Origin of the sequence: Mucilaginibacter gossypii, from assembly GCF_017569325.2 — a bacterium.
GTDB classification, from domain to species: Bacteria; Bacteroidota; Bacteroidia; order Sphingobacteriales; family Sphingobacteriaceae; genus Mucilaginibacter; species Mucilaginibacter gossypii.
Map to the genome: position 1 here is coordinate 2,880,230 of NZ_CP071878.2, position 115,343 is coordinate 2,995,572.

At 42.2% G+C, this 115,343-nt stretch carries 109 protein-coding genes (2 of these 109 running past the window's edge); 49 read left to right on the plus strand and 60 right to left on the minus strand.

What is annotated here, in order from left to right; all coding sequences use genetic code 11:
- Nucleotides 1–1,208, minus strand: partial view of a hypothetical protein gene (locus tag J3L18_RS12020; protein ID WP_129568709.1) — the 5' portion only. The gene continues 100 nt to the left of window position 1, outside the view; only the first 1,208 of its 1,308 coding nucleotides appear in the window; it begins with the start codon at nt 1,206–1,208; the stop codon falls past the left edge of the window.
- A complete protein-coding gene (locus J3L18_RS12025) occupies nt 1,205–1,852 on the minus strand; it encodes an RNA polymerase sigma factor (RefSeq protein WP_129568710.1) in 648 nt (215 codons plus the stop codon). The genes J3L18_RS12020 and J3L18_RS12025 overlap by 4 nt, the downstream gene beginning before the upstream one ends.
- A 586-nt stretch (nt 1,853–2,438) precedes the next feature.
- On the opposite strand from J3L18_RS12025, the gene J3L18_RS12030 reads away from it, so the two are divergent.
- The gene (locus J3L18_RS12030) at nt 2,439–3,242 is read left to right on the plus strand and encodes a glycosyltransferase family 2 protein (protein WP_129568711.1); all 804 of its coding nucleotides are present in this window, start codon (nt 2,439–2,441) and stop codon (nt 3,240–3,242) included.
- Between the two features lie 71 nt (nt 3,243–3,313).
- Here the strand turns inward: J3L18_RS12030 and J3L18_RS12035 are convergent, their stop codons facing one another.
- Both J3L18_RS12035 and J3L18_RS12040 read right to left on the minus strand, forming a co-directional pair.
- A complete protein-coding gene (locus J3L18_RS12035; protein WP_129568712.1) occupies nt 3,314–4,531 on the minus strand; it encodes a glycosyltransferase family 4 protein in 1,218 nt (405 codons plus the stop codon).
- A complete protein-coding gene (locus J3L18_RS12040) occupies nt 4,528–5,940 on the minus strand; it encodes an oligosaccharide flippase family protein (protein WP_189549131.1) in 1,413 nt (470 codons plus the stop codon). The genes J3L18_RS12035 and J3L18_RS12040 overlap by 4 nt, the downstream gene beginning before the upstream one ends.
- 203 nt (nt 5,941–6,143) lie before the next feature.
- Between J3L18_RS12040 and J3L18_RS12045 the strand changes: the two genes are divergently transcribed.
- From J3L18_RS12045 to J3L18_RS12070, 6 genes are all read left to right on the plus strand, one after another.
- Complete coding sequence (locus J3L18_RS12045) at nt 6,144–7,832, plus strand: hypothetical protein (protein WP_129568714.1); 1,689 nt, start codon at nt 6,144–6,146, stop codon at nt 7,830–7,832.
- Nucleotides 7,825–8,844 (plus strand): glycosyltransferase, encoded by a 1,020-nt coding sequence (locus J3L18_RS12050; RefSeq protein ID WP_129568715.1) that lies wholly within the window; start codon nt 7,825–7,827, stop codon nt 8,842–8,844. Before J3L18_RS12045 ends, J3L18_RS12050 begins: the two co-directional genes overlap by 8 nt.
- Nucleotides 8,834–10,036, plus strand: a complete 1,203-nt coding sequence (locus J3L18_RS12055) for a glycosyltransferase family 4 protein (protein ID WP_129568716.1) — start codon at nt 8,834–8,836, stop codon at nt 10,034–10,036. Before J3L18_RS12050 ends, J3L18_RS12055 begins: the two co-directional genes overlap by 11 nt.
- Nucleotides 9,975–11,102, plus strand: coding sequence for a DUF1972 domain-containing protein (locus J3L18_RS12060; RefSeq protein WP_129568717.1), 1,128 nt, complete (start codon nt 9,975–9,977; stop codon nt 11,100–11,102). Before J3L18_RS12055 ends, J3L18_RS12060 begins: the two co-directional genes overlap by 62 nt.
- Nucleotides 11,077–12,342 (plus strand): O-antigen ligase family protein, encoded by a 1,266-nt coding sequence (locus J3L18_RS12065; protein WP_129568718.1) that lies wholly within the window; start codon nt 11,077–11,079, stop codon nt 12,340–12,342. Before J3L18_RS12060 ends, J3L18_RS12065 begins: the two co-directional genes overlap by 26 nt.
- Nucleotides 12,343–12,403: 61 nt before the next feature.
- Nucleotides 12,404–13,366, plus strand: coding sequence for a hypothetical protein (locus J3L18_RS12070; protein WP_129568719.1), 963 nt, complete (start codon nt 12,404–12,406; stop codon nt 13,364–13,366).
- Nucleotides 13,367–13,480: 114 nt separating this feature from the next.
- Here J3L18_RS12070 and J3L18_RS12075 read toward each other — a convergent pair whose 3' ends face one another.
- The 4 genes from J3L18_RS12075 to J3L18_RS12090 all read right to left on the minus strand — a co-directional run bounded on the left by J3L18_RS12075 (nt 13,481) and on the right by J3L18_RS12090 (nt 18,414).
- Nucleotides 13,481–14,302: a class I SAM-dependent methyltransferase gene (locus J3L18_RS12075; protein WP_129568720.1), complete on the minus strand. Its 822-nt coding sequence runs from the start codon at nt 14,300–14,302 to the stop codon at nt 13,481–13,483.
- Nucleotides 14,299–15,762: a B12-binding domain-containing radical SAM protein gene (locus tag J3L18_RS12080; RefSeq protein WP_129568721.1), complete on the minus strand. Its 1,464-nt coding sequence runs from the start codon at nt 15,760–15,762 to the stop codon at nt 14,299–14,301. Before J3L18_RS12080 ends, J3L18_RS12075 begins: the two co-directional genes overlap by 4 nt.
- A gap of 93 nt (nt 15,763–15,855) precedes the next feature.
- Nucleotides 15,856–16,902 (minus strand): radical SAM protein, encoded by a 1,047-nt coding sequence (locus J3L18_RS12085; protein WP_208102451.1) that lies wholly within the window; start codon nt 16,900–16,902, stop codon nt 15,856–15,858.
- Nucleotides 16,903–16,911: 9 nt separating this feature from the next.
- The gene (locus J3L18_RS12090) at nt 16,912–18,414 is read right to left on the minus strand and encodes a B12-binding domain-containing radical SAM protein (RefSeq protein ID WP_129568723.1); all 1,503 of its coding nucleotides are present in this window, start codon (nt 18,412–18,414) and stop codon (nt 16,912–16,914) included.
- Nucleotides 18,415–18,724: 310 nt separating this feature from the next.
- Between J3L18_RS12090 and J3L18_RS12095 the strand changes: the two genes are divergently transcribed.
- The 3 genes from J3L18_RS12095 (at nt 18,725) to J3L18_RS12105 (ending at nt 21,867) form a co-directional block, all read left to right on the plus strand.
- Entirely contained in the window at nt 18,725–19,477 is a 753-nt protein-coding gene (locus J3L18_RS12095) for a class I SAM-dependent methyltransferase (protein ID WP_129568724.1), read from the plus strand.
- Nucleotides 19,464–20,621, plus strand: a complete 1,158-nt coding sequence (locus J3L18_RS12100) for an amidohydrolase family protein (protein WP_129568725.1) — start codon at nt 19,464–19,466, stop codon at nt 20,619–20,621. Before J3L18_RS12095 ends, J3L18_RS12100 begins: the two co-directional genes overlap by 14 nt.
- Before the next feature lie 145 nt (nt 20,622–20,766).
- On the plus strand, nt 20,767–21,867 hold the full coding sequence (locus J3L18_RS12105; RefSeq protein ID WP_129568726.1) for a glycosyltransferase family 4 protein: 1,101 nt from the start codon (nt 20,767–20,769) through the stop codon (nt 21,865–21,867).
- 33 nt (nt 21,868–21,900) lie between these two features.
- Here J3L18_RS12105 and J3L18_RS12110 read toward each other — a convergent pair whose 3' ends face one another.
- Entirely contained in the window at nt 21,901–22,962 is a 1,062-nt protein-coding gene (locus tag J3L18_RS12110; RefSeq protein ID WP_129568727.1) for a glycosyltransferase family 4 protein, read from the minus strand.
- Nucleotides 22,955–24,619: an ATP-binding cassette domain-containing protein gene (locus J3L18_RS12115; RefSeq protein ID WP_129568728.1), complete on the minus strand. Its 1,665-nt coding sequence runs from the start codon at nt 24,617–24,619 to the stop codon at nt 22,955–22,957. The genes J3L18_RS12110 and J3L18_RS12115 overlap by 8 nt, the downstream gene beginning before the upstream one ends.
- A gap of 223 nt (nt 24,620–24,842) precedes the next feature.
- On the opposite strand from J3L18_RS12115, the gene J3L18_RS12120 reads away from it, so the two are divergent.
- From J3L18_RS12120 to J3L18_RS12130, 3 genes are all read left to right on the plus strand, one after another.
- Complete coding sequence (locus J3L18_RS12120; protein ID WP_129568729.1) at nt 24,843–26,234, plus strand: sensor histidine kinase; 1,392 nt, start codon at nt 24,843–24,845, stop codon at nt 26,232–26,234.
- A gap of 62 nt (nt 26,235–26,296) precedes the next feature.
- Complete coding sequence (locus J3L18_RS12125) at nt 26,297–26,674, plus strand: response regulator (RefSeq protein WP_129568730.1); 378 nt, start codon at nt 26,297–26,299, stop codon at nt 26,672–26,674.
- Entirely contained in the window at nt 26,674–27,717 is a 1,044-nt protein-coding gene (locus tag J3L18_RS12130; protein WP_189549133.1) for an adenylate/guanylate cyclase domain-containing protein, read from the plus strand. Before J3L18_RS12125 ends, J3L18_RS12130 begins: the two co-directional genes overlap by 1 nt.
- A gap of 122 nt (nt 27,718–27,839) precedes the next feature.
- On the opposite strand, the gene J3L18_RS12135 is transcribed toward J3L18_RS12130, so the two are convergent.
- The 3 genes from J3L18_RS12135 to J3L18_RS12145 form a co-directional block, all read right to left on the minus strand.
- On the minus strand, nt 27,840–28,478 hold the full coding sequence (locus tag J3L18_RS12135) for a hypothetical protein (RefSeq protein ID WP_129568732.1): 639 nt from the start codon (nt 28,476–28,478) through the stop codon (nt 27,840–27,842).
- Between the two features lie 194 nt (nt 28,479–28,672).
- A complete protein-coding gene (locus J3L18_RS12140) occupies nt 28,673–29,551 on the minus strand; it encodes a YitT family protein (protein ID WP_091167940.1) in 879 nt (292 codons plus the stop codon).
- A 12-nt stretch (nt 29,552–29,563) separates the two neighbouring features.
- Nucleotides 29,564–30,139 carry an HD domain-containing protein gene (locus tag J3L18_RS12145; protein WP_091167942.1) on the minus strand — a complete coding sequence of 192 codons (576 nt, stop codon included), beginning with the start codon at nt 30,137–30,139 and terminating at the stop codon, nt 29,564–29,566.
- A 169-nt stretch (nt 30,140–30,308) separates the two neighbouring features.
- On the opposite strand from J3L18_RS12145, the gene J3L18_RS12150 reads away from it, so the two are divergent.
- Both J3L18_RS12150 and J3L18_RS12155 read left to right on the plus strand, forming a co-directional pair.
- Nucleotides 30,309–31,544: a dicarboxylate/amino acid:cation symporter gene (locus tag J3L18_RS12150; RefSeq protein WP_129568733.1), complete on the plus strand. Its 1,236-nt coding sequence runs from the start codon at nt 30,309–30,311 to the stop codon at nt 31,542–31,544.
- A gap of 55 nt (nt 31,545–31,599) precedes the next feature.
- Nucleotides 31,600–32,214, plus strand: coding sequence for a trimeric intracellular cation channel family protein (locus tag J3L18_RS12155; protein ID WP_129568734.1), 615 nt, complete (start codon nt 31,600–31,602; stop codon nt 32,212–32,214).
- 461 nt (nt 32,215–32,675) lie between these two features.
- Here J3L18_RS12155 and J3L18_RS12160 read toward each other — a convergent pair whose 3' ends face one another.
- From J3L18_RS12160 to J3L18_RS12185, 6 genes are all read right to left on the minus strand, one after another.
- Complete coding sequence (locus tag J3L18_RS12160; RefSeq protein ID WP_129568735.1) at nt 32,676–34,955, minus strand: GH92 family glycosyl hydrolase; 2,280 nt, start codon at nt 34,953–34,955, stop codon at nt 32,676–32,678.
- Between the two features lie 102 nt (nt 34,956–35,057).
- Complete coding sequence (locus tag J3L18_RS12165; protein ID WP_091167949.1) at nt 35,058–36,560, minus strand: RagB/SusD family nutrient uptake outer membrane protein; 1,503 nt, start codon at nt 36,558–36,560, stop codon at nt 35,058–35,060.
- A gap of 25 nt (nt 36,561–36,585) precedes the next feature.
- The gene (locus J3L18_RS12170) at nt 36,586–39,987 is read right to left on the minus strand and encodes a TonB-dependent receptor (RefSeq protein ID WP_091167952.1); all 3,402 of its coding nucleotides are present in this window, start codon (nt 39,985–39,987) and stop codon (nt 36,586–36,588) included.
- A gap of 273 nt (nt 39,988–40,260) precedes the next feature.
- On the minus strand, nt 40,261–41,454 hold the full coding sequence (locus tag J3L18_RS12175; protein WP_129568736.1) for a FecR family protein: 1,194 nt from the start codon (nt 41,452–41,454) through the stop codon (nt 40,261–40,263).
- Between the two features lie 93 nt (nt 41,455–41,547).
- Nucleotides 41,548–42,150: an RNA polymerase sigma factor gene (locus J3L18_RS12180; RefSeq protein WP_091167958.1), complete on the minus strand. Its 603-nt coding sequence runs from the start codon at nt 42,148–42,150 to the stop codon at nt 41,548–41,550.
- 206 nt (nt 42,151–42,356) lie between these two features.
- Nucleotides 42,357–43,370 carry a GntG family PLP-dependent aldolase gene (locus tag J3L18_RS12185; protein ID WP_189549135.1) on the minus strand — a complete coding sequence of 338 codons (1,014 nt, stop codon included), beginning with the start codon at nt 43,368–43,370 and terminating at the stop codon, nt 42,357–42,359.
- A gap of 49 nt (nt 43,371–43,419) precedes the next feature.
- On the opposite strand from J3L18_RS12185, the gene J3L18_RS12190 reads away from it, so the two are divergent.
- Nucleotides 43,420–44,097, plus strand: coding sequence for a hypothetical protein (locus tag J3L18_RS12190; RefSeq protein WP_311086110.1), 678 nt, complete (start codon nt 43,420–43,422; stop codon nt 44,095–44,097).
- Nucleotides 44,098–44,423: 326 nt separating this feature from the next.
- Nucleotides 44,424–45,005 carry a fasciclin domain-containing protein gene (locus tag J3L18_RS12195; protein WP_189549137.1) on the plus strand — a complete coding sequence of 194 codons (582 nt, stop codon included), beginning with the start codon at nt 44,424–44,426 and terminating at the stop codon, nt 45,003–45,005.
- Between the two features lie 65 nt (nt 45,006–45,070).
- Here the strand turns inward: J3L18_RS12195 and J3L18_RS12200 are convergent, their stop codons facing one another.
- The 7 genes from J3L18_RS12200 to J3L18_RS12230 form a co-directional block, all read right to left on the minus strand.
- Nucleotides 45,071–45,613 (minus strand): GNAT family N-acetyltransferase, encoded by a 543-nt coding sequence (locus J3L18_RS12200; RefSeq protein WP_189549139.1) that lies wholly within the window; start codon nt 45,611–45,613, stop codon nt 45,071–45,073.
- Between the two features lie 7 nt (nt 45,614–45,620).
- On the minus strand, nt 45,621–46,106 hold the full coding sequence (locus J3L18_RS12205) for a hypothetical protein (protein WP_129568740.1): 486 nt from the start codon (nt 46,104–46,106) through the stop codon (nt 45,621–45,623).
- 120 nt (nt 46,107–46,226) lie between these two features.
- Complete coding sequence (locus tag J3L18_RS12210) at nt 46,227–47,135, minus strand: alpha/beta hydrolase (protein WP_129568741.1); 909 nt, start codon at nt 47,133–47,135, stop codon at nt 46,227–46,229.
- 47 nt (nt 47,136–47,182) lie between these two features.
- Nucleotides 47,183–47,635, minus strand: coding sequence for a DoxX family protein (locus J3L18_RS12215; RefSeq protein WP_129568742.1), 453 nt, complete (start codon nt 47,633–47,635; stop codon nt 47,183–47,185).
- Between the two features lie 7 nt (nt 47,636–47,642).
- Nucleotides 47,643–48,164, minus strand: coding sequence for a hypothetical protein (locus tag J3L18_RS12220; protein WP_129568743.1), 522 nt, complete (start codon nt 48,162–48,164; stop codon nt 47,643–47,645).
- A gap of 3 nt (nt 48,165–48,167) precedes the next feature.
- Nucleotides 48,168–48,650, minus strand: a complete 483-nt coding sequence (locus tag J3L18_RS12225) for an NADH-quinone oxidoreductase subunit B (RefSeq protein ID WP_129568744.1) — start codon at nt 48,648–48,650, stop codon at nt 48,168–48,170.
- The gene (locus J3L18_RS12230) at nt 48,643–49,260 is read right to left on the minus strand and encodes an NADH-quinone oxidoreductase subunit A (RefSeq protein ID WP_129568745.1); all 618 of its coding nucleotides are present in this window, start codon (nt 49,258–49,260) and stop codon (nt 48,643–48,645) included. Before J3L18_RS12230 ends, J3L18_RS12225 begins: the two co-directional genes overlap by 8 nt.
- On the opposite strand from J3L18_RS12230, the gene J3L18_RS12235 reads away from it, so the two are divergent.
- Nucleotides 49,259–50,473, plus strand: a complete 1,215-nt coding sequence (locus J3L18_RS12235) for a BaiN/RdsA family NAD(P)/FAD-dependent oxidoreductase (RefSeq protein ID WP_129568746.1) — start codon at nt 49,259–49,261, stop codon at nt 50,471–50,473. The two genes, J3L18_RS12230 and J3L18_RS12235, sit on opposite strands and share 2 nt — an antisense overlap.
- 477 nt (nt 50,474–50,950) lie before the next feature.
- Here J3L18_RS12235 and J3L18_RS12240 read toward each other — a convergent pair whose 3' ends face one another.
- The gene (locus J3L18_RS12240) at nt 50,951–51,832 is read right to left on the minus strand and encodes a glycosyltransferase family protein (protein WP_129568747.1); all 882 of its coding nucleotides are present in this window, start codon (nt 51,830–51,832) and stop codon (nt 50,951–50,953) included.
- Between the two features lie 195 nt (nt 51,833–52,027).
- On the opposite strand from J3L18_RS12240, the gene J3L18_RS12245 reads away from it, so the two are divergent.
- From J3L18_RS12245 to purE, 3 genes are all read left to right on the plus strand, one after another.
- A complete protein-coding gene (locus J3L18_RS12245) occupies nt 52,028–52,417 on the plus strand; it encodes a hypothetical protein (protein ID WP_129568748.1) in 390 nt (129 codons plus the stop codon).
- A gap of 65 nt (nt 52,418–52,482) precedes the next feature.
- Nucleotides 52,483–53,622: a 5-(carboxyamino)imidazole ribonucleotide synthase gene (locus J3L18_RS12250; protein ID WP_129568749.1), complete on the plus strand. Its 1,140-nt coding sequence runs from the start codon at nt 52,483–52,485 to the stop codon at nt 53,620–53,622.
- Between the two features lie 105 nt (nt 53,623–53,727).
- The gene (purE, locus tag J3L18_RS12255) at nt 53,728–54,228 is read left to right on the plus strand and encodes a 5-(carboxyamino)imidazole ribonucleotide mutase (protein WP_129568750.1); all 501 of its coding nucleotides are present in this window, start codon (nt 53,728–53,730) and stop codon (nt 54,226–54,228) included.
- A gap of 133 nt (nt 54,229–54,361) precedes the next feature.
- Here the strand turns inward: purE and J3L18_RS12260 are convergent, their stop codons facing one another.
- Complete coding sequence (locus tag J3L18_RS12260; RefSeq protein WP_129568751.1) at nt 54,362–54,925, minus strand: YqgE/AlgH family protein; 564 nt, start codon at nt 54,923–54,925, stop codon at nt 54,362–54,364.
- A gap of 108 nt (nt 54,926–55,033) precedes the next feature.
- Here J3L18_RS12260 and pdxH point away from each other — a divergent pair, with 108 nt between their 5' ends.
- The 3 genes from pdxH to J3L18_RS12275 all read left to right on the plus strand — a co-directional run bounded on the left by pdxH (nt 55,034) and on the right by J3L18_RS12275 (nt 57,565).
- A complete protein-coding gene (gene pdxH / locus J3L18_RS12265; protein WP_091167996.1) occupies nt 55,034–55,681 on the plus strand; it encodes a pyridoxamine 5'-phosphate oxidase in 648 nt (215 codons plus the stop codon).
- Nucleotides 55,678–56,175: an NADH-quinone oxidoreductase subunit C gene (locus J3L18_RS12270; RefSeq protein WP_129568752.1), complete on the plus strand. Its 498-nt coding sequence runs from the start codon at nt 55,678–55,680 to the stop codon at nt 56,173–56,175. The genes pdxH and J3L18_RS12270 overlap by 4 nt, the downstream gene beginning before the upstream one ends.
- Nucleotides 56,176–56,440: 265 nt before the next feature.
- Complete coding sequence (locus tag J3L18_RS12275; protein ID WP_208102536.1) at nt 56,441–57,565, plus strand: NADH-quinone oxidoreductase subunit D; 1,125 nt, start codon at nt 56,441–56,443, stop codon at nt 57,563–57,565.
- Between the two features lie 169 nt (nt 57,566–57,734).
- Here J3L18_RS12275 and J3L18_RS12280 read toward each other — a convergent pair whose 3' ends face one another.
- The gene (locus J3L18_RS12280; RefSeq protein ID WP_129568754.1) at nt 57,735–58,826 is read right to left on the minus strand and encodes a S1C family serine protease; all 1,092 of its coding nucleotides are present in this window, start codon (nt 58,824–58,826) and stop codon (nt 57,735–57,737) included.
- Between the two features lie 12 nt (nt 58,827–58,838).
- Nucleotides 58,839–59,408: an RNA polymerase sigma factor gene (locus tag J3L18_RS12285; protein WP_129568755.1), complete on the minus strand. Its 570-nt coding sequence runs from the start codon at nt 59,406–59,408 to the stop codon at nt 58,839–58,841.
- A 330-nt stretch (nt 59,409–59,738) separates the two neighbouring features.
- On the opposite strand from J3L18_RS12285, the gene J3L18_RS12290 reads away from it, so the two are divergent.
- The 3 genes from J3L18_RS12290 to J3L18_RS12300 all read left to right on the plus strand — a co-directional run bounded on the left by J3L18_RS12290 (nt 59,739) and on the right by J3L18_RS12300 (nt 60,881).
- Nucleotides 59,739–59,942: a hypothetical protein gene (locus tag J3L18_RS12290; protein WP_091168007.1), complete on the plus strand. Its 204-nt coding sequence runs from the start codon at nt 59,739–59,741 to the stop codon at nt 59,940–59,942.
- A gap of 178 nt (nt 59,943–60,120) precedes the next feature.
- Nucleotides 60,121–60,327: a hypothetical protein gene (locus J3L18_RS12295; protein WP_090526183.1), complete on the plus strand. Its 207-nt coding sequence runs from the start codon at nt 60,121–60,123 to the stop codon at nt 60,325–60,327.
- A gap of 110 nt (nt 60,328–60,437) precedes the next feature.
- Nucleotides 60,438–60,881, plus strand: a complete 444-nt coding sequence (locus tag J3L18_RS12300) for a hypothetical protein (protein ID WP_091168009.1) — start codon at nt 60,438–60,440, stop codon at nt 60,879–60,881.
- A 78-nt stretch (nt 60,882–60,959) separates the two neighbouring features.
- Here J3L18_RS12300 and J3L18_RS12305 read toward each other — a convergent pair whose 3' ends face one another.
- Together J3L18_RS12305 and J3L18_RS12310 are read right to left on the minus strand one after the other, a co-directional pair.
- Nucleotides 60,960–61,415, minus strand: coding sequence for a PA2169 family four-helix-bundle protein (locus J3L18_RS12305; RefSeq protein WP_091168011.1), 456 nt, complete (start codon nt 61,413–61,415; stop codon nt 60,960–60,962).
- Nucleotides 61,416–61,497: 82 nt separating this feature from the next.
- A complete protein-coding gene (locus tag J3L18_RS12310; RefSeq protein ID WP_189549141.1) occupies nt 61,498–61,665 on the minus strand; it encodes a hypothetical protein in 168 nt (55 codons plus the stop codon).
- Nucleotides 61,666–62,080: 415 nt separating this feature from the next.
- Here J3L18_RS12310 and J3L18_RS12315 point away from each other — a divergent pair, with 415 nt between their 5' ends.
- The 6 genes from J3L18_RS12315 to J3L18_RS12340 all read left to right on the plus strand — a co-directional run bounded on the left by J3L18_RS12315 (nt 62,081) and on the right by J3L18_RS12340 (nt 67,314).
- Nucleotides 62,081–62,305 (plus strand): hypothetical protein, encoded by a 225-nt coding sequence (locus tag J3L18_RS12315; RefSeq protein WP_090524834.1) that lies wholly within the window; start codon nt 62,081–62,083, stop codon nt 62,303–62,305.
- Nucleotides 62,306–62,401: 96 nt separating this feature from the next.
- Nucleotides 62,402–63,904: an ATP-binding cassette domain-containing protein gene (locus J3L18_RS12320; protein ID WP_129568756.1), complete on the plus strand. Its 1,503-nt coding sequence runs from the start codon at nt 62,402–62,404 to the stop codon at nt 63,902–63,904.
- A 125-nt stretch (nt 63,905–64,029) separates the two neighbouring features.
- Entirely contained in the window at nt 64,030–65,154 is a 1,125-nt protein-coding gene (mqnC, locus tag J3L18_RS12325; protein ID WP_091168016.1) for a cyclic dehypoxanthinyl futalosine synthase, read from the plus strand.
- A 66-nt stretch (nt 65,155–65,220) separates the two neighbouring features.
- Nucleotides 65,221–65,772 carry an SMC-Scp complex subunit ScpB gene (scpB, locus tag J3L18_RS12330; protein ID WP_091168021.1) on the plus strand — a complete coding sequence of 184 codons (552 nt, stop codon included), beginning with the start codon at nt 65,221–65,223 and terminating at the stop codon, nt 65,770–65,772.
- A 140-nt stretch (nt 65,773–65,912) separates the two neighbouring features.
- Nucleotides 65,913–66,107, plus strand: coding sequence for a hypothetical protein (locus J3L18_RS12335; RefSeq protein WP_090524826.1), 195 nt, complete (start codon nt 65,913–65,915; stop codon nt 66,105–66,107).
- An 85-nt stretch (nt 66,108–66,192) separates the two neighbouring features.
- Complete coding sequence (locus J3L18_RS12340; protein ID WP_129568757.1) at nt 66,193–67,314, plus strand: GNAT family N-acetyltransferase; 1,122 nt, start codon at nt 66,193–66,195, stop codon at nt 67,312–67,314.
- Nucleotides 67,315–67,337: 23 nt separating this feature from the next.
- Here the strand turns inward: J3L18_RS12340 and J3L18_RS12345 are convergent, their stop codons facing one another.
- The gene (locus J3L18_RS12345; protein ID WP_090524822.1) at nt 67,338–67,679 is read right to left on the minus strand and encodes a helix-turn-helix domain-containing protein; all 342 of its coding nucleotides are present in this window, start codon (nt 67,677–67,679) and stop codon (nt 67,338–67,340) included.
- Between the two features lie 310 nt (nt 67,680–67,989).
- Between J3L18_RS12345 and J3L18_RS12350 the strand changes: the two genes are divergently transcribed.
- Together J3L18_RS12350 and J3L18_RS12355 are read left to right on the plus strand one after the other, a co-directional pair.
- Nucleotides 67,990–68,397, plus strand: a complete 408-nt coding sequence (locus tag J3L18_RS12350) for an Rrf2 family transcriptional regulator (RefSeq protein WP_129568758.1) — start codon at nt 67,990–67,992, stop codon at nt 68,395–68,397.
- A gap of 53 nt (nt 68,398–68,450) precedes the next feature.
- Nucleotides 68,451–69,092 carry an NAD(P)-dependent oxidoreductase gene (locus J3L18_RS12355; RefSeq protein WP_129568759.1) on the plus strand — a complete coding sequence of 214 codons (642 nt, stop codon included), beginning with the start codon at nt 68,451–68,453 and terminating at the stop codon, nt 69,090–69,092.
- 131 nt (nt 69,093–69,223) lie between these two features.
- Here the strand turns inward: J3L18_RS12355 and prmA are convergent, their stop codons facing one another.
- The 6 genes from prmA to mce all read right to left on the minus strand — a co-directional run bounded on the left by prmA (nt 69,224) and on the right by mce (nt 73,722).
- Nucleotides 69,224–70,060: a 50S ribosomal protein L11 methyltransferase gene (gene prmA / locus J3L18_RS12360; protein WP_129568760.1), complete on the minus strand. Its 837-nt coding sequence runs from the start codon at nt 70,058–70,060 to the stop codon at nt 69,224–69,226.
- Nucleotides 70,061–70,115: 55 nt separating this feature from the next.
- Nucleotides 70,116–70,586 (minus strand): hypothetical protein, encoded by a 471-nt coding sequence (locus tag J3L18_RS12365; protein ID WP_129568761.1) that lies wholly within the window; start codon nt 70,584–70,586, stop codon nt 70,116–70,118.
- 133 nt (nt 70,587–70,719) lie between these two features.
- Nucleotides 70,720–71,484: a triose-phosphate isomerase gene (gene tpiA, locus J3L18_RS12370; RefSeq protein WP_090524814.1), complete on the minus strand. Its 765-nt coding sequence runs from the start codon at nt 71,482–71,484 to the stop codon at nt 70,720–70,722.
- Nucleotides 71,485–71,600: 116 nt separating this feature from the next.
- Nucleotides 71,601–72,785 carry a GlmU family protein gene (locus tag J3L18_RS12375; RefSeq protein ID WP_129568762.1) on the minus strand — a complete coding sequence of 395 codons (1,185 nt, stop codon included), beginning with the start codon at nt 72,783–72,785 and terminating at the stop codon, nt 71,601–71,603.
- Between the two features lie 64 nt (nt 72,786–72,849).
- A complete protein-coding gene (locus J3L18_RS12380) occupies nt 72,850–73,098 on the minus strand; it encodes a type B 50S ribosomal protein L31 (protein ID WP_090524811.1) in 249 nt (82 codons plus the stop codon).
- 219 nt (nt 73,099–73,317) lie between these two features.
- Complete coding sequence (mce, locus tag J3L18_RS12385) at nt 73,318–73,722, minus strand: methylmalonyl-CoA epimerase (RefSeq protein WP_129568763.1); 405 nt, start codon at nt 73,720–73,722, stop codon at nt 73,318–73,320.
- 110 nt (nt 73,723–73,832) lie between these two features.
- Here mce and J3L18_RS12390 point away from each other — a divergent pair, with 110 nt between their 5' ends.
- The 3 genes from J3L18_RS12390 to J3L18_RS12400 all read left to right on the plus strand — a co-directional run bounded on the left by J3L18_RS12390 (nt 73,833) and on the right by J3L18_RS12400 (nt 76,034).
- The gene (locus J3L18_RS12390; RefSeq protein WP_112655203.1) at nt 73,833–75,044 is read left to right on the plus strand and encodes an IscS subfamily cysteine desulfurase; all 1,212 of its coding nucleotides are present in this window, start codon (nt 73,833–73,835) and stop codon (nt 75,042–75,044) included.
- 123 nt (nt 75,045–75,167) lie between these two features.
- Nucleotides 75,168–75,581, plus strand: a complete 414-nt coding sequence (gene iscU / locus J3L18_RS12395; RefSeq protein WP_076378185.1) for a Fe-S cluster assembly scaffold IscU — start codon at nt 75,168–75,170, stop codon at nt 75,579–75,581.
- Between the two features lie 126 nt (nt 75,582–75,707).
- Nucleotides 75,708–76,034 (plus strand): HesB/IscA family protein, encoded by a 327-nt coding sequence (locus J3L18_RS12400; protein ID WP_090526181.1) that lies wholly within the window; start codon nt 75,708–75,710, stop codon nt 76,032–76,034.
- A 117-nt stretch (nt 76,035–76,151) separates the two neighbouring features.
- On the opposite strand, the gene J3L18_RS12405 is transcribed toward J3L18_RS12400, so the two are convergent.
- Together J3L18_RS12405 and J3L18_RS12410 are read right to left on the minus strand one after the other, a co-directional pair.
- On the minus strand, nt 76,152–76,982 hold the full coding sequence (locus J3L18_RS12405) for a nuclear transport factor 2 family protein (protein ID WP_129568764.1): 831 nt from the start codon (nt 76,980–76,982) through the stop codon (nt 76,152–76,154).
- Nucleotides 76,983–77,237: 255 nt separating this feature from the next.
- Complete coding sequence (locus J3L18_RS12410; RefSeq protein WP_129568765.1) at nt 77,238–77,834, minus strand: short chain dehydrogenase; 597 nt, start codon at nt 77,832–77,834, stop codon at nt 77,238–77,240.
- A 146-nt stretch (nt 77,835–77,980) separates the two neighbouring features.
- Between J3L18_RS12410 and J3L18_RS12415 the strand changes: the two genes are divergently transcribed.
- A complete protein-coding gene (locus J3L18_RS12415; protein WP_129568766.1) occupies nt 77,981–79,891 on the plus strand; it encodes an AMP-dependent synthetase/ligase in 1,911 nt (636 codons plus the stop codon).
- 151 nt (nt 79,892–80,042) lie between these two features.
- Nucleotides 80,043–81,245, plus strand: coding sequence for a DUF763 domain-containing protein (locus tag J3L18_RS12420; protein WP_129568767.1), 1,203 nt, complete (start codon nt 80,043–80,045; stop codon nt 81,243–81,245).
- Here J3L18_RS12420 and J3L18_RS12425 read toward each other — a convergent pair.
- A complete protein-coding gene (locus J3L18_RS12425; RefSeq protein WP_129568768.1) occupies nt 81,237–81,770 on the minus strand; it encodes a DUF4142 domain-containing protein in 534 nt (177 codons plus the stop codon). The two genes, J3L18_RS12420 and J3L18_RS12425, sit on opposite strands and share 9 nt — an antisense overlap.
- Nucleotides 81,771–82,217: 447 nt before the next feature.
- Here J3L18_RS12425 and J3L18_RS12430 point away from each other — a divergent pair, with 447 nt between their 5' ends.
- The 4 genes from J3L18_RS12430 (at nt 82,218) to J3L18_RS12445 (ending at nt 88,321) form a co-directional block, all read left to right on the plus strand.
- Complete coding sequence (locus tag J3L18_RS12430; RefSeq protein ID WP_129568769.1) at nt 82,218–82,862, plus strand: response regulator; 645 nt, start codon at nt 82,218–82,220, stop codon at nt 82,860–82,862.
- A gap of 92 nt (nt 82,863–82,954) precedes the next feature.
- Nucleotides 82,955–84,865: an AAA domain-containing protein gene (locus J3L18_RS12435; protein ID WP_129568770.1), complete on the plus strand. Its 1,911-nt coding sequence runs from the start codon at nt 82,955–82,957 to the stop codon at nt 84,863–84,865.
- 87 nt (nt 84,866–84,952) lie between these two features.
- Nucleotides 84,953–87,280: a family 20 glycosylhydrolase gene (locus tag J3L18_RS12440; protein ID WP_189549143.1), complete on the plus strand. Its 2,328-nt coding sequence runs from the start codon at nt 84,953–84,955 to the stop codon at nt 87,278–87,280.
- Between the two features lie 3 nt (nt 87,281–87,283).
- Nucleotides 87,284–88,321, plus strand: a complete 1,038-nt coding sequence (locus J3L18_RS12445) for an LLM class flavin-dependent oxidoreductase (protein ID WP_129568771.1) — start codon at nt 87,284–87,286, stop codon at nt 88,319–88,321.
- Here J3L18_RS12445 and J3L18_RS12450 read toward each other — a convergent pair.
- Nucleotides 88,318–89,103, minus strand: coding sequence for an alpha/beta fold hydrolase (locus J3L18_RS12450; protein ID WP_223266133.1), 786 nt, complete (start codon nt 89,101–89,103; stop codon nt 88,318–88,320). The genes J3L18_RS12445 and J3L18_RS12450 overlap by 4 nt on opposite strands.
- 99 nt (nt 89,104–89,202) lie before the next feature.
- On the minus strand, nt 89,203–90,978 hold the full coding sequence (locus J3L18_RS12455) for a glycoside hydrolase family 9 protein (protein ID WP_129568773.1): 1,776 nt from the start codon (nt 90,976–90,978) through the stop codon (nt 89,203–89,205).
- Between the two features lie 334 nt (nt 90,979–91,312).
- Here J3L18_RS12455 and J3L18_RS12460 point away from each other — a divergent pair, with 334 nt between their 5' ends.
- Complete coding sequence (locus J3L18_RS12460; protein WP_091168082.1) at nt 91,313–91,654, plus strand: hypothetical protein; 342 nt, start codon at nt 91,313–91,315, stop codon at nt 91,652–91,654.
- Nucleotides 91,655–91,698: 44 nt separating this feature from the next.
- On the opposite strand, the gene J3L18_RS12465 is transcribed toward J3L18_RS12460, so the two are convergent.
- Entirely contained in the window at nt 91,699–93,489 is a 1,791-nt protein-coding gene (locus J3L18_RS12465; protein ID WP_129568774.1) for a beta-N-acetylhexosaminidase, read from the minus strand.
- Between the two features lie 323 nt (nt 93,490–93,812).
- On the opposite strand from J3L18_RS12465, the gene J3L18_RS12470 reads away from it, so the two are divergent.
- On the plus strand, nt 93,813–95,366 hold the full coding sequence (locus J3L18_RS12470; RefSeq protein ID WP_129568775.1) for a hypothetical protein: 1,554 nt from the start codon (nt 93,813–93,815) through the stop codon (nt 95,364–95,366).
- 91 nt (nt 95,367–95,457) lie between these two features.
- Here J3L18_RS12470 and J3L18_RS12475 read toward each other — a convergent pair whose 3' ends face one another.
- From J3L18_RS12475 to J3L18_RS12505, 7 genes are all read right to left on the minus strand, one after another.
- Nucleotides 95,458–96,870, minus strand: a complete 1,413-nt coding sequence (locus J3L18_RS12475; protein WP_129568776.1) for an efflux transporter outer membrane subunit — start codon at nt 96,868–96,870, stop codon at nt 95,458–95,460.
- A gap of 68 nt (nt 96,871–96,938) precedes the next feature.
- Nucleotides 96,939–100,139, minus strand: a complete 3,201-nt coding sequence (locus tag J3L18_RS12480; RefSeq protein WP_129568777.1) for an efflux RND transporter permease subunit — start codon at nt 100,137–100,139, stop codon at nt 96,939–96,941.
- 24 nt (nt 100,140–100,163) lie between these two features.
- Nucleotides 100,164–101,309 (minus strand): efflux RND transporter periplasmic adaptor subunit, encoded by a 1,146-nt coding sequence (locus tag J3L18_RS12485; RefSeq protein ID WP_112655393.1) that lies wholly within the window; start codon nt 101,307–101,309, stop codon nt 100,164–100,166.
- Nucleotides 101,310–101,726: 417 nt separating this feature from the next.
- Nucleotides 101,727–102,329, minus strand: coding sequence for a TetR/AcrR family transcriptional regulator (locus J3L18_RS12490; RefSeq protein ID WP_091168098.1), 603 nt, complete (start codon nt 102,327–102,329; stop codon nt 101,727–101,729).
- 141 nt (nt 102,330–102,470) lie between these two features.
- Entirely contained in the window at nt 102,471–102,986 is a 516-nt protein-coding gene (locus tag J3L18_RS12495; protein ID WP_091168101.1) for a DinB family protein, read from the minus strand.
- Between the two features lie 95 nt (nt 102,987–103,081).
- Nucleotides 103,082–104,242: an MFS transporter gene (locus J3L18_RS12500; protein ID WP_090524771.1), complete on the minus strand. Its 1,161-nt coding sequence runs from the start codon at nt 104,240–104,242 to the stop codon at nt 103,082–103,084.
- Between the two features lie 71 nt (nt 104,243–104,313).
- Nucleotides 104,314–104,484 carry a hypothetical protein gene (locus J3L18_RS12505; protein WP_167516166.1) on the minus strand — a complete coding sequence of 57 codons (171 nt, stop codon included), beginning with the start codon at nt 104,482–104,484 and terminating at the stop codon, nt 104,314–104,316.
- A gap of 243 nt (nt 104,485–104,727) precedes the next feature.
- On the opposite strand from J3L18_RS12505, the gene J3L18_RS12510 reads away from it, so the two are divergent.
- Nucleotides 104,728–105,894 carry a putative sensor domain DACNV-containing protein gene (locus tag J3L18_RS12510; protein WP_091168108.1) on the plus strand — a complete coding sequence of 389 codons (1,167 nt, stop codon included), beginning with the start codon at nt 104,728–104,730 and terminating at the stop codon, nt 105,892–105,894.
- Between the two features lie 178 nt (nt 105,895–106,072).
- Here J3L18_RS12510 and J3L18_RS12515 read toward each other — a convergent pair whose 3' ends face one another.
- The 8 genes from J3L18_RS12515 to J3L18_RS12550 all read right to left on the minus strand — a co-directional run bounded on the left by J3L18_RS12515 (nt 106,073) and on the right by J3L18_RS12550 (nt 113,892).
- A complete protein-coding gene (locus J3L18_RS12515) occupies nt 106,073–106,345 on the minus strand; it encodes a hypothetical protein (protein ID WP_091168111.1) in 273 nt (90 codons plus the stop codon).
- A 155-nt stretch (nt 106,346–106,500) separates the two neighbouring features.
- The gene (pnp, locus tag J3L18_RS12520; protein ID WP_129568778.1) at nt 106,501–108,633 is read right to left on the minus strand and encodes a polyribonucleotide nucleotidyltransferase; all 2,133 of its coding nucleotides are present in this window, start codon (nt 108,631–108,633) and stop codon (nt 106,501–106,503) included.
- Between the two features lie 127 nt (nt 108,634–108,760).
- Nucleotides 108,761–109,039, minus strand: a complete 279-nt coding sequence (rpsO, locus tag J3L18_RS12525) for a 30S ribosomal protein S15 (RefSeq protein ID WP_129568779.1) — start codon at nt 109,037–109,039, stop codon at nt 108,761–108,763.
- A 300-nt stretch (nt 109,040–109,339) separates the two neighbouring features.
- Nucleotides 109,340–110,296 carry an adenylyltransferase/cytidyltransferase family protein gene (locus J3L18_RS12530; protein WP_129568780.1) on the minus strand — a complete coding sequence of 319 codons (957 nt, stop codon included), beginning with the start codon at nt 110,294–110,296 and terminating at the stop codon, nt 109,340–109,342.
- Between the two features lie 107 nt (nt 110,297–110,403).
- The gene (locus J3L18_RS12535) at nt 110,404–112,206 is read right to left on the minus strand and encodes a M61 family metallopeptidase (protein ID WP_129568781.1); all 1,803 of its coding nucleotides are present in this window, start codon (nt 112,204–112,206) and stop codon (nt 110,404–110,406) included.
- A 164-nt stretch (nt 112,207–112,370) separates the two neighbouring features.
- Nucleotides 112,371–112,655 (minus strand): glycoside hydrolase family 2 protein, encoded by a 285-nt coding sequence (locus J3L18_RS12540; RefSeq protein ID WP_129568782.1) that lies wholly within the window; start codon nt 112,653–112,655, stop codon nt 112,371–112,373.
- Between the two features lie 63 nt (nt 112,656–112,718).
- A complete protein-coding gene (locus J3L18_RS12545) occupies nt 112,719–113,573 on the minus strand; it encodes an ROK family protein (RefSeq protein ID WP_129568783.1) in 855 nt (284 codons plus the stop codon).
- 7 nt (nt 113,574–113,580) lie between these two features.
- Nucleotides 113,581–113,892, minus strand: coding sequence for a hypothetical protein (locus J3L18_RS12550; RefSeq protein WP_129568784.1), 312 nt, complete (start codon nt 113,890–113,892; stop codon nt 113,581–113,583).
- A 230-nt stretch (nt 113,893–114,122) separates the two neighbouring features.
- Between J3L18_RS12550 and J3L18_RS12555 the strand changes: the two genes are divergently transcribed.
- Both J3L18_RS12555 and J3L18_RS12560 read left to right on the plus strand, forming a co-directional pair.
- The gene (locus tag J3L18_RS12555; protein WP_091168137.1) at nt 114,123–115,163 is read left to right on the plus strand and encodes an AI-2E family transporter; all 1,041 of its coding nucleotides are present in this window, start codon (nt 114,123–114,125) and stop codon (nt 115,161–115,163) included.
- 5 nt (nt 115,164–115,168) lie between these two features.
- On the plus strand, nt 115,169–115,343 hold the start of the coding sequence (locus J3L18_RS12560) for a cation diffusion facilitator family transporter (protein WP_129568785.1). Its footprint extends 758 nt past the window's final position; the window shows 175 of its 933 coding nt (coding positions 1–175); its start codon is at nt 115,169–115,171; its stop codon lies off the right edge, out of view.

Below are 115,343 nucleotides of genomic sequence, written 5' to 3' on the forward strand. Positions count from 1 at the left end.
TTCATATATGGCTGAACACTTACACCAACTTTTGAATTTATTTTATGTTCATAGGTTGCATTTATATTGATAATGCTCAATAAATACCCCTTACTGTTTGGTACGGTATAATTTTGAGGCCAAGCAGCACTGTTAGCACCATCGGCATAATTATAAGTATACTTTTCATGCAGCATCAGGTATGACGATAAACCAGTTCCGACTGACAATTTATTGCGAATATTGCCATAAACCTGGTAAGCTATATTAACCGGAATATCAAGCATTTTACAGTCGGCAGTTACATCGGTTGGATCATGTTTGAAAGTATATGCTGTGTGGTAATTGGCAAAGCTTGTATTGTAAGGTTTTGACGAATACACAACACCACTTGTAATTGTTAACTTTTTAGTGGCACCAAATGAAAGCAGCAAACCATAATTGCTGCCAACCTTGCCCTGGAACGAATTTGTACCATTAACATCTGATGAAGCCAGTGCCGTAATAGCCCATTGCGGCCGGTAACCAAAGCTTTGTTTAGTTATTTTCTTGTCCGGTTTGGATACAGATGCGGCAACAGGCTGTCTCTCGATATTTGTCTTAAAGTCAGGAACTGCTAAAGGTGCCGGTTGTATGTCAAGCGACAAAGCTCTGTTCTCCAGTAACCTTTCAATGGAAGCTTTATTATTTAAGGGATTAATTGAAGGATCTGTGTTTGCTATCAGCTCAGAAGGACGTGACATGATGGTATCACGACCAACTATTCCCTTTTTGTTTGATCCGGTAACGGCGCGGTTAGCACCAGCTACAGAAGGTATCAAAACTGTTTGGCCGGCTTTAACATAATTATCCTTATTGCTGTTAGCTGCAACATTGTTATTTGTTGGCGATGTTGTTTTGATACTATCTGTAACCTGAGGATGTTGTACGGCAACACCGTTCGTTACCGGATTTGTTTTAGGCGCAGCGGGCTTAACCTTAACCTGTTGTAGCCCAGCTGTATTATCATCCTTTACATTAGGTTTAAAAAACCACCATCCTAAAAACAGCAGTAACATCGCTGCTATTCCGCTTGCAATTGGCAACCAGTAAACAATTCCACGACGTTTCTTGCCTTTGTCAAGCATTTGCTCAAGCGCATTCCAGTCATCCTCGTTAAACGCGCGATGATTTGCCGGGTCTTCCAGCCCCTTCTTAAAAATGTTATCTAAATCTTCTTCGCTTTTCATCCTCTGATACCATTATTAAAAAAGGTTGTCCTTACATCTATACCTATGCCATTATAGGCCACAATTGGGTTAATATCCATCCCCCTGTTGTAATTTGTTTTATTAGCAGTTTCCTCTGCTTTTAATATCATTTGTTTTAGTTTTTGACGCGCTTTGTGCAGGTTTGACTTTGATGTGCCCGGATTAATATTTAGCATTTCCCCTATCTCTTCATGCGAATAACCGTCAATCGCAAAAAGGTTAAAAACCGTACGATAAGCCTGCGGCAGCTGCTGTACCATAGCCAGCAGGTCTTCATAATTTAAATTTTTATCTGTCAGGTTTCCCTCACTCACATTTTCTGCCTTCTCCAAATCCTCGGTATAGGCCATTTTTAAATTGGCACGATAATAATCAATAGAAACATTCATCATAATACGTCCAATCCATGCTTTAAACGGCCTTGAAGTATCAAACCTGTCTATATGGGTAAATACTTTCATAAAACCCTGGTTCATAACTTCTGCAGCTTCATCACGGTTACCTGCATAACGGAGACAAATGCCCATAGAAAATCCATAAAACGCCTTATAGAGCATTTTCTGACTTTTCCTGTCCTGCTTTACGCAGCCATTGATCAGTTGATGTAACTCTTCTTCGCCCATACGGGGGTTATAAACTCAGAATCAAACACATAAATTTAACCTTATCTACGCACATCACGGCAACTATTATTAAAAGGTTGCCCGTTGTGCAAAATAATTTAAATTTTTCTCACAATTGGACAAAATCATGCACACTTTTCTCACCTACGGAAATCATTTATACAAAATATGCACAAGCTAACACAGCCTCAATAAAATCTTTGCAAATAATTATATTTTTGCCAATGAGGCAACCTGTACGTGTATTTATAGCGTAATACCATATAAACCCCGCCTGCTTTAAAGGCCTTTTATGAGAATCGACATAAACCCAAACTTCCCTGTAAAAAATTGTAAAACCTGCGGGACACGTCCGATAATTGAACAAGCAAAAGATCGCTGGATTATCCTGTGTCCCAATCCGAATTGTCGAAATGCCATTTCTGACAAGCTGATTAATATAACAGAATGGAATAAGCAAAATCCATAATGTTTTTTCGCCGGTTTATTTATCTTAAGGCAACCATCCCCGGAACATGCACGATATATATTATAAAAGGGCATAACAAGCCCTTAATAATTTATATACTAATAATACTACTGCTGCATGGTACCGGTGTCTGTTGTGATCATTACTAAAAACGAAGCTGCCTTAATTGAAGATTGTATAAAAATGGCTTCTTTAATTACGGATGATATTGTTGTGATTGATAATGACAGTACCGATGGCACGCCGCTTATTGCCTCCCGTTATGGCTGCAGGGTGTTTCAAAAAAGCTGGAGCGGATATGGAGCAAACAAAAATAAAGGGGTAACCCAGGCCCGCTACAACTGGATCTTAAGTATTGATGCTGATGAGGTACCTGATTTGGAGCTTATTAAATCGCTCCATAATTTAACCTTTGACAAACCGAATGTTGTTTACGATATCAAATTCAAATCATACTTTGGCAAAAAGCTGATCCGTTTTGGTAATTGGGGAAATGATCATCACCTGCGTTTGTTTAATCGTTCATTGGTAAAATGGGGCGAAACCGAAGTACACGAAACTCTGCTTTTACCTTCCGATGCCGAGATCAAAAGCATAGCGGGTTATATCCAACACCACTCTGTAACCGATATTGACGACTTTAAGCGTAAAGCTATTCTTTATGCGCAGCTAAGCGCAGCCAAATATTACAAAGCCGGTAAAAAGGCTACCTTTATCAAGCTACATTTCTCGCCCGCTTTTGGCTTTTTACGCAATTACATTATCAGGCTTGGTTTTTTAGATGGAGCTGAAGGATTGGCAATAGCGCGTGTTATTTATAAAAACACACGCCTTAAATACGCTTATCTGAAACAATATAAAGAGCTGTCTCAAACGCGAAACACCTATCGTAATGAGTTGGCTATAGAGCAGATTAACTAACCAAGTTATGGTATGTATAGTTGGCAGTCTGAAGTAAAAATTAAACAGGACTTTTGACCTGAGGCTAAGTACTATCGACTTAAAACTTTGTCCAGCACCTGTTGGTAAAACTGTAGGGTTTGCCTGGCCACCATATCGATATCAAAGCATCCTTTTACCTTTTCATTGCCAGCTAAAGCAAGTCGCAGGCGTTTTTCAGGCTCATTGAGCAATGTAACTATTGCCGATGCCAATTGCTCAACATTGTCCGGATCTATCAGCAGCCCGTTAACGCCATCATCAATAAGTTCGGGGCCGGATGTGCGGTTTGAATTGATCACCGCCGTTCCGCATGCCATGGCCTCTAACGGCGCAAGTGCAAAAGCTTCGGCATATGATGGGAATACCGCCACTGCCGAATTACTTAAACAGGCATAAAGTTCATCCCTCCCCACATGCCCTTTAAACACAACACTGCTTTTTGCATCCTTCAGCAAGCAGGCGATTACTTTACTTACCGGGCCTTTCCCCAGTATCAGTAACCGGGCATCAGGGACCTGTTTTATAACTGTATTCCAGGCCTCCGCTAACTGAAAAATCCCTTTTTTTTGAACAAGGCTCCCCGTAAATACCACCTGTTTTTTATCAACAAGGGGACTGTTTTCAAAGGCTACGTTTGTATCTATACCATTATACAACACCGTGACGGGCTTGTTATACGACAGGTAATCAGCGCTTTTTTTTGCAGTATAGGCGCTTGCACTGCTAACAGCCGCTGCGCGGTTTAAAATATCCTGCTCCATTTTCAAAACATGCGGTGCAATTGGTATCCCTGCCTCAGCATTAAAGTAGGTAATGGAACCATTCAATTTAACAACTACAGGAACAGGTAGTGTGGGGAACGGCACATATGATTTACAAAACCTGATATAGTCATTATAATCGGGCATTTCAATAATATTGATCTGCTCATCGGCTATCATATGTTCCAGTTTTTTTTGATAAGCCGCAAGGCTTCTTTTTATATCCCGTTGCGTAATACCTGTATCCAGTAATATCCTGTTGAACATCCGTACCCCGGCAGACCGCTGATTTTCAAACCACTTATCATCAATACCCCAGCGATATCTCAAAACTTTTACACCTTCATCCTCAAATTGATCCGTGCCTCCGTATCCGCGGCTATACAACCCGGCAACAATTACCTTATGCCCCAGCTTTACCATTTGCCGGGCAATGAGCCGCACATAGGTTCCAATACCGCCATGCGGTCCGGGAGGATATTCATCGCACAGATATAAAATGTTCATTGCGCTAAAAACTGTTTACTGTTTTGAATATTGCGACTGCTCAATTGTTTTGATATTAAAGCTATTAACAGATAAAAAACTATCCCCAATAAAAGCCTGAACAAAAAATTTATGTTTATTGAAGCTGTGATAAACCAACCGGCCAAAGCAGCAGGGAACAGTATCACAAATGGCCTTAAGCTGATATGCATGATATTTTTATTCACCAACCTGTAATAGAGCACCGCTTGCAATATATTGGTAATTAAAAACGCCACAGCCGAACCAATACCATCCAGTAGCGGGATCAATATCAGGTTAAGCGCAATATTTGTTGTAGCACAGATTACGGTAACAGATGATACGGCCTTATACTTTTTAGCGCTAAAACTTAATGACCAAAGCAGGTTTATAAAAAACTGCAGGGGTATGCACAACGACAGGATCAAAAATTCGGTAGCATTGGCAGCGCCATATTTGCCGCCGGTTATCATACCTACTACAGGTGTCCAAAGTATATTAAGGACAAGAGGTAAGAGCATAGCCAACAGCAACTCGACGGTATTAAAGGAATTTACCTGCTCCTGCAATTGGTTAGATGGCTTTAAGGCCATCAGCCTTGACAGGCGCGGTAAAATAACAGGAGCTATAATAAGCATTGGCAACCGTGAAAGCTCATAAGCCCGGTATGCGAAACTATAATCGGCCAACACGGTTTTACTTGCCATAAAACCCAGCAATAGCCAGTCCATCCGCGACAAGCTCATATCAAATATTACCGATACATACTGCGCCGTGGCCTCTTTAAGCAACTTTTTATAAGCCCGAAATTGAAATTTAAAACTAAAATCTGTTTTCGTGATAACATAAATGAGCAGGGCCAGCAATTCGGCCCCGGCTGTGCCTATCATTACCATCACTACAGAGCGAACTTGTAATTGGTGTATAGTAATAAGATAAAATGCGCCACAAACCCTTAAGCTGTTACTTATAACGGCAATTATGCCATAGGGTGTAAATTTTTCCTTTGCGTTTAGAAACTGCTTTAGCGGAATACCCAGGAAAAGCAGGCCCTGGGCTATAAAAAACCATGGCAGCGCCTGGTAAATATTGTCACGCAATATTAAACTTAATAATAACAGCACGCCCAGGGTTACAAAAAAAGTAACGAGCGAATGGAACAAAAATGCCGCCGCCGCCCAATCCGACCGTTGTGAGGCTGCTATACGCCTGATCACTACCTGCTCCAGTCCAAACCCCAGTATGGTGGTAACAAATATCGATAAGGCATTCATCCAGCTAATGGCCCCAAAACTGTCCTTACTCAGGTAAACAGAAATAATATAAAAAAAGATACTGCCAAGCACCTGCAAGGCAAGTGCCTGCAAACCTGACGAAAAAAACCTGATGAACGCTTTACTCCTGAACAACGACGTATATATTTATACTCTTATACTATTGTTTTTATCGGCCGGTTGCCTGTAACATTTTAATATCCCGGTTAAATATCTGCATATATCAGCACATTAACGAGGCAACCATTCCATTTTTTGGCACGTAACCTATTTAAACAAAACAATTGCGACAAGGCCGGCAAAACCGGGAAATAAACATCAATAAATACAAGGGAATAATGACAATCAGTTCGCCGGTTTTTGATATTAAGAGATGGAAAACCTATGCCGATTGGCGGCTGCTGATCTTCCTGCTCCTGTTTATCAACGTTCGGATCCCATTTAAGATAGTGGCGTTGCTTTTTGTTTACATAAGCCATTTTAACTTTCAATTTGGCTTTAAGCTGCGCAATTCAAGGATCCCGTTATTCTATTTGCTCATTTTCCCAATAGCTATTGCTGCAGCCATCATCAACCAAAATTTTTCCAACTTGTATTATATACCCGTTTTTGGCTGGGCTTTGATATGCTGGGCGCTGGCCCTGCTGGCCGTTCACCAGGTTAAGCTGATGGTTGATAAAACAGATGCCGAAACCATTTACCGTACACTGATCATTTTTTTTATCATAAACGCAGCTTTCTCGGCAGGTAACCTAATGCATATTATGTGGATCACTAAAAGCATTAACCCCTATGCTTTTATGGGAATGCATCAGCGCTATTATATCAATACCGGCGATGATGTAATGGGCATAAGCTTTGACATTTCATCAACCAATGCTGTTATCTGCGCTTTCGGTGTGTTTTACTTCATTTATAAGAATAGCTTGCCCATGATGATCGTGTGCATGAGCACGCTGGCACTTACCTACAGTAACCTAATCAGCATTTTGGTATTGCTGCTCCTCGCTTTCATTTTTGTTTATAAAACCACGCGCAATCAAAAAAGCATGATAGTAGTGGCATTGCTGCTTTATGTGATCTCCCTCGTCAAAATATCGCCGCAAAATGAAAAGTATATTAACGAAGTGACTAAAAGTACGCTGCGGGAAAATCGTATTGAAAAACAGGGCCATGCAGCAGGGCAGGCAACAACTGCCAATCCCGGAGGGCGATTCATGACCAGGGATGAACAAAGAAGAAAATTTGCACAAAACTATCTGGACAGCCTGAGCAGGATAAAGGCCCAACAGGAAAAACCAAGCGCACTTGACAAAAAGATCAAAAGCTTGCCGCTTACCGATGACGGCAGGCTATACATCCCGGCACCAAACACACACTTTGCGGAATTTTATAACACCGGCGAAATGACTCCCGACAGGCAACAGCTTATCGACTGTATAGCTGCTCACAAGGCTCAGCTACCACTTTGCCGGCTTGAGCCCTTCAATCCTGCATTGCCTGGAAAGATTACCGGTGCAATACAAACCTTTAATTACCTTACCAGCCACCCTTTACAAAGTATAGTGGGCTTAGCTCCCGGAAATTTTTCATCCAAAATAGCTTTCAGGGCGGTTGGTGCCGGTATAAGGGGCAATTATCCCCCCAAATACATCTATATCAACCCGGCATTTATGCACAATCATTTAGACCTGTACCTGAGCTTTTTCAGCAAGGATGCAGGTTTCCGTTCGGTACGCAATAACCCCTACTCCACTTACGATCAAATGCTGAGTGAATACGGTATCCTCGGATTGCTTGCCCTGCTTATATTTTACATTGGCTTTTTTGCCCGGCATTATAAAAAGCTTAGTTATGGTTTGCCCATTCTGATGATGGTAACGGGCATATTTTTTCTTGATTACTGGTTTGAGCAGCTCTCGGTACTGGTAATTTTTGAATTGATGTTACTCCTCAATATAAAAGAAACCACTATACCCCATTTGAAAACAAAAACTACAGTGCAGGAGGAACTTGCTTATGCATAGCCCTCAAATTACTGTTTTAATGCCTGCTTATAATGCCGGTAAATATATTCGCGAAGCCATTACATCGGTACTTGAACAATCGTTTGCTGATTTTGAACTGCTGATTGTAAATGATGGCTCAACTGATGACACAGCAGATATTATTGACTCATTTAACGATGAGCGGATAGTGGTTTTAAGCCAGGAAAACAAGGGTGTAGCTGCGGCCCTCAATAACGGTTTACGCCACGCACGGGCGCCTTATATAGCCCGTTTCGATGCCGACGATGTATGTTATCCTTACCGCCTGCAGGTGCAGTATGATTTCATCACATCTCATCCCTATTATAGCATTATTGGTTCGGGAGTTGACTATACCGATGTTAACGGCGATCTGATATTTACCTGGCAACCTGACGCCCTGAGCCATAACCAGATAAGGCAGCTCAGTTACAGGATTTGTCCCTTCATTCACTCCAGTGTATTTTATAAGCGTGATACCGTTTTAAATGCCGGTGGCTACAATGAGCTGGCCTACACTTTTGAAGATCATTTTTTGTGGGCAGGTATTCTTAAACACGAAAAAGCTTTTAACCTTAATCAACCGCTCATTAAGGTGAGGCTCAATGCCGAATCTATTACCATTGATGAAAAATGGCGTACAGGTAAATTCAGGCAGATCAAGTACAATGCCCTGCGCAAGGGGAGCATTACTAAAGCCGAAGGAAGGCGGTTGTCTGAGATCGGCATTAAACAGTTATCTCCACGCATCAAAAAAGGAGCTTATTATGCCCTGCTCGGCAAAAAATACCTGTGGAATAATTATCAGCCGGAAAAGGCAAGGGAAAACCTGCTGAAAACACTTTCTATCAGCCCGCTGCATCTCAAAAATTATTTTTTGCTGCTGATGTCATTTCTGCCCGAGCGTATGCTGATGAGTTTATATCAATTAGGTAAACGCAATTTCCGTTTAGCCGAAGCCGAGCTGCCAACCGCTGTTTTAAATCAAAACGAATTGAATTATGGCAGCTAAAAAGATAAAACTGTTTGTTGATGCCCACTCCTTTGATAAAGAATTTCAAGGAGTGCAAACTTTTATACGCGAATTATACAACCACCTGCTGGCCCACCGCCCGGACATAGATATTTACATCGGCGCCCACGATACCGATAATATCCGCAGATTGTTCCCCCTGCTGCCGCCGCAAAACATATTGCCTTATAAAAACAGGGGAATCAACATCCTGCGCTTTGTATTTGATATACCGGCCTACATCAAAAAATACAGGTTTGATTTTGCACATTTTCAATACATCAGCCCTAAAAAAATGGCGGGCTGCAAGTACATAGTAACCATGCATGATATGCTGTTTAACGATTTCAGGAAGGATTTCCCCATCCTGTTCAGCTTAACGCGCAATTACCTTTTTGGTCGCAGTATTAAAAATGCCGACATCAAAACCACTGTATCCGACTACTCGAAAGAACGGATCTGTGATTGTTACCACATTCCCGCTGACGAGGTGCATATTATCCAAAACGGGGTAAGTAACTCATTGCTACAATACCAGTCATCAAAAAAAGAGGCAGAAGACTGGGTAGCAGAAAAATTCGGCATAAGAAATTTCATCCTGTATACCAGCCGCGTTGAACCCCGCAAAAACCACCTTTTGCTACTGCAAAAATATTTGAAACTGAAGCTGTACGAAAAAGGCATTAGCCTGGTGTTCATTGGTAAAGCATCCATAAAAACGCCCGGCTTAGCCAGGCTCATCATGAGCCTTACGCCTGAGCAAGAGCGGTTTTTCAGGTGGATACCGCAGGCGGAACAAGCGGATCTGGCGGCCTTTTACCGGGCCTGCAGGCTGTTTGTATATCCCTCAAAAGCCGAAGGCTTTGGGATCCCGCCGCTTGAAGCAGCCATTTGTGGGGCGCCGGTACTATGCTCTTCAGAAACAGCCATGAAAAACTTTGGCTTTTTTGCGCCATATACTTTTAACCCGGCCAACCATACGGATTTTGAGCAAAAGCTATTACTTGCCGCACAGCAACCACCCGGCGATGCCTTCACCAGCCAGGTAGCGCGACATGTTGAACAGCAATACCACTGGCAAAAAAGCAGCACCATATTTTACAACTTGTTACAAGCAAATTTTCATTGTCATGAAACTAAAAATAGCGATCTTAGGCACGAGGGGCATCCCGAACTACTATGGCGGGTTTGAGCATATTTCCGAATATGTATCGGCCGGCTTGGTAAAAAAAGGGCATTCAGTCACCGTTTATAACTCACACAACCACCCTTATGAAGCCGATACCTGGAACGGCGTTAACATTGTACATTGTTACGATCCGGAGTATCTGATAGGCACTGCCGGGCAGTTTGCCTATGATTTTAACTGCCTTATGGATGCCCGTAAACGTAAGTTTGATGTAGTACTGCTTATGGGCTACACCAGCAGCTCGGTTTGGGGGCACCTTTACCCGTCCAACAGCGTTATCATTACCAATATGGATGGACTGGAGTGGAAACGCTCCAAGTACTCAAAGCCTGTACAACAATTTTTGAAGTACGCGGAAAAGCTGGCCGTGAAACACAGCCAGTATTATATTTCCGACTCAAGGGTAATTAGGTCATATCTTAAGGATAAGTACGAGGTTGACAGCCGATATATCCCCTATGGTGCCGATCTGTTTTCAGACCAGGAACGTGAGCAGTTTGATAAAAGCGAGGTGCTTAAAGAAGATTATTTTTTGCTGATGGCCCGTATGGAGCCCGAAAACAACATCGAAACTATTTTAGAAGGCTTTAACAACAGTTCATCAAAAAAAAGCTTTATGGTTTTGGGCGATACCAGTAACCGCTTTGGCAAATTCATAACCCACAGGTTTAAAAACGATGACCGCATCCAGTTTAAGGGCGCCAATTTTGATAATTCGGTTGTACGCGCGCTACAGAACAACAGCTACCTGTATTTCCACGGGCATAGCGTGGGCGGTACTAATCCGTCCCTGCTTGAAGCCATGGCCAGCGAAGCCTTGATTGCCGCCCATAATAACCCTTTCAATAAATCGGTACTCAATTCAGATGCTTTTTATTTTGATAATGCTAACGAAGTGCGCCATTTGGTTGAGAATGTACAGCGCAAGGATACCGAACGCGAAATGGTGAAAAATAACCTTCATAAGATCCAATACCAGTTTAACTGGGAGGTAGTGATCAACGATTACGAAGATTTTATACTGGAATGCTATCAGCAACAACATGGAAAAGTTACTAAGGCCCGATGATACGCTAAACAACAGGATAAGCTATTACCTGCTGATACTGTTATTGCTGAGTCTGCCCTTCAACCTGTTTTACAGCCACCTGTTTTTAATAGGCCTGGCCTTGCATACTATTATACAAATTCGCAAAACAACTATAAAGCCGCTATTAACAAGGGCTAACTTTGCTTTGGCTGCTGTTTTTTTTGTAACGCTTTTGAGCATTATTTACACATCCAATAAACCCCAGGCTTTTACAGAGTTAGGCAGGCAGGTTACTATTTTGCTTATCCCGCTAATTTTTTGTTTTAATCCGCTCGATTTAAAAAAATACAGGCGTAAGTTTTTACTTGTATTTTCATTAGGCTGTACCACCACTATCACTTATCTTTTTTTACAGGCACTTTTTACGATAAAATATTATCATCTGCCTTTAAAAGCATTAGTGTCCCCAGCGTTCACAAACCACAATTTTTCGGAACCGCTGGAAATCCATGCTACATTTTTTTCCATGCAGATAGCCATAGCGCTGGTTTATCTGCTGTATGTTTTAGTAAGGGAACCGGTAAAGACCCGTAAATTTTTCTGGCTTACTTGCTGTGGCATTTTAGCAATGGGCATTCTGCAGCTTAGTTCAAAATCGATATTTATAGCTTTGCTGCTTATTATAAATATCGCGCTGCCTTTGTTTATACTAAAAGGGCGAAACCGCTTCAGGTTTATGGCCATTAGCGCAGCATTATTTATAGTGGTGATGGCGGGCATTTATACCCGGGATACTTTTAAAGAACGTTATGTAACCGAGCTAAAAAAAGACCTGAGCCAATCAACCGACGCCGAACTCACCGATCCGCGATTAGCGCGCTGGAACGTGGCCATTAGCGTAGGAGCACAATCACCTGTTATAGGTCATGGCGCAGGCACTGAAATTGGTTTGCTCAAAGACCCATTTTTTGACCATCAATTTTATCGGTCGTACCTGGCCGGGTTAAATGCACATAACCAGTTTATCAGCTTTTTTATTAAATCGGGGATCGTTGGGTTGATGGTTTACCTGTGCGTGCTGGCATTTGGCATTAGGGCAGCCGTTGCAAAACGCGACCTATTGCTCATGGCTTTTATGGTTATTATAACCGCCGTTTCCTTTTCAGAAAACTTTTTAGATGTGGATAAAGGCATCTTTTTTTACAGTGTATTTTTCTCATTACTAATATTTTCTGCAAGCTCAGAAACAACAGCTATCCGCGCTAAAAATATTGTGTAATTAGTTTATTCACAGGCAACCAAAGCTGCAAGGGGTACGTCATCATTATATATACAAAGACGTGAAAAGTACAGTCATCTTAGTTGAACAAAACAATAAACGATTGTTAAATACCAGGAATAATATTTTAGCTACCCTCGCCTATTTTGACATGTGGGACTACCCGTTAACCTACGGCGAGATATTCCTGTTTTTGGAAAACAAGTATGGCCGGCATGATTTTACTGAAGCGCTTGATCAACTTATCGTCAATAAGCTGGTATTTCATTTCGACAGGTTTTATTCGCTCAAAAACGATTATATGATAGCGGTGAGGCGTAATAAAGGAAACAAAAAAGCTTCCGGGCTAATCAATAAAGCTAAAGAAGTAGGTGCCTTCCTGATCCGGTTTCCTTACGTTCGCGGTATTGGCATTTCAGGTTCTTTGTCTAAGAACTTCGCCGATGACAATTCGGACATTGATTTTTTTATCATTACCGAACACAACAGGCTTTGGCTTGCACGTACGTTTATGCATATGTTCAAAAAACTTACCTTTTTGGTTGGTAAACAGCACAACTACTGCATGAACTACTATATTGATGAGGCCCAACTGCAGATAGTTGAAAAGAACATTTATACAGCAATTGAAGTAGCAACTATTATCCCATTAGAGGGTGACCTTACCTTTGAAAGCTTTTATAGATCTAATGCCTGGACCTCCGGTTTCCTGCCTAACAAATGTATGCGCCTCGCTACTGCTAAACCATTAAAAAAGCGGTGGTATAAAACATTTGCAGAAAACCTGTTCAATAATCCATTCGGCGATTGGCTGGATAATGTATTGATGAAAATCACCTCCGGGCGATGGAACAAGAAAACTGAAATGAAGAAATTGAATATGCGGGGTACGGTAATGAGCATGGCCGCAAGCAAACATTTTGCCAAACCCTCTCCCGAAAATTTTCAAATTAAACTGATAGAAAAATACCAGATTAAAGTTTCCATGCTATTACAGCAATTTGAAGAGCGGATGGCGCAGTAAAACGCCTCCTTATCGTCATACCGAATTTATTTCTGCCCTAAAATGCTAAGTCTAAAATTTGCATGAGACAGTTGTTCTATAGTTTCCGCAAAAAGTTCGGGGCAACTTTATCAATTACCTTTTCCTCAGCGAAATAATATAATAATCCCCCACATACTTAAACGGCCAGGTGGCCTTCAACCTATTCTCCCAACGGGCAAGTGTTTTATAGGCACGCGGATGTTTTTCGGCAAAGCCTTCAATATATGATGGCGGTACGATGGTACACAAGCCCTCAATACTCAATACCTCAAAATCGGTTTTTAAACGCTTTTTAATGTATGATGGGTTGTAATAGAAGCAATCAAAGCACACACCTTCAACATGCGCCTTGCGGCCATTGCTGCTAAAAAACCGGCGAAAAGCAGTTTTAAATTTCCTTTTAAATACCAGTAAAGTTTCCCAAAGGCAGAATTTGGGCAGCACCACCAGGGTCACCGTACCTCCCGGATTTAGCAGCACGGCAAATGAGCTCAATACTTTATCCAGTTCGCCGGTACAATTGAGGCCCGCAAAGTTGGAAAAGATCAGGTCATAAGGACCTTTGTTGTTTAGCTGTTCCAGCTGCGTATATGAACAAAGCTCATTGCTTACCGCATGCTGCATATCATACTTTACCACCTTTTCGCGGAGTTGCTGCTGCATCCCTTTTGAAATATCGGTAGCATGGACCTTAAATCCTTTTTGTGCAAAAAACAGTGCATCTTCACCGGTACCACTATTCAGTTCAAGGATGTTGCTTCCAGGCTTCAGGTATTGCAGGATATGATCACGCACGCGTTTGCGCTTGTACGCAATTATCGTGTCGCCTGAGTACAGCTCATCAAAAACTACCGACTGGTTGCTAAATGCAGCCTCGGCAAATTGTTCGTTTATATGTGATGCGGTGCCGGTCATATCGCCTTTTCAAATTTTTCCAGCTTCAGCTTTTCAAGATAAGTAAGCGGTGCATAATAAAATACCGATAATGCTTTCCTGATATTTTTCACCGAGCTCCCAAACGGATCTTTCAGCAGTTTTTGGAAGCTATTTTTTGCCAGGTGCTTGTGATAGTTGCGGTGTACGTATTTATGCAATTGCTTGTAGTAAAAAGGCGGATAGGTGTTTTTAAACATCAGCGCCATCTCGTCGGAGTCAGCCCAGTTGGTTTTCTTTTTCAACTCGTTTTTAACGCGCTCGTAAAAACCGGTACCCGGCAACGGATACGATACCGAAATACCAATCTCAAATGGCAGCAACCGGTTAATCATATCTATGGTAAGCGTAATATCATCCCGCGTTTCTTCGGGATAACCGAACTGGATAAAGAACGATGGCTTAATACCATGCGCTTTCATGAGGTGCGTAGCCGTATGGATCTGATCGATAGTGATCCCCTTATCCATGGCGTCCAGTACCTTCTGCGATCCGCTTTCGGCTCCTATCCACACGTTTTCACAACCGGCGGCCGCCAGGGCTGCTACAGCTTCTTCCTCTGCCAATAAATCGGCCCGCGACTGAATCTTGAAACGGATCTTAATTCCCTCCTGTGCCAGCAGCTTGGCAAATTCCTTTACCCAACCGGGTTTCAATCCAAAAATATCATCGCAAAACCAGATATGATCCATCTGGTACCGCTCCTTAAGCATTTTAAGTTCATTAACAATATACTGCGGACTGTGAGAATTGTACCGGTTGCCATAAATAGGCTTGGCACACCAGTTACATTTGAACGGACAACCGCGGGTAGTTACCACATTAATTGAAAAACAACCCGCATTCTTCATCCACATATCCCGATAGGTATCCATATTCACCAAATCCCAGGCGGGCATGGGCAAACTATCCAGTTCCTTCATTACCGCGCGGCCGAGTGTTTTAATAATCTCGCTGCCGTTCGTGTAAGCTAATCCTTTTATTTCAAAATGATCAATATTCCCACTTCGGATATGTTTAGTTAGTTCCGCCAGCGTTTGTTCAGCTTCACCCAATATCACAAAATCGGCTCCCTCGGCAAGATATGCTGCATATCGATCGGTTGAATCTGAGCTGGAAACGATAACGGTACAACCACGTTCCTTAGCCAGCTTGCACATTTTAAATGCAGCCTCGCGCATATTGGTGAGGCACATTTTGGTCAGGTAGTTGAACCCATCATCATAAACCACAAAAAAATCCGGTTTATTCAACTCAATAGCGGCTATCACCTCGTCAGGATTGCTCACAAACATGGTATCAAACAGACTTACCCGGTAACCCTGCTCCCGCATCAGCGCAGCAGCGTATATAGTACCCAGTGGCGCATAAGGTTGCCCTATGCCCCATTGCTTTGGGTCGAACCGTAAAAAGTAAGAATGTGTAAACAGTATATTGTTCATCGTGTTTTAGCCTGTTTCTAAATCCAGGGAAATTTCCTATACCCTCCCAGGGGAAGAAATCGCACATTTCCGCGCTTCATTGCTTTTTTATTATCAATCCAACCTCGCCAGCGGCGATAAATTAAGCGAGCACACACATTTAACACAGGTAGGGTCATTAGCCATATCCAGTGTTTTGCGAAAATTGATCGCCTCTTTGCTGTTCAAAATATCATTTAATGAATTATCCCTGATGTTACCTATCGCTTCATGAAAAAAGCACGGCCGTACCGCACCATCAGCCTCAATCACTGCCGACACCCATGGTGCATTACACTTTTTAAACGGGAATGCATTATGGCCATAAAAAGCAGCATAATAACCATAAATATCCCGGATTTTAGCCGGAGATTCGGCAATGAACCTGTTGGCAAAATCGCTTTTATTAGCCAGCACCTGGTTTGTCATTTCCTGAAATTCGGCAAGTTCATTTTCAGTCGGTAGTATCTCATGTTGCCGAGGCTCGGCCCATGCTGTTTGGCGGTTAAAGGCATGGCTGCTTACATCGGCAGGTAAAAAACTTACCTGGTCTATCTCCATTTGCCTTGCCGCTTCAATAATAGCCTGCCAATTCCTGTAATTTAGGCGATGGATCACTGTACGAGCTGTTATGCGGTATTTTGGTTCAATAGATTTAATGAATTTCACCCCCTCCCGAAGTTTATTGAATGCGCCAGGTACATTCCGGATAGCGTCATGTAAAAGTTCATCGCCATCTAAAGAAACAATAAGGTCGTCAACCCATTTTAAAATATTGAATGCGTTTTTCCTGATAGACAGCCCTGTCGACAGCAGCGTAACCTTGATCTTTTCAGCACGCAAAATCTCGCATAGCCTGAAAAAATTGGTATTCAGCAATGCCTCCCCGCCCGACATCAATACATGCTTTGTACCGAATTTTCGTAAAGCACCTAACAGATCGGTCACGTCGGCTTCGGTAAGCTGCTTCAGGTTTTTATTATCCCTCCAGATATCACACATTACGCAACGGCAGTTGCAGGCACTGTGCGGCATCAAAATCACGATGGGTAGCGCAGCGATGCGGTGCGTTTGCAATGTGCGGAAACGCTGAAAGGTATGATATAACGATTGGCCTGTCATCTGCATAAATTAAAATCCCTGTATTTCGGGCTGCCTGTAACGCCAAACCTTTTGTAGCAACTTTATTTCATAAGGATAATGGTACATGCTCGCCTTATAACGCATGGTTGCTACCAGTTTAATGGCCATACGTTTAATCATATTGAGCCTGATATCAGTTACCGTTGGATACACCCCGTTCAGCACTGTTTCAAAATTTCTGATCTTATCAATCATCTCCGGCGTGAGCCATGGTGTTAACGGATTTTTACGAAGATCAAAGGCTTCCCATGCCGGGCTGATCCAGTCCTCCAGCGTTTCGGGGAAACGGAAGCCACTTTTCATTACCTGCTTAAACAATTCTGACCCTTCGGTAGGCACAGGACTGTAGGTATAAATTACGATTTCGGTTTTAGGGTTAACAGCCTTTACCTTTTTTATAAAGTCTATTTCAAAATCAATTTGCGACTGAACCTGTTGCTGGGTTGGCGCCGGAGTGCCTAATACAAAAGAATATTCGGGTATGATATCAAACTTTTTAAGGCGTTCGGCAAACTCAATGATCTGGTCGCCTGTTTGCGTGCCGCCCTTATCCATCTGTTCTAAAATGATGTTGTTACCACTTTCGGCTCCGAAAAAGATGATCTTACATCCTGATTCGCGGATTGCGGCAAGGGATGAATCTTTAAATTTCGACATGGTATCGATGCGGGCCATACCCCACCAAGTCATGTTTTCGGGTTTTATTAAACGGGCAAACTCAACAGCGCGCTTTTCTGATACAAAAAAATTGTTATCATGAAACTCAATGGCATCTGCACCCCATTTATCTTTAATATATTTTACATCCTTATAAACATTTTGGGCCGATTTTGCCTTCCACCTTGCCTCATATATTGGCACTACAGCACAAAAGGAGCAGGTGAAGGGGCAACCGATGCTGGAGTGATAAGCCATCGTTTTTTCGCCCAGGTAAGTTTTACCCAAAAACTTGGTGATGGGATAAAAAGTATTCAGCTTATCATATGGCAAAGGCGGCAGATTATCCTGGTCTAAAAGGTCCTCCTTAGCGGTTTTGATGATCTTGCCATCGGTTGCTTTATAGATGAGGTTGCGGATAAACTCATAAGGTTCGTTTTTCTCCAGGGCATCAATCAAGGCGGGGAAAGCGTGATCACCGGGCCCGTTGATAATAAAATCGACATAACCGGAATATAAAACCGCGTTAGGCTGATTTGATGGAAAATACCCGCCCCAGATCATTTTGGTATTGGGATATCTCTGCTTTATAGTTTTTGCCGCAGCAATAGCCTGCTTTAACTGCGGACCGGGCATAACTGTAAACCCAAAGTATTTAAACTCGCCGGTACTTAAATAGCTATCTATCTTAACCATCGGGTCATGCTCACAATTGCCGTCAACAATTACCCAGTCATATTTTCCATCAACCGAGGCCGCTATATTTAGTATCGAATTAGGTATGCGATACTTGTTATTTGCACTGCGCGGGTTAAATAATAATATCTTGTTCATCTGTTAGTATCAATACTTTGCTTTCAATCCCCCCGGCAATGGGTTTATCTTTTAGTTTAAGCAGCCTGTAAAGCACCCCTGCCATCACAAAGTCTGCACACAAAATAAACCCCACTGCCATACCCAATCACAAATGAGGGGGATTGCCCGTTCAACAATTAATCTGAGTTTCTACACTATCACTTTCACACTAATAAATACGCCCTGGCTTTCACACAGGTTGCCTGCCTTTATAAATAAAATAGCTGGCAACCATTATTGTTTAACGGCCGTATTTGCTGATATAAGATGTTACTAATATCCCGCAATTGTGATCCAAACTGTAAAAAATTATATTAAGCAGCGCTTTTTCCCGCCCAATATCATAGAGAAAAACTCGGTGGATGCCTACGATATCTGGGCCGAGCATTATGATGCGCAGCCAGGTAACCTTATGCTCGATTTGGATGAAGTTTTGTTTCCCCGCCTGGTAACGGATACAGTTATCGCCGGTAAAAACGTGGCCGATATTGGCTGCGGTACCGGCAGGCATTGGGAAAAGGTGTTTGCGCTAAATCCGGGGCGGTTAACAGGTTTTGACACATCTGCCGGGATGCTGGCCCGTTTACAGCAAAAGTTTCCATCGGCAAATATTTACCGAATTACCGACGACCTGTTCGGGGACATGCCATCGGGGAGTTTTGACACCATAGTTTCAACCCTTACCGTTGCGCACATCAAAAATATTGAAGTTGCCCTGCAGGCCTGGATGCGGATCCTGAAACCGACCGGCGACATCATTATTACCGATTTCCATCCGCAGACACTGGCAAACGGCGGCAAGCGGACATTTAAACATGGCAGCAGTTTTATAGCGGTCGAAAACTATGTGCACCCCGTAAATACCATTAAAGATCTGTTGCTGAACAGCGGCTTTAAGCTAATTGCCGAAGAAGAAATTAAAATAGATGAAACCATGAAGCATTATTATGCCAATAAAAACGCGCTTCATGTTTATGATAAATATAAAGGCTTCCCCATTATTTACGGGTTGCACTTGACGAGAACTGATGGTACTGAATAACGTGATGATACCGGGAAACGATGCCGTGGTGAGCATAAGTATAAGCGAGGGTAAAATAAAACAGGTTTCCCCCTCACATACTGATGACCGCGAACAGCTGACCTTTGTGAATGCCATTGCTTTTCCGGGCCTGATCAACTCGCATGACCATCTTGATTTTAATCTTTTTCCGCAGCTTGGCAATAAAACCTATGAAAGTTATACTGAATGGGGAAAACACATTCACCGCGCTTACGCCGTTGAGATTGCATCTGTGCTAAAAATCCCTATTGCCCTGCGCGAACGCTGGGGTGTTTATAAAAACCTGCTTTGCGGCGTTACCACAGTGGTAAACCACGGGGAAAAAACTACCATAAATGATCCTCTCATCACCATATTTGACAATTGCCAGAGTATCCACTCCGTCCGGTTTGAAAAAAACTGGAAGAAACGGCTCAATAACCCGCTTAAAATAAATAAACCGGCCGTCATCCATATAGGCGAGGGCACAAACGATATCGCCCATACCGAAATAGATGAACTAATTAAATGGAATATCCTTAAGCGTAAACTCATCGGGATCCATGGAGCAGCTATGGATCCTCAACAAGCCAAACATTTCGAAGCCCTGGTTTGGTGCCCCGAATCAAACTATTTCCTGCTTAATAAAACAGCGGCCATTGATGAGCTAAAAAGCAAAACAACGATTTTATTTGGCACAGATAGCACACTTACCGGGCATTGGGACATCTGGCATCACATTCGCCTTGCGCGTAAAACCCAAATGCTTAATGATGATGAATTGTACAACTCTCTTACTTCATCCCCTGCCCAAACCTGGAAACTAAATAGTGGCAGCATTACCAGCGGATTTGACGCCGATATTGTAATAGCCAAAGCAAAAGGCAAAGTTGGTTTGCAGGCTTTTTATAATATAACACCCAATGATATTTTACTGGTGATGCATAAGGGCGTGATTTTGCTGTTTGATGAATCGCTTTATCACCAGCTTACGGGTATAATTACCCAAAATTACAGCAAGGTCTTTACCGGCAACCATTTCAAATACGTGATGGGCGATATCCCTGGTTTAATAGCCGAAATAAAACGATACAAGCCGGATGCCTGTTTTCCCATACCTCACCCAGCCCTGCCTGCCGCATGAATATCATCAAAAAAATATGGTCAAAATCGAAATCCAAAGCGGTTTATTTAAGCGGTGGTGGATGCCACGTTTTGGGGTTGGATAAAGACCTTGATACCTCTAAATAAAAATAGCATTTGCTTTTGCCACCATTAATACTTTTTAAATGAGATACGTTTTAGCCAGTTATGTGTACACCAAAGAGTTTAACCAGCCACAGGCCTGGTTAAAGCGCATTAACATGTATACCGGCATATTAGATGCCCTGGCCAAAAGCAACGAGGTGATCAGCATTGAACAAATCAATTACGAAGGTGAACTGACACAAAACGGGGTTAACTACCATTTCAGAAGATACCCAAAAGCGGCGCTCAAATATTTTCCGTGGGCTTTGCATTTGTATATTAAAAGCCTTAAATCCGATGTGGTAATAGTACATGGTTTGCATTTCCCCTTGCAGGTTATCCAGCTACGCCTTATGCTTGGCCGCAAAGTAAAGGTCATTGTACAAAATCATGCTGAAAAACCTTTTACCGGTTTAAAAAAACTACTTCAGCGGGCAGCCGACCGGTTGGTTAACGCCAACTTGTTTGCATCGCATGATATGGGTATGGAATGGATTGCCGCCGGCAACCTCAAATCGCCCGGTAAAATACATGAGGTAATGGAAGTTTCCTCTGTTTTTTATCCTATAAGCCGCCTGGAAGCCAACTCTCAAACAGGTGCACAAGGCAACCCGGTGTTTTTATGGGTAGGCCGTTTAAACGAAAATAAAGATCCGTTAAACGTGGTGAAAGCCTTTTTGAAATTCGCCGAAAGTTCGCCCGGGGCAAAGCTCTTTATGATCTATCACACCGAAGAGTTACTGCCGAAGATCAACGTTTTATTAAACTCATCACCAAATATAGAAGCCATTGAATTAATTGGCGAAGTACCACACGCCGATTTATTGTACTGGTACAACAGTGCCGATTTCATTCTCTCCGGCTCACATTATGAAGGCAGCGGCACCGCTATTTGCGAAGCCATGTCATGCGGGTGCGTGCCGTTGGTTACAGACATCCTTTCGTTCAGGATGATCACTAACAATGGGGAATGCGGCGTATTATACGAACCGGGAAATGAAGCTGCATTACTTGATGCGCTCCTGCAAACTACACAAATGAATGTTGCAGAAAAGCGGAGATTATGCATTGAATATTATAAGCAAAACTTATCGTTTGAGGCTATTGCCGAGAGGGTTGAGAGCATAGTGCAAAGCCTTTAAGCACTGCTTGCCTTTACCGGTCGCAAATCCAATCTACTGTTCAAACACCTCCATCATCTTCCTCACATTATCCCTGATGTCATAAACCAATACATTTTTCTTCCCCGAATCCGGTTCATCCAAAATACAACAGATAGTTTGCCCGGCTTCTTCCATATTATTTACAATATACCAGTTGGTAATATCATTATCCATCGGCTTAACAAAACTTACCACCTCGGCTCCCGCATACAGAGCTTCAAGGCAAACGGCGCCGAAGCCTTCATATTCCGAAGGATGAAATAACACTCTCGAGCGCTGCATCATTTTAAGCACTTTGTGATGCGGTAGTTCGCCTGCAAGGGTTACGTTACTTTCAAGTTGCTTTGATTTAATTCGTTTTATTAACTTTTCCTTTTCAGGGCCGTCGCCGCATATTACCGTTTTTATATCCGGGTAATACTGCTTCAGCATGGCAACAGTTTCTATAAACAGGTGAAACCGTTTCAAGGAAATAAGTGACCCTGCCCCTAAAATATGAATGTCTTTTCCGGCAGATAAATCACCAAATAATGAAATATCTATTCCCACAGGGATAACATTCAGTGGTTTTACATTGTAGTTTTTGGTGAACTCCCGCACAATAAAATCCGACAGCGCTATCAGCTCCTCTCCTTTGGGCTTTATCCACTTAGCATATTTGTTCCCCCTTTTTGCATCCTGCCCCAGCATCCAGCAGTGGTGCTTAATATTTTTTATCCGGGCAAAATAATGACCAACAAAGGCACATTCGCCAAGCCAAAAGCTTAACAAGCCCATTATTTGGTATTGTTTGTTTAAATTCCCTAAAGCTCGCCATACTTTTAGCCAGGTATTCAGCCTGAATAGTTTACCACGGCTTCTTCCTCCAAAACTGATCACCCGTATACCATGCCAATCATATTCGGCAGCGAAAAAGGGATATTGAAAACTTAGCACAATGATATGCAGTTCCGGATTTTCGGCCTTCAACGCCCGTACAAAAACCCGTTGAGGCGGTAAGCAGGTAGTATCGGCTTCGTTTTCGGGGAAACCGGGGCTCAGGATAAGCAATGCTTTTTTACGGTTATCATCCATTGGGCGAGATCACTTTATTACAGATAGCCAGGCTGTCCTTGTTATGGGTAATCAGGATGATCATTTTCCCCTGCCCGGCCAGTTGCCTCAATTTGGTTAACAATTCATTTTCCGCATCTGTATCCATTTCACTGAACGGCTCATCTAAAATTAACAGATCGTGATTATGATAAAGCGCCCGGGCCAGCATGATCCTTTGGCGCTGACCGCCGCTGATGTTCTTGCCGTTTTCGGTAATAACTTTAGCTGTGCCTTCTGGGTAATCCGCAACCAGCTTATTTAATCCGCAAAACTCCAGTACACTGGTTAACTTTTGCTCATCGGCAGTTTTATCGTCAAGTATGATGTTTTTCAGGATAGTATCATATATAAAAAACGGTTGTTGTTTAACCAGGGAAATGTTTTTACGGTAAAGCCGGCGCATTGGCGCGGCAGCAATTTTATTGTTGATATAAATGCCCCCTTCGGCCGGCTCCAAAAAACCGGTTGACAGGTTAATGATAGTAGTTTTCCCCCTGCCTGAATTCCCCGAAATGCCCATAATATCACCGGGAGTTATCTCAAGGTAAAGCTCATCCAAAACAGTTTTGTCCGGATAACTGAAACTTACTTTTTCAAGTTTCAATGACCAAATCTGTTCGTCAACAACCTCATTAACCTGTGGTTTATCATCTTCTTCAATGATCAAATCGGCCAGGATAAATTCATAGGTCTTCATTTGCCCGCTGCTGTTCAGGATTTTTACAATACCTGGGATGATCTTATATGCTGCCGCCACAAAAATGCCAATGGTCAGGATACTAACCACCGGAGTATCGCCCGTTAATTTATTTACAGCGATGAGGATAAAAAAACCCAGAACGGCAAATACTTCCATCAACCGTGAAGGCAGGTTTTGCCAGGTTTGCTGTGAAGCTATATTTTGATTAAGCTGCTGTTGGTAGCTGAAAAACCGGCGACTAAAGAAATCATTTTTTTGATAAATATTGCTCTCCACGTAACCTGATAAGGATTCGTTTAAATGCTGAAGCGTTTTTTCGCTCACAGTTTTGATCTGTGCCCTGATAAATTTTAGCCTAGTTTTAATGAACCAGCCCAAAGCCGCGACAGGTGGCAGCAGCAACACAAACAACAAAACAAACAAGGCCGGGTGATAGAACATAATAGCCCCAATAGTAAAAAGGATCAATACCGTTTGAGATACTATTTGCTGAAAATTGGTGAGGATGTAATGACTAAATTCAATCGGCTGCTGGCTGATTCGCCGGATATGGATAGATGAATCAACGTGTATAAACTGGTCAAAATCTGCATCAAGGTAATTCCTGATATTACGTTCGGACAGCCTTGACGCCACCTTGTAAAAAAAATGCTGCTGCGCATTTTGCGCAAAGAAACCAATACAGTTTTTTATCGCAAAAAGCACCAGAAAAATACCGATAAGCCACAATGATTTATTATTGGCAAAGCCGACCGGTAAAAAACTATAATTATTTCCCGGCTCTCGCTTTGAATAAAAATTAACTATCAACAACAGTAAGCCTAAAAAAGCAACATCCAACATGGCGATAACAATATCGACAATAATTGACCTGATGAGCCTCCGCTTTTCAGATCGATCAAGTATGAGCAGAATACTTTTTAAAATTTGCTTCAAGAGGATGATAAAACAATAAAACCAGGTTCATCACTGGTTTCATTGTTAACTACGTTTTACGCACCTTTAAGGTTGCTTTATAAAGGGGGATAAAATGCCCGACAAGCAATCAAAATAAATTGTTTAAGCTGTTACTTTTGATAAATCACAGGCATAGTTTAATAATCTCTATAAAATTGTTAAATTTCGGCTTCGCATTTATAAAAGAAGTAAAACAACCTTCATGAATTTAGAACCTTTCCTTGCCGTATTTGTGATCACCCAATTCAGGAGGCACCTGAAGAACGACGGGCTGCTAACCAAATGGAACAAATACCTTAACATAGGCTATTATATTGCTATTGCCATATTTGTGTTTGGTGTAAGTTTTGACCACGGCGAGAGGCTGACTATGATACTCTCCCATTTGTTTTTCTTAGGGGTTGTCATATCACCCTATTATATCGAAGACCTGAAATCAGGCAAACAACTTGCTTTTGCATTGATTCCTTATGCAATTGCCGGTTTAATAAAAGACTTATTGGAAAAATGGTTCCCTAATTTTTACGACAATCACGATAACCTGATACAAAGCCTGGTAATGTTTTCGCTTATCTGGGCATTTTCGCTTTGGCTTATCAGTCGCAAACAAACCAAAGCGCTTGAAAATGAGCGCAAACAACGCTTTGCTGAGCAGGAGCAAAACCGCATGATGGCCGCTATGAAGGTAAACCTTGAAAGCGAAGTTCGTGAGCGCACAGCCGAACTTACCCGCCAAACAGAAGAATTACAGCAGACCCTGTCCGAGCTTAAGAGCACCCAGGCGCAGCTGATCCAATCGGAAAAAATGGCCTCACTGGGTGAACTCACTGCCGGTATTGCACATGAAATTCAAAACCCGCTGAACTTTGTGAACAACTTTAGCGAGGTAAGCATTGAACTGCTTGAGGAACTAAAGGACGAAGTACTTGACAAACTGCCCGACGATGTGAAGGAAGATGCGGGCGATATTATTAACGACATTACCCAAAACCTGAGCAAAATAAACCAGCATGGCAAACGTGCCGATGCCATCGTAAAAGGCATGCTGCAGCATTCGCGTGCTACAACTGGTAAAAAAGAGCCCACAGATATCAACGCACTTGCCGATGAGTACCTGCGCCTGAGCTATCATGGCTTACGCGCCAAGGACAAATCATTTAACGCAGGCATGAAAACCAGCTTTGACCCCGATCTGGGTAAAATAGAAGCTATTCCACAGGATTTGGGCCGCGTATTACTTAACTTGTTTAACAACTCGTTTTATTCTGTTACCGAAAAGAAACGGGCTTTGGGCGAAGGCTATGATCCAACGGTAACGGTTAATACCCAAAAAGTGAAATCGCCATCGGGTGTTAACATGGTACAAATTACGGTGGAAGATAATGGCACTGGAATTCCGCAAAAAGTGCTGGATAAAATTTACCAGCCGTTTTTTACCACCAAACCTACCGGGCAAGGCACCGGGCTTGGCCTTTCCATGAGCTATGATATTATAACCAAAGGACACGGTGGAGAACTGAAGGTTGAAACCGCTGAAGGCGAGTTTGCACGGTTTGTAATTTGCATACCTGTTGGTAATGTTGCCCAAAGTTAAACACGGGTAATTTTTTCGTTTTATCAAAATAACACCACACAAAAATATAACTTTGAAGTACTATGAAAATACTTGTTGTTGATGACGAGGCGGATGTTCAACCCTTGTTTTTACAACGTTTCAGAAAAGAGATTAAAAGCGGCGAAGTAGAGTTCAACTTTGCACTATCGGGAGAAGAGGCTCTTCATTTTTTAGAAGATCATCATTCGCAGGTGATCCTGATCTTATCTGACATTAATATGCCGGGCATGAGTGGTTTGGAGCTATTACGTAACATAAGGCACAACTATGAAAAACCACCACCGGTGGTAATGATGATCACCGCTTATGGCGATGACGAAAACTACAAACAATCAATGGAGCTTGGTGCCGACGACTTTTTAACCAAGCCGCTTGATTTTAGCAACTTAAAAGACAAACTTAAACACTTAGAACAATAATGGCCAAGATACTGGTAGTAGATGACGAGCAGGACCTGGAATTACTGATCAGGCAAAAATTCAGGAAAAAGATACGGGAAGGCGTGTATGAATTTGTATTTGCCCAAAATGGTTTTGAAGCGTTAACTCAACTGGCCTCCCACCCCGATATTGATGTAGTTTTAAGCGACATCAATATGCCTGAAATGGATGGACTAACCCTGCTTACCAAACTGCCCGATGCTAATCCTATATTAAAAGCAGTAATGGTATCAGCCTATAGTGATATGGATAACATTCGTACCGCTATGAACCGCGGCGCATTTGATTTTGTATGCAAACCAGTAAACTTTGAAGACCTTGACATTACTATTGAGAAAACTTTACAACACGTTATCGAACTTAAGAAAACCATGCAGGCCATTAAGGAGAACAATATCCTGCGGATGTATGTGGATGAAAATGTACTTAACTTCATGACCCATAAGGAGTTTGAGCACAGCCTTTTGAGTAATGAAACTATCGAGGCAACTGTGCTATTTATTGATATCTGCGGCTTTACCGCCATAACCGAGCATGTTGCCGCCAATACGGTTGTAGGTATGATCAATAAGTACTTTGATGTAATGGTACAGGAGATCATTGCCCAAAACGGTCATATTGATAAGTTTATGGGTGATGCTGTAATGGCCGTTTTCCGCGGCGAATATCACCTCGACCGGGCTATTGATGCAGCCCTTGCTGTTCGTGATAAAATGCACGAGGCCGATGAAATCCAGGCGGGTGATAAAACTTTTAAGCCTTCTGTTTCAATTGGCATTAATTCGGGCGAGATGATTTCGGGTAATATCGGTTCGGCCACCTTAAAACGATTGGATTATACTGTAATAGGCGATGCTGTTAACCTGGCTCAGCGCCTGCAAACAGTAGCACAAGCCAACCAAATCATCGTTAGTGCCGATGTATATGAACAGGCTAAAGGATCTTTCGCCCTCAATAAAATTGGTGAGGTAAGCCTCAAGAACAAGTTAAAACCGGTGGAGATTTACGAGGTTGTTGATTAATTAAAAAATAGCTACCGCGGGTTTAGTGTAACCCGTGGTGTAGCATCATTGAAGTTTCCAACTTCACCCATCATTTCTGCCATAGGTTACAAACGCAGGTCCGGATTAAGCACGCATAACCGTTAAAAGTTTGCAGGTTTGCTACGCTTCACTGCAATTTTGGTATAAACTCGCTTCAAGGACTTGCTGTTAGCAGCGTCATTCAATTCGTCGGCCACTGCAAAAGCTTTTGTAATCAATTCTGCCCATTCCGATGATTCATGTAGCATTTCATTGATCTTATCACCGACGGAGTATATATCCTGATTGGTTATTATATGCAATTTGATGTGCCCCGGAAGAAGCGTATCGGCATCCCTTCTTCTCATTCTCGCAAAATGATATTGGGCCGCCGCAACAGCTTCAATAGCTGCAGAACGTAAATCCACGGCCTGTTTATCACCAACATTTTTACGGGCATTGGCGGTGTTAAACGCCCAAACCTTGCCATCAGAGAATGCAACAACAGCCTGTAGTACTGCATAAGTATGCATTTCTAATATCAGGGCAAAAGCGGTTTCTTCATCATTGGTCGCCTCTATACCTAAGTCTTCGGATTTCAGCGCAAATATCTCATCTCTCAACTCCAGGTATCTTTCATAACGGTAGTCGGCTATTTCTTCACCCGTCTTACGGTAGCACATTTTTTGGTAATACAGATAAAGCAATCTTCCGAAATAGAAAAGTGCCAGGCCTCCAAAATACCAGTATTCCTCTTTCATTTTGCAGTTTAGGTTGTTGTAAGATACGTGCCTTGCTGTTGTTGTTTTTTTCAACGACCACTTAAAATGGTTTTACGATTGCATCGCCCGTTCATTATAAACTCAAATCCTGCTTATGCACTCATTACAAATGAGCGCCAGCCCCCCTCATCAGCAGCAACAGTTAAGAAAAACTTAAGACTTAGAACTTCCAATTAATGATCCCTCACCTTTTTCTTCAACACCCCGCCCGCGGCTTCTTTGATACTGTTTGTAAAAACAAAGGCCTTAGGGTCAATACTATGAACCAGGTTTTTTAATCTGCGAACTTCCAAACGGGTTACTACAGTGAAGATGATATCAACCGGTTGATGAACGTCAAAACTCTCCTTCATAAAGCCACGCTCACCTTTGTAAATGGTGATCCCGCGACCGAGTTCCATCACAAGCCGTTCTTTAATTATTTCGCTTTGACCAGAGATGATATTTACCGCCGTATATTCTTCCAAACCATCAATAACAAAAGTGATGGTGCGCGATGCCGTATAATAGGTTAAAATGGAGTACAACGCCGTAGGCAAACCCAACTCAACTGCGGCTATCAGGAAGATGATAATATTAATACCTAAAATAATCTCACTGATGGTAAAACTGCTGCGTTTTAATGTATATAAAGCTAATATCTCGATACCATCCAACGCGCAGCCTCCTCTTATCGATAACCCCACACCCAGGCCCATAAACACGCCACCAAAAATAGACACCAATAGCTTGTCCTGGGTTATTACTGGGTATTCTATAAATTGTAAACATAAGCCAAGTCCAATTACACAGGCAAGCGTTTTTAGCGCAAATGATTTATTAACCTGGAACATCCCCATTATAATAAAAGGGATGTTGGCTATAATTATTACATAGGCTATGTTGAAATGATAAAGCTCATGAATTAGCAATGAGATACCGGTTACCCCGCCATCAAAAAAGCTGTTGGGTACTAAAAAGCCTTTAAGTGCAAAACCGCAAAATAAAATGCCGATAATTACTGTGACTACGTCTTTTAAAATTTCTTCAATTTTTAAACCCGGTTGTGTCATTAATAGCAGTATTTAAATTTTTTTTGTGATAATTTTCAAATGCTCGTTTTTACCTTCAGCCCTGAGCCTGAGCGCCGTTTGGGTGAAGTAATGATGGCTTTGCAGGAATTTCACCTGCTGCCTGTCCCACTCCAATTCCGATTCAAGGTGATCTGTAATTACGAGTTCCGAAAATAACCTTTTACTAAGGATAAAAAAATCATTTCGGCCCAAATAATCTAAATCAGCATCACAAATTATCTGGCCTAAATGATTGTGAGGGTTTTGCGGCATTTTCGTTGCCATAATAATATCGCAAACCTGCTCAATTTCATCACTTGTATAACCAAAATCAGGCAGATGTTGCCTCGCATTTTTGCATGAACCAGCCTCATGATTGACTTGCCCGAACAAAAAACCTGAATCATGATAGTAAGCGGCCGTAAGTAATAGCTCCAATTCGTCTCCGATTATCCCCTCACCCGCCGCAATTTGTTTTGCAGCAGTATAAACATCAAGCGCATGATCAGCATTATGGTAATGAAAATGTTTGGGGAGCTCTTTCTTTATTTTGTCGAGGATAAAGCCCCCGGCTTGTTCTACCTGCATTCAGTATTTATAATGGCGCTAATATATTAATTTAAGAAATATACGAATACACATAAGGACGCATAATTGCGTCTCCCTCGTACAGGTCATCATTGCATGATCGAAATAAATATTTAAAGCGGCAATTGTCTCTACAATAAAACAGAGCTTAAACAATTATCTTAGCACAATGAACAGCTGGTTTAAAAACTATAAAGGCATTATCTTATTACTAACAGGCATTATTATTGGAAGTATCGCCGGGGCAGTTTTAGGGAATAAAGTTGAAGTGATTAAACCTATTGGTGATATTTTCCTGAACCTGCTGTTCACTGCCGTTGTGCCGCTGGTTTTCTTTGCCATAGCATCGGCTATTGCAGCATTGGATAGTTCGCAAAAACTGGGCAAATTATTAGGCGTTACTTCGCTGGTATTTGTGTCGACTGTTTTAGTAGCTGCCATGGTTACCATTATAGCTATTTGGATCTTCCCTATCCATCAGCACCTTGTTGCCAGCCCCATAACTGAAGCTATCACCAAAAAACCATTCGGCGATCAGTTAACAAGCCTTTTTACTACCAGCGAGTTTTACCAGCTGTTATCCCGCAAAAGCATGCTGGCCATGATCATTTTTGCAGTGATCACCGGCTTTGCTACTCTGCACGCAGGCGAAAAAGGCAAAGCATTTACAGCCTTTTTACATAGCGGCAATGAGGTTTTCAAAAATATTTTCAGCCTTATCATGAAAATTGGCCCTATTGGCCTGGGGGCTTATTTTGCTTACCAGGTTGGAGTGTTCGGTCCGCAGTTGTTTGGCGGTTACGCGCGTTCTATGGCTTTATATTACGGGGTTGGTGCGTTTTATTATTTGGCGATATTCAGTCTGTATGCTTTTATCGCAGGGGGTGTTAGCGCGTTTAAGCGATACTGGAAAAATAATATTATACCATCTGCTACAGCAGTAGGAACTTGCAGCAGCATTGCCACCATACCGGCAAATTTGGATGCCGCAAAAAAAATGGGAATCTCTGATGCTATTGCCAATATTACCATTCCGCTTGGTGGCACTTTGCACAAAGATGGTTCAAGCATTTCGTCAATAGTAAAAATGGCTGTAGTTTTCGCGCTGTTTGGTAAAAGCTTTGACAATGCCGAAACTATAATCATAGCCCTTGCTATGACAGTTTTAGTGAGCCTGGTTGAAGGTGGCATTCCTAACGGCGGTTATATTGGCGAGCTACTTTTTATTTCGGCCTATGGTTTCCCGCCCGAAGCGCTCCCCCCGGCTATTATTATTGGTACACTGGTTGACCCAATGGCCACATTGTTGAATGCAACCGGCGATACGGCTGCTGCCATGCTGGTGGCCCGTTTTACGGAAGGAAAAGACTGGATGAAACCGCCCCCCGCTAAGGGAGAACTATAGCATATTCAATAAAGGTTTATTATATTGGCGTATAAATAAACCCTTCACTACCTGTATGCTTCACATTCTCTACATTATAGCCATAATTGCGGAAGCAATGACAGCCGCATTATCAGCCGGGCGAAGAGATATGGATTGGGTTGGTGTTTGTATCATAGCCTGGGTTACAGCTTTAGGCGGCGGCACCGTTCGCAACATATTGTTTAATCATTACCCCATGAGCTGGGTCGAACATCCCGAGTATTTAGTTATTACAGCTGCCGCAGCCATATTGGCTGCTATTATTGCCCGCCTCATGACCAAAATGAAAACGCTGTTTCTTTACCTGGATGCTTTAGGATTGGTAGTATTTACTATTATAGGCTGCCAGATAGCGGAACAAATTGATCTGCCCTGGCTTATCATTTTGCTAAGCGGTATGATAACCGGTTGTGCGGGAGGCGTGCTGCGCGATGTGCTATGCAATGAGGTACCGTTGTTGTTCCGTAAAGAAGTTTATGCCAGCGCATCCATAGTTACCGGGGCATGCTATTTAAGCCTCGAACATTTGGGTGCTCCCAATGGCGCGACAATTGTAATAGCTTGTATTATTGGCCTCGCATTACGCCTGCTCTCTATCAGGTACAACTGGCAAATGCCCAAGTTTGTATATCGTGAAGAATGGCATTAATTGTTAATTTGGGAATTGGGATTTTCGGTTTCGGATTAGTTATTAATTATACCTCAGCTGAAAGCTGACACGATGGTTCACCGCGGGCTGAAAACCCGCGGCAGTTACAGGGAAACAACAAAGGCGTGATAATGAAATCCCGCCTTTGTTGTTTGCAGTTCTGATGTCGTCCCGAATTATTTCGGGATCCCACATGTTAAGCCATCATGCATGATTTACACCTGGCTTATGGGTTGCTGAAACAAGTTACCCATGCCATAGTTAAAAAATGGGGTCATGCTGAGCCTGTCGAAGCATAGCGGGGTGGGCCTCTGCGCGCGTCCTTCGACAAGCTCAGGATGACAAGCCCTCCACACCTAATGTCATTTCACCTTCAGAGGCCTCCGGATTTAAATCACTCAGCATGACGCATTTTATACTTTGTCTATCCACCATTGTTCCCCCTTCAGGGGGGTAGGGGGCTACTCTGTACTCAACGAATACGGCGCATCACTCACCTTTATCCCCCTTGTTTTATTAGGCTGAGGAGCCATATTAAAGTTAAGTACCGCTCCTTTTTTAAGTTCCGAATGGCTTAACCAGGTTAAATCATATGGCTTGCCGTTAACGTTTAACGTATTGATATATTTATTAGCCGGACTGTTGTTAGCTGCATTGATCACTACCTTTTTACCGTTCTCAAGGTTTAGCGTAATTTTCTTAAACAGTGGTGTACCCAAAACGTACTGATCACTGGCCGGAGTTACCGGGTAAAAGCCCATAGCCGAGAACACATACCATGCCGATGTTTGGCCATTGTCCTCATCGCCACAATAACCATCCGGAGTAGCTTTGTATAACTTCTCCATAGCATCACGCACATGGAACTGGGTTTTCCATGGTTCACCTGCATAATTGTACAAGTAAATCATATGTTGAATAGGCTGGTTGCCGTGGGCGTATTGCCCCATATTCATGATCTGCATTTCGCGGATCTCATGAATGGTCTCGCCGTAATAGCTATCGTCAAACACCGGTGGCATGCTAAATACCGAATCCAGCTTGGTAATAAATTTCTGACGTCCGCCCATTAAATCAATCAGACCCTGCATATCCTGGAAAACACTCCAGCTGTAATGCCAGCTATTACCTTCGGTGAAGGCATCGCCCCATTTAAACGGACTGAATGGTTTTTCAAATGTCCCATCCTGGTTTTTACCGCGCATGAGTTTGGTTTCCGGATCGAACAGGTTTTTATAGTTCATGGCACGTTTTTTATAAATGCCTATCTCTGATTCGGGTTTGCCCAGTGCCTTGCCTAATTTATAAATCGCAAAATCATCATATGCATACTCTAAAGTACGGGCTGCGTTTTCATTAATCTTAACATCATAAGGCACGTAACCCAATTTATTATAGTACTCCACTCCCTCTCTGCCGGTAGCCTGCGGACCGGCATTATTTGCGCCGTGCACCAAAGCTTCCCACAAAGTACTGATATCATACCCGCGTAAACCTTTTAAATAAGCTTCAGAAACTACCGAAGCCGAATTATTACCGATCATCACCGCCGAATAACCCGGGCTCGACCACTCAGGCAACCAGCCACCTTCTTTATAATCATTGATGAGGCCTTCCTGCATTTCTTTATTGATGGATGGATAAACCAGGTTCAGGAAGGGATATAGCGCCCGGAAGGTATCCCAAAAGCCGGTACCGGCAAATTTATAACCCGGGAATACTTTACCTGTTGATTCGCTATAGTGTACAATCTTGTTGTCCTTATCTATCTCATACAATTTGTTCGGGAAAAATACCATGCGGTAAAAGCATGAGTAAAAGGTACGCATCTGATCAACAGAGCCGCCTTCAACCTGCAAGTGGTTGAGGGTTTTGTTCCAAACAGCTTTTGCCTTTTGACAAGTTACATCAAAGCTGTCTTTACCCTGCTCACGCTCCAGGTTTAGCTCGGCCTGTTCAATGCTGATGAATGATGAAGCTACGCGCAAATGAACCTTTTCGCCTTGCGTAGTTTTAAAACCTATCAGAGCGCTTGCATGTTCAGCTTTTAGCTCCAGGCCATCAGTTTGCGTAGTATCGCTGAAAGTATGTGCATAGGTGATTGGCTTATCCACATAAATAACAAAATAGTTTTTAAAGTTTTTAAGCGGGCCACGCGCATATTTGGTTGAATAGCCTACAATCTTCTTTTGATCGGGCATAATCTTTACGTATGAACCTTTGTTCAGCGCGTCAATAACAATAAAGGAGCTATCAGTTTTAGGATAGGTAAACCTGAACTGTGCCGAACGCTCAGTTGGGGTGATTTCGGTAGTCACATCATGATCGGCCAGGTAAACGCTGTAATAGTATGGCTTAGCGGTTTCAGCTTTGTGCGAGAACCAGCTTGCCCTTTTATTTTGGCCTACTACTGCATGTTTGGTAACCGGCATAATGGCAAACTGCCCGTAGTCGTTCATCCACGGTGATGGCTGGTGGGTTTGTTTAAAACCGCGGATCTTGTGCGCATCGTAAGTATACGCCCATCCGTCGCCCATAACACCGGTTTGCGGTGTCCAGAAATTCATCCCCCAGGGAAGGGCAATAGCGGGATAAGTGTTACCATTTGAAAGGTTGTAGTGCGAATCGGTACCCATCAATGGATTGATGTATTCAACAGGATCGGTAACCTTATTTACCTGCTGAGCAAAAGTACCGGATGCCAACAACACTGATGTGATAAGTACCAGGGCTTTTTTCATTGTTTTAATATTTGATTTTTGATGAAACGTTTTACCAGCCGTAAATATAAAAGACTGGCTTGATATAGCCAGTCTTTTAAGTGTATTATTTGCATTATACAATTACCAACCCGGATTTTGGGTTAATTTACTGTTAGTGCTGATTTCACGCTGTGGTATCGGCCACAGGTAATATTGAGTTTTAAAGGTTACACCCTGCTCTGTTTGCGAAGCGGTAGGATCGGCAAAGGTGTTTGATTGCGGCAAGTAGGCCATATGGGTACGCTGCATATCAAAGTATGCCTTATTTTCATAAGCAAGCTCATGGTAGCGTTCTCTCCAGATTGCCTGGCGGAAGGTATCTTTGGTTAAATTACTCAATGGCGCAAGTTTAGCGCGTGCACGGATAGCATTAACAGCGGCATAAGCTTCAGCAGTTGGCCCGCTTACCTCATTAGTTGCTTCGGCATAGATCAACTGAGCTTCGGGCAAACGCAATAAAGTCCAGTTCTCATCACTTCGACCGCTTTGAGCAGCACTTTCAACATGGAAATATTTATAAAGTGCATGTTCGCCAAACTGGATGATGTTGCCTGGGTTACCATATTGAGGATAGCTTGAGAAATAAAACTGGCGTTCCTGTGTACGCAGGTCGCCCGCCTCGTAACTTGCCACAAACTGATTGGTAGGGATCATAGCGCCAAGGTGGTCTCCATATGCACCAACCAACAGGTTAAACGGAATAGTTAACTGAGGAATGGCATTAGTTTGAGTACCCACCAGGTAATTGATCTGGAATATTAATTCCTGCTGATTTTTGTGCGCATTATCATGCAGGAATGCATAATCAGAAAACAGAGAGTACCAACCTAAAACAGGCTCAATTTCTGATGCTGCCTTGGCATAGTTTTCAGTTTGTTTTAGCGGGAAGCCTGCTGTTGTCAAGTAAACGCTGGCCAATAAAGTTTTAACAGCCCCCAACGAAACGCGACCGCTTGCATCAGTATTCGGCATGCCTGATGCTTCGGCTGCCTGTAAATCGCTGATGATTTGTTTATAAACATCGGCCACAGGTGTACGTGAAGGATACAGATCAGGGCTGCTCACTGTTTGCGACGCGGTAATCAGCGGAACATCGCCATATAAACGCACCAGGTGGTAGTAATAAAATGCCCTGAAAAAGTAAGCTTCACCTATCAGTTTCTTTTTTAATCCATCATCCATTGGTGATATACCAGGGATCTTTTCAATGGCAAGATTTGCATTGGCGATACCCTTGTAGCAGTTGTACCACACTGTTTCAAAACCAGGATTAACTGCATCGGTACGCTGATGGATCACATTACCATTGTTTACGCTCTGTCCTAACGAAGTGGCATGACCGGCAAACAACTCCAATGTAATAAAAGGGCTTTCACCATAAGCATCTCCGTTTTGAAAAAAATACATTACGTTGTACAAACCGTTTACAAAGGTTAAAGCCTGGTTTGAGCTGACAAAATAATTATCCTTAACAAAGTTGCTCTTATTTTTTTCATCAAGATATTTTTTGCAACCACTGCCTGTAGCAGCAGCAAGGATAAGTAACAGACCACCTACCCGGTATTTTTTAAAGTTAAATTTCATAATATGATGTTTTAACATTTTTTAATTAAAGACTAACATTAACACCTAACAGGAAAGTACGTGGTTTTGGATAATCATAAAACTGGATACCCTGGGTGAAGTTGCTTGAGGCATTGTATGTTGATACCTCTGGATCATAACCGGTGTATTTGGTTATCAGGAACAGGTTTTGTGCCTGCGCATAAACCCTTAAACGGCTTAACTTTAACTTTTTAAGAATATTGTCGTTAAAAGTATAACCAAGTGTTACTGCCCTGCCGCGAATAAAATTACCGCTTTCAACTTTGGTTGAATAAATTTCGGTTTGATAACGCACATAAGCGGGCCTGCTTTCGGCAATGCTGGTATTTTGGTTAGTCGGTGTCCAGGCGTTAAGTACGGTAGCATAGCTGTTTGCCTGACCAGTGCGGTCCTGGCCCGAGTGGCGGGTAAGGTTCATGATCTGATTACCGTAATTAAATTGCAGATCAACACCCAGGTCAACGTTTTTGTAGCGGAAGTTGTTGCTGAAAGTACCATAACCATCAGGTATTGATTTACCTAATACCACTTTATCGTCAGCGCTAACTTTGCCATCGCCATTGGTATCCTGTATTTTTAGGTCGCCTGGTAACAAGCCATATTTAGCAGCTTCGGTCGCCTCAGCAGTTCCCCAGGTTCCAAGCACTTTGTAACCATAAAAACTACCGGCCGGAAGACCGACCCGCATCAGGTTAAATTGCGAAAGGAAGGTTGGAGCAAGGAAGATATCATCATTAGATGCACCTAACTGCAGGATTTTGTTTTTCAGGAAAGAAATATTAAATGTAGAATTCCAGGTGAAATCCTGCGTTTTTATAGGAGTAGCATTGATCGTGAACTCAAGACCTTTGTTTTGCAGCTTACCTATATTTTTATATACGGTTTGAAAACCGCTTGTTTCTGGCAGTGGTGCATTTAAAAGCAATGCTTTTGTCTTTTTCAGATAAGCATCTGCTTCAATGTTTAAACGATTATTAAACAAGCCCAATGAAAAGCCTAAATCATACTCCGCGGTTTTTTCCCACTGCAGATCCTCATTACCTATCGAGGTTTGCGTAGTACCTACCGCACTGTTGCCACCAAAGGCGTAGCCAACTGTATTAATATTTGCGAGTGAACGATATTCACCAATTTCGGAGTTACCGGTTAACCCGTAGCTCAGTCTCAATTTCAGATCTGATATAGTTTTATTATCCTTTAAGAAATCTTCCTGAGATACGCGCCATGCAAACGCCGCAGAAGGAAAAAAGCCGTACTTTTTGTTGGTACCAAAGCGTGAGGAGCCGTCTTCACGCCCCGTTAAAGTTAACAGGTATTTCTCGTTGTAGTTATAGTTCAATCTGGCAAAAAACGACTGCATTTGCCATGCGTCATAATCAGACTCTGGTTTGTTAGGTACAATACCGGCAGATAAGTTATAATACTCATAAAAATCGTCAGACAATGTACCCGTTGATCCTTTTAAACGAAGTTGCTGATAGTTTTGACGTTCGGCACCTGCAACAAGGTTTATAGTATGTACCTTGTTAAAGGTTTTGTTGTAGGTGAAATAGTTTTGCCATTGCCAAAACGTCCTGTTAAACTCCTCTATCGAGGCCGAGCTATAGCTTTGTCCTGCAACAGGGCCGCCAACAAGCCCGCTTTGAGAAGCCGGGTTATAATTAGCAGATGTAGTTACACCCAAAACGCTGCGAAATTCAAGACCTGGCAACAGGTTTAAATTTAAATAACCATTACCGCTGAAGATACGGTTGCGGGTAAGAGATTGAATTTCGTTAGCTTGTGCTACCGGGTTATCACCGCCTTCAAGGTTAGGATAATCAGTACGTTTACCATAGGTTCCGTCAGGGTATCTAACAGGAATAAAAGGCACCATCTCAATCAACATACGCGGAATGTTGTTGCCGCCTGTACCCTGATCCTGGTTACGGCCATCCTGGTAGTTGTAGTTTAATGTAGCACCAACCTTTACCCATGGTTTTATCTGGTTATCAACCGTTAAACGCACATTATAACGTTTCAGGTAGCTATTAAGGATAATACCTTCGTCATCAGCATAGTTCAGAAACAAGCCATAGTTTATATTTTCGGCGCCGCCGGTGAACGCAACGTTGTGGTTTTGGCTTACCGAAGTACGGGTTGTAGCCTTTTGCCAGTCAACGTCATATAATGGATTTAAATTTTGATCGAACAGTTTACCGATAAGTGCTGTTCTTTGCGTTACAGGGTTACGGTTGGTATAGTCGCCCGCAGCCCAGCCGGTAGGGTCATATTTTTTGATATTAGCATAAGAAACGTCCTCAATCTGCATAAACTGTTTTGAGTTAAGAACAGGTATCTCCTTAAACATATGATTTACGGCCATATAGGCATCGTACGAAATAGTACCGCCTTTTTTACCTCTTTTAGTGGTAACCAAAATTACGCCGTTTGCACCGCGTGTACCATAAATAGCGGTTGATGATGCGTCTTTCAGTACGTCGATAGTTTCAATGTCATTGGGGTTAATGGCGTTACCACCCTCTGTCCAAACCACGCCATCCACAACATATAACGGATCGGTATTGGTATTGATAGAGCTATAGCCACGGATACGGATCTTGGTTGCACCGCCGGGTGCACCTGAGTTACTTGATACGTTTACGCCGGCAATTTTACCAGACAATTCCTGCTCAAGATTGGTTTGCGGGCGCTCCTGCAATTGTTTTGCACCTACGCTACCTACCGAACCGGTAAGGTCGACCTTTTTTGCGGTACCGTAACCAACCACAACTACCTCGCTCAATGCTTTTGGTTCTTCTGCCAATACAACATCAATCTGGCTCCTGCCGCCAATAGGCACATTTTGGGTTGTATATCCTATAAATGTAAACACCAGTGTTCCGTTGGCATCTGGCGCGTTGACGGTATATTTACCATTAATATCAGTTTGTACACCAACATTGGTACCTTTAACCTTAACAGTAACACCAGGGATAGGGCCTTTGGCATCGCTTACCGTACCCGTTACTTTGATTGGGGCAACAGCTACCTGGGATACAACAGGCTCATCCTTCTTTTTAACAACAATGGTCTGATCAAAAATTTTGTAGGTAAGCGGCTGATCTTTAAAGCATTGATCAAGCGCACTCTCTATAGTTACGTTTGCAACTTCAATGTTGATTGCTCCGGCCTTTGATACATCCTGCTTATCATACATGAAATGATAGCCTGTTTGTTTTTCAATGGAGCGGAGTACTTTTTCAACGGTAGTGTTTTTTTGGTGCAAAGTAACTATCTGGCTATAACTTTTGGCGCTCACATTGGTAAGGGCCGCAATTATAATAAAGGCAGTTAGCTTCATGGCCAATATAAATTTGCGTAATTGAGGCCATGCCAAAGGCGTAGCCTTAGAATTAAAATTCATAAGTTTGTAGAGTTTGGGTTAAACATTAACTTTCAATTCATCGATTGTACTTTTTTGGGGCCCAGATGTTTATACCGGGAAAGTACTGCGAATACTTCCCGGTTTTTTTTTATGGTAACTTTTGAGATTACATGCATGTTTAAACGCATGATAAACCGTTTTACCAATCAGGCTCCTGTACCGTGGCTAACTTATCTCAGGTATTTCTTCCATCATAGGGTTGTTTAAATTGTTAACAATTGGTTGCTTAATATAGTAGGTATAATAATTATGCTATTGTTGTATGGTAATGCGCTTATCTTCAATTTTAAATTTTACCCCGGCATAGCCAAGCATGCTCATTAATTCGGATGCTTTTACATTTCGGGAGATTCGGCCTGTAAATTCGCGCTGTGGTATTTTGCCTTCGTAGGCTACCTTAACATCATACCAACGGGCAGCCTGCCTCATAATGGCATCTATCCCCGCATCCCTAAATTGAAAGATGCCGTCTTTCCAGGCTATCTCATCATCTACATCAACATCGTTAAGTACCTTTAACTTGCCCGCTTTATTGAGTACAGCCTGCTGTCCGGGTTTTAAAATGCCGATTGCAGTGCCGTTACTTATTTTTACTGATCCTTCTAATAAAGTGGTTTTCATTTCGGCCTCGTCATTATAGGCCATGATATTGAAATGCGTACCTAAAACCTCAACTGTAGTGTTATCGGATTTAACCCTGAAAGGCATCTGCGGATTTTTGGCAACCTCAAAGTAAGCTTCGCCGGTGATGGTGACCTCACGCGTTTTGCCCGTAAACCTGGTTGGAAAGCTTAATGATGATGCCGAATTTAAACAAACCTTGCTCCCATCCGGCAAAACTAACTGGTATTGACCGCCACGCGGAGTTGAAACAGTATTTATTACCGGAGCATCAACATTAGTACCGGTTTCATAAACCAGCTGACCATTGCGGGTTTTATTGATTTTGGTGGTACCCTGTTGCGCCAGCAGGCCGTTTTGCGCACTGTCAAGCGTAATAGTTTTGCCATTGGCCAATGTTAAAATTGCTTTGTTGCCACCAGGCAAAGCATCATTTTTAGGATGAATTTTGGCAATATTTTTTTTTGCAATAACCTGCTTTTTTTGATTGCTATAAATGTAAGCGCCGAACCCAACAAGTAATAAAAATGAAGCGGCAACCCCTAACCTTCTCCAGGGGAGGTTATTATTCTTTACCGGTGCAGCAACAGATTGTTCGGGATTAGTTCTTAAAATCAGCATGAGCATATCCTCGCTTTTTGAGCGGTCAAAAAGCGGCCCATGATCGTCAAGCTTATCCCAGGCATGATGTATGAGCGATGCAAGCTCCGCATCGGTTGCCGATGAGTTGATGATCTCAAATAATTCATCGCGCTCGGCTGGCGTAGCAGTGCCATTATAATAAGTGTGAAACAAATAATCAAGCCGGGCGTAAAGTTCGCTCATGGTAAATGTTTTTCAGTATAACTGTATAATTGGCTACAGTGAGTTGGGGCAGATCTCATATACATGACACCTGTGAGTTAAAAAAAGGGGGTATTACTTTTTGAAAAAAATAAAAAAATGAATCAGCGCCATTACTAACGCTATCGCCTCCATATGTTCATGCACATAGTCTTTTATGGATGAGGTGGCAATTTGAAGGTATTTCTTGACGGTTTCGCGGGATAGCTCGAGCTCATCGGCAATTTCATGATACTTTAAGCGGTTATGCCTGCTCATGAGGTAAACTTTTTGCTGCTGAGGCGGCAGCTGATCAATGGCCTCATCAATCAAATTATAATAATGATCTGTTTCCTGAACTTCGGCATTAAAAGGCACAATGCGGGTTTCTTCCAACTTTTTAAGCTGCATCTGCTCGCGGGCAACTTTTCGCAAACAGTTTAAAGCATGGTTTTTTGAAATTACAAACAGGTAAGCTTTGAAATTATCAACCCCCGTAAGCGTTTCGCGGGTCATCCAGATCTTCATAAACACATCCTGTACAACCTCTTCAGCCAGTTCAGCAGAATGGGTTATACGCAAGATATGAACGCCTAAACGCTGGTGATAAACAGAAAACAGTTGACGAAAAGCGAACTCATTACCCTGAGCCACTTGCAAAAGCAGTTCCTTCTCATTTGATTGAGTAAATTCAAACATAGGCTAATGTATGGTTGCCGCAAATATTATAAAATTCGCAGTATTTGCAGCATTAATAATTATATCGATGAAACCAACGTATAACTGTAAAGAAATTGAAAATGTTTGAAAAAATATAAAACGGTCACGTTCTCAAAGTTTTTAACTATTAAGTATGTATTAAATAAATGTCAATCAGTACAATGGTGTTGGCAAACCATCTAAATTTACAAACCCTTTAATACCCCTATTGTATATTCCACCTGTTCGGCATGCACATCTAAATGAGTTACAAAGCGGATTCGGTTTTTATCTGTATCGCTTACCCTAATGCCTTTTTCTGCAAGTTTGGCAAGCACCGCAGCAGCCGGTTCAACCGTATCAAATAAAACAATATTGGTTTCAACCGGGATTACATTGCTTACCCATGGCAATCGGCCCAGTTCCTCACCCAGAATACGCGCATGGGCATGGTCTATCTTCAGGCGTTCAACATGATGGTCAAGCGCGTAAATCCCCGCGGCAGCTAAAAAGCCCGCCTGGCGCATACCACCACCCAACACTTTACGGATGCGGCGTGCATATTTAATAGTTTCCTTATCGGCTAATAAAACTGAGCCTACGGGTGCACCCAATCCTTTTGACAGGCAAACCGAAATACCATTAAAATATCTGCCATACTCAACCGCAGCGTCACCGGTATGCGTAAGCGCGTTAAAGATCCGGGCACCATCAAGGTGAAGTTTTAAACCTTTCTCCCGGCAGAGGTTGGCAATAGGTTTGATATTTTCAAGCGTGTAGCAGCTGCCGCCGCCTTTATTAACCGTGTTCTCGAGCACCACCAAACTGGTATGCGGGTAATGGATGTTTTCAGCATTGATTTCCGGCTCTATCATTTCGGGCGTAAGGATGCCCCGGTAACCATTCAACAACCGGGTTGATACTGCCGAATTAAAAGCAATGCCCCCGCCCTCGTACCTGTAAACATGTGCGGTTTGATCGGCAATGAGCTCATCAAGCGGCTGGGTAAAGCATTTAATTGCTATCTGGTTGGTCATGGTACCTGATGGGCAAAAGATAGCAGCTTCCATACCAAACATAGCGGCAGCTTTAGCTTCAAGGGCATTTATGGTTTCGTCCTCGCCAAAAACATCATCCCCTACTTTGGCGCTCCACATAGCTTCAAGCATGCCTGGGGTTGGCTTGGTTACAGTATCGCTTCGGAAATCAACAGTTATCATATTAAAAAGTTAAAATTTGCGTTCTTTGTATCAGAATTCAGAACTCGTTATGCGCTCAATTTTAATCATTTTATTTTTCATGCTGTGTTTTGTATCAGCAAAATCGCAAAAATGGCAACAGGGTAGCTTTACTGATGTAAAGGGCAACCGCGAAACCGGGCTGATCCGCACTAATCCTTCTGGAAAAGGGCCAATAAAAGGTGAAGGTTTCATTGAGTTTAAGGAAAACGAAAAAGCCAATCCATATAAATTAAGCGCCAGCGACTTAAGATCGTATGTTGTTGGTCAGGACAGCTTTGTTGTGGCACACGCCCCGGCAAACGAATCGTGGACCAAGGAAGAAACCGACTTTGTAAAAGTGGTGCTTGATGAGCCAGTGAAACTGTTCATGGCAAAGGGCGGCAAAGGCGGGGGAGGCAGTGGCTTTGGTATTACACCGGGGATCTCAGCAGGCTACGGAAGCGGTGGTTACGGCGGCGGAATTGGCGGCGGCATCGGCATTAACCTTGGCGGTGGCCGGGGCGGAAGTTCAAAAACAACCTATTATTATGGTGAAACCACTGCAGGTATGAAACGCCTCACCGACGAAAATTTTGAAGATATCATGAGCGATATTATGGGCGATGAACCTGACCTGGTTGATCAGATTCATGAACATAAATTTAATCTAAAGAGTATCGATAAGCTCATTGCGAAATTTGACGAATTGCAAAAAGCCCGGCAATAAATCTCTTTATCAAGCGGCAAACGGATAGATGACTACCTGATACATCCGGGTGGTCGTTTCTGTTTATAGGGACGCATAATTTACTTTTCCCCAAACGCTTAATCTCAAATCTTGCGTCTCAAATCTGCTACCTCCCACTCTTTTTTCTCCCCTGAACACCACGTGTTTAAGCACAAATGTTAATAAATTAAAAACCATTTAGCATAATTAAAAGTTATTAAACTATAGTAATTCACCAAATAAATAACTTTTAATTAATTCATATCGATATAAACGGCTACTCATTACATTTTAATTCACTAATAAAAACAGAAAGAAAGATGAACATGAAAAAGTCAGTTTTAATAGCCGTTGCTTCATTAGCTATTGGTTTTTTATCAAACAAGGCAATAGCCCAAACACAGGATACAACCAAAAAGGACACTACTAAAGCAACTGCTGCTCCTGCAACATCAACAGCTGCCGCATCAGGCGATGTGGTTGGTGTGATGTCGACCTCAACTAACTACGCGCCAATGGCGCTTGCAATAAAATCTGCTCAGCTTGAGCCAACATTGCAGGCAGCCGGCCCGTTCACCATATTTGCCCCCAATGATGTAGCTTTCAGCAAATTGCCCAAAGCACAATTTGATGCCCTAATGAAAGATCCGGCTAAATTTGCTCCGATACTGAAGTATCACGTGGTAGCAGGTAAATACACTAAAACCGATATCATTAAGGCCTTAGGTGCAGGCAAAGGCAAAGCCGACCTGAAAACCATCGACGGGCAAACATTGCATTTATCTGTAAATGATAAAAGCAATTTGCAGATTACCGATGCCAAAGGCAATGCAGTGTTGGTTACCGCATTTGACACCGAGGCCAGCAATGGTGTTGTACATGGCATTAATGGCATCATGATGCCTTAATCACAAAACACTTAGTTTAATTTTAAATCCATGAAAAACCCGGTCTCAATAACCGGGTTTTTCATTTAAGACAACCTTGTTAAATAATCGGCTTTAGTTAATCTAAAATCAAGATATTTACTTTTGGTCTCCTCGTCTGTAAAGTCTCCGGTAAGTGAAAAACCTGTCTTTTTTAACAGCCTTACCGAGCTTTCGTTTCCCTGTTTCGGACAAGCGGTTATCAATTCAAAATATTGATCATTAAAACCAAAAGCCAACACGGCAGAAATGGCTTCCTGCATAATACCCTGTCCATGATAATCCGGATGAAGTTCATAGCCTATTTCGGCCTTTTTATTAGTTGGCTCAAGGTTCCAGTAACAAATAGATCCAATCAGCTCCTCTTTATCTTTTAAGGTTATCCCCCAGTAAAGGCCTTCGCCCCCACTTACTATTGCTTTTATCTTATTAATAAATGATAATGCCTGATCAATGGTGGTATCATTTGGCCGGTCCAGATATTTGTTCACTTCAGCATTAGAGCGGATAGCCAGGATCTGAGCGGCATCAGAATCAAGCAGCCCGCGTAAGCGCAAACGATCAGTAGTGAGCAAAGGTAATTCAGACATATGCATGTTATTCAATTTTTTTATTTTCCCTGTCGGCAATGAAAACCACGGGCAAACCAATGCAGATCACCAGCGTAAGCATCCCAATAAGGATAGTAGTTACAGGTATATGGTACCCTGGCTTCGTCGTTATTTTACTGAGGGGTATTACACCTAAATTCATGATCAACCATGCCGCGATGCCGTATACAACTGCCACAAAGTACTTGTTGCGTAATCCGTTATAAAAGAATGGATACAGCAGAAAAAATACCGCGCTGAATAGAAAAGCGATCACATAATGAAAAATAACCCCGGCAATTATAATTTCGGCCCCGCCTGCAAAGGCCGCCGGTCCAAAGGCTCCGCTGGCAATAAACTTAAAAATAACACCAGGATTTACTTTATAGTTCAGGATCATGGCTGCAAGTCCATCAAGCGTACCCGTTATAAACCCGGCGAACAGGATATTGACAAGTTTACTTTTCTTTTTCGGGTTTTCTTTTTTTAACATGGCAGAAATTACAGAAGCGTAAATTTATGCTTTTAGGATTCGATAAATTGTGTATGAAACATATTTTTTACCTATTAGCTTTAGGAGCGTAACTTCCATTTTAATCAGTTGATCTGATTATTACCTCAGATATTCATTCATAAAATAAAACACTCTTTTCCTGATCTCTTCGGCATCAAACATTACCCCGTAATGAGGCGCGTTGGGTACAATAATAAGTTCATTTTTAACACCGGCAAGTTTAAGGTATGAACTTAGCAAAACCGATTGGGTGTAATTGACCGATTCATCCTTTTCGCCCTGAACAATGAGAAATGGCGGATCGTTTTTATCAACATAGGTAACCGGGCTGGCTATATTGGCCAGATCGGGCCGCTCAATAGTATAAGCGCCAAGCAGCAGGTTAACCGGGCTTTTAGGATCATTAACATCGGCACCTTTAAGCGACAGGAAATTTGACGGCCCGTAAAAGTCAAGCGCCAGTTTTATTTTAAAATGAGGTTTGTTTCCGTTGGGATAAAACTCTTTAATATTATTGTTATTGGATAAAGCCAGCAACGATGCCAGATGCCCTCCGGCCGAAAAACCAATCACCCCAAACTTATCTTTGTTAAGCTTATATTTTGATGCGTTTTGATAAAGAAACTCAATAGCCTGGTTACAATCCTGAATCTGTGCCGGAAATGGTGCAGAAGTGCTCCAGCGGTAATCAATAGAGGCCACAGCGTAACCATTATCAATAAAACCCTGCACGGTTTTCTGCATATAGCCCATATCGGCATATTTATCATTCAGCATCCATGCACCACCGTGGATCCAGATAATAAGCGGGTAATTATCTTTTGCCGTTGGCGGCAGGTAAATATCCAGCAAATGTTTCTTTAACGTATCCCCTGCATAGTTTATATCTCCGTACAAAATAGTCCCCTTCGGGAAAAATGGCTGCTTGGGGCTTAAGGTTTGCGCGTAAGCTGACACAGATAAGGCACTGATCAAAATGACCAGCAGCTTTCGGGTTATTTTTTTCATAATTGGTTAATCGCTTAAAGATAATCTATATCCTTAAAAATCACCAACTAAATCCCTATCGAAAAATATAATATCCAGGCAATAAACAGTATTTGCAACGGAATGCGAAACCACAGGTAACCGGTACCGCTGCCATCATAAGTAGTTTTTTCTAAATCCACATGTTTCATGGCAGCGTTGATATTGGCAGGCAGCATGACCACAAACATGACGAGCAAAATAATCCCTGCTATATGCCTTGCACCGTTAACCACCAGCAAAGCGCCGAGAACTATTTCCATTATCCCGGTTAAATAAACTAACGCTCCTTTAAACGGGATAAAGGAAGGCATCATCATGACCATGCCTTTGGTAAACATAAAATGGCCCAATGAGGTAAACCAAAGCATCAGCATCATGGCTACATTACCGCTAAGCATAATATTCCAGTCGTCAACAAATAGACGGGAAATAACGGTCGTAAGGATAAAACTTATGATGAGAACGAGCAGGACTTTCATAGTTTAATTAAATTTTCCCCAAAGCAAGTAAAGTTAAAGAAACTAAACTTCCCCAATATATCAGGAAGAATATAAAGTCCCAAAACACAACATCCCCGTTATCAAACAAATCTTTAAAATCCTTGCTCGGCATCGCTAACTCTTTACTCTGAATTTTTCTACTTGCTATTCTTAACAACTGATATAAAAACAAAAGTAAAATACTATTCAGCAATGGATTCCGCGCACGATAATAAACCGGGTCATTTTTCAAAAAAAAGAACAATATTATATGAACCAACGCGAATCCACACCAAATCAAAAAAGATTTAAGGTTTCTCAAAGATTTATAATTTAACAAATAGTTGAATACCTGTGGCGTTAGTGTATAAAAAATCAGAAAAGCAACTCTGTTAGAACTTGTACCATAATAATTGTATACAGCAAAAACTATCGTCGCTATGCCGTATATCCAAACAGCGATTGAATCCCATGGAGTTAGGGGTTCAAAATAAAACAAGGGCTTTTTTAAAACTTTACGCTTCGGCATAAACTACGCCTTTATCAACTGCTCCCCCTCAATCTTCTTCTGTAACTCTAAAATAGCACCAATTAAGGCTTCAGGACGTGGCGGGCAGCCTTGTACATACACATCAACCGGAATCACCCGGTCAACGCCTTTTACCACATGGTAGCCATGCTGCCAGTATGGTCCGCCGCAGTTAGAGCACGAGCCCATCGAGATCACATATTTAGGCTCAGGCATTTGCTCGTACAGGCGTTTAATCCGCTCGGCCATTTTAAAGGTTACCGTGCCGGCAATAATGATCACATCGGCCTGGCGGGCAGATGGGCGCGGGAAAACACCAAAGCGGTCGAGGTCGTAAGTAGATGCCATGGAGCCCATCATTTCAATGGCACAACAAGCTATCCCAAAGCTAAGCGGCCATAATGAGGATAAACGGGCCCAGTTAAGCAGATCGTTCATTTTGGTTACCACTACACCACCATTTTCACTTGTTATATCGCTATTCATTTGCAGGCTTTTTAAAAGTTGGCTTAAACATAGGTTTGCGGACGGGCTCTGGTGAGGGAGTGGCAGTTGCAGCAGCAGTGGCAGTCGCGGTAGCAGTTAATACTGTATCAGCGTTGAAAGCTTTTACTGTAAACCTGCTTTGTTCCTGGTTCAACTGTTCGTACAACGACGGCGGGATATGCACATCGGTATGCGGTACAACGGGAGTTGGCTTAATCCAGTCCAGATCCCCTTTGCGCCAAACATATACCAAACCTATGATTAGGATGCCCAAAAACACAAACATTTCGACAAGTGAAAGCCAGCCCCAGCGTGCGTCTTGTGCTGCAAGCTCATGACTGCCAAATACGGTTGCCCAGGGAAAAATAAACACCATCTCCACATCAAAAAGCAGGAAAACCAGCGCTATCACATAAAAGCGGGGATTAAAGGGTAACCAGGCATTACCGGTAGGCTCTTCGCCACATTCGTATGAGCTTAATTTTTCGGCGTTGGGATTATTGGGGGCCAAAAGTTTGTTGATAAAAAATATCACGCACACCATTATTATCCCAGTAATAATAAAGATGAGTATCTTTCCAAATTCTGATATTTGCGAAACATCCGTCATGAGTACAAATTTAGTAAAACAAACAGATTTTGACGCTATAATAATTGGCGGAGGCGCATGCGGCCTCATGTGTGCCGTACAAGCAGGCTTTTTAGGCAAGCGGGTACTGGTACTTGAAAAAAACGACCGGGTAGGCGCCAAGATCCTCATCAGCGGCGGCGGACGCTGTAATTACACCAACCTTTACGCTACCGATCAGCAGTTTATTTCGCAAAACCCACACTTCTGTAAATCAGCCTTTTCACAATGGACGGTTGATGATACCATTAGCTTTTTTGAAACCTACGGCATTACCGGTAAGGAAAAAACGTTAGGCCAGCTTTTCCCGGTGAGTGACAAGGCCAAAGACGTAGTTGAAGTTTTCACTAACCTATGCGATGACCTTGGCCAGGAGATCTGGGTAAATACCGAAGTTAAAATGGTAGAAAAAACTGACGATGGTTTTACAGTTCGGGCCGAAGTTAACGGCAAACAGGAATATATAAGCGCTGCCAGTGTAGTGATGGCTGCAGGCGGTTTGCCCATCCCCAAAATGGGCGCTACCGATTTCGGACTCCGAACGGCGCGCAATTTCGGTTTAAAAGTTACCGATACCGCCCCTGCCCTGGTGCCGCTTACCATTACCGGCAAAGAACAGCCATGGTATGAACAATTATCGGGCAACAGTATTTTCTGTCGTGTTTGGAACGACAGGGCAAGCTTTGAAGAAAATATTTTGTTTACCCACTGGGGCCTCAGCGGACCAGCCATATTACAAATATCCTCCTATTGGAAACCAGGAGAATCCATCAACATCGATCTGCTCCCCAATCAAAACATTGCCGACCTAATTCAACAGGAAAAGGAAACCAACGGCAAAAAAATGCTGCTTGCATACATCGCATCTTTATATACCCGCAAGTTTGCCGAAGCGTTGAGCGACAAACTCCCCGCGGAAAAAAACATGGCATCGCTCACCAAAACCGACATTGAAAACATCAGCACCCTCATTCATGATTTTAAGGTAAAACCTGCCGGCGATAAAGGTTATGACAAAGCCGAAGTAATGCGCGGTGGTGTGGCTACTGATGAGTTATCATCCAAAACATTGGAGGCTAAAAAAGTTCCCGGGCTGTTTTTTGGGGGCGAGTGTGTGGATGTTACCGGCTGGCTTGGGGGCTATAACTTTCAATGGGCCTGGGCAAGCGGTTTTGTGATTGCGCAGAACATGTGACCGTTGATTTGTTTGTGATTGCGCTGATTTCGTTGATGCTATTCTACCAACTAACCTGCTACTATCATTCATTTGCCGACGTTCGGTGATGCCGGGAAATCCTCCTTTGCAATTGTAACAAATCGGGTGTCCCAATTTTTTGATTCTCCAAAAAAATTAAAAAAAAGCCCGGCGTTCTTTTTTAAAAAAGAGGACTGTTCCATTTTCTGAGAGTGAAAACGCGGAACGCTTTAAAAATGAAACACATTGATTATCGAATACATAATATTTTACACGAAACACTGTTAAATATCTAACTATCAACAATTAAAACTTTAAGGAGTAAGCGCTTCCGGTTTCACATACGAGCTAAAGCACCATTTTTATTTAGCCTATTTTTAAGCTTTTTTTTGATTTTTTAGATTTGGCCGCGCCGGCTAGAAATAGCGCTGACAAAATGTTGCCACCAAAGTTATGAGTGTAAATACTGTTTATTATCTACCATTCCACTATCTTATAATTCCTGTACTCACCAACGCGCCATCCCGTAAGGTCTTCAACCTTTTGCAATGCCTTACGACGGAAGTCCATACCAGCCCTTAGCTTTTTGGAGTCAAAATCGATATTCCAATTGGTAGCCGCAATTCGTTTTTGCATTGGCGCCGGATGTGTGCCGGTAAAGCGGATGAGACGGTCGGCATTGCTATAGTCAAACTCATAGGTTTCGGGCAGGTTTTGTGCCATCCAGTTTTCATCATGATAAAACTGGTTAAAGTTACGCACCTTGTTATTCAGTCCTTGCGGCGGCTTTGCCCAACCATAATGATAGATATAGGCATCAATTAGTTTTACGTTGATCTTCCGATCCTCAAGTCTGAAGCCCTGCGCGTCGCGATAGGCGTGGATACCCTTAATATTTTTGAGCAAACGAATTTCGCGGCGGTACCAGCGCCTTGAATGCCCGTAATAGTCATATGAGCCATAAAAATGCAGGTATTTAAATAATAAGCCTTCAATATTGGGTTTATTTAACGCTTCACGCATTTCCTTTTTGATAAGCGGATGATATTTTTCATGCACCGCTTCGTCGCCCTGGATATAGAAACACCAGTCGGCATCAGCTGATATCGCTGCAAAAGCCTTATCTGTTTCGGCAGCGAAAACCTTCCCTCCCTCCTTCAATGATTCATCCCAAACCGAATCAATGATTTTTATAGCCGGCGAGTTGATGCCCTCGATCAATCCCCGGGTACCATCATCGGAGTTACCTACCACTACAATAAATTCATCGCAAAGCGGTAATATGGATGTAATGGCCTCAACAATGGGATAATCATTACGTACAGCGTTCCTGATAAAGGTAAAACCGGATACTTTCATATGCGGCGTAAAGATAATAACAGAATTAAGACTTCAGGATACAAGATTCAAGACATCGCGTCCCGAGATCAACAGATTGCAGGTATCTTCAATTTGTGACATTGGGATTAGTGCATTTTGCATCCCGATGCGTTACTTTGCAAATAATAAAATTACTGCGCAGTTTTGCGGTAATCTATATCAATAAATATCACTATGAAGGCACTCGCCAGGCAACTTTTCAAAACTTTTCTTTTTTCGGTAATCATATCTATAGTAGCAAGTGCGGTTTATTACTCGCTGCAGCAAAAGGGTGTAAGTCAGGACCTAAACGGGATACTCCCCTCATTATCTGAAAGTGTGGCTTTGCTCAACATCTTTATTTTAATAATGACTTTGCCCATGTTGTTTTTGGCCAACCCCGTATACTACAACAATCTATCTATAAGGCTGGTGCTTTATTTTTCCGGCGCTGTTGTATTTGTTATTACTGCTTTCCGTTTACAGCTAAACCCCGAAAACAAAACGCTTTACTTTATTACGGCTATTAGTTTTATCGTAGTACACAGCGTTTTCTATTATCTAATGACCAAAAAACGACGTTAAGCCATTGTTGTTTAAAGCATTTATAGGCTTTTTGAAAGATTTAGGCTAAACTTGCATCTTCAAATATGAAAGCATTTTACGGAGATTTAAAACTGGGTATTTTAGGCGGCGGACAATTAGGCCGCATGCTGATACAGCAAGCCATAAACTATAATGTTACTGTTAAAATTCTTGATCCCGACCGCGAAGCACCATGCCGCAAACTGTGTGACGAGTTTACCGTAGGCTCATTGAGTGATTATGAAACCGTTTATAACTTTGGTAAAACTGTCGACCTGCTTACCATTGAAATAGAAAAGGTTAACGTTGACGCCCTTGAACAGCTTGAAAAAGAGGGTGTACTGGTTTATCCGCAGTCGCGCATTATCCGGTTGATCCAGGATAAAGGCTTGCAAAAACAATTTTTTAAGGAAAACGATATCCCCACTGCCGATTTTCAGATCATATCATCGCCCCAGCAGCTACAACAAAGCCTGATCCCATTTCCGTATATCCAAAAATTGCGCAAAGACGGCTACGACGGCAAAGGTGTATATAAAGTAATTGACGAAAGTTACCTTGCCGGTGCCTTTAAAGAGCCAAACCTGATTGAGCAATGGATAGATTTTGAAAAAGAGATTGCGGTAATTGTGGCCCGTAATGAAAACGGCGAGATCAGCACGTTCCCGATGGTTGAAATGGAGTTCAACCCTAAAGCCAACCTCGTGGAGTTTTTGATCGCTCCCTCTACCCTTCCTTTCGCGATTCAACAAAAAGCAGAACAGATAGCTAAGAAAATAGCTGACAGCCTTAAAATTGTTGGTTTGCTGGCGGTTGAAATGTTTTTAGACAAACAAGGCCGCATCCTGGTTAATGAACTGGCCCCGCGCCCGCATAACAGTGGTCACCAAACTATTGAAGGCAATGTGGTATCGCAATTTGAGCAGCATTTAAGGTCGATATTTAATCAGCCTTTGGGCGATACAGCATGCCTTAACAATGCCATTATGGTAAACGTTTTAGGCGAAGCGGGTTATGAAGGACCAGCTATTTACCAGGGCATCGAAAAAGTATTGAAAGTACCGGGTGTGTATATTCACCTTTATGGTAAAGCTTTAACTAAACCATTTAGGAAGATGGGGCATGTTACTATTGTAGATGCCGATAGAGAAAAGGCGATTGAAAAGGCAAAATTTGTGCAAAAGACACTGAAAGTAATTAGTTAGTTGATAAAGAAATAACCACGCGTCATTGCGAGGTACGAAGCAATCCCAAACTATGCTAATCGGGGATTGCTTCGTACCTCGCAATGACGCTTATAAAATACAACCATGAGTACCACTACAAAAGTCGCCATTATAATGGGCAGCAAATCCGATTTAAATGTAATGCAGGATGCTGCTGATGTTTTAGCCGAATTAGGCGTTGAATACGAAATAACCGTGGTATCGGCCCACCGCACACCCGATCGCATGTTCAGCTATGCACGCGCCGCTGCCGACAGGGGCATTAAAGTGATCATTGCCGGAGCCGGCGGTGCAGCCCATTTGCCGGGCATGGTAGCCTCATTAACCCATTTGCCGGTGATTGGAGTACCGGTAAAATCAAGCAACTCTATTGACGGCTGGGATTCCATCCTATCTATACTACAAATGCCAAACGGTATCCCGGTAGCCACTGTAGCTTTAAATGCAGCCAAAAACGCGGGGATCCTCGCTGCACAGATCCTGTCAACAGGAGATGAATACCTGGTAAAAAACCTTATCGACTTTAAAGAAAACCTTAAAAAGAAAGTTGAGGAGTCGGCAAGGGAAATGGAAGATAGTGATTAGAGGTTGGAGATTAGAGATTAGTTAGCTCAAGCTTATACAAGTTAAATGAGAAAAGGCCGTAGTAAATTATGGCCTTTTCTCATTTCTAAATATTATAGTCTAACCTCTAATCTCCAACCTCTAATCACTCATCTTAATTCAATGCCGGATTTTCCGGAAAATTAGCAATGTGGGCATACCGCTGGCCAAGACTGATCACCACCTTGCGCCATAGATTTTGTTCATCGAGGGTAAATAGTGTTTCTATATCAAACTTATTAGTCACAATCCAGCTGTCTTCTTTTATTTCTTCATCAAGTTGCTGAGGCGTCCAACCCGAATATCCGGCAAAAAATTTAATTTCCTCGGTGCTTAACTGGTAATTGGATACTAAATATTTCACCTGCTCAAAATCGCCGCCCCAGTAAAGGCCATTTGCTATTTCAATGCCGCCTTCTATTTTGTCAGGCGCGCAATGGATAAAATGCAGTGTATTTTTGGCTACCGGCCCCCCCTCATAAACAGGCATTTCAGAGTATGATACATCAGGCAGTACATCGCCCAATAAATACTCGCTTTGATGGTTCAGGATAAAGCCCATAGCTCCTTCTTCAGAGTATTCTGTTAAAATTATTACGGACCTCCTAAAATTCGGATCCATCATAAACGGTTCCGAAATGAGTAAATGGCCTGCCGCGGCCGCTATAGGACTAAGCATAAAGTTTAGCGTTTAAATACATAACAAGCATAGCAAAAATATGTTCAATTATGAATAATGATTTACATCATTATATACGGTTTAATTAATTTGTAAGTTTGCATCAAAATGAATCAGCAGGAAATACAAAATTTAAGGCAGGACTATAGTGCCTCTACCCTATCAGAAAACAGCACTAAGGGCGATCCTATTAAACAGTTTGAACAATGGTTTAACGAAGCTTTGGAGGCAAAATTGCATGAACCCAACGCTATGACGCTTTCAACTGCCACCGTAACCGGCAAGCCTTCGGCACGTATTGTACTTTTAAAAGGCTTTCATGCAGGCGGTTTTATATTCTTCACCAACTACTTAAGCCGCAAAGGCAAAGAGATAGCCAAAAACCCCCAGGGCGCGTTAACATTTTTTTGGGGAGGCCTTGAGCGCCAGGTGCGTATTGAAGGCACTATTGAAAAAGTAAGCAAAGAAGAGTCTGAAAAATATTTCCATTCGCGCCCTAAAGGCAGCCAGGTTGGCGCAATAGTATCTCCACAAAGCCAGGAAATTGAAAGCCGCGATGCATTGGAGCAAAAGTGGAACGCACTGGAGGCCGAATATGCTGATAAAGAAGTACCTAAACCATCGTATTGGGGTGGATATATCTTAAACCCGCAATTGGTGGAGTTTTGGCAAGGCCGGCCAAGCCGCATGCACGACCGCATCCTGTATAAAAAAACTGATAAAAAAATCTGGAAAAAAGTACGCCTTGCACCATGAGTTTTGATGATATTAAAAACCTGCTCACCGAAAAACTTGGTGATACGGTAATTACCGGCGAAGAAACAGGCGGTCTGCAACCCGCCTTGTTAATTAACCCTGATGATATTACAGCCGTATGCCTGGAGTTGCGGAACAATTCTAAAACTTATTTCGATTTTTTGTCGAGCCTGAGCGGTGTGCATTATAATGACGAAGCAAACCGCTATGGTGTGGTTTATCACCTGGCATCAATCCCTTATAAAACACAACTTACTTTAAAAATAAGCAAAGCCCATCCAAAAGAAAGTACTGAACTGCCCGAATTTAAAAGCGTGACCCCTGTTTACCGCACTGCCGACTGGCATGAGCGCGAAACATATGACATGCTGGGGATTTACTTTGAAGGGCACCCCGATCTTCGCCGGATTTTGCTGCCCGACGATTGGGAAGGTTTCCCTTTACGGAAAGATTACCAGAACGCCGAATTTTATAAAGGCATCAGGATAGATTAACCTCAAATAAGCTTTCCTGGTGTTAACGGAGCGAAATGAGCCAAAGGCAGGCTATTAAATAACAGCTTTGTTTACTTCATTTTTACAGCGAAAGTAGCCCATAAATAAAAAAAAAAGCTGATTTTTGGTATCCGGCAATATGCCCCAAGCAATATATGACCGGATATAAATTTAACCGGATATAAAATTGGTCATTACAAACCCCAAATACGAAGAAGCACTCCTCAGGTACAATAAAAAGATAGCCGGGGCCAGCGTTGAGGATATGGTACTTAATGTAGGTCCGCAACATCCCTCAACGCACGGGGTTTTGCGCCTGGAATTAATTACCGATGGCGAGATAGTAAAAGAGGTGATCCCCCATATCGGCTACCTGCACCGCTGCTTTGAAAAACATGCCGAATCATTAACCTACCAACAAACCATCCCTTTTACCGACAGGATGGATTACCTGGCTTCGATGAACAACAGCCACGCCTTTGTAATGGGTGTTGAACGGATGATGGGTATTGACAAGGATATCCCTAAACGTGTTGAATACATCCGCGTGCTGGTTTGCGAGCTAAACCGCATAGCATCGCACCTGATAGCCATTGGCACTTACGGCATTGATATAGGCGCCTTTACCCCCTTCCTGTGGTGTTTCAGGGACAGGGAGCATATTATGGGGATGCTGGAGTGGGCATCGGGCTCACGTATGCTGTACAATTACATTTGGGTAGGCGGTTTATTTTACGACCTGCCGGTTGGTTTTGAAGAACGCTGCCGGGATTTTGTGGAGTATTTTAAACCTAAAATGGTTGAGCTAAACCAATTGCTTACCGACAACCAGGTATTTATTTCGCGCACAGCAAATGTGGGCGTTTTGCCGCTTGATGTAGCTATTAACTATGGCTGCTCGGGCCCAATGTTGCGCGCATCGGGCTTAAAATGGGATTTGCGGCGGATTGATAATTATTCGGCCTACCCCGAAATTGATTTTGAAATCCCGATTGGGCAGGGGCTGATGGGCAAAGTTGGCGATTGCTGGGACAGGTACAAGGTACGCGTTGATGAAATTGAACAATCACTAAGAATAATTGAACAATGCCTTGACCGTTTGCAAAAAGAGTTAAAGCGCACGCCTGATTTTGATCCCCGCGCTAAAATGCCCCGCAAAACCATTCCCAAAGCACAGGATTATTATGTACGGTGTGAAGGCGCCAAAGGCGAGCTTGGCTTTTATTTTATTACAGACGGCAAATCAGAGATCCCAACCCGTGTAAAATCCCGCGGGCCGAGCTTTAATAATCTTTCGGTACTGCCGGAGCTATCCAAAGGTGTGTTAATTGCCGATTTGATAGCGATAGTAGGTTCTATCGACTTTGTTTTGGGCGAGGTGGACAGGTAGAGCCGTCTGAACTCGAATTAAACGAATTGTAAGAATTTAATGAATTTGCTAAGCTTTCTGTTAATTCTTCAAATTCTATAAATTCGAGTTCAGACAAACAAAAAAAGAGACCCCTCACGGCGTCTCCTGTCATTTTAATATATTAATTTTTATTGGAATGGGCTAATGATTACTGGTTATACACTTTAACCATAAACACGTAGTTTTTGAGCTTGCTGCTCTGTTGTGTACGGCTTAATCCAGCTAACTTATTCTTTGTGTTAAGATTAAGCGTTTTCGACAACGAATCGGTTGGAATATTTTGTATCGCCTTTAACAGGTAAGTTGATTTTTTAGCAAAATATGCACCTGCAACCTGGGTTTGACGTGCTGTAATTACACCTATCACGTTTCCTTTTTCATCAAGTAAGGGTCCGCCTGAATTACCGGGGTTTACCGGAACAGAAATTACATATTCGGTAGTATCGCCCGAATAATTTGCTGCCGAAGCTAAATAACCTCCTCCATAAACCATATTATCGGCCGGGTACCCGAGTGTGTATACGCTCTCTCCAAGATCGCCTTCCGCCCTTTTAACGTTATATGGTATAGGGCCAAGGTTTTTAAATGATGGATCATTGATCTGTAAAATAGCCAGGTCATACTGTGGTTCGGTATAAATAACCTTAGCATGAAATGATTCGCCCACGGCATTCTGCACATAAACCGAATCGGCATTTTTAATCACATGGTAATCTGTAGCCAGGTAACCATTTGATGTAAGCGCAAAACCGGTGCCCCTGAAATTTGCTGGTGTCCTGGTTATTTTAGGTTTTACCGGAGTACGTCCATGGCCTATCTGAGCAACCGTTTTCTCCATGTTGTTGATCTTTTCGCTCAGTTGCTGATATTTTGACTTATCATTATTCAGCTTACCTGTCAGGATCAGGATAGTCAAAACGCCAAAGATCGCAATTGAAGCGGCCACCGATATTTTTGAGTGGTGATTACGCCACATACGCACAATCCATACCGGGTGGATCATCACTTCTTCTTTCAAAGCATGAACATCAATTTCATTATGAATGGCGTTTAAGCGATTCTCAAGCTCAAGGCGTTCGCCATATTGCTTCAGTAAGCCTATAAACTTAACATGCTCGGTAACTTTACTTTCAACAGCCGCGTCGTTTTTGCGGAGCAGCTCAAATTGAACACGTTCTTCAGCGGTCATGCTACCGTCGAGATACCGTTCAATAAATTCTGTTAGTTGGTTATCACTCATCTCTTGATCTCCTTATTTCTGCTGAAAAAATAGTTTCTTCAGCCTTTGCAGGCATTTATACTTCTGCGTTTTGGCATTATCCGCATTGGTGTAACCAAACCGCTCACAGATCTCCTGCATCGATCTGCTTTTTATATAAAAATCTTCCATAATGGTTTTACAGGGTTCGCCTAATAACTGGAGCGCACTCTCCATTTTACCAAACTGGATATCCCTGTCGTTATGGTTATCAATTTCTTCTTCAACGGGCAGGTGTTCTTCAAAATCCCTGATATCACCGCCATATCGGTTCATTTGGCTCAGCCTTTTAAGCCAAAGCCGCCGGCAAACTGAGTATATATATGTTTTAAGCTTGCTGTTTAGCTCAAAATCACCCGCTTTAATTTTATTATAAAGAACGATAATGGCTTCCTGGTAAATATCCTTCGCGTCATCCTCATCGCCATTGTTGTTGATGATCAACTGTAATATCATCGGAAAGTAGGTTGTGTAGAGCCTTTTCAGCACTACCTCCGAATTATTAAGTATCCCAAGAACTATTTCACTATCTGTTGGAGCCGAAGCTTTTAAGTCTTTATTCACTCTTAATACTATTTAGGTCAAATTGTAACCCACTATTATCAAAAAAAATCAAACTAAAATAAATTAATAACATTGGCATTACATTTCATTACCTGTAACAATTGTGTAATGCATTAATTTACCGTTAATACCGGCGGGTAAACAAGGTAACCCCAATGTTAAAAACTATGCAGGCAAATCTGCAATAAAAAAACCGCTTGCAAAAACCGATACGTAAACTATAAACCCTATGGAATTTACAAAGGTTTAATTTTTATGGGTTACCTTTTCCATTAATGCGTATTAAGTAACAAACGATCACAAAACGTTAACATTTTAAAAATTAAGAAAATGAAAAACACATTTAAATTAGCATTCGTAGCATTAGTTCTGGCAGCTTCTTTTTCAGCTTGTGGCGGTGACGCTAAAAAAACTGATGGCGATACTACTAAAACAACTGTAGTTGACTCAACTAAAGTTGTTACTGACTCTACTAAAACTGACACTACTAAAGTTGTTGCTGATACTACTAAAAAAGACACCACCAAGAAATAATTATTTCTGATAAGATAGAAAGTAGTTAAATATCATTTTTAATCTTTTTCTATTGATTTTTTAGTTATCCATCAATAAAAAAGGTGACTTGTAATTTTTTTTCAAAATTATGGGTTACCTTTTTTTATTTCTGGTATTAAGCTGTAAACTATTAAATCACTTATTAAAAAAATTAAACATGAAAAATTTCAAATTAGGCTTTTTAGCTTTAGCTATCGCTGTTTCTTTCGCTGCTTGTAAAGGTTCTTCATCATCTTCTGCTGCTGATTCAACTAAAGCTGATTCTTCTAAAATGGCTGCTGATACTACTAAAGCTGACACTTCTAAAATGGCTGCTGATACTACTAAAGCTGACACCACTAAAAAAGACACTACTAAAAAGTAATTTAACTTTTTATGTAAAAAAACGTCCCCGGAAAACCGGGGGCGTTTTTTTTTACCCAAAACCGCCAAACAATTTCTATTGGTATTGCTTAATGTGATACATAATAAAATATGAAATATTCTGAATGGAAAACGCTTAGTGCCGATGAGCGTCAAAATATTGGCTGGCACCGTCATCCGCATATACGCACTGCAACCCTTTTTGCCATAGTTTTTGCGATAACATTTATTATTGTGGTACTTGGCATAAGTAAAAACAGCACAATTCATCTTAACCGCAAACCAACTGCAAAGGAAGCTTTTACCATGGCGAAATTATTTGTAAAGGAAAAGCTGAAACAACCTCAAAAAGCTGTTTTTCCTAACAATAGTTTTAAATCGGTTATTGATACAACAACTAATAGCTACGAGGTACAATCAACGGTAAAAATTGAGAACGATAGGGGCAAAATGGAACAATCGGCCTGGGAAGTTAAAATGTTGTATACGGATGGTGACTGGGCCGAGAAAAATAGCTGGCAAGTTAAAAAAATAGACATTATTCCTCAGCCATAAAACCAACCGCTTAACAGTAATCATAAAAAAGGAGCAGTTATAAAACTGCCCCCGGTGGTTAATTAGTTATCAATAAATTTAGTGAACAGTATCACGCAGGGCTTTAATCTCGTCATGAGCATCAAGCAGCTCACTTTCCTGCTGGCTGATTGTTTCGCGCAGGTAGGCCGGTAAATTTTCGTCTTCAAGCGCGGTACGGTATGCTTTTAAAATGGCATCTTCGCCAAATTCGCATTCCTCCAGCACGTTGTGGGTATCATGTCCGGTAAATGCGGCTTTAACGTCAAGCCAGGCCCTGTGTATTTTGCCGCTGGTGGTTGTACCGGTTTCAATGTCATTTCCAAAAGCGCTAACCTCTGTACCCAAAGCAAGCCTGTAACCCTGGCTTTGGCCAATAAACCGTGTGAAAAGCGATTTTAGTTCGGCATCGCTATCCTTCAAATCCTTTGAGGCGCGTTGATAGCCCTCAATCCTGTCATTGTTGATCTGTATCAGATCATTTAAAATCTCTACAGTTGCTTGTGTATTTTCCATGATTAGATGTTTTTATATAATATCAACCCCTTTAAAATTAAATTGTTTAATTAATTATATAAAAAATAATCCAAAATGAAAATTAGCTTTTCCCCCTAAATAAAGAGATCACCCAAATAACAATAGCGATAACAACTATTACAGCTATGATACCGGTTACTGCTCCGGCCTTAAAAATATCGCCTATAACCGAGCACCCGCTCATAGTTAATAAGGCAAAAATAAATAATAAAAGGTGTGCGTTTTTCATGGTTAATGTTTAAATAGATAAAAGTATGATGGTTGGTTAGTTCCCCGGTTACTATTGATAAAAGGAATGCAATAATCAGGCCTTTTTAACATTAGGCTAACTGGAGGGAACGAATTTAAATAGCGGTATATTTTAGCTAATTAATTGTATAGGTATGTATACAATGATGCCTGCAGATAATAAATAAGCGGTCGCTTTTAGCCGGAATTTAATAGCCGAAATAATTTCTAAATAATCCTCAAATTTTAAAACCAAACACTGCCATTAATCGTTCATAACATAATTAGTTATAAACCAATTAAACATATCAATAATTTAAAGATTATAGAAGGTTACATGTTTACACCGGCTGCCTACAGCAGGTTTGTTGCGTTTAGCATAAAATAATTTATTAACAATTTATCTCCAACCAACTATGATAATACCGGTACAACCAAACATTCAATGTGAAAACTGCATTAAATGCGGTAACAGGCCTCATGTTGAACAGCATAAAAAATATTGGGTACTTACATGCCCTAACAAGAGCTGCAAAAACTTTGTAAAAGCGCTCACTATCGACTTTGCCACCTGGAACCGGCTCAACAAAAAGGCCAATGAAATACCGGCTACAACTGAAACCTTAAAACGCACGGCTTAATTACAGGAGAAGGATAGCAAGCGCCATAAATCCACAAAAATTTTTTATGGCTTAACTCAGATGAGTACATTTACACGCTACTCTACTGGTTAAGCTATGACAAATGCACTTCTATCAATAAATAAAGCAACTGTACGTTTTTTAAATACGACATTATTTACCGGCTTAAGCTTTAGTATAAAAAAAGGCGAAAGCTGGGCTCTTATCGGCGAAAGCGGATCGGGGAAAAGTGCCCTGCTACAAACCATAGCCGGGCGTTTTAATATCACAGGGGGTGAAATAGATTATCATTTCTGGAATGAGTACTCCAAATTTTTCAAGGCCGGTGATATTGCCACGCCACATAAGCTTATAGCCATGGTTGAGCCTAAACATCATTTCCGCAATCTTTCAAACACTACTGATTTCTACTACCAGCAACGCTATAATTCATCCGATTCGGAAGATGCGCTTACCGTTATAGACTATCTTAATACGATACCGCACTTTCCCGGCACCGATACATCCTGGACATTTGAAAGAGTAGTTTCATTATTACGGCTCGAACCACTGCTCAATAAACAGATCATTAAACTATCAAACGGCGAAACCAAACGCCTGATGCTGGCAGCCGCCCTGCTTAAAAATCCAGTACTATTAATGCTGGACAGCCCCCTAACCGGCCTTGATATAAAAACCCGCGAAGAATTTAATGGCATTATTGAGCAAATCATGGCATCAGGTATTAACATCATAATAGCCACCTCTATCCATGAAATCCCAACAGCTATTACCCACGTCGCCGTGTTAAGCAAAGGGGCTATTATCCACGAAAGCCTAAAACAGGATTTTAAAGCAGAACTTTTTGAGCAGGACAAAAGCGATACAATTGATACCAATGAATTGAATGCCTTACTCAACATCGATAAAAACCCTGCCACTTACAAGCACATTGTAAAAATGGATCAGGTACACATTAAGTATGGCGATAAGGTGGTGCTGGATGATGTAAACTGGCAGATTAACCCTGGAGAACATTGGGCTTTGCTGGGTCCTAACGGGGCAGGCAAATCAACGTTGCTAAGCTTAATCAACGGAGATAACCCACAGGCTTATGCTAACAACATTATTTTATTTGATAAAAAACGCGGGACAGGCGAAAGCATCTGGGATATCAAAAAAAAGATCGGCTTCGTATCGCCCGAACTGCATCAGTACTTCCCTACTGATAATAGCAGTTTGCAGGTAATCGAGTCGGGCTATTACGACACCCTCGGCTTATTCAGGCCAAGCAATAAAGACCGTGCAGAGGTTGCTTTACGATGGATGAAGGCTTTGGAAATTGAAAAGTACGCGCGTGTATTGCTCAAAAACATCCCGGCAAGTGCACAACGCCTCTGTCTGCTTGCCCGGGCGCTCATTAAAAATCCGGCACTGCTTATTTTTGATGAACCCTGCCAGGGAATGGACGATCATCAGCAACTCCACTTTAAAAACCTGGTTGATACCATTTGCAGCCTGGGCAATGTTACACTTATTTATGTTACCCACTATCAGCATGAAATACCCAACAGTGTTGATAAAGTTTTGAGGTTGGATAAGGGAAAGGTAGTTTCTTGAGGCTAAAGGCTAAAGGCTAAAGGTGAATGCTTTAGATGAACGACTGTTTTGCACCATTACATTTATTTGTCAATTATTTAACAGCCGTTAAAATCAAATTACCAACTTGCGTATATTTGCGTGATATGAATACAGCCGATCTGTTGCAGCGCGCTTTGCGGTTTGATTTTTTAACGCTTGAAGAAGGCGTTTACCTGTATAACAACGCCTCTACTGCCGAGTTGATGTACACTGCCAACGAACTTCGTAAAATACAGGTTCCGCATGGCAAGGTTACCTGGCAAATTGACCGTAATGTTAACACTACCAACGTTTGTATAGCCAATTGCAAGTTTTGTAATTTCTTTCGCCGTCCTGGTCATGAGGAAAGCTATATTACTGATATTGAAACTTATAAAAAGAAGATCGAGGAAACATTTCGGTACGGTGGCGATCAACTGCTGTTACAGGGCGGGCATCACCCCGATCTGGGACTGAAATTTTATACCGATCTTTTTCGCGAACTGAAACAGCTTTATCCGAAATTAAAACTGCATTCATTAGGTCCGCCGGAAATTGCGCACGTTGCCAAATTAGAGGGCATGGCGCATATTGAGGTACTAAGAGCAATGAAGGAAGCAGGCCTGGATTCATTACCGGGTGCAGGTGCCGAGATCCTGAACGACCGCGTACGCCGACTGATATCAAAAGGCAAATGCGGCGGTAAGGAATGGCTTGATGTAATGCGTGCCGCTCACCAACTTAACCTGCCAACATCTGCTACAATGATGTTTGGCCACATTGAAACTATTGAAGAGCGCTTTGAGCATTTGGTTTGGATCCGCGAGGTACAGGCCGAAAAACCTGAAGGCAACTATGGTTTTATAGCATTTATCCCCTGGCCTTTCCAGGATGATGGTACCCTCTTACGTAAAGTACGCGGTATTACCAATAATGTTACCGGCGACGAATATATCCGCATGATTGCCTTGAGCCGGATCATGCTGCCTAATATAAAAAATATTCAGGCTTCATGGCTTACCGTGGGTAAACAGGTTGCCCAAATTTGCTTGCACGCCGGTGCTAACGATTTTGGATCGATCATGATTGAAGAAAACGTTGTATCCGCAGCTGGTGCACCTCACAGGTTTACTGCTAAAGGCATCCAGGAATCCATAAAAGAAGCCGGCTTTGAGCCCCAGCTTCGTACCCAGCGATACGAGTGGCGCGAAATTCCCGTTGAAATTGAAGAACAGGTTATAAATTATTAAGCCCTTAGTAGCAGTAGCAGTGAAAAAATAACTGCTACTAAAAACTGCAACTGCCACTGACTAAAAATGGAACAATACATAGAGGCCCTAATTTTTGCATCAGAGCAGGCAATCCGGTTGGAAGAGATCATGTATTGCCTCCAGGCTGCTTTTGAGCGTGATTTTGATATACAAGAAGTAACCGATGCTATAGGCAGGATCCACGAAAAATACCAGCATCATAGCTTAGCTATTGAGCTGGTTAAAATTGGCAACGGCTATCAATTCCTCACAAAAAAGGAATATCATGCTGTTATTAACCTTTTGCAGCTGCAACGGTCAAAGAAAAAACTAAGCCAGGCCGCTTTGGAAACCCTGGCTATCATCGCCTACAAACAACCCGTAACTAAGCCCGATATAGAACAGATCAGGGGTGTAAACTGCGATTATTCGATCCAAAAGTTACTCGAAAAAGAGCTAATAGCTATAATTGGCAAATCAGAAGGGCTCGGAAAACCTATCCTTTATGGTACAAGTGCTTTGTTTATGGACTATTTTGGCATTAACAACATTGAGGAATTACCTCAACTTAAGGACTTTACAAACAACACGGCCACCATTGGCGAGCAATCAGAATAATTTTAATTTCTGTTTTAAAAAAAACCATTTTTCATTATTTTTACTATTGAATCAATAGGGTAAAAGATTTTAGAAACGCTTTTCTTTATCTGATTTTAATTATTATTATTGACAAAGTTTAATTTATAAAATCCATTACAATGGGAGCGCCAAAGAAACCGAACACTAAAAAGATCGAAAACTCAGATAATGATCCTGATGATGATGATGAGTTTGACCCAAAAGTGAAAAAGAAGGTAGTTGATGACGATGATGATGATTTTGACGGACCATTAGATGATGATCTGGGCAGGGGTTACGAGTCATTCGATGACGACGACGAAGACGACTATTAATTCTTTTTAATACATAACATTTTACAAAGCATTCAGACTATGCCTCTGGATGCTTTTTTTATTATCTACCGGTAGCGTACAATAAATGAAAGTAACAGAAGTAAAGGACAAAGCAACAAAAAAGGCTTTTTTAGATGTGGTCCGCATCATTTATAAAGATGACGATAACTGGGTTTGCCCGCTTGATAATGATATTGAAGCTGTATTTAACCCGGCAAAAAACAACTTTCATCAACATGGTAAATGTACCCGTTGGATCCTGACAGATGACAATGGCCATCTAATTGGCCGGGTTGCTGCTTTTATTAATGAAAAAAAGGCATACAATTACGAGCAGCCAACCGGCGGTATGGGTTTTTTTGAGTGTATCGATAACAAAGAAGCTGCCTTTTTTTTATTTGATACCGCGAGAAACTGGCTTAGGGAAAACGGCATGAAAGCCATGGACGGCCCCATCAACTTTGGCGAAAACGACAATTTTTGGGGCTTGCTGGTTGAAGGTTTCACCCCGCCCTCTTATGGAATGAACTATAATCATCCGTATTACAAGGCCTTTTTTGATGAGTACGGCTTTAAAACACTGTACTCGCAGATCACTAACCATGTTGACGCTCATAAACCTTTCCCCGAGCGGTTTACCAAAATAGCTAATTGGGTAGCCAAAAAGCCCGGGTATGATTTCAGGCATTTTGAAATGAAAAAAATAGAAAAATTCGCAGCTGATTTCATTGAGGTTTATAACGATGGATGGAAAGATTTCGAAAACTTTGTTCCTATCACATACGATACGATCATGGAAAGCTTCGAAAAAATGAAGCCCCTAATGGACGAAAAATTGATTTGGTTTGCTTACGTTGACGATGAACCAGCATCTTTTATGATCATTTTACCCGATGCCAACCAGATGCTTAAACCGCTAAACGGCAAACTGAACCTGATAGGTAAGCTCAAATTTTTATACTACCGCTGGAAAGGGGTATCCCGCATGCGGGCTATTGTGATGGGCACAAAACAAAAGTACCAAAAGCATGGCCTCGAGTCGGCTATGTTTATAAAATTAAAGGAATATGTATTGCCTCTCAAGCGTTATGATGAGCTTGAACTATCCTGGGTAGGCGATTTTAACGACAAAATGATAGCCATCCATGAAGCAGTTGGCGCTACATTTGGCAAAAAGCATTTAACAATGCGTTACATTTTTGATTAGCCCGGCCAAACCGGGCCACCAAATTATGCGGTTACTTTTGAATGTCGAAGTTCTTCAAATAGCTCAATTACTTTTTTCTGCAAATCGATTACTTCAGTTTCACGGTCCATTAAGCGTTTGTTAACGGTTTCAAGCTCGTTAACAAATTTCTGATCCTGTTCGGTATCATTAAATGTAAGCAACTGAACTACTGACATTTCAAACAGGTTTGCTATCTGCTCAAGCCTTGATAAATTAATATCAGTGATCCCTGTTTCAATCTTTGAGAAAGCAGGAATTGAAATATCCAATCTCTTTGCAACATCCTCCTGGCTCCACCCCTTTTGATGACGTAATAATCTGATTTTTTTTCCGAGAGTTTTCATTTGGTTAAATTAATAGTGTAGGTTTCGCAAAAGTTAATTACTTTACAATAATATTTATTATCACGCTAATTATCAACTAATTTGCGTAATTTTTTATTTTAAAGTGTAGTTAATTGTTGCGATTGGCAAATCCCTTAAATTAAAGCAAATAAATCATTCTAAAACATACCTGCTACACGGTATTTTTTTCGAGTAATTTAGGTCTGGATTTTCATCCCATTGTAATTTAGTGCGCAAAAAAGCGCAAAAAATTCTTCTTTTTAAAATTAAAATTTCATTTTTGTACTGTAATATTTTTTATTACAGATAAATGAACGGACAATTTCAAATAGCAACCCATGTATTAACCCTGCTTTGTAAACAACCGGGCGAGCTATTATCGTCTGACTATGTTGCCGGCAGCATGAACGTAAACCCTGTTCTGGTACGTAAAGAAATGCGCAAATTACGCGCCTGCGGGCTTATTGAAAGCAAGGAAGGTAAAACAGGCGGTTATTGCCTTGCCCTCCCCCCTCAAAAAATAACCCTTGCCGATGTTTATAAAGCTGTAAAACTGCCGCCGGCTTTAGGCCAGGCTAAAAATAAGCCCAACCCTGCCTGCCCTGTCGGCAAGCAAATTGGCGCTCATCTTGATCATTTGGCCGATGAGGTTGAAGCAGCCATTATCACAAAACTAAGCACCATAACCATTTTTGATTTTGTAAATCAATTTGATTAAAAAAATTTAAAACAAACTGTAACAAATTTAATTACAATATAAAAGCAAAAACAATGAAAATCGCATTAATTGGAGCCACAGGTTTTGTAGGCAAAGCTGTTTTAAACGAAGCATTACAACGTGGACACGAGGTAACTGCCATAGCCCGTAACCCGAAAACAGATATTGAAAACCCTAAATTAACACTCAAAACCGCCGATGTATATAACGTTGATGAGTTAACCGAAACATTGAAAGGTCATGATGCTGTTGTAAACTCATTTAACGCCGGCTGGGCTAATCCTAACCTGTACAATGATTTTATTAAAGGGTCAGAGGCTATACAACAGGCCACTAAACAAGCTGGTGTAAGCCGCCTGTTAGTGGTAGGCGGTGCAGGCAGCCTTTTTATTGCTCCTGGCGTACAATTAGTTGACAGCCCTCAATTCCCCGCCGAATGGAAAACAGGCGCCACAGCGGCCCGCGATTACCTGAACATCATCAAAAAAGAAGAAGATTTAGACTGGACCTTCCTGAGCCCGGCTATACACCTGCATCCTGGCACCCGCACAGGCGTATACCGCAACGGTACGGATGAGCCTGTGTTTAATGACAAGCACGAACACGAAATTTCGGTTGAAGATTTGGCAGCTGCTATATTGGATGAACTGGAAAACAACCAGTTTGTGAAAAGAAGGTTTACTGTGGGATATTAGCCAGAACCTTGATTTGCAGTATTTTAGGATTCCCCTGATAGAAAGTAAAAAGCTTATGAAGTTTTATTCTTCATAAGCTTTTCTTTTTGCTACAATAAATCAGGCCATCGTAAAATCCTACGAATCAAGGTTCATTTAATAAACTTAGCAGCTACCCATTCTTTATCTTTTTTATGGGTAATGTATTTCAGGCCATATTTGCGGGCTTCGTCGGTAATGATATCCAAGTCTGGCGATTCATAGAAACCACTGAAGTAAATCTCACCATCGGTCTTTAACGCTTCAGCATAACGCGGCATCTGGTCGATAAGGATATTGCGGTTGATGTTGGCCAGGATAGTATCATATTGCTCATCCGGGATAACTTCTTTTGAGCCACACAGCGGCTTAATATTACCCACATTATTCAAAACCGAATTTTCGATGGTGCTTTCGTAACAAACCTGGTCATAATCAATGGCGGTGATATCGTCGGCACCCAGTTTGGCTGCCATAATAGCAAGGATCCCCGTACCGCAACCCATGTCAAGCACTTTTTTACCGGCAAATTCATTTTCAAGCATCAGCCCCAGCATCATAGCTGTGGTTTGATGGTGGCCGGTACCAAACGCCATTTTAGGATCAATAACAATCTCATAATCAAACTCAGGCTTTGGTTCATGAAAGGTTGCCCGTACATAAATCTTATTCCCTATCTCTATAGGTTCAAAATTACTTTCCCACACTTCGTTCCAGTTTTTTTGCGGAATGAGCATTATCTCGTAACTAAAAGTAAACAGGTCTTTATAGGGTAAAAGTTGTGCATCAAGCGCCTGCTGGTCAAAAACATCTTCGGGAATATAAGCTTTAAAGCCAAGCTCAAGCTCTTCAAAAGTATCAAAACCTATCTCACCCAAAGCATTTATCAGCAGGTCTTGCTGGTAATCTTCGGTAGTGATGGTGGTAAAAAACAGTTCGTAGTAATTCATTTTGATTTTTTTCGTCATTAACCTTCACCAGGAATCCGGTCAGCCGGCAGAGAATTTAAGCGGCAGCTTCAGGTTCAGCCGGCTCGCTATCTGCGCTTATCCTCTTCCTGTCGAGCAAATACAGTACAACAAAGTTAACAATCCAGTAAACAACTTGTATTTCGGTCATATACCACCAAAAACTAAACAGGGGGCTATATCCATCCTCGGGCAACCATATAATATAGCTTAGGGCACCGGCAAATAATATACAAACCAGGGCAATGCAGCTTCCGGCAATAAAGCGCGCCGAAGCTCCTTTATGTTTAACCCAATTCCAAAGTGGTATGATGATCAGGTACTGGGTGAGGACTCCATCTGCAAGCAATAAGGTCCAAAAAAGGCTGAAGTAGGCCATGAGGCTATACAGGTTACCATTACCAATTTCGCCAATGCGCATAGGGTGATCGGGCATATTGAGGTACACCACCGCCCAAAACACGCCAAAATCGACCAAAACTGGTAAAAGAACTTTTAAAAGCTTCATGCTTCTGTTAGATTTGAAATGTGAGATATGAGATTTGAGAATTTATTTTTCATAAACAGCCCAACCCTTTTTCTGTTTGAAATTAGGTTTGAGCATTTTCTCATATCTCATATCTAAAATCTCATATCTAATATTAATTAAACGTTTTAACAATATCCGTAAAATCGCGCGATTTCAAAGAAGCACCGCCGATAAGGCCGCCATCAATATCAGGCTGAGCAAACAGTTCGGCAGCATTGGTTGGGTTGCAGCTACCGCCGTATAAAATGGTAGTAGCATCAGCAACTTCCTGGCTATACTTAGCGGCAATTTCTTTACGGATAAATTCGTGAATTTCCTGTGCTTGTGCTGATGTAGCAGTTACACCTGTACCAATAGCCCAAACCGGCTCATAAGCAATAACCAATTTAGCAAAAGCTTCAGCATCAAGGTGAAAGATACCATCTACCAACTGAGTTTTGATCACATCAAAATGTGTATTGGCTTCACGCTCCTGCAAGGTTTCGCCAATGCAGAAGATAGGGCGAAGATCATTTTTTAAAGCAGTATCCGTTTTTTTGGCAAGCAAAGCATTGGTTTCGCCAAAATACTGGCGGCGTTCTGAGTGGCCAAGGATCACATAAGCGGCACCGGTAGATTTAATCATCTTAGCAGAGATCTCACCTGTGTAAGCACCTTTTTCTTCCTGGTGGGCATTTTGTGCACCAACAGCAATTTTGCTATAACCTTTTGACAATTGCACCAGGCTATGAATGTGGATGAACGGACTGCAGATCACTGCTTCCTGCGTGCCGGTAGCCTCATCTTTTACCATGTTGATGATCTCTGAAAATAAAGCTAAACCTTCATTATAATCAAGGTTCATTTTCCAGTTTCCGGCAACGATTTTCTTTCTCATGATTTTATTATTTTATTTATTAGTGAATGGTTGATTGGGTTGATTAGGTGAGTAGTTCATAAAGTTCAATTAAATGGTGATATTACCCCACTCACCTAATCAACCACTCACCAAAATCAAAACTGCCTATACTTCTCCGTCTGTTCAAATATGGCTGTTAATAAATTCTGTTCGATTTCATCAAAATCACGGTGATCGCGGCGGTCGAATACTTTCTGAGCGGTTTCAAACATTTTATTGATCAAATAAACTTCGAAGCCCTGCGCGCCTCCCCATGAAAAGTCGGGCACAAAGTTACGCGGAAAACCTGCTCCAAAAACATTGGCCCCTACCCCTACTACTGTACCGGTATTAAACATGGTATTGATCCCGCTTTTTGCATGATCGGCCATAATGAGGCCGCAGAATTGGAGGCCCGTTTTACGGAAACGTTGTGTACTGTAATCCCAAAGTTTTACTTCGGCGTAGTTATTCTTCAGGTTTGAATTGTTTGTATCAGCACCGATATTACACCATTCGCCTAAAACCGAGTTGCCAAGGTAGCCTTCGTGACCTTTTGAGGAATATCCCCAAATTACCGAATTATTTATTTCGCCCCCAACCCGGCAATACGGCCCAACGGTGGTAGCACCATAAATCTTAGTCCCCATTTTCACCTGCGAATGTTCGCAAATAGCAAATGGCCCGCGGATATGGGTACCTTCCCAAATTTCGGCATTAGCCGAAAGGTAAATCGGTCCGTTAGTTGTGTTAAATGTCGAACATTCGGCAACAGCACCTTCTTCAGCAAAAAAGTCATCACCTATAATAACGTTGGTTGAACTGATAGCCGCGCTTGTTCGTCCTTTAGTAAGCAGTTGAAAATCTTTACGAAGCTCAATGTCATTTTTTCTGAAAATATCTTCAGGGTATTTGATCGATAAAAAAAGGTTAGAATAGTTTATCACATCGCCAAAATCAGCATTAGCGTCAAAACTTTCCGCATCCGGGGCATTAAGTTTAACGGCTATTAACTGATCATTGTATTTAAGCGCCTGCCCGGTTTGTAGTTTATCAATTGCTTCAACCAGGTTTTCATCCGGACATATAGCGCCATTGATAAAAACGTTATCAGCCTCAATATTTACCGGGAACTTAATCTTTAAGTAATCAAGCGTTTGAAAAGAATAAGCGCTTTTTAAATGCCTGGCCCATTTTTCGGCAATGGTAAGCATCCCGATACGAAGATCGGCAACCGGCCGGGTATAGGTAAGCGGTAACAGCGTATGGTGTGCGTTATCGTCAAAAAGGATAATTGCCATGGCGCAAAAATAAAAAAAGTCCCGACTGCAAAGCCGGGACTTGTAAATATTAATTAAACAAAAATTACTTTTTGTTGTAACGTGAGCGGAATTTGTCAATACGACCTGCAGTATCAACCAGTTTCATTTTACCGGTGTAGAACGGGTGGGAAGTGTGAGAAATCTCTAATTTAACCAATGGATATTCGTTACCATCTTCCCATTTAACGGTTTCGCGGGTATCGATGCAAGATTTAGTGATAAAAGAGTAGTCGTTTGACATATCTTTAAATACAACTAACCTATAGTTTGATGGATGCAGATCTTTTTTCATTATATTATATAAACTTACCTTCTGTACTTTACTTAAAAGAGGTGCAAATGTAATAATAAAAGTGAAAACTGGAAAAGCAAATTAAAAATATTATCTGAATCAGAATTTACAGAATTTTAGGATTAACATAATACTAACCGCAACATGCCTAATTAAACTTAAGCATCTGTAAAACACGCTTTTCAATTCTATAAATTCTCAAATTCTGTAAATTCTGATTCAGACAGCCATTTCCTGGCACAACTCTACCAACACCCCATTAGCACTTTTGGGGTGCACAAAGCAAACCAGTTTATTATCTGCGCCTTGCTTAGGCTTATCATTTAACAAAACAAAACCCTCATTTTTAAGGCGTTTCATTTCAGCTTCAATATCATCTACCTCAAAAGCTATATGATGAATCCCCTCGCCTTTTTTCGCTATAAACTTGGCTATAGCGCTATCATCATTAAGGGCCTCGAGCAGTTCAATTTTGTTTGGCCCGCTTTGCAAAAAGGCGGTAACCACATGTTCGCTCTCAACAGTTTCGGTTTTATATACAGGTGTATTCAGCAATTTGGAGTAGATTTCCCCTGCTAACTTAACACTGTTAACTGCAATGCCAATGTGCTCCACTTTGTTCATGTCCAAATATTGTAAATTATTGGTCAGCTTTGGTTATTTGCGAAGGAATTTAGCTGAATTTCAATAAAAACTTGCGTATCTTTGTTTTGTTAATATATTTCAAAAGGACTATGAATATCCCAATTTATTTAGATAACAATGCAACTACACCGATGGACCCAAGGGTACTGGAGGCTATGTTACCATATTTTAACGAAAAATTTGGTAATGCAGCAAGCCGTAACCACGCGTTTGGATGGGTTGCAGAGGAGGCGGTTGATTACGCACGCGAACAGGTAGCCAAATTGATAGGCGCATCTGAAAAAGAGATCATCTTTACCTCTGGTGCTACAGAATCAGATAACCTTGCTATTAAAGGGGTGTTTGAAATGTACAAAGACAAAGGTAACCACATCATAACTACCGTTACAGAGCATAAAGCTGTACTTGATGCCTGCAAACACGTTGAAAAACTGGGCGGCAAAGTAACTTATTTGCCAGTTAAAGAAGATGGTTTGGTTGATCTTGCAGTTTTAGAAGCGGCAATGACGCCTGAAACCATCCTGGTATCGATTATGTATGGCAACAATGAAATTGGTGTTATTCAGCCAATTAAAGAAATTTCGGCTATTGCCCACAAACACGGCGCATTATTTATGACCGATGCTGTACAGGCTGTAGGTAAGATTCCTGTTGACGTTAATGCTGATGGTATTGATCTTTTGGCTTTATCAGCACACAAAATATACGGCCCTAAAGGTGTTGGTGCATTATATGTACGCCGTAAAGGACCAAGGGTTAAAGTTACAGCCCAAATGGACGGTGGCGGTCACGAGCGCGGTATGCGTTCAGGTACCCTTAACGTACCGGGTATTGTTGGTTTAGGTAAAGCATGCGAACTTTGCGGCCAGGAAATGGAAAGTGAAGCAAAACGCCTTTCAGCTTTGCGCGATAAATTGCAGTCGGCTTTAACTGTATTGGAAGAAAGCTATGTAAACGGTAACGTTGAACACCGCTTACCACATGTTGCCAACATTTCATTTAAATATGTTGAAGGTGAAGGTTTGATGATGGCCATGAAAGATCTGGCTGTATCATCAGGTTCGGCTTGTACTTCTGCTTCATTGGAGCCATCATACGTATTGAAAAGCTTAGGCCTGTCTGATGACCTGGCACACTCTTCTATCCGTTTTGGCTTAGGTCGTTTCACTACCGAAGAAGAAGTTGATTACGCAATTGAAGTAACCAAAAAAGCGGTTACCCACCTGCGCGACCTTTCACCACTATGGGAAATGTTTAAAGAAGGTATCGACCTTAACTCAATTGAGTGGGCAGAACATTAATTTAATTTCGGATTTGGGATTTTCGATTTCGGATTTACCATTTCAGATACTAAAAGAATAAATATTACGAGTTTAAATTATTCAATAATTCACTAACTCACTAATTCAATAATTAAAAAGACAATGGCATATTCAGATAAAGTAATCGATCACTACACTAACCCCCGCAATGTGGGCACTTTGGATAAAAGCAGCCACAAAGTAGGTACCGGTTTAGTTGGTGCACCTGAGTGCGGCGACGTAATGCGCCTACAGATCCAGGTTGATGATAACAATGTTATCACCGATGCAAAATTTAAAACTTTCGGTTGCGGTTCAGCAATCGCTTCTTCATCATTAGCTACTGAGTGGCTTAAAGGCAAAAGCATTGATGATGCTATGAAAATCGACAACATGGACATCGTTGAAGAACTTGCCCTTCCACCGGTAAAAATCCACTGTTCAGTTTTGGCAGAGGATGCTATCAAAGCAGCGATCAATGATTTCCGCGTTAAAAACGGCTTAGCGCCAATTGAAAGCGAAAAAGTACATCACTAAGAAGATGTGAGATATTAGATGTGAGATTTGAGACTCATATCTGATTTGTATACGTATAATTGATTTTGATGATTTGCGGTGTGACTTGGTCTCATATCTCAAATCTCATATCTCAAATCTAAAAAAATGGTAACTGTAACTGATAAAGCAAAAAGCAAAATAGAACACCTGATGCAGGATGCAGGGCTTGATGCCTCGTACTTTCTGCGTGTATCTGTTCAGGGCGGTGGTTGCTCTGGCTTATCATACAATCTTGATTTTGATAACGAGGAGAAAAAAGGCGATCAGTTTTTTGAAGACCAGGGCGTACGTATGGCGCTTGACATGAAATCATTCCTGTACCTTGCAGGTACCGAACTTGATTTTTCTGACGGCCTTAACGGTAAGGGCTTCAATTTCCACAACCCTAACGCCAGTCGCACATGCGGCTGCGGCGAAAGTTTTTCGGTATAAATTCAACCTTAAAATAATTGAAAAGAGGCGCGATGAGCGCCTCTTTTTGTTACATAATCTGCCGCGGGCTTTCACAAGCCCAGGGTTTAACATGGCTTCAGCTTTCAGCTGAACTAACTAAAACATATCCTCTGCTATAACACCATCAGGTACAACCTGCTCTACACTCCAGTGTTCTGCAATTTTATCATTAGCCACCCTGAATATCTCATAAAATACAAACGTTTTGCCGTCCCTGTTAAACTGTGATTGAACTGCAGCAAAATTACCTTCAGCTATAATCCTGTGAATCTTAACGGCCCGTTCCGGGCCCGCAAGATAGTCTGCCAGTCCAACACCCGACGTAATTACAGAGGCATCATGCTCGATGTAAGCGGTATCAATAAACCGATTAGCAGATTGCTTACCTATAATCACTTTGTAAAATTGCTCAACAATAAGTTTGCTATTTTCCGCAGACGCATTATGATCAATTTCAGTTGTGCCATTGGTGGCAGTTATGGTTTTCCCGCTTTCATCGGGGAGTGGCTGGATAGCATCCCAGTGCTCTGTTAACATACCGTCCTTTAACTTAAACAGGTCGATCACAGCCATCCGCCTCCCCAAAAATGAAATATCAAGATGAGTCACTACTAAGTCACCATCCTGTATCGCTCTTATTATTGGCGACTTTGCATCCTGCGGTGGTGGCGGTAAAGTTTTCAGGTAATTGACCATTTCTGTTATGCCTGCCCTCCCCTGCTTAACGGTAGGGTTATGTTGTTTATAATCTTCGGCTGTAAATTCGGGGATCAGCTCTGTTTTACGCTGCCCTACTATTTGTTTATAAAAGGACAATACTTTTTGTTTATTGGTTATGGTATCCATACAGGTTTGAGATTTTGCATCACGGGCAGCGCATATTAAAATACAGCATATGCCCAAAGTGAATACTTGAGTAATTTTCATTACCGGTTAAATAAAATTGATTGGAAATTTTGAAACAATACAAAACACTGCCGCGAATGCAGCGTGTCACCAAACCTTTATCAACAGGCCGGGCCCTTAGGCAACCCTTGTTTTATATGTGGAGATAGTAATTATGAAGTGAAGATAGGGAAAGTTTGAAGATTATAAAATAATGTCATTGCGAAGCGTGGCAATCGCATGCTATACTTCCGTGCGATTGCTTCGTTCCTCGCAATGGCATGTAGTTTGTTTTTATCAAAACACTTTGATCACCTGACCGGTAATAGCGCCAAGAACGCTTTTAACGTAAGCGTTGGCTACCTTATCCATAGCAACGGGCTCGTGGCCGGGGAAGTATTCAAAATAGCCGGGCGAATCCTCAACAACACCCGGACTTACGGCGTTGATCCGCACACCATTTTGTAATTCAATGGCCGCACTTATTACAAAGGAATTTAGCCCACCGTTAATAGTACCCAAATTCACGCCGTTTACAACCGGATCTTCCGATAGGATACCTGAGGTAAGCGTAAATGAGCCCTTAGGATTAATATGATGCTGGCCTATCAGTACAAGATTTATCTGCCCAAGTAGCTTGCTTTCAATCCCTTTTTTAAAATCGGCCGGCGTTGTACTTGCAAGCGGGCCAAAATGCCCCGATCCGGTAGTACTCACCAACGCATCAAACGGGCCAACTTTTTCATAAAATCTTTCAATCGATTCGGGTGAAGTAATATCCAATTGAAAATCACCACTTTTTGAGCCTGCAGTAATAATTTCGTTTTTGCCTTGCAATGCTTCGGTAACTTTTTTGCCAATAGTTCCCGAAGCACCAATGATAATTATCTTCATAGTATATGTTTTTTGTACAAGTTAATAACTGTTTGCTTAAATGCGCATCATCACAAAGTAAAACACACCCTGTCTGTCAAATACCTGTGTCAATGCTTGTTTTTATAAAAATAGATTTAGATTTGTTCCAATATCCGATTATATAAATGAGTAAAAATACCGAGCTTTCAACTGTTCCAAGTTTCATTCGCAATACTGTTGCCAGAATCCATCCTTTAGATCATACTTTCCTGCTTCATAAAATTAAAGATACCTGGGTAGAGATCAGCTACGGTGAAGCCTTAGAAAAAATAGACGCGATTTCGGCCTGGTTCCTGCATATTGGTATCAGAAAAGGCGACAGGCTCTCGCTCATCATTGAAAACGGGCCTAATTACGTTTATTATGATCAGGCCCTGCAACAGATTGGTGCCGTTAACACCTCTATATACCCCACCCTTACCGAAAACGAGATAGAATATATCCTGAATGACTCAGGGGCTCGTACTATCATCTGTGGCAACCCTTTCTTGTTCAGGAAAGTTTTAAAAGTGGCAAACAACTGTCCGGAATTAATCCGCCTGATCCCGGCATTTGATGATTTTGAAAAATTCAGCGATAAGGTAAGCTTAAATGCCGGCGTAATTGGTTTTGACCAGGTGATTGCCGAAGGCAGCAAATTGCTTGAGCAATACCGCCACGCTATTAATGCCGCACGTGAAGCTATCTTAACAACTGATACTTCATGCCTCATTTATACTTCGGGGACCACAGGGGTACCTAAAGGGGTTGTACTAACCCACCATAACCTTACCCAAAACGCGATCAATAGTTTAATTCAGATTCCGTTTGTTGAAAAAACCGACAGATTTTTATCATTCCTGCCGCTATCGCATGTATTTGAGCGCACCATTTATCATATAGCCATTTACCGGGGCTCGCAAATAGCCTTTGCCCAAAGCCTTGAGCTATTGGCAAAAAACATGGCCGAAGTTAAGCCTACTATACTTTGCTGCGTGCCGCGGTTACTGGAACGTATTCATGACAAAGCCATCAAAAGCGGCACATCGGCAGGCGGCCTCAAAACCAAAATCTTCCTTTGGGCATTTGAAATTGGTAAAAAAGTGCGCCTGGTTCAGGAATCCGGTAAATCGCCAAATGTTATTCTAAAAGCACAACACGGCATTGCTGAGAAACTTGTATTCAGCAAGATCAAGGAAAAAACCGGCGGACGGCTGAAATTCATGGTATCAGGAGGCGGAGCACTGCCTAAAAACATTGGTGAATTTTTTGGCGACCTGGGCATTGTAATTTTAGAAGGTTTTGGCTTAACCGAAACATCACCCGTAATGGCGGTTACAGAACGCCACAGGGTAATTTATGGCACCGTTGGCCGTATTATTCCCGGTATTGAAGTGGCTATCCAAAATGTGGATACCAAACATATTTACAGCATACAAACACACGATAACTTTAAAGAAGATACCCTTACCGAAGAAGGCGAGATCATTGTTCGCGGGCATTGCGTAATGAAAGGCTACTGGAACAAGCCCGAAGAAACCGCCACCGTTATTGATTCGCACGGCTGGTTCCATACCGGCGATATCGGCAGGTTTTTCCGCGGCAATCTTCAGATTACTGATCGTCTCAAAAATATGCTGGTGAACGCTTACGGTAAAAATATCTACCCTACTCCGGTAGAAAACACCTACCTCAAGAGCCCCAAAATTGAACAGGTATTTTTAGTGGGCGATAAACGCGAATACATTGCCGCCATCATTGTGCCGGCACGCGAGAGCCTGCAGGAAACTTTTAACCTCCAGGATGATTTCTTCGAACGCCCTGAAGTATTCATTGACGATAAAGAAATAGTTGACTGGATAGGCGCCGACATCAGGAAACACAGTAATGAACTGGCTAAGTTTGAGCGCATCAAATCATTTAAGATAAAACGCAATCCTTTCAGCATGGATGAGGGCGAGATTACACCTACCATGAAAGCCAAACGCAAGGTTATCGAAAAGAAATATGCCGCCGATATTGATGACCTGTATGTTGGGGAAACGGAGGAAGACTAAGAACCATGATTTTTGGGATTTAAGGATTTCTTGATAGATAAAGGCAGTCCATCAGGTAATCGTTAATCAGGCCAATCAAGGTTCAAATTTGTATCAGGAAATCCTTCAATCAAGTGCATCAAGGTTCTGTTTTTTTACTAACTTTGTTAGCATGAAGCGATCAGGAAGTGCTGACTTACCTTTACATTATGGCTATGTACCACAATGGCTTGCTGAGCGGATGGCTAAGCTTGGCCTTGCCGTGGTGGAAACCATTGTGATGGACTACGGGAAGGACGAAGTACTTCGCCGGCTAAGCGATCCTTTCTGGTTTCAGAGTTTGGGAGCTGTTATGGGGATGGACTGGCATTCATCAGGCATAACCACTTCTGTAATGGGAGCTTTGAAAAAGTCCATCAACCCGCACAGCCGCGAATTGGGCATCTATATCTGTGGCGGTAAAGGTAAACACTCTACTCAAACACCTGCCGAACTGGTTAAGGTTAGCCAAACCACCGGGCTTGATGCAAATTACCTGGTGAAATGCAGCAAGCTGAGCGCCAAAGTTGATAATACTGCCATACAGGATGGCTTCCAGCTTTACACGCATAATTTTATTTTAAGCAATACCGGCAAATGGGCCGTGGTGCAGCAAGGCATGAGCGATGTAAGCCGTACGGCCCGCAGATACCACTGGCATTCCGAACAGTTAAGCTCATTTGTTAACGCACCGCATACTTTTATCTATGGTAAGAACAGCGGCTATATCCTGAACATGACAGATAAGGAAGCGGATGGTTCGCGCAATGGCGTTATGCAGATTGCCGCCGAAAACCCCGGCATCATGATCAATGAGATCAGTAAACTGGTGATGCCCAGCCATCATGAAGTGCATGCCAAAGATGTCGACCTGAAACGCCTTGGTGCCGTACTATGGCTGGCTCATGAAAAACAACCCAAAGATTTTGAAGATCTGCTATTGCTGCAAGGCTTAGGGCCCCGCACGTTACAATCGCTGGCCCTGGTAAGTGAAGTGATCCATGGCACACCATCCCGGTTTAAAGACCCGGCGAGGTTTTCCTTTGCCCATGGCGGCAAAGATGGCGCCCCTTTCCCGGTGCCTACCAAAGTTTACGACGAAACCTTAAGCACCCTGCAAACCGCTATTCAAAAGGCAAAAATGGGCAACAGCGATAAAAATGAAGCTATCAAACGCCTTTCCCAAATAGCCGAAAGGGCCGAAAAAGATTTCACACCTAATGCCAACTTTGATAAAGTTATTGAAAAGGAACGCAACGACTCGTGGAAATATGGGGGCCGTACCGTTTTTGGCAAATCCAAACCACCTGTTGAGCAGCAATTAAAGTTATTTTAATGTAGTGCTAATCAGCTTTGCAGTATCTAAATGAGCCTGTAAACCAGGTAACATTTTATTTGCGAAATCGGCAAGGCTCGTATTTCTCCGGTCTTTTCCCGCCGTTTTGTATAAAGCTATTTGTTCAGTATGGTCGTTTATAACCACTTGGATGTAGGCCTTATCAAACGCGTCGGCACGTTTTGTATCCAAATCATTAATAATTTGTCGATGCATAGGGCTAATAACAACCGAATCGGCAATAAAATTATCGGTCCTTAGTTTTTTAAAATCATCTGCCAGCATGGTATGGTCATCAATCATGAGCTTGGCAAATTGAATCACGCGTTGATTTTTTGAATTGGCGATTGCCAAACCAGATGCTTTGACAGAGGCGAGGGTTGATTCTTCCCCGTTTTTAATAAACAATAAACCGTTGTCGTCAACCAGGGCCTTGTTATAATTATTGGCATGCCGGTTACTTTGACATGATTGCGCTATCACTAAAGCAAACAGGAATAATAAAAAGCTGGTTAATCGGCTCATGTTAATAGTTTAGTTTTTCAATATAACAAAAAAAAGTCGCTGTGGTTTTTTATCCTTATTCCACCTAAACTCAGCATCTAATCATCGTTTAAAACAGCTTGTTCACAGGTATTTGAAGTTAATATTTTACTGCCAATGGCTGCCTCAAAAAGAAACGGATTGTCAGTTTAAACATACACATGGGTTTTAAAAAAACACACTTGTATTTATAGTTAATCTTTTTTATATTTAAATTAATTCGCTTAACAGCTGAAGTTATAAAAATGTTAAAGTGCAACTATTTTAGTTCATAATTGTAACCAACTCAGCATTAGGAAATTGAATTTTACAGCCCTTAACAATCCTGACGAAACAGAAGCTACTTTGTAAATATTTAACTACAAACCAACAAGGGGCATCAATGTTGAGGCAATTTAAAATGAATAACTAAACAAAAACCTTTACACTATGGCCAGCTCCGAAAAAATCACTTGTTATTGCTTCAATAAAGATTGCGCTAACTCCATATATAACGATGCCACCTGCTTATCGATACAAGTACCGCTTGAGGTTGCGTTATCACGTACGTTGAATTGTATTGAATGCGGTACCGAACTTTTGTCCCCGTTACTTATCGAAATCAAAAAAGATATACTCAATCTTATTAAAGACGATCAGCACCGTTCGGTTGCTATCATTGATGATGACATTATTTTTCATGAAACGGTTAAAATCATATTGAAAGATAATTGGTTAAATGCAAGCTTTTATATGGATCCGGAACCTGTTTACCAAGCATTATATAACAACCGTAATAAACGTGCAGAAATACCCAACATTATTTTTCTTGACCTCGATATGCCGGGAATGGATGGGCGGGAATTTTTAAAATTATTCAATAACATTTACAGTTCATTAGTAAAACCTGTTTCGGTTTACATTATTTCAAACTCCGTTGATCCTGCCGATCAGAAACGAGCTAAAGCATATCCCTTTGTTAAAAGCTTTATTTCAAAACCATTAACAAGGCATTTTTTGGGTAAGATAAATGAAGAGCTTTCAAGGAACACTATTGTTATTGAAGCAAAACAGGCACCTAATTGGCAACAATAAATTGTTAATCAGGATATAAAAAGGGAACATTCAAGTTCCCTTTTGTGTTTGTGTAATTACATAAAAGCCAGGGCTAAGCTTTACCTTTGCAAATGGACTATTTTAAAAAACTGCTCAGTTTATTACAAACTGAGCAGAACGAAGACCGCCAGGCTTACCTCAAACTAACTGAAACATCTTCAACTGCCGAACGCCGGGCGGCAGGGCTTACATGGTACCCCATAGCCATAAAAGGCACCGAAATAGGCCGCGGCGATTACCTTACTGTTGAGGTGGAACGGCCTTCGCACCAGGACCTTAGTCACCAGTTCAGGTTCGGCGCTTCGGCAGCATTGTTCTCCAACCATGATCCTAAAACCGATCGTGTAAACGGCACAGTATCATACCAGGGCGGCAACCGGCTAAAATTAACTTTGAATACCGACGAGCTGCCCGACTGGACCAGGAGCGGCAAGCTTGGCATCGACCTGCTGTTTGATGATAATAGCTATGACGAGATGCAGAAGGCGCTCAAACTATCTGCCAAGCTTATTGATGATCATAAAGAAGGCCACCTCACCCGGGTGCTAACCGGCCAAAGTGTGCCTGCTTTTATCCCCGAAACAATTCATTACCCGCTTAATGGTTTAAACGCTTCACAACAGCAGGCTGTTCAAAAAATAATTGAAGCACAGGAGCTCGCCATAGTTCACGGCCCTCCGGGCACCGGTAAAACAACTACGCTTGTACAGGCTATCAAGGCACTTATCAGGCAAAACAAACAACAGATCCTTGTTGTAGCGCCAAGTAATACAGCGGTTGATTTGCTAAGCGAAAAGCTGAGCAATGAAGGTCTGAACGTACTGCGTATAGGTAACCCGGCAAGAGTATCCGAAAGGCTGATGGCCTTAACCTTAGATAGCAGGATAAGTGCCCATAGCGATATGAAGGAGATTAAAAAACTTAAAAAGCAGGCTTCAGAGTATAAGAATATGGCGCACAAATACAAGCGTAATTTTGGCAAAGCCGAACGCGACCAGCGCAAGGCGCTTTTTGAAGCAGCGCACCAGCTTATTAAAGAAGTTGATAAAACCGAACAATTTATTACCGAGGACCTGCTTGCTAAAGCACAGATAATTACAGCAACCCTTGTAGGCGCCAACCATTATACCATCCGCAATTTAAAATTCCATACGGTAGTTATTGACGAAGCCGGTCAGGCGCTTGAACCCGCCTGTTGGATCCCGATATCGAAGGCGCAAAAAGTGATCTTTGCCGGTGACCATTTGCAGCTCCCTCCTACCATCAAATCGCAACAGGCAGGTAAGGATGGCCTTAGCACTACCCTGCTTGAGAAATGTGTTGCCCTCCACCCCGGAGCGGTGATATTGCTCGAAGAACAGTATCGTATGAATGAAGCAATCATGGGTTTTTCATCAAAAGAGTTTTATGGCAACAGGTTAAAGGCACACCCCACCGTTGCCCACCAGCTGTTATTTCCGAGCGATTTGCCCCTAAGCTTCGTTGATACCGCAGGCTGTGGTTACGACGAGAAACAGGAAGGCACCAGCACCGCAAATCCCGAAGAGGCCGCATTTCTGTTCAAACACCTGCATAAGCTGGTTAGCGAACTCACGGGATCTTATTCAACAGAAAACTTCCCAACTATAGCAGTTATTTCCCCATACAAGGAGCAGATCAGGATTTTAAACCAATTGTTACTGGATTCACCGGAGTTGCTGATTTATGCTGATAAAATTGCCGTGAACACGATTGATAGTTTCCAGGGGCAGGAACGCGACGTGGTTTACATCAGCCTCACACGCAGCAATATCAACGGAGAGATAGGCTTCCTGAACGATATCCGCCGCATGAACGTGGCCATGACCCGCGCCCGCAAAAAACTGGTAATAATCGGCGATAGTTCAACGCTTGCGTATGCTCCTTTTTATGGAGATATGATCAGTTATGCGGAACAGCTAAACGGCTATCAAAGCGCATGGGATTACGCAGGCTACGATTAAACGTCAATTGTTTGTTACATAAGCCTTAGCCCCATTCCAGCATAGGATAATGGTTAAATTTATCCTTTCATTATTATCCACGCCTGTATGAATTTTAAAGCACACTATTTAACAAAACTCATCACGCTCGCAAGCTTTTTTATCTTTTTAGGGCAAACAAACAAAGTATCGGCCCAGGTCACTACCGATGATCCGCATCTGGGCATTATCCCTGCCCCTGCTTCCATTACCAAAAATAGCGGCACGTTTACATTTAGCCAGCTTATAGCAATCAAGGCCGATAATCCGAAAGATAAAGCTGTTTTATGGCTAAAAAGCTATCTGCAGGATACCCGGCACCTGAATATTAAAGTAGCTAAATACAATTCAAAGCTTAAAGCCGCAAAAAGCAGGGGGCTAATCTTAACTGCAAAGGGAGCCAATAAATTGCCCGTGGAAGGTTATAAACTAACTATCACACCACGTAATATCATCATAGTTGGTAAGGATGCAGGCCTGTTTTACGGTATCCAAACCCTGTTGCAACTTTTTCCGGTTGAAAACGCTGCCGTTTACAAATTACCTTGCACGATAATTGAAGATTCGCCCCGCTTTGGATACCGGGGAATGATGCTGGATGTATCGCGTCATTTCTTCACCATTCCGCAGGTAAAAAAGGTGATCGAACTTATCGCTTCTTACAAACTCAATACCTTTCACTGGCATTTGGTTGATGGCCAGGGATGGCGTATCGAAATCAAAAAATATCCTAAACTTACGCAGGTGGGTGCATTCCGTCAGCAAACCATGTTTGGCAGCAACCGCGACTGGCCCGATTCGCTTAGCTACGGCGGATTCTATACGCAGGAACAGATCAGGGACGTGGTAAAATTCGCTGCAGACAGGTATATCAATGTCATCCCGGAAATTGAAATGCCTGCACATTCAGAAGCTGCCTTACGTGCCTATCCCGAGTTTAAATGCGATACCGTTGCTGGCCAGAAAGCCCCGCGCGATATTAACAATCTATACTGCCCTACCGAGCAAACTTTTACCTTTTTACAGGATGTACTTACCGAAGTGATGGCTTTATTCCCAAGCAAATACATCCACATTGGTGGCGACGAAGCCGGCAAAGAACCATGGAAACAATCGGCATTTTGCCAGGCTTTGATGAAGGAAAAAGGCCTGAAAGATGAAAAAGAACTGCAAAGTTATTTTATCCAAAGGATAGAGAAATTCATCAATTCCAAAGGCCGCAGTATTATAGGTTGGGATGAGATATTAGAAGGCGGTCTTGCCCCTAACGCCACCGTGATGAGCTGGCAAGGTGAAGAAGGAGGCATTAACGCTGCCCGTCAAAAACATAACGTGATCATGACACCGCAAACCACCGGTAATTACTTTGATCATTATCAAAGCAGTTCGCCGCAGGAGCCGGTATCATTTGGCCGTTACGCTACTTTAGAGGAAACTTATAATTATGATCCTGTTTCAAAGCAGCTTACTCCCGACGAACAGAAATATGTAATAGGCACCCAGGGCAACCTGTGGACAGAGTATGTGCCTACTGTAGCCAAGCTTCAATACCAGATCTTGCCAAGGGTATTCGCCCTTTCAGAAGTAGCCTGGAGCAAGCCGGAGAACAAGGACTATATAAACTTTTCAGAAGTACGCCTCGCCAAACATTTCGCAAGGCTTGATGCCATCAATTATAACTACCGTGTTCCTACTGCGCTGACAACAATTGATACCATGGTAGTAGGCCCGCACTTTGTTTACACGCTAAAATCGGTGGTACCCGGCGCTAAGATCTATTATACATTAAACGGCCGTGACCCATTGGATACCGATCTGCAGTATGACGGGCCCATCACGTTCTCCATCCCGCAAAACGAAAAACGGGAATTGAGGACAAGGGTAATTACGCCTTCAGGTCGCCGCAGCATAGCCACACGCACTTTAATGTATAATAAAACACTGATGCCTGCTGTAAATTACACAGTCAATATGCCAGGGCTTAAATATAAGTGGGCAAAAAACATGTTCACTTCGCCCGATCAGCTTAATTACGTTACCGCACAGGATTCATCAGCAACCAATAAACTGGATGCCGAGCTTTTGAAAAAAGACAACCCGAATTTTGGTGTAGTTTATGACGGTTACGTGAATATATTGGCCGATGGTACTTATAACTTTACCCTTGCAAGTTATGCCGCCAGTCAATTATTTATTGATGGCGTACAACTAACAGAAACCGAATATGCGCTGCCACTGGCGAAAGGTTTTCATCAATTAAAGGTAAAGTATATATACAACGCACCGCCTCCCCCAACCGGCAGGTACAGGCAACGTGCAGCACCACTTAAAGTATATGTTACCGCACCCGGAAGTTTTGAAAAGAAGGAGCTTAACGCAGCCGATCTTTATTATTGATACATGGAATTAGGTATTAGCACCTTTGGTGAGATCCACCCCGACGGGAAAAGCGGCAACGCTGTAAACGCCCATAAGCGGGTTCAGGAATTATTGGAAGAAGTAAAGCTGGCCGATGAGGTTGGCTTGGATGTTTATGCCTTCGGCGAACACCACCGGCCCGATTTTGTGATCTCGGCACCGGAAATATTGATATCTGCAGCAGCGGCTATTACCAAAACTATTCGTTTATCAAGTTCAGTTACTGTATTGAGTTCAGTCGACCCTGTGCGCACATTTCAAAACTTCGCTACTGCCGACCTGGTATCTGGCGGTCGCGTGGAGATGATAGCCGGTCGGGGCTCCTTTATTGAATCTTTCCCGCTTTTTGGTTTCGACCTGGATGATTACGATGCATTATTTACCGAGAAGCTCGAAATGTTTTTGCAGATCAACAAGCAGGAAATTGTTTCGTGGCAGGGTAATTTCCGGGCACCAATCCGGAACCAGGGCGTATATCCTCGTCCGCTGCAACAGGAAATTTCGGTTTGGATTGGCGTTGGAGGCACCCCTGCCTCAGCTAAACGGGCAGGAACGCTTAACCTCCCTATGATCATCGCTATTTTGGGCAGCGCACCAAAACATTTTGTACCCTTTGTTGAGCTTTATCGCGAGTCGGCAGCCAAAGCCGGGCACGACGTAAGCAAGCTCCAATTGGCCATCAGTTCGCAATTTTATATTGCCGGAACCTCACAACAAGCAGCCGACGAGTTTTATCCAAGCTACGAAGCCCTCATGACCCGCGTTGGCAAAGACAGGGGCTGGTCGCCGATGACAAGGGAACAATTTGAGTACCTGCGCGATTTTGGGCCATTGGTAGTAGGCGATCCGCAACAAGCCATCGACAAGATCATGCAGCAATACGAGCTTTTTGGTAACACCCGTTTCGTAGCCCAGTTAGTTACGGGCTTTACCAAGCACAAGGATATTTTAAAAGCAATTGAACTTTACGGTACCAGGGTTGCGCCTGTTGTACGTAAAGAAACCGAGGCAAAAGCTTAAGCTTTTGCCTTGGTTAAAAATTCTTCAATAATAGCGACGGCGGGGTAATCTCCATGTCCGCGAAGATCCTCAATCTCACCTATATAATCGCCGTGGCCTGCAGGCAAAATACAAAGCTGCGCATCGGGAAGCATGCGGTATAGCTCAAGCGTATGCTCAGGCCTTATCACGTCCTTATCCCCGGCTATAACCAACGCGGGCATAGTGATAGAACGGATAGCATCATCGCTCCAATCCTGGAAAGCCTGCATCCGGTGAAGGTCACGCTTATGCATTACTTCTAAAGCGGCCTGGTCATTGTTTATGGCAAGGAATGCGTCTTGCAAAGGTTTGGGCATACTGTCAAGGGTAGCGTTCTTCATAAAATCCCAAAACCAGTCATCAAAACCACTGCGTTTATAGAACGAAGAAGCAATCACTATTTTATGAACCAGTTGTGGATGCCTGATGGCTACCTGCATGGCGGTGTTACCTCCGTTGCTAAAACCCATAATATCGGCCTGTTTTATGTCCAAATGCTTAAGCAAAGCGGCTACGTCATCTGCATCTTGTTCAAATGAGGTAGGTACACCTCTATCGGGCGTACGGCCATGCGCCTGCAGATCAACCCCTATAACCTGGTGATTTTGTGCAAATGCAGATAATACCCTGCCAAAAGTAACGCCGATATCTGAACCGCCGCCATGGATCAATACCAGCGGGAAACCCTCGCCGTGAATTTCATAATACATTTTAAGGCCGTTAACAACGGCATAGTTACCCGCAATATTTGTTTGTGCCATATCCATAGGTTTTTATTTCAATACAAACTTAGCAGTATGAAGATAAGGCACCGGGTAGTAAATATGACAATTTGAGGTATAAAAAATGACAGCTCCGAATTATTGCTGGACAGCCATAGCGGTAACGGCCTGCAAATACCAGGCGGCATGAGGCAACCATTGTTCTGTCCATCGCCATTCGTTGCCGTTGTCTTTTATTTTAAAATCGATACCGCTGCCGTCGGAATTTTCCTTTTTACCGGTAATTCCGTTAGAAATCCCACCCTTGCCCGATCCATGGCCGAAATTTGAACTCATATAAGGCACATTGTTTTTACCATACTGATACATAAAGCACATTTGGTAAGGGTTACAACCCAGTATCCAGGCTATCTGGTGCGATGCATACTCTGCCAGTTCTCTTTTTATGCCCCAGCCACCTTTTTCGGGATATACTAACCGCCCTCCTACCAATGCCGCAGCAGCCAGCGAACCCAGGCGGGCATTTTCTCCCTGCCACCACCAGCCGGTTTCATTTTCATGCGGGATAAAAAAGCCATCTTTTACCGCACCTCTAAACTTAAAAGATTGGCGGGCATAGCCAAACGGATTATCCACATTAGCGGTTACCTTCAGGTTATAATCCAGTGCTTTTTTTATGGTTGATAATGCATCGGAACGTTTATCAGCTTCTTGCTCCTTATCCAGGTACCTGCATAAAGCAATAACGGGTAAGCCGGCATCAGCTGCGTGCCAGAAAGGCCTGTCGCCGTCATCAGCAATAAAATACCCTGCGGGGCTCATTCGCTTGTTCAAACTTAGTGCACGTTTTCGGGCTTCATCACGATAAAGGGAACTATCGGTAGCAATCCACAATTCGGTAGCAGCCATCAGGGCACAATAATCATCAATAATATTTTCCTTGCCGTCGTCATCATATCTGGTATTGTTTGCCAGCAAGTGCGCGAAAGCCCGTTTGGCAGCTGCAAGATATTCTGCCGACTTAAAGTCACCGTCTTTTTTCAGTTGCGAGATTCGCGCCAACGATGCAATGGCCATTCCCCCTCCTTCCCGAAAAGCAGCCTGGTACTCATCTGTAGTAACGCTGTTTGCTTTTAGCCCTACAACACGCCTGGCTTTAGGGTCTTTATTAAAATAGCTGAATACGATCATGTAAAAATAATCGTCTTTTGACAGGGCGCGCATCATGTAATCAGCACCCCAGAGTGCTTCGTTCACCATACCGTCATATACGTTTAGCTTATTTAACAAACCCGGCGCGGTTTGCACCGTATTGATCATTGACCAGGTTACCAACGGTATTTGCTGGGGCGACATAAAATTAGCATAAGCTAAGTGCGAAAAGTATTTGCTTACATCGCCCGACGCATCGCACCAGCCGCCGCGCAGGTCGACTGTTTTATCGCTGCCATAAAGTTGAACGGCTGCGTCGGCCTGCCGCTCCGTTGGTGTGTTAGCCCGCTGCTTATTATAATAACTCAATACCGATGGGATGGTAGTTACTGCCAATGCGTTTTCCTTAATCTGAAACCAATCAGATTGAGAACGAAAATCTTTGGCACCAATGTAAACCCTGTATTTCCCCTCCGCTGTAAATTCTGAAAAATCGGCCTGGTAAAAATATCCGTCCTTGTCCCATTCCTCAACCTTTAACGGACCATTTAACGGAGCGATATACACAGCATTACCATTTGAGTTTTGTAACGCGAAAAGTATACCCGGCACAAGTTTGGTGTCGCAACGCACAACAACAGTTTTTGCTCCCCGGGCATCATACCCCACCTGGTTCATGTAAAAAACAGGATCCGCGTTGCACAGACAGCAAAACAGCGAAAAAAAGGCTGACAGGATAATTTGGCGGACAAATGAATTCATGTAAATGCAGTTTAATGATCAATGCAATTTACAGTATTTATAAACCGACAGTTAGTAACCCTGGCCTAAAAAGCGGCAACCATCCCCCTAATTTACCACTACAATTTATCCAACAACTCTTTATAATTTAATTGGGGCATTAAAACAAACTATAACATGCTGCCTGTTTACCCATTTTATTTAGGTAACTTTGAAACTTATAAAAATTGGCCGTTACATTAAGCTGATTTATTGAAAACTATTAATGCCGGGAGGTGTAACAATCTCTTTAACCCGATAACCGAAGCCCTTGTATAAATACTTTACGAGGGCTTTCGCTTTTACAAACACTATTATGGACGAAAGAAATTATTTAAGCACGTGGCAAAAGTACATGCCTGTAATACGCCTGCACTTGAAAAGAAGTCTGCAGGACGAGCAGCAGTTTAAGTTAAATATAACTGATTTTGAAGCGGCCGGCAGCAGGGGAAAATCCGGTTATACCTTTAATATCAATATCGAAAACGGCAAGGTCACCAACAACATCAGCGGATCGGCAGTGGCGCGCGATTTGTACGAACTCCTTAAAGCCGATGAAGCTGTTAAAGCGATTTTAAAGGACAAAAATGTAAAGATAAGCGTTGGCAAATCGTTTGTCCTTAGTATTAAAACTACGCACTTATCTTCATACAGATAATAACATCCGGAAGTAATTTCAAAAGGGAAATAACCTATTAGAGGTTATTTCCTTTTTTTATGAGATGATTTTTTGCTTTTACCTGAAGAAGAAGATTTTTTTGAAGATGATGACTTCTTAGAGGAAGAATGCTTTGATGAAGAAGAATGTTTTGACGAATGAGAGGTTCTTTTTGAAGACTTTCCATGTCTTCTCCTTGGGCGGTAACCTTCATCTTCTATATTCTGATCTGCCGGTCTCTCCATTTTCCTGATCTTCGGACCAAAATCAATAGCCTCATCATGGAAAAACTTATCAAAAGGATTAAAATAATAGATATTAGCTGCATCGTAGATTTTGATACTTGCTTTTAAACGGTTATTGAAAGCTTCTTCGTCCTTGAGCTCAGGGGCTGTCCATCCAGCTTCGGCCAAACCGGCTATACGCGGAAACAGCATAAAATCAAGGCGCTTTTCAGAGCCGATCATTTCAGTCCAGATATTGGCTTGTACACCAATGATTTGTTTTGATTGCAGGTCTTCGTTATTCTGCATCTGCCTTTCAGGGAAACCATAAACACTGCCCACAGTATTATACACACCTTTCCACCTGCGGCCCGAGATATGGTCAGCATCCTGCACAAAATCAAAATACATAGGCAGGCGCGGACAAAGCACTACCTGGTACCCTTTTTGAACGGCTAAATGCAGCTGGCCCGGTAAATTTTGCCTCCACCAAAAGATAATAGTTTTATCAGCCGGCAGGTTTGTTCCGGTTGCTTCATCCCAGGCCAATACTTTATTACCTGCGTTTATGGCAGTGTCGGCTACGCGCTTAAAGAAATAACGCTCCAGCTCGCCTACATCAGCAAAATTATTTTTCTGCATAAACCCGGCTATTGAAGGGTTAAGCGACCAGGCCTTAACACCCAAAGCCACTTCATCGCCTCCCAAATGGATCATTTTAGAAGGAAAAAGCGTGCTGGTTTCCTTAATGATGTTACCAAGAAACTGGTAGGTGCTATCGATTGCAGGATTAAAAGTAAAATTAGGATAGCCTTCAACACTGCCGCCGCTAAACTGCTGATACGCTTTGTTGGCTGCGGTAGCATGGCCGGGCATATCAATTTCGGGGATCACGGTTATAAACCTTTCCGCGGCATAAGCAATGATCTCTTTGATCTGGGTTTGGGTATAATATTGAGGATCGGCTATTGAATCACTGTAATTACCGATTCCGCCAATAAGTGTCAGCTTAGGATATTTCTTTATCTCCAAACGCCAGCCCTGGGCATCTGTTAAATGCCAGTGAAACTTATTCAGCTTATAGTAAGCCATCCAGTCAAGGATTTGCTTAACTTTTTCCATCCCGAAAAAATGACGGGATTCGTCAAGCATTAGCCCCCGCCATTGATAGCGCGGCGTATCGGTAATGGTTAAAGACGCTAAGCTGATGGTTTCGCCCCGGGGCTGATCTTTGATCATTTGCAGCAAGGAAATCATCCCATAAAACACCCCGTCACGGTTTGACGAAGAAATGGTAATTTCATTGGCAACAATTTTTAAGGAATATGCCCCCGAGGCGGGATCGCCATTGGTTAACAACAAATGAATAACACTGCCTGCATCTTTATTATCAACGGCAAGCGTAAAACCTGCCGACTGGCTTACCTGTTTTTGGAAGTAACGGGCTATTGGCAACAACGAAGCATCATTCACACCAACGGTACTGTGATTACTAAATGTAAACTGCCCTGTACCATTAACAACAGACTTGGGCTGCGGGATTATATTGACATTTTGCGCCCGTACGTATCCGGAAAACAAAATAAATACAAGTACGATCTTAAATTTCATTTAAAAACAACTCAAATAGTTTGGGGCTGCTATGATATGAATTTTCTTTGAAAAACCCGGTAATTTGTTTGTAACAAAGTGTTTAACTGCTGCAACCGGGCAGGTTTTTATCCGTGAGGTCATGAAATCACCTGTTAATGCGTTCCGGGAGTTGTATAAAATGCTTCACAATTTTTGAGATACGATTGTGGAGTTAGCTATAACAACATGTAAAGCGTTACTAAAATTACCACAGCGCGAAGAACAATCGCAAAACGAGCGTTCCGAATAAATTGCAAATTACTAAATTACAGCAATTTACACCAGCACAAGTATTGCATCCTATGAACCAGGCTCGCATCAAAGGAGCGGGAAGGAATATTTCTGGCCTGTTATTCCGCAACAGATATTTCGTTATCGCTTCGGTAGTAATTGTTGTTTTAGCAGCTTCAGTTTATTTACTTTTTTCATCCCCTAAATACAAAGTGAGCATAGAGTTGGCTGCTTCCGGCGATTGGGAACTATTAACGACAGCAATTAACGAGTTGCGCTCTGAAACCACGATAAAAAAAGCGGTCAATGCATTGGGGCTCCAGGTAAGTTATTATCATAAGGGAACTTTTACAACAAAAGAGATTTACGGCAATTCATTACCCATTAAGCTTATACCTGGAAAGGGCAACTTCTATATTTCTCCTGTTGAGATCACCATCAATTTAATTAATGGCGGCGTTTGCAGGATTGATCAGGATAATGTACTCACAGATGTACCTTTATACCACCCGGTTAAGTACGGATCTCTAAGTTACACCATAATAAAAGGGCCAGCTTTTAAATCAATACAGCTACCGCTGATAGTAAAACTCAATCCCTCTGCCGATTTAACTGAACAATTTAGCAAAAGTATGCGTGCAAAAATTTTGAACGATAGCAGTTTTGAATTGAGCATAAACACGGATAATGCTCAAAAGGGGCATGATTTTTTGAATAAACTTGTAGAAATTATTAATGCCCAATATGCCAAACCAGTTTCACCCACTAAACCGGCTGTTATTGATACCACGTTACTTCTTAAATTAAACGATAGCATAGCTTATTATAAAGCGGTGGCAGATAAGTATCACGAGCAGCAAGCCATACTGAACAACATTAAAAAGCCCAGACAAATGCCGAAGCGGAGAGCTGTTCCGGTACTGGTGACGGCGAAAACGGCACTGACGGAAAAAGAAAGAGCCGGCCTAAATGCACTTACTGCTGTAAAAGCATACGCCTTGAAACCTAATGACGCTTTTGTTATCATACCGGATAATCATCAGGTTAGCGATTACCGTATCGAAGCACTCATACAAGATTTTAATAAAGCGCAACTCAATAAACAGCGGGTAATGCAGGATTCGGACAATGCTGATGCAAGCGTTTACGCTTTCAAACTCGAACTTAATTCAATAAAAGAAGCACTTGTTAACAGCATAACGGTAAAAGAACAGAAAATCAGAAATGCTCATCAAATTAAATATGTCCGCCAACTTAAGTACATTGATCAACCAAAAGATGTTGAGCAACCTCAAGATAGTGTGCAACCAAAAGATGTGGATCAACCAAAAGATTCAAAATCAATAGCATCATTTTTATCGCTGCAATTGAATGATTCTATCGCCCAAATAAACACTATAATTGAAAGTAAGCAACAACAGTATAACAGGCTGTTACATGGCTCAGGCGGGCAAGACCCCGGGCCAAGGCTCATTATAAATGAAACGTGGCACACGCGGGAATCAATGCTCTCCAAATCATTATTAGTATATTTTTTTGCATTACTGACGGGTTTGCTGCTGCCCGTTTTATTGCTGATTATAAATGAATATATAACATCAGTCAAAAAAAGGGAGGCGCAATAAAATGCAGGGAAAGACAAACCCCTAACATGCAAAACGGCCGATCAGGATTTCTGATCAGCCGTTTTCCGTTTTCCTTGGGAAGACGTAACGCTTATTTCCAGCCGCCGCCTAATGAGCGGTAAAGCTCAGCGTTGGCACTAAGTTGAGCCATTTTAATAGATGCTAATTCAAGCTCACCTTGCAATACATTACCTTGCGCAGTAATCACCTCAAGATAGGTAGCAAGACCGTTTTTAAACAACATGCTCGCATTGCTTGTAGCTTGTTGCAATGTTTTAACGCGGTTAGCTGCGATAGTTTGTTGCTCTTTAAGCTTTTGGAGCCTTACCAAAGCGTCAGATACTTCGCCAACCGCATTTAATACCGATTGACGGAATTGGATCACGGTTTTTTCGCGGTCAACTTTGGCAACTTCATATTGGGTACGCAATTGTTTGTGTTGCAACAAAGGCTGAGCAATACCACCGGCAACAGTACCAAACAATGAAGCCGGAATATTAAACCAGTTGCTTGATTTAAATGAGTTTAAACCACCCTGACCAGTTATAGTTAATGAAGGGTAAAGCTGGGCTTTAGCGATACCAACCCTCGCGTTAGCTATATTTAAAGCCAACTCCGAACTGCGTACATCGGGCCTGCGGCTCACCATTGCTGATGGTACACCTGCCGAAAGTGTTTCGGGGAAAGTAATATCATTAAGTTTAGCGCTACGTTCAATGGCGTCAGGTAACCTACCAGCCAATATGCTCAACCCATTCTCCTGAACATTGATATCGCGTTCAAACTGAGGAACCAATTGCGCAGCAGCTTCTAACTGGGCCTGTGCCTGCTGAACACCTAAAAGTGTCACCTGGCCGGCATCGTATTGCAATTTGATGATGCGCAATGTACTGTCATTCAGTTTTACGTTTTTCTTAGCTATTTCCAGTTGCTCGTCAAGCATCAGCAAGTTATAGTAACCTTGAGATACACTTGATACGATGTTGGTTTGGATAGCCCTTTTAGCTTCATTAGTTTGCAGGTACAGGGCCAAAGCTTCACGGTTTTGACTGCGGATTTTACCCCAGATATCAGCTTCCCATGACAGCGCCAGGTTAGCATTATAATCTTCAACATGTTTAGTACCAATATTGTATTGTTTGATACTTAAACCGGTAACACTGTTATCAGACGGGCGGTTGGTGTTTGCAGTAACGTTTAAGCCAAGAGTAGGAACATAATTCCACTTAACTTGTTTAAACTGCAATTGTGCAGCCTCGATATTTTTTACGGCCACCTGCATATCGTAATTTTTAACGATAGCACTGTCAATCAGCTTTTGAAGAGCAGCATCGGTAAAAAAGTTTTTCCATTGCAAGTCGGCAATGCTGCTGGTATCGCTGGTGGTAACCGCGTTCCTGAAGGCTTCAGGTTGCGCGTCCTTTGGCGTAGCAACATCTTTTGAAACTTTACAGCCGGCAAGCACCACCAGTGCTAAAGCCAAACTGCCTATTATATTTTTCATTGTTATATCTTTTTTAAACTATCACGGATTTTAAAGGCCGTGATAGTTTTAGTTGATGTTTTGATTGATTAAGCTGAATATTCGTTTTCAAGAACTACAGCATCCTTACCATGGTCGCCGGCAGCGGCAAGCGGTTTAGGTTTACCGCTAATGCGCTCCTGCAAGCCCTGGAATATCACGTAAAGTACAGGTATGATAAATAAACCTAACAATACGCCTGAAACCATCCCGCCTGCTGCACCGATACTGATGGAGTGGTTACCCTGTGCAGATGGCCCGGTAGCAATACTCATCGGGAATAAACCGAATACGAAGGCCATGGAGGTCATGATGATTGGACGGATACGGAGCTGAGCAGCTTCGATAGCTGACTGTACCAGCCCATGCCCTGCCCTTCGCCGCTGCACCGCGAACTCTACGATCAGGATGGCGTTCTTGGCCAGCAAGCCGATGAGCATGATCAGCGCAACCTGTACATAGATATTGTTTTCGATACCGGTTAAGCCTAACACAATGAATACCCCGAATAAACCTGTAGGTATTGAAAGTATTACCGCCAATGGCAGGATATAACTTTCATACTGTGCAGACAGCAGGAAGTATACAAACACCAAACACAACAGGAAGATCACAGTCGACTGACCACTTGAAGAAATCTCCTCGCGGGTTTGGCCAGTAAACTCATAGGCAAAACCTTGCGGCAGTTGCTCCTTAGCAGTTTCCTCAATCGCTTTAATGGCATCACCAGAGCTGTAGCCAGGTTTAGGGATAGCATTAATTTCGATAGAGTTGAAGAGGTTATAACGTGAAGCAGTTTCTGAACCATACACACGGGTTAATTTAACCAGGGTATTGATCGGAACATTTTCGCCCGATTTGTTTTTAACAAACACACGGTCAATTGCCGATGGATCTGTCCTGTCTGCAATATCTGCCTGAACAACCACACGGTAGTATTTACCAAAGCGGTTAAAGTCTGATGCCTGTGCGGTACCAAAGTAAGCCTGCATGGTTGACAGGATGTCTTTAACACTTACACCCAACTGGTTGGCTTTTTCGTCATCAACCTCTAATTGTAACTGAGGGTAATCAGCTTTGTATGAAGTAAAGGCGAAAGCAACCGCTGGTTTCTGCATCAGTTTCATGATAAAGTTATTGGCAACACCGCTAAATTTATCCAACCTGCCGTTGGTTTTATCCTGCAGCATTACGTCAAGCGCTTCCACGTTGCTGAAACCAGGAACGGTTGGGAAACTGAACACGAAGAACGTACCACCTGGTATGCCTGCTAATTTGCCCCTAACAATATTCTGGATAGCATCAATATTTTTAACTTCTCCCCTTTCTTCAGTAGGCTTCAACAACAGGAAGATAACACCTGCTGACGGGCTGCTGGATTGTGTTAAGAAGTTAAAACCAGAAAGCGCGGTAACAAATCGTGCTGACGGCAGTGTTTTCAACTGATCCTCAGCCAGTTTAAAAGTTTTGTTAGTTCCTGCTAATGAAGTACCTGATGGTGTATTTACTGCTATCGCCACAAAGCCCTGGTCCTCGGTAGGAATAAAGCCTGTTTTGGTTTTGTTTACCATGTAAACTGTAGCAACAACTACTAAGGCAAGGCCGGCCATACTGATCCATTTATTACGGATCAGAACTTTCAAGCCGCCAACATACCTGTTGGTCATATAATTGAAGCCACCATTGAAGCCCGCGTAAAATTTCTCTACAAAGCTTTTCTTAGGTGCGTCATGACCATTTTCGCTATGTTTATTCTTTAAAAACAAGGCTGCCAAAGCAGGACTTAAGGTTAAAGCGTTAACAGCTGATATAATGATAGATATAGCCATGGTTAAGGCAAACTGGCGATAGAAGATACCTGTTGAGCCCGTCATGAAGCTCACCGGCAAAAACACCGCCGCCATAACCAGCGTAATGGATATAATAGCACCCGTAATTTCGTGCATGGCCTCCGTAGTTGCAGCCTTAGGGGTTAGGCTTGGGTCATGCTCCATTTTGGCATGCACCGCCTCCACTACCACAATGGCGTCATCCACCACAATACCGATGGCCAATACCAATGCGAACAGCGTTAACAAGTTAACTGAGAAACCGAAAAGGTTCATAAAGAAGAACGTACCGATAATAGCAACCGGAACCGCTATCGCCGGGATCAATGTTGATCTGAAATCCTGCAGGAATATAAATACTACAATAAATACAAGGATGAAGGCCTCAACTAATGTATGCTCAACCTGGTTGATTGACTCATCAAGGTCGGTTTTAGTACGATAGAACTGGTTGTATTTAATCCCGACAGGGAAATCTTTAGACAATTTCACCATCAGGTTGTCGATAGCGATCTGGATTTCGTTGGCGTTTGAACCTGACAATTGGATAATACCGATTATAATACCATCGTGGCCGTTCAGGTTACTAACGCTATTATATGAGTATGCACCCAGCTCAACACGTGCTACGTCTTTTAAACGCAATACAGAACCATCTGCATTTGCACGGATGGCGATGTTCTGATATTCTTCTGGTTTGGTAAGTTTACCTTTATATTTAATTACATACTCAAATGCTTCGTTGCTGCGCTCGCCAAATTTACCTGGTGCTGCTTCAAGGTTTTTGTCCTGTATAGCGGCGGTTACTTCGGCCGGTGTAACATTGTAAGCTGCCATTTGGGTAGGATTTAACCAAACACGCATTGAATAATCCTTAATACCACCAAAAATACTGGCAGAACCTACACCCGGAATACGTTTAATTTCCGGAACGATATTGATCTGTGCGTAGTTGGCCACAAAGGTTTGATCGTATTTTTTAGGATCCTCAGAGTAGATGGCCATAGCACCGATAAAGCTGTTTTGCTGTTTGGTAGTTGTAATACCGTATTGCAAAACCTCGGCTGGTAATTGGCTTGAAGCCTGTGAAACACGGTTTTGAACGTTTACCGCTGCCTGATCGGGGTTAGTACCCTGTTTAAAGTAAACGGTAATACCCAATGTACCGTCATTACTGGCGGTAGAGGTCATATAGGTCATATTTTCCACACCGTTAATCGCTTCTTCTAACGAAGGCGTAACGGAACGTAAAATAGTTTCGGCATTGGCACCCGGATACACGGCTGATACCAATACTGACGGAGGGGCAATATTAGGAAACCGCTCTAAGGGCAGTTTTGTTAAACCAAGCACACCCACTATCACCAACAATATGGAGATAACAGTTGAGAGTACCGGTCTTTCTATAAATTTCTGAAACATGACTTTAAAGTTTAAGTGTATGTATTATTTCTTAACTACAGCGGCTACTTTATCTGCAGCCTTTTGAGGCTGGATAACCATACCTTCCTGTAATTTATCAATGCCCTCTAACACGATCTGGTCGCCGGCTTTAATGGCTTCTTTATCTTTAACCAGGTAATGATCACCTGATTTGCCAATGATGTCGATAGGTTGTTTTTTCACTTTGCTGCTATCGCCAACTACAAATACAAATACTTTATCCTGCATTTCGATAGTTGAAGCTTCCGGAACGATCAAAGCATCTTTATGGCTCAGGCTTAAACGGATCTTGCCGGTATTACCAGAGCGTAAAAGCCCGTCGGGGTTTGAGAAATTTGCCCTTAAAGTGATAGCGCCGGTGTTTTTATCAAACTGGCCGTCTACAATATCAATTTTACCTTGTTTAGCATATTCTGTATTATCAGCTAACAATAATGATACTGATGGTACATTTTTCAATTTATCTTTCAGGTTAGCGCCTGGATATTGTTCTTTAAAGGCAACAAAATCTTTTTCGCCCAATGAAAAGTAAACGTGTACATCATGAACATCTGATAATTGAGTTAGTGGAGCAACATCCGCAGGAGCAACAAGGCTACCTTGTTTCTTAGCAAGCAGACCGATATAACCGCTTACAGGAGCTTTTATTAAGGTATAACCTAAATTGATCTGCGCGGTAGCTACGTTAGCTTTAGCCGATTCGATATTGGCTTTCGCTACATCAGCTGCTGCCTTAGCTGTTTTTAGCTGGTAGTCAGAAACTACTTTATTAGCTACAAGCGGAGTTAGTTTTTCAACTTCCAGTTGCGCATTTACATGTGCTGCTTCGGCGGCATGTAAGCTTGCCAATGCATTATTTAAAGCTGCACGGTATGGTTGTTCATTAATTTTAAATATTGGCTGACCGGCAGATACAAAAGCGCCTTCGTCAACAAATACTTTATCTAAAGTACCGCTTACCTGTGGCCTGATCTCTACGTTAACGGCGCCTTCAATTGAAGCAGGATATTCCTGGTAAGTAGTTTCGGTACCTGATACTATAGAAGCAACCGGTAAAGCGGGTGGTGGGGGTGCTGTTGGAGCCTGCGGTGCAGATGAACATCCATATAATGTTAAAGCTGCAACTGCTGCTAAAAGGAGTGTTTTCATGAGTGATGATTTTAAGAGTGGTGAATGAATAGGATTAGAAAAAGCCGTTGGGCTTGTGATATATGATGATTTGATTGTTTTCATTGTTTTACTGTTGCCGATCATTTTCAATTGAGATGCCAGTTACATACTTAACTGACTATCAATTATTTATATTTATAATATTTAATTTCCAATGCCTTATATCGTTATTTTCACGATTTTTCATGACGATATACCGAAACGATGTACGCTAATTACAGCAAGTACATAAATTAGATGTTACAACACCGTTAAATCGTTTAACACTGTTAAATAGACTGCGTGGGTTGTGAGTGAGCTTTTTCATTGTATTAAGAGTTTGTTTTAAAAAGTGCTTAACAATTACCTAACACTGTAAGGTAATTTAACAGTGTAGTTTTCAAGTCACAGAAAGAATTAATCTTTCATCGACCTGATGATACCGCCTATGGTATCTTTTAAAACCTGGCGGTTAACTTCGTCAGAGAATCCCCTGCTCAGTAAGTTGATGGACACCAAACCGTGTACGACCGACCAAAACGTATAGTACTTGGTGCAGATCATTTCGTCATTGATATCTTTTATATCCATCAGTTGCATAATAGCCTCGCTAACCATAGTAGTAGGGAGCTGGGCTTCGGGCATTGATTTTACCATCTCGCAGCAACAGTTCATCTGTACGCCAAACATAACCTGGTAAAGTTCCTTATTTTCAAAAGCAAAGTTCCAGTAAGCAAGCCACATGGCTTCCAGCTGCTTTTCGGGCAGGCGGTGCTTTTCTTTGGCTTCCTCCATGTCTTTTGCTAATATCAAATAGCCTTTGCGGGTAAGTTCCATTAATATAGCATCCTTATTTGCAAAGTATTCATATATAATGGGTGCGGTGTATTCAATTACATCGGCAATCTTCCGCATGCTTAAAGCCTGCCAGCCTTCATGCTTAACTATGTGGAGCGCGGCATCCAGGATATTAACCCGGGTTTCTTCTTTTAAGCGCTGGATTCGTTCTTTACTTGCCATTTTAATCACACTATTAAATCATTTAACAGTGTTAAGCAAAAGTATAACGGTTTTCAGGATTATTTACCATCCCTTTGTAAAAAACGTTTCATCCAATTGTCATGGATTAAACCTTTTGAGTCAAATCCGGTCGGCAAACGCTTATTTCTTTACCAGGTAAACCAATTGCCCAATATGATAGCCCTGGTGTATAGTACGATTAATCAGGATATTTAATCTGTTACGGTGCGGCTCTTTTGCAAAATCATCTGCTGAAATGGCGCTATGCGGCTTAAACCATTCTTCGGGCTGCATAGCATTCATCCTTTCGGTTAAAACCTCATTTACTTTAGCCCAATATTGTTTAAGCTCAGCCAGTGACGGTTTCTCCAACCCAGAATTTTCAGGACTTTTAACAAAAATTTGATCCAGCTGGGGATAGAGCCTTTCGCCCAAACCTAAATAGGTAAACATTCCGTCGCTAACAGCAGTAAGATGGCCCAGCAGGTAAATACCGCTGTTTCGGCCGGGAGCAGTTTCGGCAGCAAGAGCTTCGTCAGTTAACTTATCGAGTAAACCGTTTAGGCGACTGTTTTGCAGTTCCCAGTTGGAGACTACCATTTTGATAAATAATTCTGTTGACGGCTGTATGCTGGTTTCGGTAATGTTTGTGCTCATTTGTTGCAGATGTTATATCAAACCAGTGGATTTGATGACACAATTATAAGCTAAAACGGGGCTGGCGTAAATACTAAGCAGCTTATATGACAAAACTATGATACCACAGGCTCATCTTCAATTTTACGCACCAGCCATATCATCATGGCAGCAAAGGCGGCAACAACAAAAAAAGCTATTTGCAGGTTTGCTGCCTGAGCAATAAAACCAACTATTGGTGGTACTATAACAAAACCCAGGTAACCAACTGTTGATATGGCGGCCAGTGCCTGGCTGCTGTTCATTGTTTTTGATTTACCGGCCATGCTAAAAATCAGCGGCACTATACATGACACCCCCATGCCTATCATGGCGTAGCCCAAATAAACGGTTAAAGTATATGGTAAAAACACAGATACCAGCAAACCGGCCAAAACCAGCGAGCTGCTATAAGTTAACACCTTTTTTATACCAATGGCCGATACTACCCTATCGCCCGCGAAGCGGCCAATGGTCATGGTAACCATGTAAACTACAAAGCCGGCCTCAGCGAATGATTTGGTGGCATGGACTACCTTTTCAAAATAAACACCGCTCCAATCGTACAGCGTGTTTTCGCAGGCCATAGAGGCGAAACATATTAAAGAAAATTTAAGCAAGTGTTTATCGGGCATGGAAAACACCGATTTATTGGGTGTTTCGGCAGGCTGATAGTCATATGTTGAGGGATAAAATATTACCGAGAGGATCAGCATCGCAACTCCCACACCTAATAAATGATATGAAGGAGCCACGTTAAATAATACCATTAAATAGCCGACAGCAGCACCGCCAAAACCGGCCAGGCTCCAGATGCCATGGAATGTTACCATGATCGATTTATCATACAAAGCCTGGATCCCCACGGCCTGCGAGTTCATGGATAAACCTAATATATTACGGGTTGAGCCAACAAAAAATAAAACTACTATCAGTTGCCACATATAAGCTGCAAAACCGGGCAGGCAAAGCACCAGACTAAAGGCCAGTGCACCTATCAGCATCATTATACGGCTGCTGAAATGCTTGATCATTTTAGCCGTTAAAGGCATGGTAAGCATCAGGCCAACAGGCATAGCAAACAGCACAACACCCAACTGGGCTTCGTTTAAATTAAGCTGATGTTTTATGGATGGGATACGCGAGGCCCATGAAGAATACCCGAAGCCCGAAACAAAGAAGAAGACACTGTTGGCAATCCGCATTTTTGATTTGCCCGCAGCCGTTAGCTGATCCATACTTAATAATTACACGCAAATTTAGCTATAATTTATAAGGACGGTTGCCGTTATCTGCAATTAAATACAGCTTACATACATGGCTGAAGTTCGCCGCAAGGCTGATTATTTTGAGCCGCTTTATGAAAAACTTTATTGAAACCTTGTTGTACGTAAGTTAACCCGAGGTTTAAAAGGGCTGATACCTGCAGTGGTGTGGTATCCGGCAGGGTGAGTGATATGAGGTGTGATATGAGTTTCATGATTACATTATCGTTTCCGGCTGCAAAATTGCTACAATAGTTTCAAAAAAAATTCACCTGGATCAACAACTGACTTTAGGAAGATAATTGATAATGAGTATGATAAACGGTTGACAAACAGCCTCATTTAATCCTCCCCCTTTGGAAAAGGGTTTGGGATGAGGCCGGCTCATCTAATTGCAATATTGATGCGTTAGTTTGTTAGCATGTTTTTTTAGCTTTACTTTTGAGATAAGTATTTAAATGAAAGACACCACCAAAACTTTGAGTTCAGGACCTACATATAAAGCAGCCGGTAAAGTAGCAACCATTATTGAAAGGCATTTCAGGCATTTTCATGCCAAGGCGCTTGCCGATAATAATGAGATAGACCTTGCTCCTACCCCCAGCTGCACCACTATCGAATCACTCATCGATATCTCATTTTGGGCAAGCTTGCGACGGGAAGAGGGATTTTCACCAAAATTCACACTTGCTTTTTTGCCGCCCGAAGCTGCCGGTCAACCGTTGTTGTTTGGTGGAAAAATTAAACTCGCGCCTAATATCCTCACCAAATTTGCCTCGGCAGTACAACAGCCGGGCATTCATTTAGGCATCTGGATAGAAGATGATGAACTATACATCTGGGGAACTACCCTGGCTATTCCGGCTTACTGTTTTGTGCTGGAAGTAATTGAACCCGGATTATTGGTGATCAAACATCGCCGTGTAGAGGGTTTTGGCAAATTTGTAAACATAGCCATATTAAAAGGCGACGATATCAAAGTTGTTGACGAGCACGGCTCCAGCATTTCTGATTGCCCTAATGTACTTTCGGCCATGCTTGATTTTACTTTGCCGTCTCTATGGAATGATCCGGTAAACGTATTAGTTCAGCTGGCTACCTCCATGCAAGCCCATAAACGTGGCGGCATATTATTAGTTGTGCCCTCCGGAAATGAAGAATGGCGCGAATCTATCATTACCCCGATCTCCTATCCTGTCGATCCTCCGTTCTCAGGTCTTACCGATTTGATGATTCACGAAGGCATCGACCGTTACCACACCTCATGGCAGGAAAAAATGCGCCGCGCGGTTGATACCATAGGCGGATTAACCTCGATAGACGGCGCAACGCTGATAAATGATAAACATGAGTTGCTGGCTTTCGGTGCCAAAATAGGTCGTGCAGCAAAAAGCTCACCTGTCGAAGAGATCGTAGTGACCGAGCCTATTGTCGGTTGCTCAACCCGGGTGATCCACCCGGCGCAAAACGGCGGTACAAGGCATTTAGCGGCAGCACAGTTTGTTTTTGATCAAAAGGACGCCTTAGCACTGGTAGCTTCGCAGGATGGCCGTTTTACCGTATTCGCGTGGTCGCCGGTTGTAGGAATGGTGCATGCGCACCAGATTGATATATTGTTGCTGTAGCCCCCCCGGCCCCCCTAAAGGGGGAGATAGAAAGGTATCTCGCAATAATTTTCGTAAATTAAAACAAACAGATAAACATCTTTAGTAAATGATTTAATCTCCTCCTGGATTCCTAATCCTTAATCTCCAGTCACTAATCTATGTCCCTAACCTCCCCCTTTAGGGGGCTGGGGGGCGTTTAATCGCAATTCAACAACAAATCATAATATTTCCGCATCAGTACGGTATCGTAATTAACCAGCGACTGATAAGCTTCTGAAACTAACTCGTTGAGGATAGATGATCCAAGCTGACCGCCTCCATTGGGAATGGAGTCATAATAAACAATAATTTCTTTAACCCTTATTATTTCGTACAGCAACTGCTGAACCAAATCAATTTGAGTACCCGTCTGCATTCCAGCCGAATTCTTGCTCAGAAAATCTAAAGGATCGTTAGTAGCAGGGGTCATTTTTTTATCAAACAGGATCGGAATTATGGTTTTATCAACTACGTATTAACAGTTAATAAGTTTAAACATCCGCTTTTTGTTTTAAAAAAATAAAAAAAATTAAAACAAAATAGCAAAACCCTCATAAAGAGGGTTTTGCTACTGTATAAAAATACTTAATTATTTTGCTTTGGTTCAGGCTTAGGTAACAGAACCTTGCGCGATAGCTTCAGTTTACCTTGCTTATCTACGTCAAGCAGTTTAACCCTTACTTCGTCGCCTATCTGGAAGATGCCATCCATCGTTTCAATACGGCGGTGATCAATTTCAGATATGTGCAGCAAACCATCTTTACCTGGCATAATTTCAACAAACGCACCGAAAGGCATAATTGATTTTACTTTACCTTCGTAAATCTCGCCAACTTCTGGTTTTGAAGCGATGGCGCGGATGCGGCCCAACGCTGCGTCGATAGAAGCCTTGTTATCGGCAAATACCTGAACGATACCCTGGTTGTCTTTTTCTTCGATAGAGATGGTAGCACCAGTTTCGCGTTGCATTTCCTGGATGATCTTACCACCAGGCCCGATAACTGCACCAATAAATTCTTTATCAATTTTAATGGTAACGATACGCGGAGCGTGTGGTTTGTAGTCGGCACGTGCCTCGGTAATGGTTTTAGCCATTTCGCCAAGGATATGTAAACGGCCATCTTTAGCCTGGTTTAACGCGTTGGTTAATACTTCGTATGAAAGGCCGTTGATCTTCAGGTCCATCTGTACAGCAACGATACCGTTTTTAGTACCGGTTACTTTAAAGTCCATATCACCTAAGTGGTCTTCATCACCAAGGATATCAGAAAGGATAGCATATTTGGTACCCATTTCGTTGGTGATCAAACCCATCGCGATACCTGATACAGGCTCTTTAATTTTAACACCTGCATCCATAAGCGCCAGTGTACCGGCACAAACTGTAGCCATTGAAGAAGAACCGTTTGATTCCAAAATATCAGAAACTACACGGATAGTGTATGGGTTTTCATCTTCGGATGGCAATACCTGTTTCAATGAACGCATAGCCAGGTTACCGTGGCCAATTTCACGGCGGCCGGCACCCCTGTTAGGCCTAACTTCGCCGGTTGAAAAACCAGGGAAATTGTAGTGTAACAGGAATTTTTGGTAACCGTTAATGAATGCACCATCAATCATTTGCTCGTCATCCTTAGCACCTAAGGTAACGGTAGTTAATGATTGTGTTTCGCCGCGGGTAAATATCGCCGAACCGTGAGCCGATGGCAAATAACCTACTTCGCTCCATATCGGGCGGATCTGGGTAGTAGTACGACCATCTAAACGTTTGCCTTCGTCTAATACAAGGTTACGGATAGCATCGTATTCTACATCATGGTAATATTTTTTAGCAAGGCTTTTAGTAATATCATCTATCTCACCTAAGGTTTCGATATAGGCGTCACGCACTTCTTTAAACTTAGCACTCCGCTCTTCTTTTGCAGATGCAGCAGAAGCAATGGCGTAAACCTGATCATAAGTAGCAGCGTAGATAGCTTTTTTCAAGTCCTCATTGCTATGCTCATGGCTGTAAACACGTTTTTCGGTTTTACCAACTTCAATGGTTAGTTCTTTTTGAGCTAAACATTGCAGTTTAATAGCAGTATGGGCAAATTTGATGGCTTCAACCAATTCAGCTTCCTGAATTTCTTTTGATTCGCCTTCAACCATGTTGATATCGTGCTCGCTGCCTGCAACAATAAATTCTAAAGTTGCATTTTCAAGCTGGCTTAATGTAGGATTGATTACTAACTGTCCGTCAATTTTAGCAACACGTACCTCAGAGATTGGACCGTTAAAAGGTATATCAGATACAGATAAAGCTGCAGATGCTGCCAAACCGGCCAATGCATCGGGCATAATATCTTTATCGGCAGATATTAAAGAGATCATCACTTGTGTATCAGCGTGATAATCTTCAGGGAACAAAGGACGCAAAGCACGGTCAACCAAACGGGAGATCAAAACCTCATAGTCTGATAAACGGGCCTCGCGGCGTAAAAAACCACCCGGGATACGGCCTGTTGCAGCGTATTTTTCCTGGTAGTCAACAGATAAAGGCAAGAAGTCAACTCCTTCTTTAGCTTCAGGCGATGATACAACAGTAGCCAATAACATGGTGTCACCCATTTTTATCACTACCGAACCATCCGCTTGTTTGGCCAGTTTACCTGTTTCGATCTCAATGGTGCGTCCGTCGCCCAGATCAATAACTTTTTTAATTACGTTTAAACTCATCTTTTTTTGTTTGTGATGCACTTTTCATCTTCGGGAGCGCATCGGATTTTATGTGTGTAAATATATGTTGCAAAAGTAAAAAAGCCATCCTAAAATGGGGATGGCTTTTAAATAAAAAAGGAGAGAATTACTTAATGATATCCCTTAGCTGTAAAGCTTTGATGATAGCACGGTACCTTTCAATGTCTTTATTATACAGGTAAGCAAGTAACGCACGACGTTTACCTACTAATTTTTGTAGCGATAATTGAGTTGAAAAATCCTTTTTGTTTTTTTTCAAATGCCCTGTTAAGTGAGCAATACGAGTAGTAAATAATGCTACCTGACCTTCGGCCGAACCTGTGTCAACTGCTGATTTACCGTGTTTTGCAAAGATCTCTGCCTTTGCTTCTTTACCTAAATACATTACTTGAATAATATTAAAGCGTTAACTATTTTATTAATTGTGGGTGCAAAGATAGTGATTAATTATGCAAAAGCAAGGGGTGGGTTGATTTGTTTTTTGGAGTTGATGAGTGGTTGGTTGAGTTGGATTAAGTGAGTGGTTGTTATTGTCGGAACTCGAATTTATGGAGTTAAGGGAATTTATAGAATTTGCAATTACTCTGTCTATTCTTTAAATTCCATAAAGTGGGGCTCAGACGTAATAAATTCAAAATTGAAAATCCCAACTCCGAAATCAATTTATACTACCACCAGCCAACTATCAAAATAACAAATACTCTCCTGCTTTACCATACTTCTCCAGTTGCCTGATACCTGTACTTGAGATGTGTTCAAATTCCATATCACAAAAAATGGCCGTTACACTGATGTTTTTGCCGCCTAACTCTTGAAGATAGCGGTATTGGTTCAGTTCGTACTGTAAATCCGATCCATTTCGTAATCCCCGGATAATAGTAACGTCATACCCCAAACCATCTACAAATTCGGTGAGTAGTCCTTCGTAAGTTTCAGTTTGCCTGTATCTTAATATTTCCGGCAATTCGTATGTGGCTTTATCTTTACCTGGGTTAACACCCCGGGCTATAATCACCTTATCAAAAATCCGCTCGGCCTTTTGGAGTATATTATAATGCCCTTTGTGGAATGGATTAAAGCTCCCCGGATATACTGCTATACGGGGTTTAAAGTTTTCTACATAGTCTATTAAATAATCCAGGGCCGGGTTATCAACCCTTTGTTGCAGGCTTGTTAATACCTCTACTCTTTTTTCTTTATAGATTTTGTGATCTACAAACTGAAATTCCTTAAATATTTGCTGCTCATAAATCAGCAGTTTATCAAATGGCTGTTTTAAGATATTAAGATCGGCTGCGCTGAAAATCTCTGACAATGCCGAGCCCGGCTTGTGATGTTTGGTATCGAGGATAATATCTGTTACAAGAGCTTTGAGCGCTCCATCCCCCGTAAACGTTTCGTTAAAATATCTCGCCGAATCCTCTTCGTTTGTGCCGGATCTCGGATCGTAAATGATATCATGGAAAATTGTAGCCAGCAATAATACATCATTATCACTGTAGCCCCGGTTCTCTAATTGTTGCCATACATCGTCCAGATGCTCAAGGGTGTGGTAAAACCGATGGGGTTCACGGTAATGGTTTAACACTACTGGATCAACCCCTAACCTTGCCAATCGCTCAGCTTTTTCAATGACTTTCATAAGTGTTGAATTGCACGTAATTTTACGAAGTGCCTTACATTATAACAAACGTTACTTCTTAATCAACCATTCACCTGATCAACCCAATCAACCACTCACTAAACCTATTACTTCCCTTCTGTCCAGCTTTTAAAAATGGCCGATTGCAATTGGTCAGGATTAGGCAAGGGTGTAATTTTAAATGTCTTTTCCCTCAGCCTACCCAAAACAATGGTTACATCTTTCTTTTCGCTGTTCTTTAACAAACCCAACGTTAAACTATCTCCAGTATTTTTTGTTTCGAAGGCCTTGTAAAGTACATCTTTTCTTGCAGGAGCGCCATCAACCGTAAGTATAACCGTGCGCCCCCTGATACCTTTATCCCAGGCGGGGGATTTATAGGCAACTGTATTGATCCTGAGCGTATCGCCCTGCTGCCGCACGTTAAGGCCAGCCCATGATTCCGATACCACTTTAGTAGCAGTATCAACAGCGAGTCCTCCGTAAGCGAAATATTTTGGATAATCCGGCGGCTTAACGGTCGATGCATATTCAAACACTTCTGTTAACGGCACACCCGCCATTTTCTCGCACTCATTCCTGAACTCCTGCTCTGTAAAGCCGCGATTTAGCTTTTTGTAATATTTGTAATAAAGCAATCGCATTACGTCGTCAAGCGTTTTTTTATTTTGTGTTGCATGGCGGATGCTGAAATCAAGCATCAAGCCCAAAATCGGCCCTTTATCGTAGTATGAAATGGTTTTATTAAAATCATCGCCCTGCCTGCCGTTTGGCCCGTCATCCCATGTGTTATAACTGGCTTCTGTTGCCGATTGATACAAATGCCCGGGTTCATTTTCATAGTTACGCAGGTTATTCTGAAAATCGCCAAACATATCCTCGTTATTCATTAAACCCGCATGCCTGGTGATCATGTACTCGTAATAAACTGTAAATCCTTCGGATACCCAAAGCATATTAGTGTGGTTCTCCTTTGAGTAATCAAACGGGCCGAGCTCAACCGGCCTGATGCGTTTAACATTGTAATGGTGAAAATACTCATGCGCTATAAAGTTGTACAGCTTTTTACGGGCTTCGGGAGTATTAAACCCTTCACCTCCGCTAAAGCTTAACGAAGTGGAGTTTAAGTGTTCGATACCGCCGCCGCCAGCGCCAATTGATAAAAAGGTATAATGTGTATAAGGTATTTCGCCTATGATGTTGCTGCCCGTCACTACGATCTTTTTCAGGTCATCCATAAATGCCTGCCTGTCAAAGGCAGGTAGTTTATAACCGATAAAATTGTGTAGTTTATTCTGCACGCTGAAAGGTGGCAAAACTTCCAGCTCGCCCATTAAAAAAGGGCTGTCATAAAGCACATCAAAATCGGCTGCTTTGTAAACATGATATTGTCCCTTCAGGGTATCCAGCCCGGTTGCTACCAGATCATTCCATTTACTGTAAGGCTTCATTTGGATGGTAACTGGATGGCGTAATTCCTGGTCGAGGTACATGAACAGGCCTCCGGGGGTAATGTAGCCTCTTGTTTCGTCAAGGTAAACGTTGCCCACAAACGGCACAACAGCTTTAACATCGTATGAGATCTTTACATCTCCAGCCGAGGGGTTAATAACCTTCCAGGTATCCTTAGTGGGCTTATCAAATTTAAGCGAATTGCCTTTTGCATCGGCAACAGTAAAATTTTGTACAGCTCCGGCAAAATTGATTAGTTGGTAATAGCCCGGCGTCCAAACGCACATCTTAAAATCAAGCGTTTTGAGGTGGGTTTTATTGGTCAACTCAACATGATACAAATGTTCGGCTGCCTTTTCCATTGACACCGAATATTGCATATTAACAGGTTGCTGGGCCCAAACACCGGCACAAAACAACAGGCAAAACGACAGGGTTAAATTAGATAGTAATTTCATTATCTGCTTGGGTTTTGCCGAATATAATAAACAGCGATTTATTTATTTCACCAATCACCGGAAATTAGCCCAAAAAACACCTGTATTTATCCCCCGGAGATAAATTTCACCAAATGTTTTAGCCAAAGAAACACAGGTTATACTCAGCTTATTTCCCGGGTAAACTACTCCTTCGGCAGCCCATCTTCAAACCCACAATCGCCATTGCTCTCAGCTATATCCAGGTTCCAGGCCGGAGTTGGGAAATAGGGCGTTGTATCATCGGCATTTTTAGTGCTATAGGTGCACTTAATCACCCTGCTTTCGCCCGGTGCCAGTGAGATATAATTATCGCTGAAGATCACCGGTAAAATATCGTCACCACCTTGCCCTTTTAAAGCGCGCAGATGTACAAAAAACGCAATTGCAATACCTGTATTTTGATTATTACTCCCGTCGCCCCTGCACAAATACCCTTGTATTGAGCAGGACTATTACCGACATTAATAATATTTTTTTATGACAGATTAACTTCACTTCTGATAGTCGTAATACAAAGCAGCCGCACCTATGATACCGCTGTTTTCCAGTTCCGAGATCTCGATTTTTATACGTTCAAGCGTTTTTGAATAGGCAAAGGTTTTCACCTGCTGCCACATGGTGTCTTTAAAATACTCAAAGGCCTGGCTTACCGATCCGCCTAAAATAATCAGTCCGGGATCATAAGCATACATGATCATTTTCACGGCATTCCCTACATGGTTTCCTAATTCGGCATACAGCTCCAATGCCATCTCTTTGCCGGCCTGCGCATCTTTAAATACCTGTACGCCATTCAATCCGTACACATTGCTAAAGAATGAGCCGCTGCAATAATACTCAAGGACGTTATCGATATAGGGAAAAAGACCTATCTCCCCGGCGCCACAATTGTGGCCTGCGTACAGTTTTCCATTGGTGATAATGCCAGTGCCAAGCCCGGTGCCCAGGGTTACGCCAACCATGCTATCGGCACCTTTACCCTTTCCAAAATATAACTCACCTACGGCAAAACAATTTGCGTCATTATTTACATATACAGGGATGTTGTATCGCTCCTGCATCAGTTTTTTCAGGTGTACTTCCTTCCATGAGGGAATATATTGCACATCATAAACAATACCTTCGGCTACATCAACCACGCTGGGCACGCCTATGCCTATGGCGCTGGCCTTATCGTTTTGCAGCAGGGCATCAACAACAGCATAAATATCGTTCAGCACATCTTCTACACTGCCTTCGCTTTTTATCCGTTGCGATATGATATAACCGATGGTGTTATTATAAACCACCGCACCGCGGATATTTGTAGCTCCCAGATCAATACCTATAACTTTTATATTGCTCATTTATTTATTATGCTTTATTATCAAAAATAGTTTTGTTGGTAACCAGCGGCTTAGCCCAAAAGCCGATACTAAGCATGTAGCCGAATGTAATGTACAGCAAAAACATCCCCTGCCTTAAGCCAAACAAGCTGCCCAAGCCACCTATCAGGAGCTGAACCACTGCGCCACCAATAATACCGGTACCCAGGATCCCGGCAAATGAACCGTGATCTTCAGCTATCGACCTCAACGCCAGCGAGAATATAACGATATATATTACCGACATAAAGAAGCCAACTATTGAAAATGAATACAATGAGATGTAGTAGTTTTTCTTCATCAACTGAAGGGCTATGGTTTTTAGTTCGGTATAAACCTAAATATCGTTAAAAAATCCTTTGGAGGAATAATTTTACAACAGCTTGTTTAAGTTCTCACACTTTCATTTTAAAATATTTCAAAAAGAAAGTGTAACAATCAGTATCAATCTCTTTCATAATATCTTGTTAACTTAATTCAATCAAAACATTTAGAGTACATGAATGTGTTAATGGAACAAATACCTGCTATATGACCCCAAAAAAAGAGAAAGAGCTTACTTATATCGAAAAAGTATGGCACACTGTTGCTATTGTTGCCTTATTGGTTGTAGTAATACTGATAGCCCGGGTGGCTTTTAACGTACTGCTCATGGTACTTTCAGGCGCACTGATCGCGACTTATTTTCACGGCCTTGGCGACCTGATAGAGCGCAACACCAAAATGCCCAGGCGATATGCCATGATCATATCTGTAGTTGGTTCATTTTTAATTGTGGCGGGCTTGTTTTATTTGATGGGCACAACCATACAGCACCAGATAGCTTTACTTAAAGATACACTCCCGCATACGGTTAATAATTTTAAGGCTAAACTGGCTTCAAACCCAACGGGGCAGCAAATACTTGATTATTTTTCGGGCGATAATGACCCCGATAAAGTTGTGGTTACGGTACAACACTTTTTTAGTACCAGCTTTGGCGTGTTGGGGGATATTTATATCATCCTGTTCCTGAGTATTTTTTTTACCACCAATCCCGATGTTTACAAAAACGGCATTTTAATGCTGCTATCAGATCAAAAAAAACCGTTGGGACAGGATATTATCGACAGGATCAGTCTTTCATTAAAAGGTTGGATTAAAGGGATGCTGCTCTCTATGGTATTATTGGGCTTGCTGCTTACCATGGGCTTAAGCATTATGGGAATTCCGGCAGCATTGATATTAGCCTTATTTGCAGGCATGTTAAAGATCATCCCTAACCTGGGTTCGGTTATAGCCATGATACCGGGTGTATTACTTGCGCTCACCATGGGCACAAATACAGCTATCATAGTGGCGCTCATTTATATAATATCGCAAACCGTGGTGAGCAATATCGTAGTGCCTATAGTACAAAACCGTATGATCAACCTGCCTCCCGCGCTTACCATCATCAGCCAGGTGGTTATGGGAACGCTTTCGGGGGTACTGGGTATCATATTGGCAGTTCCTATTGTGGCCATCATTGTGATTTTGGTTGATGAATTGTATGTTAAAAAACTTGGCGATGCCGAGGTAATAGCGCATTAAGGAATATGCCCTCATCAAAAAAATCGATATATAGTGCACTTATTGCCAACCTGCTCATAGCAATAACCAAATTTATAGCGGGCGTTATAGGCCGAAGCGGATCTATGATCTCCGAAGGGATTCACTCGGTAGTGGATACTGCTAACGAATTGCTACTATTGCTTGGTCTGCACCGGGCAC

Excerpts from the sequence above, each read along its gene's own strand:
- J3L18_RS12025 (WP_129568710.1), bottom strand. The coding sequence starts at position 1,852 with ATGGGCGAAGAAGAGTTACATCAACTGATCAATGGCTGCGTAAAGCAG.
- J3L18_RS12030 (WP_129568711.1), top strand. The coding sequence starts at position 2,439 with ATGGTACCGGTGTCTGTTGTGATCATTACTAAAAACGAAGCTGCCTTA.
- J3L18_RS12035 (WP_129568712.1), bottom strand. The coding sequence starts at position 4,531 with ATGAACATTTTATATCTGTGCGATGAATATCCTCCCGGACCGCATGGC.
- J3L18_RS12045 (WP_129568714.1), top strand. The coding sequence starts at position 6,144 with ATGACAATCAGTTCGCCGGTTTTTGATATTAAGAGATGGAAAACCTAT.
- J3L18_RS12050 (WP_129568715.1), top strand. The coding sequence starts at position 7,825 with ATGCATAGCCCTCAAATTACTGTTTTAATGCCTGCTTATAATGCCGGT.
- J3L18_RS12055 (WP_129568716.1), top strand. The coding sequence starts at position 8,834 with ATGGCAGCTAAAAAGATAAAACTGTTTGTTGATGCCCACTCCTTTGAT.
- J3L18_RS12060 (WP_129568717.1), top strand. The coding sequence starts at position 9,975 with ATGAAACTAAAAATAGCGATCTTAGGCACGAGGGGCATCCCGAACTAC.
- J3L18_RS12065 (WP_129568718.1), top strand. The coding sequence starts at position 11,077 with ATGGAAAAGTTACTAAGGCCCGATGATACGCTAAACAACAGGATAAGC.
- J3L18_RS12075 (WP_129568720.1), bottom strand. The coding sequence starts at position 14,302 with ATGACCGGCACCGCATCACATATAAACGAACAATTTGCCGAGGCTGCA.
- J3L18_RS12080 (WP_129568721.1), bottom strand. The coding sequence starts at position 15,762 with ATGAACAATATACTGTTTACACATTCTTACTTTTTACGGTTCGACCCA.
- J3L18_RS12085 (WP_208102451.1), bottom strand. The coding sequence starts at position 16,902 with ATGACAGGCCAATCGTTATATCATACCTTTCAGCGTTTCCGCACATTG.
- J3L18_RS12090 (WP_129568723.1), bottom strand. The coding sequence starts at position 18,414 with ATGAACAAGATATTATTATTTAACCCGCGCAGTGCAAATAACAAGTAT.
- J3L18_RS12100 (WP_129568725.1), top strand. The coding sequence starts at position 19,464 with ATGGTACTGAATAACGTGATGATACCGGGAAACGATGCCGTGGTGAGC.
- J3L18_RS12105 (WP_129568726.1), top strand. The coding sequence starts at position 20,767 with ATGAGATACGTTTTAGCCAGTTATGTGTACACCAAAGAGTTTAACCAG.
- J3L18_RS12110 (WP_129568727.1), bottom strand. The coding sequence starts at position 22,962 with ATGGATGATAACCGTAAAAAAGCATTGCTTATCCTGAGCCCCGGTTTC.
- J3L18_RS12120 (WP_129568729.1), top strand. The coding sequence starts at position 24,843 with ATGAATTTAGAACCTTTCCTTGCCGTATTTGTGATCACCCAATTCAGG.
- J3L18_RS12125 (WP_129568730.1), top strand. The coding sequence starts at position 26,297 with ATGAAAATACTTGTTGTTGATGACGAGGCGGATGTTCAACCCTTGTTT.
- J3L18_RS12130 (WP_189549133.1), top strand. The coding sequence starts at position 26,674 with ATGGCCAAGATACTGGTAGTAGATGACGAGCAGGACCTGGAATTACTG.
- J3L18_RS12135 (WP_129568732.1), bottom strand. The coding sequence starts at position 28,478 with ATGAAAGAGGAATACTGGTATTTTGGAGGCCTGGCACTTTTCTATTTC.
- J3L18_RS12140 (WP_091167940.1), bottom strand. The coding sequence starts at position 29,551 with ATGACACAACCGGGTTTAAAAATTGAAGAAATTTTAAAAGACGTAGTC.
- J3L18_RS12145 (WP_091167942.1), bottom strand. The coding sequence starts at position 30,139 with ATGCAGGTAGAACAAGCCGGGGGCTTTATCCTCGACAAAATAAAGAAA.
- J3L18_RS12150 (WP_129568733.1), top strand. The coding sequence starts at position 30,309 with ATGAACAGCTGGTTTAAAAACTATAAAGGCATTATCTTATTACTAACA.
- J3L18_RS12155 (WP_129568734.1), top strand. The coding sequence starts at position 31,600 with ATGCTTCACATTCTCTACATTATAGCCATAATTGCGGAAGCAATGACA.
- J3L18_RS12160 (WP_129568735.1), bottom strand. The coding sequence starts at position 34,955 with ATGAAAAAAGCCCTGGTACTTATCACATCAGTGTTGTTGGCATCCGGT.
- J3L18_RS12165 (WP_091167949.1), bottom strand. The coding sequence starts at position 36,560 with ATGAAATTTAACTTTAAAAAATACCGGGTAGGTGGTCTGTTACTTATC.
- J3L18_RS12170 (WP_091167952.1), bottom strand. The coding sequence starts at position 39,987 with ATGAATTTTAATTCTAAGGCTACGCCTTTGGCATGGCCTCAATTACGC.
- J3L18_RS12175 (WP_129568736.1), bottom strand. The coding sequence starts at position 41,454 with ATGAGCGAACTTTACGCCCGGCTTGATTATTTGTTTCACACTTATTAT.
- J3L18_RS12180 (WP_091167958.1), bottom strand. The coding sequence starts at position 42,150 with ATGTTTGAATTTACTCAATCAAATGAGAAGGAACTGCTTTTGCAAGTG.
- J3L18_RS12185 (WP_189549135.1), bottom strand. The coding sequence starts at position 43,370 with ATGATAACTGTTGATTTCCGAAGCGATACTGTAACCAAGCCAACCCCA.
- J3L18_RS12190 (WP_311086110.1), top strand. The coding sequence starts at position 43,420 with ATGCGCTCAATTTTAATCATTTTATTTTTCATGCTGTGTTTTGTATCA.
- J3L18_RS12195 (WP_189549137.1), top strand. The coding sequence starts at position 44,424 with ATGAAAAAGTCAGTTTTAATAGCCGTTGCTTCATTAGCTATTGGTTTT.
- J3L18_RS12200 (WP_189549139.1), bottom strand. The coding sequence starts at position 45,613 with ATGTCTGAATTACCTTTGCTCACTACTGATCGTTTGCGCTTACGCGGG.
- J3L18_RS12205 (WP_129568740.1), bottom strand. The coding sequence starts at position 46,106 with ATGTTAAAAAAAGAAAACCCGAAAAAGAAAAGTAAACTTGTCAATATC.
- J3L18_RS12210 (WP_129568741.1), bottom strand. The coding sequence starts at position 47,135 with ATGAAAAAAATAACCCGAAAGCTGCTGGTCATTTTGATCAGTGCCTTA.
- J3L18_RS12215 (WP_129568742.1), bottom strand. The coding sequence starts at position 47,635 with ATGAAAGTCCTGCTCGTTCTCATCATAAGTTTTATCCTTACGACCGTT.
- J3L18_RS12220 (WP_129568743.1), bottom strand. The coding sequence starts at position 48,164 with ATGCCGAAGCGTAAAGTTTTAAAAAAGCCCTTGTTTTATTTTGAACCC.
- J3L18_RS12225 (WP_129568744.1), bottom strand. The coding sequence starts at position 48,650 with ATGAATAGCGATATAACAAGTGAAAATGGTGGTGTAGTGGTAACCAAA.
- J3L18_RS12235 (WP_129568746.1), top strand. The coding sequence starts at position 49,259 with ATGAGTACAAATTTAGTAAAACAAACAGATTTTGACGCTATAATAATT.
- J3L18_RS12230 (WP_129568745.1), bottom strand. The coding sequence starts at position 49,260 with ATGACGGATGTTTCGCAAATATCAGAATTTGGAAAGATACTCATCTTT.
- J3L18_RS12240 (WP_129568747.1), bottom strand. The coding sequence starts at position 51,832 with ATGAAAGTATCCGGTTTTACCTTTATCAGGAACGCTGTACGTAATGAT.
- J3L18_RS12245 (WP_129568748.1), top strand. The coding sequence starts at position 52,028 with ATGAAGGCACTCGCCAGGCAACTTTTCAAAACTTTTCTTTTTTCGGTA.
- J3L18_RS12250 (WP_129568749.1), top strand. The coding sequence starts at position 52,483 with ATGAAAGCATTTTACGGAGATTTAAAACTGGGTATTTTAGGCGGCGGA.
- purE (WP_129568750.1), top strand. The coding sequence starts at position 53,728 with ATGAGTACCACTACAAAAGTCGCCATTATAATGGGCAGCAAATCCGAT.
- J3L18_RS12260 (WP_129568751.1), bottom strand. The coding sequence starts at position 54,925 with ATGCTTAGTCCTATAGCGGCCGCGGCAGGCCATTTACTCATTTCGGAA.
- pdxH (WP_091167996.1), top strand. The coding sequence starts at position 55,034 with ATGAATCAGCAGGAAATACAAAATTTAAGGCAGGACTATAGTGCCTCT.
- J3L18_RS12270 (WP_129568752.1), top strand. The coding sequence starts at position 55,678 with ATGAGTTTTGATGATATTAAAAACCTGCTCACCGAAAAACTTGGTGAT.
- J3L18_RS12275 (WP_208102536.1), top strand. The coding sequence starts at position 56,441 with ATGGTACTTAATGTAGGTCCGCAACATCCCTCAACGCACGGGGTTTTG.
- J3L18_RS12280 (WP_129568754.1), bottom strand. The coding sequence starts at position 58,826 with ATGAGTGATAACCAACTAACAGAATTTATTGAACGGTATCTCGACGGT.
- J3L18_RS12290 (WP_091168007.1), top strand. The coding sequence starts at position 59,739 with ATGAAAAACACATTTAAATTAGCATTCGTAGCATTAGTTCTGGCAGCT.
- J3L18_RS12295 (WP_090526183.1), top strand. The coding sequence starts at position 60,121 with ATGAAAAATTTCAAATTAGGCTTTTTAGCTTTAGCTATCGCTGTTTCT.
- J3L18_RS12300 (WP_091168009.1), top strand. The coding sequence starts at position 60,438 with ATGAAATATTCTGAATGGAAAACGCTTAGTGCCGATGAGCGTCAAAAT.
- J3L18_RS12305 (WP_091168011.1), bottom strand. The coding sequence starts at position 61,415 with ATGGAAAATACACAAGCAACTGTAGAGATTTTAAATGATCTGATACAG.
- J3L18_RS12310 (WP_189549141.1), bottom strand. The coding sequence starts at position 61,665 with ATGAAAAACGCACACCTTTTATTATTTATTTTTGCCTTATTAACTATG.
- J3L18_RS12315 (WP_090524834.1), top strand. The coding sequence starts at position 62,081 with ATGATAATACCGGTACAACCAAACATTCAATGTGAAAACTGCATTAAA.
- J3L18_RS12320 (WP_129568756.1), top strand. The coding sequence starts at position 62,402 with ATGACAAATGCACTTCTATCAATAAATAAAGCAACTGTACGTTTTTTA.
- mqnC (WP_091168016.1), top strand. The coding sequence starts at position 64,030 with ATGAATACAGCCGATCTGTTGCAGCGCGCTTTGCGGTTTGATTTTTTA.
- scpB (WP_091168021.1), top strand. The coding sequence starts at position 65,221 with ATGGAACAATACATAGAGGCCCTAATTTTTGCATCAGAGCAGGCAATC.
- J3L18_RS12335 (WP_090524826.1), top strand. The coding sequence starts at position 65,913 with ATGGGAGCGCCAAAGAAACCGAACACTAAAAAGATCGAAAACTCAGAT.
- J3L18_RS12340 (WP_129568757.1), top strand. The coding sequence starts at position 66,193 with ATGAAAGTAACAGAAGTAAAGGACAAAGCAACAAAAAAGGCTTTTTTA.
- J3L18_RS12345 (WP_090524822.1), bottom strand. The coding sequence starts at position 67,679 with ATGAAAACTCTCGGAAAAAAAATCAGATTATTACGTCATCAAAAGGGG.
- J3L18_RS12350 (WP_129568758.1), top strand. The coding sequence starts at position 67,990 with ATGAACGGACAATTTCAAATAGCAACCCATGTATTAACCCTGCTTTGT.
- J3L18_RS12355 (WP_129568759.1), top strand. The coding sequence starts at position 68,451 with ATGAAAATCGCATTAATTGGAGCCACAGGTTTTGTAGGCAAAGCTGTT.
- prmA (WP_129568760.1), bottom strand. The coding sequence starts at position 70,060 with ATGAATTACTACGAACTGTTTTTTACCACCATCACTACCGAAGATTAC.
- J3L18_RS12365 (WP_129568761.1), bottom strand. The coding sequence starts at position 70,586 with ATGAAGCTTTTAAAAGTTCTTTTACCAGTTTTGGTCGATTTTGGCGTG.
- tpiA (WP_090524814.1), bottom strand. The coding sequence starts at position 71,484 with ATGAGAAAGAAAATCGTTGCCGGAAACTGGAAAATGAACCTTGATTAT.
- J3L18_RS12375 (WP_129568762.1), bottom strand. The coding sequence starts at position 72,785 with ATGGCAATTATCCTTTTTGACGATAACGCACACCATACGCTGTTACCG.
- J3L18_RS12380 (WP_090524811.1), bottom strand. The coding sequence starts at position 73,098 with ATGAAAAAAGATCTGCATCCATCAAACTATAGGTTAGTTGTATTTAAA.
- mce (WP_129568763.1), bottom strand. The coding sequence starts at position 73,722 with ATGAACAAAGTGGAGCACATTGGCATTGCAGTTAACAGTGTTAAGTTA.
- J3L18_RS12390 (WP_112655203.1), top strand. The coding sequence starts at position 73,833 with ATGAATATCCCAATTTATTTAGATAACAATGCAACTACACCGATGGAC.
- iscU (WP_076378185.1), top strand. The coding sequence starts at position 75,168 with ATGGCATATTCAGATAAAGTAATCGATCACTACACTAACCCCCGCAAT.
- J3L18_RS12400 (WP_090526181.1), top strand. The coding sequence starts at position 75,708 with ATGGTAACTGTAACTGATAAAGCAAAAAGCAAAATAGAACACCTGATG.
- J3L18_RS12405 (WP_129568764.1), bottom strand. The coding sequence starts at position 76,982 with ATGAAAATTACTCAAGTATTCACTTTGGGCATATGCTGTATTTTAATA.
- J3L18_RS12410 (WP_129568765.1), bottom strand. The coding sequence starts at position 77,834 with ATGAAGATAATTATCATTGGTGCTTCGGGAACTATTGGCAAAAAAGTT.
- J3L18_RS12415 (WP_129568766.1), top strand. The coding sequence starts at position 77,981 with ATGAGTAAAAATACCGAGCTTTCAACTGTTCCAAGTTTCATTCGCAAT.
- J3L18_RS12420 (WP_129568767.1), top strand. The coding sequence starts at position 80,043 with ATGAAGCGATCAGGAAGTGCTGACTTACCTTTACATTATGGCTATGTA.
- J3L18_RS12425 (WP_129568768.1), bottom strand. The coding sequence starts at position 81,770 with ATGAGCCGATTAACCAGCTTTTTATTATTCCTGTTTGCTTTAGTGATA.
- J3L18_RS12430 (WP_129568769.1), top strand. The coding sequence starts at position 82,218 with ATGGCCAGCTCCGAAAAAATCACTTGTTATTGCTTCAATAAAGATTGC.
- J3L18_RS12435 (WP_129568770.1), top strand. The coding sequence starts at position 82,955 with ATGGACTATTTTAAAAAACTGCTCAGTTTATTACAAACTGAGCAGAAC.
- J3L18_RS12440 (WP_189549143.1), top strand. The coding sequence starts at position 84,953 with ATGAATTTTAAAGCACACTATTTAACAAAACTCATCACGCTCGCAAGC.
- J3L18_RS12445 (WP_129568771.1), top strand. The coding sequence starts at position 87,284 with ATGGAATTAGGTATTAGCACCTTTGGTGAGATCCACCCCGACGGGAAA.
- J3L18_RS12450 (WP_223266133.1), bottom strand. The coding sequence starts at position 89,103 with ATGGCACAAACAAATATTGCGGGTAACTATGCCGTTGTTAACGGCCTT.
- J3L18_RS12455 (WP_129568773.1), bottom strand. The coding sequence starts at position 90,978 with ATGAATTCATTTGTCCGCCAAATTATCCTGTCAGCCTTTTTTTCGCTG.
- J3L18_RS12460 (WP_091168082.1), top strand. The coding sequence starts at position 91,313 with ATGGACGAAAGAAATTATTTAAGCACGTGGCAAAAGTACATGCCTGTA.
- J3L18_RS12465 (WP_129568774.1), bottom strand. The coding sequence starts at position 93,489 with ATGAAATTTAAGATCGTACTTGTATTTATTTTGTTTTCCGGATACGTA.
- J3L18_RS12470 (WP_129568775.1), top strand. The coding sequence starts at position 93,813 with ATGAACCAGGCTCGCATCAAAGGAGCGGGAAGGAATATTTCTGGCCTG.
- J3L18_RS12475 (WP_129568776.1), bottom strand. The coding sequence starts at position 96,870 with ATGAAAAATATAATAGGCAGTTTGGCTTTAGCACTGGTGGTGCTTGCC.
- J3L18_RS12480 (WP_129568777.1), bottom strand. The coding sequence starts at position 100,139 with ATGTTTCAGAAATTTATAGAAAGACCGGTACTCTCAACTGTTATCTCC.
- J3L18_RS12485 (WP_112655393.1), bottom strand. The coding sequence starts at position 101,309 with ATGAAAACACTCCTTTTAGCAGCAGTTGCAGCTTTAACATTATATGGA.
- J3L18_RS12490 (WP_091168098.1), bottom strand. The coding sequence starts at position 102,329 with ATGGCAAGTAAAGAACGAATCCAGCGCTTAAAAGAAGAAACCCGGGTT.
- J3L18_RS12495 (WP_091168101.1), bottom strand. The coding sequence starts at position 102,986 with ATGAGCACAAACATTACCGAAACCAGCATACAGCCGTCAACAGAATTA.
- J3L18_RS12500 (WP_090524771.1), bottom strand. The coding sequence starts at position 104,242 with ATGGATCAGCTAACGGCTGCGGGCAAATCAAAAATGCGGATTGCCAAC.
- J3L18_RS12505 (WP_167516166.1), bottom strand. The coding sequence starts at position 104,484 with ATGAAACTCATATCACACCTCATATCACTCACCCTGCCGGATACCACA.
- J3L18_RS12510 (WP_091168108.1), top strand. The coding sequence starts at position 104,728 with ATGAAAGACACCACCAAAACTTTGAGTTCAGGACCTACATATAAAGCA.
- J3L18_RS12515 (WP_091168111.1), bottom strand. The coding sequence starts at position 106,345 with ATGACCCCTGCTACTAACGATCCTTTAGATTTTCTGAGCAAGAATTCG.
- pnp (WP_129568778.1), bottom strand. The coding sequence starts at position 108,633 with ATGAGTTTAAACGTAATTAAAAAAGTTATTGATCTGGGCGACGGACGC.
- rpsO (WP_129568779.1), bottom strand. The coding sequence starts at position 109,039 with ATGTATTTAGGTAAAGAAGCAAAGGCAGAGATCTTTGCAAAACACGGT.
- J3L18_RS12530 (WP_129568780.1), bottom strand. The coding sequence starts at position 110,296 with ATGAAAGTCATTGAAAAAGCTGAGCGATTGGCAAGGTTAGGGGTTGAT.
- J3L18_RS12535 (WP_129568781.1), bottom strand. The coding sequence starts at position 112,206 with ATGAAATTACTATCTAATTTAACCCTGTCGTTTTGCCTGTTGTTTTGT.
- J3L18_RS12545 (WP_129568783.1), bottom strand. The coding sequence starts at position 113,573 with ATGAGCAATATAAAAGTTATAGGTATTGATCTGGGAGCTACAAATATC.
- J3L18_RS12550 (WP_129568784.1), bottom strand. The coding sequence starts at position 113,892 with ATGAAGAAAAACTACTACATCTCATTGTATTCATTTTCAATAGTTGGC.
- J3L18_RS12555 (WP_091168137.1), top strand. The coding sequence starts at position 114,123 with ATGACCCCAAAAAAAGAGAAAGAGCTTACTTATATCGAAAAAGTATGG.